Raw genomic sequence first — 115,343 nt, 5'->3', positions numbered from 1 at the left:
GCTACAGCAAGTCTGGCATCGGTATCCGTACTTGCGGTAGGGTTTTTGAAATGTCTTGCCAGCTCAGGCAAAAGATCATTTGGGAATATTTCGGGATTCAAAAACGGCAGCATCAATTTCTGAAAGGTATGCTTCCATTCAGGCCCATGAGGCAAAATAGAAAATCCGTAGGTCTTGAAGGCTATTAAATGAGCCACCTCGTGGACCGTCGTCATCAAAAATCGGTATTTATTCAAATTGGAATTGACTGTGATCTGATGAAATCCATCAGGCTTGAGCCTGTAATCACCATGTTTACTTTGCCTCTGGCTTACAATCTTCAATTGAATTTGATAGGCTTTTATCATTCCCATCACAGGAACGACCGAACGCTCTGGCAAATATTTTTGAAGTGTTTCTTTCATTCTATGTTAAGGGGTAGAACTTGAAACTTGCAATAATTTTCCGTTGTAAAAACGCTGACCGTTTTCTGAAAAGCCTTTGATATATTCTGCCATTTCCAGTGCTGAATTGGGAGCCTGCAAACCTGGAAAGGCTTCTTCTAGCATTTCAGTTTGAACTGCCCCCAAGGCCAGGACATTGAAAGAAGGCCCGTTTTCTTTGTATTCTTCAGCAAGTAATTCAGTTAAGGTGATGACCGCTGCTTTGCTTGAGCTGTAAGCCGCAAGTCCGGGAAATTTCATGCTCCCCTGCACGCCACCCATGCTACTGATGGTAACCACATGTGTAGAATCCTTCATCGCCGGAAGCAACTGATGCGTCAAATCGAAAACTGAAAATACGTTTGTTTCATATACGCTTCTCACATCTTCAAGTCTGGTATCTTTAAAGTCCTGCTTTAAAAATTGACCTGCGTTATTAATCAATATGTCCACAGAGCTGACCTGGGATTTTATCTGTTCAGCCACTTCAGAAACCTGAGAAGAATCGCTGAGATCGCAGGAAAAAGAAAACACATTTTCAAGATTCAGAGCACTTACAGGCTTATCGTTTCTGGATAGGGCAAATACAGTATGACCTTCAGCAGCAAAAAGCTTAACAAGTTCAAAGCCAATACCGCGACTTGTTCCTGTGATCACTATGGTTTTTGACATTACTTTAGTTTTACGGTGGTTTCGGTGGAATTGATTAATTGCAAAACTCCAGGCTTTAAGTCGTCGACTAATTTTAAATAAGCGTCTAGGTCGAGCTCTTCAAACTCGTCATTGACATGATGATAATACTCATAGTTGGTAAAATCAAAAGAACTGATGGTATGAGCCGGTATTTTGAAAACCTCATAAAACGGATAATTATCACTTCTTTTAAACAGATTGTACTCAGCAGCCTGAGGTAAAAATCCTAAAAATGCATCCTGGCCTTCATAAAAACTATTGAACACCTCAGCGAGATTTGACATGTCATAACCAGTGACGTAGGCACGATAGGGCTTATCCTTCATTGGAGCCCCCAGCATTTCAATATTAAAGACAAGATAAGGTTCTGTATTTTGAACTTTCAGTTTAGTCGCTAAATGCCTTGCACCAACCAGGCCATTTTCCTCCGCAGAAAAGAGCGCAAAAATAACATCGCGCTTCAATTCCTGGCTGGATAAGAACTTAGCAAGTTCAAGAACAGCGACAGTTCCCGTTGCATTATCATTGGCTCCATTAGCAATGCTGTCGTTATCTACTGCTTCAACAATTCCTATATGATCGTAATGAGCACCAATAATAAGTGGGCTTAAATCATTCGGTTGATCAGCTTTCAAAACACCCACCACATTGTAACCTTCTATTTCTTTCAGTTTGAAAGAATCCTTATAGGTTTCGAAGTAAGGTTTCACACCAAATTCCTGAAAGGAATTTTCAATGTAAAACGCAGCTTCTTCAATACCATCTGAACCTGTGTCCCTGCCCATAAACTCATCGGAAGTTATCTCTTTGAGAGCTGATTCTGCGGTATATTCAAACTCGATTTTATCTGATGCTTCTGAATTTTCTTTTTTCTCATCTTGCGTTGAATTTTTACAAGAGAAGGCTAAAAGTGAACCTATGCAAAGGGTGATAATAATTTTTTTCATAAAGTGAATATATAAAAACTGCCTTTAAAGACCTATTAAAAGTCTAAAAAGGCAGTAGGTTGTTTCTGTATAACAGCAACTATGCTAACATAGTGACCGGATTCTCCAGATAGGTTTTTAAGGTTTGGAGAAACTTAGCACCCGTAGCACCATCAACTGTTCTATGGTCACATGCTAAAGTAAGTGTCATCGTGTGCCCGACAACTATTTCACCATGTTTAACCACAGGTTTTTCAACGATGGTTCCCACAGAAAGAATAGCAGAGTTTGGCTGGTTGATAATACTTGTAAACTCTGTAATACCAAACATTCCCAAATTAGAGACTGTAAAAGTACTGCCTTCCATTTCGTTGGGCTGCAATTTTTTGTTTTTAGCTTTTGAAGCTAAATTTTTCACATTACCTCCGATCTGAGTCAGACTTTGCTGGTCTGCAAATTCTAAAACAGGAACCAAAAGCCCTTCTTCTACAGCAACAGCAACCCCTACATGAATGTGGTTAGCAAGCTTTGTCGTTTCGCCATCCCATGAAGAATTGACTTGTGGATGTTTTCTTAAAGCCATTGCGGAAGCTTTGATTACAAGATCGTTAAAAGAAACTTTCACATCCGGCATCTCGTTGATATGTGATCTGGAAGCCATTGCATTCTCCATATCCACTTCGATATTGAGGTAATAATGCGGTGCTGAATTCTTAGATTCTAACAAGCGCTTAGCTATGGTTTTTCTCATTTGAGAATTCTTCACCTCTTCAAAAGATTCATCCCCCGCCGGGGTGTACACTTTTGGTGCTGGCGCAGCTTCTTCTTGTTTAAGTTGTTCGGCTTGTGAGGCTTCTTTCTGTGTCGTTTCTGCAGAAGGCTTAAAGTCTTCCACATCTTTTTTCACGATTCTCCCATGATCTCCGGAGCCCTTGACCTTTCTCAAGTCTACACCTTTATCTTCAGCTATTTTTTTAGCTAAAGGTGAGGCTAGTATTCTTCCTTGATCATCTGTATTATCGGCATCCTCGTCACCAGACTTATCTTGTGCGCTGGACTGTGAAGGCTTATCTTCCGTTTTCGTTTCCTTAGGGGTCTTGTCTTTAGATTCTTTTTTAGAATCAGAAGATGGTTTTCCTCCTGATTTTAAAGATTTCAATATCTGGTCTACATCTGTCCCATCTGGGCCAATTATAGCCAATACGTCATCTACAGGAGCAGATTCACCTTCCTCTATACCGATGTGCAACAATTTCCCAGTATAGAAAGATTCAAATTCCATCGTCGCTTTATCGGTTTCGATTTCAGCCAAAATATCGCCTTCTTCCACATCATCACCAACAGATTTCAGCCAGTTAGCCACGGTTCCTTCCTCCATGGTATCGCTTAACCTTGGCATGGTAACAACTTCTACGCCATCAGGAAGATCTCCCTGTTCTTCCTCGCCAGCATCGATTTCAGCTTCTTCAGATGAATCATCCTCTGATGCCTTCTTCTCTTGAGATTCAGAGCTATCTTCTGATGAACCTTCATTTTCAGCCTCTTTTATCAAGTCATCAATATCTTCTCCTTCTTCTCCAATAATGGCCAGAAGCGAATCTACAGGAGCACCTTCACCCTCTTCTACACCGATGTGCAAAAGCACACCATCATGAAAAGATTCAAATTCCATCGTCGCTTTATCGGTTTCGATTTCAGCTAAAATGTCTCCTTCTTCTACTTTATCTCCTTTTTGCTTTAACCATTTTGCCACAACACCTTCTTCCATGGTGTCACTTAATCTGGGCATATTTACTACTTCAGCCATCTACTTATAATTTGTGAGAAATGAAAGGATAATCTTCTTGCTCGTATACCACGTCATACATGACGTTTTTGTCTGGGAAATCTGACTCGTCCGCAAATTTTTCACACTCGCTCACTTTGTCTTTTACCCGTTTATCAATCTTCTTTATGTCCTCTTTTGTTGCGTACTCTTTATCCAGCAAAATCTTTTTAATCTTGGATATTGGATCTATTTTTTGATATTCTTCTACTTCGTCTTTCGTTCTGTATTTTTGAGCATCACTCATGGAATGTCCTCTGTACCTGTAGGTTTTTAAATCTAAGAAAGTAGGTCCTTTTCCTGCCCTTGCTCTGGTAATAGCTTCATCCAAAGCTTCAGCTACTTTGGTAGGATCCATGGCATCCACAGGACCACAAGGCATCTCATAGCCTAAGCCAAGTCTCCAGATATCTTCGTGACTGGAGGTTCTTTTAACAGAAGTTCCCATGGCGTATCCATTGTTTTCAACACAGAAAACAACTGGCAGATTCCAGTTGGTAGCCATGTTTAAGGTCTCGTGCAAAGAACCCTGTCTTGCTGCTCCATCGCCAAGAAAACATAGCGTCACTGCATTGGTGTTGAAATATTTATCTGCAAAAGCTAAGCCGGCTCCTAGAGGGATTTGTCCTCCAACTATTCCGTGACCGCCATAAAATCTATGTTCTTTTGAAAAGATATGCATCGATCCACCCAAACCTTGAGAAGTCCCTGTTTTTTTGCCGTATAGCTCTGCCATCACTCTTTTGGGATCCACTCCCATTCCTATGGGCTGTACGTGGTTTCTGTAAGCTGTAATCATTTTATCTTTCTTCAAATCCATGACATGCAAAGCTCCAGCTAAAATCGCTTCTTGCCCGTTATAAAGATGCAAAAAACCCCTTACCTTTTGTTGGATGTAAACCTGAGCCAATTTATCTTCAAACTTTCTCCAAAACAGCATGTCTTCATACCACTTCAAATAGGTTTTTTTTGTTATTTTTTTCATGTACAGCTTTTTTTCTACGTTATAAAACAGAATTACAAAAGTAATACTTTATGTAAGAATTGAAAATACTTTAGGTGTATTAAGTCTAAAGAAATTTATTGTTAAACGCCAGAGGTAATATTTCCAAAAGCGACTTCACACCGATCACTTTACCGCTGGTTCCCGTAAAATATATTGAAATGGGTTCATTTTGTTTTTGCTCATATTCTGCAATAGCTTGCCGACAGGCACCACAGGGCGCAACAGGCTCCAGCACATCGTGTTTTTCGGAGGTTGCTGTTATCGCCAAAGCTTTTATTTTTTGGTCAGGATAATTGGCTCCAGCAGCATATATCGCCGTACGTTCTGCACAAAGGCCTGAAGGATAAGATGCATTTTCTTGATTGCTACCCGCAACCACTTCCCCATTTTCTAATAACAATGCTGCACCCACTTTAAATTTGGAATAAGGAGCATAGGCCGTCAGCCTAGCTTCCACAGCTTTATGCATCAACTTCTGAATTTGGTCTGGAAGTTCGGAAACTGAATCAAAGAGTTGCAGGCTAGTACTTATTTGCTTTTCTGTCATAATACTGATCTTCTTAGAGACAAAAAAAGTATCAATTATCTTGATACTTTTTTTCAAATGTTTCTAACAAATATAGAGTTAATATTCAATATAGGTATTATCTCCAATATTAAAGGTCAACCCAAACCTCAAAGTGCCTTCGAGGGGATTCTGCACTGTTGAAGTTGAAAACAGGTAAGACACATCGATATTGATAGCTGAATATTTAAACCCAGCCCCCATGGTTAAAAATTTTCTAAACCCTTTATCCTGAGACTCATTGAAGTAGCCTAACCTTAAGGCAAAACTATCCTCAAACCAGTATTCCGCACCAAGTGCCCAGGTAATCTCTTTTAGTTCTTCAGAAAAGCCGTCAGGAGCATCGGTCCAGGAAGAAAAAATAGATCCTAAAGCACTCTGATTTGAATAGTCCAGAAATGCCTGCTGACCTTCAGGTGTTAACTGTCCATTTTCAGTTTCAAACCTAGGTGGGGTTGGCACCAATAACTTATTAAATTCAACATGTACACCAATGGTATTGGCAGCATCCAAGATAAAATCAAATCCTGCCCCGGCTTTAAAATTGGTAGGCAGGAAATTTTCCTGACCCACATCATCATATTTTATCTTCGGGCCAATGTTACTTATGGACAATCCACCTCTCCAGCGACCATTGAAATCTTTATAAAATTTCTCTTCACTTCTGTAAAACATAGATATATCTGCTCCAAAACCACTGGCAGCATCTGCCTCTGCAATTCCTGTAGGAATTCTTAAATTAGAATTTATATAACGCCCGGTTACAGCCATGGATAACTCCTCACTTAGCCTTAATGAATAACTTAGATCAATAGCAAATTCGTTGGGATTCGCTATGTTAGGAAGCTGATCTGCTGTTTGCCTCAATTCTATTTCTCCAAGATCAAAATAACGAATACTGGCTGCAAAAGCACTTCTTTCATTTATTCTGTTGAAATAAGATAAATTAGCAATATTAACATCGTTAACCAACTCTCTAAGGTAAGGCGTATAGGACAAACCTATTCCTGTTTTGGTTTCTGAAAAGGTATATTTTGCAGCGTTCCACTGCTGAGAAAAAGCATCTACAGGCGTTGCAACACCCTGGTCTCCCATACCGGAAGATCTGGCATCAGCGGCAATAAGTAGAAAAGGAACACCCGTGGTAATAACACGGCGATCATCTTGTGAAAACGTAGTTTTGGATACGAATAAAAAAACCAGTATCAGTAGCGGTAATGATTTCATAGAGAATATTGAGTTAGCAAATATATATAAATTATAAGATGACAAGTTTTTCATATTTTTCAACTTTGTGATTAGTCAGGTTTGATTTTACGGTAAGCTTATAAACATATACCCCTTTTCCGATTTTATCTCCAAAATCATCTCGTCCATCCCAACTCATGCCCCTGAAGAGAAAACCGCTGGTATTCGCAATTTGATTTTGAGTCCAGACCAACTTGCCTGTAACGGTAAACACCTGCACCATCACCTCAAGAGGCTCAAAGGGACGATTGTGATTAAACCAGAACTCAGTATAATCAATAAAAGGATTTGGGTAATTGAGGACGCGGGTAATTTTGAGTTCATCATCTCCAGCAACTATAAACCGAATATCTTGAGTATGAGAATTATTATACACATCCCAAGCTTTTATGCTTAGGGTATGTTCCCCATCTTCCAGATCACTTAGTCTGTAATACACTTTTCCTTTGGTATAATCATCCTGCTCTGCTTCATAATATTCATTCAGAATTATAGGATTGGCTTCATCACCATCCAAAATACCAACTAAGTCATGTCCTATACCTCCAGCTGTGTTGATTCCATTTTCATCTTCGAGCAATGCCAAAATATAAGGTTGATCATCGGTTATCCCGCCACTCACAAAGTTTTCATCATTCATGAATAAGCTGATGGCAGGTCCTTCATTATCTTCCGGAGCGTTTTCATTTAAACCACCAATCAAAATCTCTGTATTGAAGCCACTGTATTCTTCAAGCGCGTTTGCTTTTGAAGAATAGAAACTCACTCTTCCCTTATCTACTGGGAAACCCGTATCCTTAGGCAGAACAAATTCAAATTCAAATTCTCCATTATCAACACTAGCCTGTCCCCTAAACAAATTCTCGCCCAAAGTCGTAAATTCCATGACAGCCAGCTGACCGTTAATCCGTGTTCCATCGTTTCCTAAAGTTTGCCTTTCAATTCTTTTATCAAAAACAACAGCGGATAAATTCCCCTGGTAATTTTGAAGCACCTGGTTGTTAGCATCTACTATTTGACCTTTAAACTTATATTTTCCAAGAGCCTGCAAAGTATCACTGAATTGAGAAATCGGCACACCATTAATACTGCTAAGTTGAACCCTGGATTTTGGAAGCGGTAATCTCATAGCAGGATCTCCCACAAAAAAGACAATTCTTTTCCCATTTCCAGAAATACCCCGCTTAGCTCTAGCGACAGATTCAGCAATAGTTTCATCATTATTATCAAAATCGAAGAGGTAGGGAGCGAAAACGTTATTAAACTGAACTCCTGCAAAAACACTTATTGCCCTGGTGGTGGTAACCAGTGAAGAGGCTCCCCCGTTTTGATTCCAAAAGGTAAGTTCTCCGCCTGTCATGCGAAGCGGGTTATCAAACTTTGTAAATTCACAAGTGATAGTTACAAAGCAGGTATAGCGGTCTGGATTAGTCCAGTTCTGCGTGTTGGTTTGAGTCACAATACGTTCCTGAGCCAATCCATCTTCACCTCCATGTCCAAAATAGTTAACTACAGCAGCACCTACTTCTATATAATCAGTAATCGCTGAATTCACATCAGGATAGCGGTCTCCACCTGCTCCGGCTATCTGCTGAAAAGCATCAGAATGAATTTTTTTTACGTTTACCGTAGGTTTGTTTTTTGAAATTGTATCCCCAAGATTGTCCAAATCCACTTGAAGCCTAAAGTCACTAACATCATCGGCATCGTCTGAAATCAATATAAAGTTGTTTCTCCATTCATCATAGGACTCTTTTTGTTCAGAAGAAATAATTTTATCAACCATGGCATTTGCACGAAAAGGAGTGTCTGCCAAAATCCTTCCTACAGCAAGGTCCATCAATTCACCTCGATCCATCCTTCCTTCCTCCGGATCCATCATTACAAAATAATCGTCGGACATAAAGGAAGATACCGTGGTAGAAAAACTGCCTAAACTTTGAAACGTAGGGACTATATTCGTATTGTTTTGTAACCTATCCTTATAATCTACAGAAGCATCTCCAATAATTCCTAAAAACTTAATTCTATTCTCTGGAGAAGATGCATTGTCATATATATATTTAACCAGGTTTCTTATCGCTCCAATATCCTGTTTCCCCGAATTAAACTCTTCATAAATATCTTCAACAGCCAAGGTTTTGACAACCAGCCCATCATGTTCTCTTCTATACTGAGCCAATCTGTTGGCTGCAGACATGAAGGAAGATTGGGTTATAATCAAGTAATCCAGATCTTGAAACTGACCTTGTGCATCGGTCAGAATAGTGCCCTTAATGTTTTGTCTAGACACCCGAACATTACCAGGTTCGAGTAAAGGTCGCAAATAAGAAGAAGTAACCGCCTGAAATTCCCTTTCGGAACCCAAAGGGCTGTTAAAGGAAAAAATCGGGGACTGATCTTCATTGGTGACAAAGGTCGGGTTGATAGGGTCTGTAATTTCCCAAACCTGGGTAACTTCTGAAGCATTTTGAATCACATACTCTCCTACTCCGCTTAAGGTCGGCGCTTCTTTATTATAAAATTTAAACTGCTCTGCTCCAGCGATTAATTCTCTTTTGCCTTCAACTGATATGAAATCTAAAAATCCTGAAGCCCCTGGGTTTCCATTTTTGGCATAGGCTAACTCAATACTGACCTCATCAGAATTTGAACTTATCTGAGTTCTTCGCACTGCTCCTCGCGAAGGTGTATTGTCTGATGTTCCTAAAATAGTAATTGGATTTCCCTGAACCTGGCCATTCACAGATAAGTTAAAAGAGGAATTTATGGGAGAAACAGCCCCCAGTCTTACCTCAAGCTGTAAGGGTTGATTTTGCACCAAGTTTGGAAAATTAAAGGTATAAGTTCTCTCGGTTTCTATATCAAATCGATCTCCAAACCAGCGCCTGCCTACCAGAGATAAGCTAGTCTCATCCACTTCATAAAATTGATAAGCATCAAATTCGGTGAATGTTTTGGATGCTGTTCCTAAAGGCTCGTCCAAAGCAGCCATGCGTTTTCCTCCACTAGAATTTACAGACATATAATAATAGGAGCGCTTAGCGTAAAGGTTGAGATTTGTCGCATTTTCCTCACTCCAACTTTCAGTATTCGTGGCATAAAATAAAACATAATCTCCTTGATTGAATATCCCATCACCGCCGTCATAAACCTGGATGGCTATTTCTGGTGGGTCAAAATATAAATTGTCTTCATTTTTTAAAGGAAGCATTCCTCCCCCATGCCCGTATATTTTCAGGTTTTCAGATGGAATGCTAGGTACACCGATCCCTGAATTCCTTAAAAATGAAAAATCCAAGCGATGAACACCAGTCTCTTCTACATAAAATTTGAAAAAACCCTCTGAACTAAATATTGAATTTGTTAGTTGCATATTGTTTTTTGGACGAGAATCTGTCGAAACGGACTTAGCGTTTAAACCCTTAGCCGGAGTGATTTCAAAAGAAATAACTTTATGAATAACATTGTCTTTATAGAAAAAAGGATTCATCCTTAAAATCATTTTACGCTTGCCCCGGAAGTTAACCTCAGTGAATTTATAATCAAGACGTTGTGGAATTAAACGAATATTATTCGTTAGCTTACCTGAAACCCTTTCAGATTTAATGTTTTCTAAAACAAGGCCAGGGCTGTTAGTTTCAAAAAAACAGGTGTAAAGAAGACGCCCTTCGCTCTCATCAAACTCAAAATAAACAGGGTCCAATCCTGATAAATAAGTATAATTTAGAGATTTTTCAGCAATTTTATTGTCATTACCCCAATTTAAATTAACTTTACCCCCCTGAGCGTAAGAAGTTACGCAGGTGAATAAACAAAAAAAAATCAGTAGAATTTTCATGCTGAAACTTGTCAATTGTTATGGTATAACGTAAAGTATACAATGATAGTATATATATAATTAAATAGAAATGAGTTTGAAAAAATTTAATTCTAGCCAAAGAAAATATACTTGTTAATACAGCGTTAATCATTATATTGCGAACAAAATTTGGATTAAAATCGAAATTATGATTATGAAAAACTTCGTTAAATCGTGCACATTTGTCTTCATAGCTCTAGCTATGACAAGTTGCAACAACTCAAGAGACTACCAAAGTAACTCAAGAGCTACTGGTTGGGATTTGAGCGGTAGAGATGGTGGCGTAAGCTATAAGACGGACTATGAACCACAGGAACCTGGTCCAGGACTTCTTTTTGTGGAGGGCGGAACTTTTACAATGGGCAGAGTACAGGATGACGTAATGCATGATTGGAATAACACCCCAACTCAGCAACATGTTCAATCGTTTTACATAGATGAAACAGAGGTCACCAATGTTATGTATTTGGAATACCTGGATTGGTTAAAGGCGGTTTTTCCTCCTTCTGAAGAACGCTATGCTAATATCTATACCGGCGCATTGCCAGATACTTTGGTTTGGAGAAATCCGCTTGGATTCAATGAAAACATGGTAAATAATTACCTGAGACATCCCGCTTACCACAATTATCCAGTGGTTGGCGTAAACTGGATACAAGCTACAGAATTCAGCCAGTGGAGAACAGACCGTGTAAATGAAAAAAGACTTGCAGATAAAGGTTATACCGTAAGAGATGCTTATCAAACCTCTGATGCCAATAATGTATTTAGTACAGAAACCTACTTAAATGCTCCATCCCAGGTTTATGGCGGAAGTGATTCTATAACTAGAGGAGGGAAGCAAAGTGACAGACTGCTGAAAAACAATCCGGATAGCACAAACGTTTATGTACAAAGAAAAGATGGCGAACTACTCCCGGCCTACAGACTTCCAACAGAAGCTGAGTGGGAATACGCGGCCTTAGGACAAAGTTCCTTGAGAGATTATAATTCTTACAGAGGTAGAAAAAAATATCCATGGGATGGTAGATATACCAGATCTGGAGATAGAAAAACAGTCGGTGATCAACGTGCAAACTTTAAACAAGGACGAGGAGATTACGGTGGAATAGCCGGATGGAGTGATGATGGTGCAGATATCACTGCTGAAGTGAAATCTTACGAGCCTAATGATTATGGCTTATATGACATGGCGGGTAATGTATCTGAATGGGTTGCGGATGTCTACAGACCTAGAGTTAATAATGAGTTCAACGATTTCAACTATTTCAGAGGAAATGTTTATACCAAAAACGCCATTACAGCGGACGGTCAAGTAAAAGTGCTTTCCACTGAAGAAGTGGTTTATGACACTTTGAGCAACGGAAAAATCATTGCCAGAAATCTTCCAGGTGAAATTGCGGAAGTAGAAATTGGCGAAAAGGAAACTTATCTTAGAACTCAATTTTCGAAAAGCGACAATGTCAATTTCAGAGACGGGGACAAACTATCTTCGAGATATTATAGCAAACGTTCTGATGATAACTCCCAGATGTACAACTCTCCAGATAACAATGTAACGTTGAAAGATGGTGAGATTGAAAGAGAATACGACGACTCCTCAGGCAGAACAACCTTAATCGATGACAATGTTAGAGTTTACAAAGGTGGATCCTGGAAAGACAGAGAATACTGGTTAGATCCAGCTCAGAGAAGATTTTATCCTCAGGACATGGCTACAGATGATATCGGTTTTAGAAATGCAATGTCCAAAGTAGGCTCTAAGTCTAATAAAGGAAGAAGAACAAGAAATTAAAGAATACTATTCTTACTAAGTAAAAAGCTCTAATTTTGTATTAGAGCTTTTTTTATTTCTATTTATGAAAGATATAGCAGACTTATACTCAAAATTTTTGGAAAGCAGCGGGGTTTCTACTGACACTCGAAAAATAGAATCCAATTCTATCTTCTTTGCTTTAAAGGGCGATAATTTCGACGGAAATGCTTATGCAGATCAAGCTCTGGAACATGGAGCCCTACTGGCCATAATCGATGATGAAACCCAAAAAGGAGATTCGAAAATTCTGGTTGATAATGTTTTGGAAACACTTCAGGAGCTGGCCAATTTTCACAGAAGACAAATCCAGATCCCCATTATTGCTATCACGGGAAGCAATGGAAAAACCACTACTAAAAAGCTGACTCATGAGGTACTTTCTAAACGGTTTAAAGTAAAAGCTACCGCTGGCAACTTGAACAATCACATCGGGGTTCCGCTAAGCCTACTTTCTTTTACTGCAGAATTGGATCTTGGCATTGTAGAAATGGGAGCGAATCACCAGAAAGAAATCGAAGCCCTATGTCAGATCGCAGAGCCCAATTATGGGTTGATTACCAATTTTGGAAAAGCTCACTTGGAAGGTTTTGGAGGAATAGAAGGGGTTATAAAAGGCAAGTCTGAATTATATGACTACCTCATTGAACATGATGGTCTCATTTTTTTTAACCGCGATGATGAAGTGCAAGTCAACAAAGCTATTCAGCACAAAAATTATAGCATTGGGGAAAAATCCCTTTCAGACTGTCAAGTCATTTTTAAAGAAGCCAAACCTTTTGTAAATGTTGAATATTCAAATACCACTATACAGAGCAAATTGATAGGAAGTTATAATTTTAAAAATATATCTGCTGCTATAGGCATCGGGAGGTACTTTGGTGTAGATAAAGAAAAAATTAAGGAGGCTATCGAAAACTTTGAACCTGAGGAAATGAGATCTCAAATCCTGAAAAAAAATGGTCATGACATCTTACTCGATGCTTACAATGCAAATCCTACGAGCATGGAAGCGGCTTTAAGAAGTTTTAAACAAATGACTTCTAAAGAAAAAACAGTGATTCTGGGGGATATGTTTGAAGTGGGTGATGATGCTTCAAAGGAACACAGGCATATGCTTGAAGTCTGTAAAAAATTAGATTTTGATGTCATTTTGGTATGTGGAGCATCTTTTCATAAAGCCTCTTCAGGATTTGATGATATTAAGGGTTTTAAAACAACCGATGAACTTAAACTTTACATCAAAGAAAACAAAACCCTGCTCACCCCAGACATCATGATAAAAGGGTCCAGAGGCATGAAATTGGAAAGCATTCTGGATGTCTTCTAAAACATCCATAAACACACCAAAAGTATCTTTTAAGGAGATTAATACGATTGCTGTTCCTGCAATTATCGCAGGAATAGCAGAACCTCTTATTTCCTTAAGCGACATTGCTATTATAGGAAATGTGGAGAATAATGCTGTAGAAGCTTTGGCTGCAGCTGGTATCGTTGGCTCTTTTTTATCGGCCATCATCTGGATTTTGGCGCAAACTAAAACAGCAATCTCAGCTTTAGTTTCCCAGCATTTGGGCTCAAACCGACTTAATGCAGTAAAAACCCTTGTACCACAAACCATCTTACTCAATTTTATATTGAGTTTGTTTATTTATTTTATCACGGCTTTTTTTGCTGAACTTATTTTTAGCGCTTACAATGCGGAAGGATTGATTTTGGATTACACCAAAAGCTATTACCGGATAAGAGCTCTGGGCTATCCTTTCACGCTTGTCACCTTTGCGATATTTGGCGTCTTCAGAGGTCTTCAAAATACATTATGGGCTATGAAGTGCAGCCTTGTGGGCGGCGCTGTAAACATCGGTTTAAATTTTATGCTGGTTTATGGAATTGACGGCATCATCCCCGCTATGCATTTGGAAGGTGCGGCTATTGCCAGCGTGATTGCTCAGGCGGTAATGCTTGTCATGGCTTTGTATTTTTACATGAAAAAAACGCCTTTCCATCTTAAACTCAGCTTTGGATTAAATCCAAACTTAAAGCCTCTTATCTCCATGGCTTCCAATTTGTTTTTAAGAACCCTGGCTCTTAATATCGCGATCTATTTGGCAAACTCTTATGCCACGGATTACGGAAAAAACTATATAGCCGCTCAAAGTATCCTGATGAATATCTGGCTGTTTTTTTCATTTTTTATCGATGGGTATGCCAATGCCGGAAATGCCATTGGGGGGAAACTTCTTGGAGCCAAGGCCTACACCAAACTCTGGAATTTAAGCAAAGACATTAGTAAATATTCAGTTATTATTGCTCTTCTACTGGCCGGGATTTGCGCTGTGCTTTACGATGAAATCGGACTGATATTCAATAAAGATGAACAGGTTTTATTTCTTTTCTCTTCGGTGTTTTGGCTGGTTTTGCTCATGCAGCCCGTCAATGCCATTGCGTTTATGTTTGACGGCATTTTTAAAGGGCTTGGTGAGGCTAAATACCTCAGAAATGTTTTACTTATAGCTACATTCCTTGGTTTTTGGCCAACACTCCTTTTATTTGATTATCTAGGCTTAAAACTCTATGCGATCTGGATTGCTTTTTTTGTCTGGATGCTTATCCGAAGTATAGCTCTGGTTATAAAATTCAGGAGAAAATATTTAGCCACTTCTTAAACCGAGCTGGTTTAATTTAAAAACAGTTTAACACAAACTTATTCCTAGTCTCCTCTTATTTCTACTACTTTTAAGGCATGGCAAATTATAGAAAAGGCATCGTTTTTAAAACCTATGAAGAAAACACCAGTTTATTTGATAGGCTGTTGGACATTTTTATGGAATTGATCACGCATACCTCAGGCGACTTCGACGAAGCTATTGACTGGTTGCGTGAACTCGATAAAGCCTACGAAATTACAAATGAAGATTATAGCATAGATGACTTTATAGAGGATCTCAAAAAGAAAGGCTACATCCGGGAAGAGATCAAACCCGATGGTAATTCTGGAGTGAAAATTACCAACAAAACAGAGCAAGCCATCAGAAAGCATGCTTTGGAACAAATCTTTGGTAAGTTAAGAAGAACCGGTTCCGGCAAACATAAAACAAAGCATACAGGAATTGGGGAAGATAAGACTGGAGATCTAAGGGATTTTCAATTTGGAGATGGCTTTGATCAGGTTTCCATGACTGAAAGTTTTAAAAACGCTCAGATCAATCATGGGATTGATGAGTTCCGGATGTCTGAGAATGACCTGGTAGTCAACGACACACATCATCAAACTCAGATGAGCACCGTTCTTATGATAGACATCAGTCACAGTATGATTTTATATGGTGAGGACAGAATCACCCCGGCCAAAAAGGTAGCCATGGCTCTTGCTGAAATGATCACTACAAAATATGCCAAAGACACCCTGGATATTATTGTCTTTGGAAATGATTCCTGGCCTGTTAAAATTGGTGATCTGCCTTACTTACAGGTGGGACCATACCATACCAATACCGTCGCAGGATTGCAACTGGCCATGAAAATTTTAAGCAGAAAGAGAAATGCCAACAAGCAAATCTTTATGATAACCGATGGCAAGCCAAGCTGCTTGAAACTTGCTGATGGGAGCTATTACAAAAACAGCGCAGGCCTGGATGAAACCATTACTAAGAAATGCTACAATATGGCTGCTCAGGCCAGAAAATTAAAAATACCTATCACCACTTTTATGATAGCTTCTGACCCTTATCTACAGCAATTTGTAAGGGAATTCACCAAATCAAATCAAGGAAGAGCTTACTTTTCAGGACTGAAAGGTTTAGGAGAAATGATTTTTGAAGATTACGAAAATAACAAACGAAAAAAACTATAACATGCAACTTACTGCACTGAAGACGCTTGGAGATTTAAAGGATAATAATTATAAATCTAAACCTATAAAAGATGAACTGAGAGACAATCTCATTTTCAATTTAAAAAATGATAAAAACTCTTTCGAAGGAATTTTTGGGTATGAACACAGCGTCATCCCTCAGCTGGAACAGGCTATCCTATCCAGACACAACATCAACCTTTTGGGACTCAGGGGTCAGGCCAAAACAAGAATTGCAAGACAACTTCTGAACCTGTTAGATGAATATATCCCCTTTGTGGAAGGTTCTGAAATACATGATGATCCTTTTCATCCCATTTCACTTTATGCCAAAGAGCTGGTCGAAAAAAAAGGTGTTAAAACACCCATTACCTGGTTACACCGAAGTGAACGCTTTGCAGAGAAACTGGCCACACCAGATGTAACCGTCGCCGATCTTATAGGTGATATTGACCCTATAAAAGCAGCAAATCTTAAGCTGAGTTATGCCGACCAAAGAGTGATTCATTACGGAATGATTCCTCGAGCCAATCGCTGTATTTTTGTCATCAATGAATTACCCGATTTGCAGGCAAGAATACAAGTCGCTTTGTTTAATATTCTTCAGGAAGGCGATGTTCAGATAAGAGGCTTTAATTTGAGATTAGCGCTTGATTTACAGTTTGTATTTACGGCCAATCCGGAAGATTATACCAATCGTGGAAGTATTGTGACTCCTTTAAAAGACAGAATCGGTTCTCAGATTTTGACCCATTACCCAAAAGATATTGAAATCGCCAAGCAAATTACAAGACAGGAAGCCAACTTATCCAATTTCAAAAAAGATCACATCATTGTTCCAGATTTGGCCAGAACGCTTTTAGAACAAATTTCCATCGAAGCCAGAAAAAGCCATTATGTAGATGCAAAAAGTGGCGTTAGTGCGAGATTAAGCATCACAGCATTCGAAAACTTATTGAGTACTGCAGAGCGTAGAGCCCTGGTCAATGGTGACGATGAGACCTGTGTACGCTTAAGTGATTTTAGCGGGATTATTCCAGCTATCACCGGAAAGGTGGAACTGGTTTATGAAGGTGAAGAAGAAGGAGCAGAATTTGTTGCACAGCAACTTATTGATTCTGCAATCCTAAGCCTGTATCCGGTTTATTTTCCTGAGATCAAAAAATTAGAAAAGCAGGATGAAACGCAGTCTTATGACGAGATTCTGAAGTGGTTTTTAGAACATGATGATATTCAGTTTTTTGAAGATGACTCCAATGCAGAATATGAGTCCGCCCTTTCAAAAATAAAGCCACTTGAGAAAATGCTGGATAAATACGTGTCTAATTATGAGCCTAACGAAAAGTATTTTTGGCTCGAGTTTATCCTCTGGGGACTTTCAGTTCATAAGAAACTGGACCGAAATCAGGTGGATACTCAACTTAATTTTGGTGATTCCCTTGGAAATTTCATCAAAGGACTTTAATTTCAATCTTTTAAACCAAATGATATGCAAACAACCGTAACCAAACCTTCAAGTAGTAACAGTGAGGAATACTCTCCTTTTGAATTTACTGAGTTCCTTCAAGAAAACTGGTTATATATAGTCTTACTTATCATAGCGATTATTCTGGTGATCAGATTTTCAAAAAAATCAAAAAAGAACAAGGCCGAAGAATAATGTATTCCTGAAGTTCATCTAAATTATGAATCTTAATTCTTTTAGATGAATTTAATTTAACATTTATGTTTAAAGACCAAAAATACAGTCATGCAGCAAAGTGAATTACCCAAACCTGAAGGCAGTCATAGTGAATCCTACAAACCTGGTGAATTCACCGAATTTTTACAGGAAAATTGGATTTATTTAGCCTTTGTAATTGTGATTATCTATATCGTTGTGATGTATTCTAAAATTTTAAAAGAAAGAAAAAAAAACAAAGAAGAATAATTGTTCCAGAGTTTTAAACTAAAAAAGTCCGTGTTAAGAAAAACGGACTTTTTTTTATAAATTCTCAACATAAAAATAATATTCTGGCTTATTGTTTTACAACTTTACCATGCTTCATGACGAAAATTACATTTTCCAAAGTTGAAATATCTTCAATCGGATTTTTTTTAACAGCGATGATGTCTGCTTTTTTTCCTTTATCAATAGATCCATAAAGGCTATATACCTTAAGCAATTGAGCCGGGATAACAGTAGCAGACTGGATAGCCTCCATAGCTGGCATACCCACTTCTACCATATAACCAAATTCTTTGGCGTTATTGCCGTGTTTGAAAACACCGGCATCAGTTCCGAAGGCTATATTCACTCCCTTTTTATAAGCCTTTTCAAAAGTATTCTGAAGCTGAGGACCAATTGCTTTAGCTTTTGGAACTACTAAATCAGGATAATACCCGACAATTTTAGCCAGTTCAGCTACGCTTTTCCCTGCCGTGATTGTTGGAACCAGGTAAGTACCGTATTGCTTCATCAGTTCCATGGTTTCTTCAGACATCAATGTCCCATGTTCTATAGTTTTTATCCCTGCTTTTATGGCTCTTTGCATGCCTTCGTCTCCATGGGCATGAGCGGCTGTTAACATACCGTAATCGTTTGCTGTTTCTACTATAGCCCTAATCTCATCTTCAAAAAACTGAGGATTAGAACCACTTTTGGCTACGCTTAAAACTCCGCCAGTCGCGGTAATTTTGATAACATCCGATCCGTTTTTATAACGCTGTCTTACAGCTTCTCTGGCTTCAGCCGTACCATTGATAACGCCATCTGCCGGGCCTGGAACTCCCATCAAATCTTCTTTATAACCATTGGTAGGATCGGCATGACCTCCGGTTGTTGCAATGGCTTTGCCCGCAGAATAAACCGTCGGGCCAGTGACTAATCCTTTGGCTATAGCGTCTCTTAAACTTGTATTGACTCCACTTCCACCAAGATCTCTCACGGAAGTAAAGCCGGCCATCAAAGTTGTTTTGGCGTGAGCTTGAGCTACAAAGGCTACGTCAGCGTCGTTCAATGTAAACTGCTCTATGTATTTGTCTTCTGATGTTTCAGACTCTAAATGCACATGCATATCAAATAAGCCCGGAAGAACCGTTGATTCTCTTAAATCTATCAACTTTGAATTCTCTGGAACGTTTACAAAGCCGTTTTTAACCTCAACAATAAGGTCCTTTTCTATAATGATAGTGGTTTCAGAAAGCATTTCACCTTTCTCTACGTCTACTAAATTTCCGCAATAGATATAAGTCTGCTGTGCTGAAAGTGACAGGCTTAAGAAAAATATAAAAAAGAATACTACTGATTTCATGGGATATAATATTTGAACTAAAAATAGAAAAATACAAGTGATATCTCTTCACGGAATAGATAAATATTTTGGCTGAATATCTTTTTTGCTTATTTTCGGGAGACATCACGCAAAATTTCTTCATCGAGATGTAAATCTTTGGAGGCTGAAGACTTATGAAGCACCGTAATATCTCCTGTTGTTTCAAGGACAACTGCCAGAACCTGATCAAAATTATACACATTGGCTTCTCTAAGTTTTGTAATCAATTGCTTTTCCTGAATTCTGGCCTTTTTAAGATTGTCATAGAGTATTTCTGAAGCATCCATCAGTAAAAGTGGCTTATTCGAGACCAGGCTGTCAAAAAATCCGGAGCGTCTTTGTAGAATTGAAAAAATATAGGTCAAAAGCATCAATCCAAAAATGGCTACAGAACCATGGGTTAATGTTATTGCGGTCGTCAGAACAGAAGCGGTTATACTTCCGATGGCTAATGTCAATACAAAATCATAGGCTGAAAAATTAGCAAAAGATCGAAGCCCTATTAATCGAGTAGCTATAATTATTGATATAAACACACCCAGGCAGGAGGCTAAAGTTACAAGAAGAGGATCCGCCGAATTATATATCCAGTTCATAAGTATTGGTTTTGAAGATTAGATTAAAAATGAGGTTTAGCTTATAATGCAATTAAATATACAGTATTAAAATGAAGTCAGGGTTTTGGCTTATAACAAAACTCCCCTTAAACAGATTATCAATGCACTACATCATATAGCACATCAGATCATTTTTAAACAAAAAAAGAGGCTGCAAAATAGCAGCCTCTGTGTCTATGATTAAGTCATTGAAATACTTACGCGAAATCTTTAATAGTCTTTACATGATCTAGCGATGCCTGTACACTGCTACGGTGTTTCTCCAGCACTGTTCTTGTGGAAGCAGGAAGATCAAGTTCTTTTAGGATATCATTATAATCTTCTAGGGCCTTTTTTTCTCCTCTAATCGCTTCTTTTAGCACAGCTTCATCACTATCACTGGAAAATGTTGATTTCAGGTTCATCCAGACCCGATGAGCATCTCCTTTTAAGCTTGTTCCTTTGTCCGGCTCTTCGCCGAAAGATTTGATTTCTGCTTTAAGTTCATGACCGAAATCATATCTATCGGTTGCTCTTTCCTTAAAGAAATTTTTTAAATTACTGTCTTTTACATTGTCTTTAGCTGCTATATATCCAGCCTCTGCATCGTAATTTTTTTCTAATAGTTCATTGAGTTTATTTGAAACTTTTTCTGTGTATTTCATTTTATTTAATTTTTTGATTCCTTCAAATATAAAAAAATAATAGGCTATCAGACAAAGGATTAACACTCTTTAACCCTTGTATACATAGCACATTTTCTGGTTAAAAAAATTAAAATATTCATACCCAAAATGCCGAAACATAGCAATAAAAGCATTTCTTAAATTGGGGTTTACCTGCTTGATCAAAAATGAAAAATGCAACTAAATTTTACATATTAAATTTTTTTCAAGCTTACGAAGACAAAAGAACAGGTTAAATCATGGGATGTTTAAAAGCTTAAAGAGCATAATGTAAAGAGAAGTTGAAAGGCTGCCTGAAAAGCTTAGAACCAAAGGAATGTATAAATATAAAATGCAAATTGATGCTTTTTTATTTAAGATGCCTTGAAAATTATCTTAATAACCGCTTTGTGTTAGAAATGAAAATAAAAAAAGCCTTACGATTACGTAAGGCTTTGATTATTAAGCTCCCCCTCAAAGACTCGAACTTTGGACCCTCTGATTAACAGTCAGATGCTCTAACCAACTGAGCTAAGGGGGAATTTATATGATGTAAAAAACTCTCGTGTTTTGCGGTTGCAAATATAAACCAATATTTAGTTTCACAAAATATTTTTTGGAAAAAAAATTAATTTTTAACCACCCGTCAGCCAGCGGTAAACGTCATTACCATTAGCAAACAGGACCAAGGCTATAATTATAAAGAAACCAATCATTTGGGCATATTCCATAACCTTTTCATTGGGCTTACGACCGGAAATCATCTCGTAGAGCAGGAACATGACATGCCCTCCATCCAAAGCAGGGATAGGAAGTATATTCATAAAGGCTAGAATAATAGAAATAAAGGCGGTTGTCGTCCAGAAGGCCTTCCAGTCCCACGCCTCGGGAAACAAACCTCCTATAGCACCAAATCCTCCAACCTGAGTGGCTCCTTTTTTGGTAAACACGTATTTGAACTGGGCAGCGTAATCGTGAAGCGTCCAGTAGGCAAAATCAAATCCCGCCCCTATGCTTTCTCCGAAACTGTAATCCCTGGTCAAAATATCATCAGCCGTTATAGCTGACGTGTACACGCCAATATTGCCTTCTTCATTGGTCGTGACGTCTGCCTTGCCAAAGCCTTCCCCGTTGAGTTCTTTATCAAGACCCGGGTTGGCCTCGGGTGTTGAATCATAGGTTAAAGAGATGGTCTGTCCCTGGCTGGCTTCTACTTTTTCTCTGAATTCGTGCCAGTAATTCACCTTTTCTCCGTTAACCGACGTGATCAAATCACCTTTTTGCAGCCCTGCCTTTGCAGCAGGGGAATCTGCCAGCACAGAGTCGATTATCGGTTGTTTAACCGGAGAAAAAGGCTGCAGGCTTCCCGATTGAAACAACCGCTGACCGATATCTTCGGGTAGTGAGATCGTTTCTGTGGTTCCGGTAGGATGCTGCACTTCTACGGTATTCACATTTCTCAACAAAAGGTATTTATTGATATCGATCTGGCTTTGTAAAGGTTCTCCGTCAACACTCAAAATCTTATCACCGTCCATGAAGCCGTAATCTTTCATCACCTCAGCGGTTTCCAGACCGTCATCGAATACGTCCGGAGATAAATAATTTTCACCATACACAAACAGCACCATCATATAAATCAGGAAACCAAGAACAATGTTCACCGTCACGCCACCAAGCATGATGATAAGCCTCTGCCAGGCCGGCTTACTTCGAAACTCCCAGGGCTCAGGAGGTTTGGACATTTGTTCCTTATCCATACTCTCATCGATCATCCCCGAAATTTTGACATAACCACCCAGCGGCAGCCATCCAATTCCATAGACCGTATCGCCTATTTTCTTTTTGAAAAGAGAAAATTTTACATCAAAAAACAAATAGAATTTTTCAACTCTGGTATTGAAAAGTTTGGCAGGAATAAAGTGACCTAACTCGTGCAAAACAATAAGTATAGACAAACTCAAAAGGAGTTGTATAGCTTTTATAAAAAATGGATCCATCACTATGTAATTTTCAACCGCAAAAGTAATCTTTTATCGGGGCATAAAAAATTTTTGATGGACTACTGCTTAGACTTAACAAATAATTGTAACCCAAGAGACATAACAGCATTCTCATTCGGCTTATTTTTGCAGTATAAAAATTTAAAATGCTCAAGTTTTTTGCCAAGTACAAATTTTTCGCCCTAGTGATGCTCCTGCTTTCCGCTGTCATCATCACTCTCATTTACAGGCAACTGGACCCCACACCTAAACTGCCCGTTTATCAACCCAGCATGGTTACGGCAGAGCTCGTGGATACCACCGTTCAATACGTTAGGAAATACCACAAAGTGGATGATTTTAAACTCGTCAATCAAAACGGAGACACGATTACGCAGAAGGATTATAAAGACAAAATCTATGTGGCTGATTTCTTTTTTACCACCTGTCAAAGCATTTGCATAGACATGGCCAAAAGCATGCAAACCTTGCAGAAAGAATTCAAAGACGACGAAGATATTCTGTTGCTTTCTCACAGTGTTACTCCGGACATAGACGATGTCCCGCAGCTTAAAAAATATGCCCTGGAAAAAGGAGTTATCGATAGTAAATGGAACTTGGTAACAGGTGATAAAAAACAGATTTACAATCTTGCCCGGAAGGAATATTTGGCATCAAAATCTGAAGGTGACGGCGGTAAATACGACCTCATCCATACCGAAAATTTTGTATTAATAGACAAGGAAAAACGCATTCGTGGTTTTTACGACGGCACCAATCCCGATGAAATCGAAAAGCTTATCAGGGATATTGACATCCTTAAGCTTGAGTATCTCCCCAAAGAATAATGCTCTTCAGACCTGCCTTTAGCTACACAGGCAGGTATTGCCACTGCAAAAACTTGTGAGTAGTTACGACAGTAAGCTTTTGCGGCGCAGCAGGCTTCGTGTTAGTATCTGTTGCCGAGAAAGCTTCAGGCATTTCGCAAACTTTGTATAAAATCGTTTAATAGAAGCTCAACCCTTACATGTAGGACGAAACATTAAGTCAAAGTTTAGAACTAAGCTGGATATCTAGACCTCACAGTCTCGAAGTTTCGAGACTGTGAGGTCTGAGGTTAAAACAGCCTATTGATCACCGCTTCAATATCGATTAAGATGATACTAAACACGCCAAGCAAAATGACAAATTTCAAAAGGTTATGCAGCAAGAGGTAGTGCATTTTTTGCTCTGACCTCCAGAGCTGAAACAGGAATATTAAGAGCAACACCACACATAAGAGGAAGTAATAATCCATAAGGCCTGAGTCGAAAAAAAGAATTAGAATCAGTGCTGGCACAATAGTGGAAATGACCAGAACAGAAATAAGCCTTTTTGTGAATTTTACGCTGTATTTTACGGGAATTGTAGAATAATCCAAGGTGAAGTCACCTTTCAGGTTTTCGAGATCTTTAACGAGTTCTCTGATCAGGATAATAAAAAATAAAAAGATGGCGTGAACAAAAATCACCGCTTCAAAATTTCTATAATACACAAAAATGATGAAGAAAGGCAAAATAGCTACCAAACCAGCCGTAAGGGTGCCTAAAAAAGGATAACGCTTTAGCTTGTGAGAATACAGCCACAATACAAAGATGTAAAGCGAAAAGAAAAGCACAGCTTTAAAGCTAACATAACTAGCGATAATAACGCTAAGCAGATTAAGCGTGAAATAGACACCAAGCTTGGTCTTTTGGCTGACGTAATTATCCAGTAAGGTCTTTCGAGGCCGATTGATCAGGTCCTTTTCAGAATCGTAGAAATTATTGATGAGATAGCCTGAAGCTATGGCTAATGCTGTAGAGATCACAATTAAAAAAAGATTCGGATCTAAGATCACCTGGCGCGCAGGCAAATGGTGAGCCATTATAAAAATGGAGGCTAAATATTGAGCGATAATAATAACCAGGATGTTATAACCGCGAATAACGGAGAACAAACTCAAAAATTTGAGCCAAAGCCGTTTGTTCTCTCGAGACATGTCTTAAAGGTTTTTAAAACGTATAAACCACTTCTAGCTTGTGATCTTTCAAAGCTTTTTTGGCTTTCTCAAAATCCTGGGTAAAGCCTAAAATATAGCCTCCACCTCCAGAACCACAGAGCTTGAGATAATAATCGTTGGTTTCGATACCTTTTCTCCATAACTCATGAAACTGCTTAGGAATCATAGGTTTGAAGTTATCCAAAACCACATTGGATAGGTGTTTTATATTTCCGAAAAGGGATTTGAAATCTCCTGCTAAGAAGTTATCTACACAGGCATCGGTGTGTTTTACAAACTTATCTTTGATGATGTTTCTAAAGCCTTCCTGTTTCATACTATCCATAAAGATTTGTACCATTGGGGCTGTTTCTCCAACAATACCGCTGTCCAACAAAAAGACAGCTCCATTTCCATTTTGAGTTTGTGAAGGAATCCCTGCAGGTTCAATGTTATCTTTGGAATTGATGAGAATTGGTAAGCTTAAATAACTGTTAAGCGGATCCAGGCCTGAAGATTTTCCGTGGAAAAAAGATTCCATCTTGGAAAAAATAGTCTTTAGTTTGAGGAGTTTATCTTTAGACAGGTTCTCTAAGACTGTGATTTTATCGAATGCATACTTGTCATAAATCGCTGCAACAAGCGCACCACTACTTCCTACACCATAACCTTGTGGAATGCTGCTGTCAAAATACATCCCTTTTTCGATATCTTCATTCAGAGAATCCAAATCGAAACGAACTGGGGTACTTTTTTCTAGATTTAGGTTCTCCAGGTAAGATGAAAATCGCTTGAGTTCTTTATTCGATTTAATCGCTTTTTCATCCGGATGTTCATCTACTTTCAAAGCTCCATTGTAAAAATTATAAGGAATCGATAAACCTTTGGAATCTTTAATGATACCATATTCTCCAAACAATAGAATCTTTGAATAAAATAGAGGTCCTTTCATAATAGTGAACTTAAGATAAAATTAATTACTTCTGCAAATATTACTGATTCTTAGGAAATAAACCATCACATTTAAGAAAAGATATCTGACATAGAATTAATATACGACAAATTTAGCGTATTTTGTTTACTATTTATTCGAAAACTTAAAACAAGATTAAAATTGAATTTGATCGTGAATCACTTTTTCTCCCTGGCAAAATTGAAGTAAATGGTCCTCGATAAAAACTCTCACTTTAGTTTCTGATGATTCTGGATATAAGATATGGACATTGGCTCCCGCATCTAAGGTAAAGCCTACTGGCACTTCTTCAGATTTCCTAAATTCCCAGATTTTATTGATAACCTGTAAAGTGTTAGGCTGCATCAAAATAAAATAAGGCGAGCTGGTCATCATCATGGCGTGAAGGGATAAAGCTTCAGACTCGACTAAGGCAAAAAACTCATCGAAATTTCCTTGAGCTAAAATCGGTTTCAATTTAGTCAGGTTTGAATCTGCCTGCTCAAAGCGCTGTTCTGCGAAGGGATGACCGTGCATCAGATCATGACCCAGGCTACTGCTAACCTGCTTCTCACCTTCATCTATCAATAGAATAGAATCCCTGAAATTTCTGAAATTGTTATGAACTTCATACGGATAATCAATCCCATAAAAGCCGGAGCTGCCTTCTATATCTTTATGTTTCCCCCAGACCACAAGTTTACCACCGGTGCTTCTGCAGGCACTTCCCGACCCCAGCCTGGCTAAAAAAGAAGCCTTCTGAGCTTGAAAGGTTTCGGTTAGTTCTGGTTGTACCGAAGCCTGCATAACTACAAAACATTTGGCTAGCGCCGCCATACCACTGGCTGATGATGCTATGCCGCTGCTGTGCGGAAAAGTGTTTTTGGTATGAATTTCAAACTGAAAAGACTTTAAGAAGGGAACATAGACTTCTATTCGTTTTAAGAATTTGTCTATTTTAGGTTTAAAAGACGACTTGAGTTCACGGTCTAAGAAGACCTCATAATGAAACTGATCATCAGCTTCTATGCGCTTTTTCAGGATGACTTCAGTTTGGGTTTTACAATTCTTCAAGGTGTAGCTTATCGACGCATTTTTTGGTAATTGCTCTCCATACTTCCCCCAGTATTTAACCAGTGCAATATTGCTTGGCGCTTCAGATCTGTAGGTATCGAGATCCGGTAAAAGCTGTGGTGTTTTATAGGTAAAATCCTGATGATCCATTTTGTTTTGATTTTGAGCAAATATAAGGAAAGCTAGATGTTCTCATATAAATTGTAAATAATGAAAAATATTAATAATTTGCTGCATACAAATAAGCTTATGAAAACTTCAACCGTCTTAAAAATAATTATCGCCGTTATAATTTGTCTTGGCATCGGATTTATAGGGTCTATTGCTACGCAAACCAGCGTAGAGACCTGGTACACTACCTTAGAAAAACCAAGCTTCACCCCTCCTGGCTGGCTGTTCGGCCCTGTCTGGACTCTGCTTTATATCTTGATGGGTGTTGCTGCAGGAATAGTATGGAGCAGAGGTTTTCATCATATCTGGGTTAAAACAGCTCTCTACCATTTTGGTTTTCAGCTTGTCCTGAATGCCTCCTGGTCGATTGCCTTCTTTGGTTATCAGTCCCCTTTGGCCGGACTATTGATAATCATTGCTCTCATCATCTTAGTCCTGATCACTTACAAATGGTTCAAGATTGTCAATAATTGGGCAGCCTATTTGCTTATTCCCTATATAATTTGGATTTTTTATGCTGCAGCTCTGAACTTTGAAATTTGGAGACTTAATTAGTTTTATATAATTCCTAAGGCATAAAGTTGTTCCATATTAGGCGATTTGCTCCCCCCTGACGGCTCTAAAGTTATTCCAAAACCTTCAGCTTCCGGGATATCTCGTAATCTAAAAATTTTATTGCTAGCCGATTTCCCCTTAGCTAAAAGGCCTATGCTGTTTGGCGTCAAAGGTTCAAAAGTAAGTGACCAAGCCTGGTAAACCATACCTTCCGGAGCATCTGGCAAACGGCTTATGTCTAAAATCAATTCATCATTCTCGTCATCATAAAAAACAGCAACAGCCGAATCCGGGGCATTGATTTCGTTTCCTGGCAGAGTCAACTTACGCGTTCCGGGCTGAGACATTTGAACAAGTAAAGCTTCCAGATTCTGGACCTTTTCACTTGAATTGACAAGCTGTGTCTCCTGCAATTCATTTTCGCTTGAAACCACCTGGAGTTCTTCTTGTAAATCCTGATTAAGTTTGAGGAGCCAAAGAATTCCCCCCAGAAGCAAAATGGCCGCAGCCCAACCAAAGTAAGAAAAATTTGAAGTGATGATTTTCACTTTAGGCTTCTGCTGAGCAGTTTTCTGATTTATTTTCTGGAGCACTCCCTGTTTTACAGACGGATTTAGGCCAGTGGAAGTCGCTTTAGAAAGATTCAACAGGCTTGCTTCAATGGATTCAACTTCGGCTTGAAGTTCAGGATTTTTAGCAATATCTGCTGCAACCTGTGCTTGCTCTGTATCCGGGAGCGTCCCATATACAAAAAGCTCAAGCCTTCCCGATTCTATATACTCTTTGCTAGTCATATTATTCTAGTGTTTCTCTTAATGAATTCAGTCAGGTTCTGTTTCTGGATTTCACTGTTCCCAGGGGTATTTCCAAAGTTTCCGAATCTTCTTTTTGAGTATAACCCTTGAAAAATAACAAATCAATCAATTTCACACACATAGGCTTAAGCTGATCCACAAACTTTCTTATGCCATACCCATCACTTATACTATCCAGATTCATATCGTCTTTTATAAAAAAAGAAAAGTTATTGAAATCTGAATTTTTACGCTTATTCTTATAAGCTTTGGATCTTACTTTGTCAATAGCAGCATTTCTGGAAATATTCAATAGCCAGGTAAAAAAACGGCCTTTTTCGCTGGAATAAGATTCCGATTTGTCCCAGACTTTTATAAATACATCTTGAAGTACTTCTTCGGATACTTGGGTATCATTAATTATGGTGTTAATGATACCGAAAATATTTTCAGAATACATATCATAAATCTGAGAAAAAGCAAATTCGTTTTTTTGCTTTAACTGGAGAATGAGTTCATCTGGCTGCATTTTCAATTTTTTTCTAAATCTACTTATTATAATTTATACCACAAATATTCACTTGAAAAAGAGCATTGTAATTTACATTTATCTCAAGACCCATTCGATGAGATAAAAAACCACTATCGGCAATCCCGAAAATATTTTTCATAAGTAGTTACGTAATTGGGTTGATTAAGGTTCAATTTTTATTTTGAAATGAAATTCAGAATAAAACGACAACTACCAAACAAACTATAAAATGTATTTTCGCAGTCTATGACTTGGATTAGAGTAATTATACCAGCATTTAACGAAGAAGGCTCTATTGCCAGGGTTATCTATGATATTCCTTCGCATATATCGGAAGTGATTGTCGTGGATAATCAATCAAAGGATAAAACAGCACAGGAAGCCATAACTGCAGGCGCTACTTTGCTTTATGAGCCAAAAATGGGCTATGGTTATGCGTGCTTGAGAGGACTTTCTTATCTAAAGGAATTGGAAGAACCAACTGATATCCTTGTTTTTCTTGATGGTGATTACAGTGATTACCCGGAGGAGATGGACAAAATCATATCCCCTATTATTGAAAATAACATAGATTTAGTTATTGGGGCCAGAGTAAAGTCAAAACGTGAACCTGGCTCAATGACCTTTCCACAAATTTTCGGAAATTGGCTAGCGACCCGGTTGATGCGCTTGTTCTTTAATTCAAAATTTACAGACCTGGGGCCCTTTAGAGCGATAAAATACACTAAGTTATTAGCTTTGAACATGCAAGACAAAACCTACGGCTGGACAGTTGAAATGCAGTTGAAAGCCTTAAAACAAAATCTGACTTACACTGAAGTCGGTATACATTATAGAAACAGAATTGGAGAATCCAAAGTTTCTGGCACAGTCAAAGGTGCCGTTATGGCTGGTGTTAAAATACTGGGCTGGATTTTTAAATATACATTTAAATGATTCTTGATTATATCATAATAGGACTTTACAGCTTCGCCCTTTTTGTAATATTGATTTACAGTTTGCTTCAATTACAACTTGTCCTCAATTATCAAAAAGCAAAAAAGAGAGAACCTGAAGCCATTCAAGCAACATGCGAATGGCCAAAAGTGACCGTTCAACTTCCACTGTACAATGAAAAGTATGTCGTCAGGCGTTTGTTGAATAACATCTCCCATCTAGATTATCCAGCTTCGAAACTGGAAATTCAAGTCCTGGATGATTCCACAGATTCTTCCAAAGCTTATACAGAACACTTAACCCAAGAGTTGATCAGTAAAGGAATAAACGCCAAATATATTCACAGAATTGATAGAAAAAACTTTAAAGCCGGAGCTCTTAAAGAAGGTTTAAGTACTGCTGAAGGTGAGTTTATCGCTGTTTTTGATGCTGATTTCCTACCCCAGGCAGATTGGCTGAAGAAAACGATTCCACATTTCAACACGCCTGATATCGGAGTTGTACAAACCCGCTGGGGACATGTTAATAAAAATTATAGTATACTTACCAAAATACAGGCTTTCGCTCTGGATTTTCATTTTCAGATTGAACAGGTGGGCAGGTCGTTTGGCGGCCACTTTATCAACTTCAATGGAACAGCTGGAATATGGCGAAAAACCTGTATAGAAGATGCCGGAAACTGGCAGGGGGATACCCTGACCGAAGATTTGGATTTGAGTTACAGAGCCCAGCTCAAAGGCTGGAAATTCACTTATCTTAAAGATGTGGTTACTCCGGCAGAACTTCCCGTTGTCTTAAGCGCTGCAAGATCTCAGCAATTCCGGTGGAATAAAGGAGCTGCAGAGAATTTCAGAAAAAATTTCAGTTCTGTATTTCAAAGTGAAGCCATGAGTTTTAAGTCGAAACTTCACAGCTTTTTTCATCTGTTAAATTCCAGCATGTTCTTTTTGATTTTATTGGTTGCTGTTTTGAGTATTCCGGTATTGTATATCAAGTTTCAGCAGGAATCCTGGAGTATCATTTTTTACATTTTGGCAGCTATGGGGATCAGTACCGTAATTTTTATTTACGGGTACTGGACCAGTTATAAAGAAATTTATGGTAGCGGATTGATTTCTTTTTTGAAATTCACGGGGCTTTTTATCACATTTTTTTCAATTGCGATGGGCTTATCGGTTCATAATACGCTGGCTATTCTGGAAGGACATTTCAATAAAAAATCAGCCTTCATTCGCACCCCAAAATTCGATATTTCCTCAACTACAGACACCTGGGAGGGAAAAACCTACATCAATAAAAAGATTTCCATTCTCAACGGTATTGAAATCCTGTTATTTGGGTATTTTATTTACGGGATTTATAGCGCTTATTTAACACAGGATTTTGGTCTTGTTATTTTTCATTTGATGCTTGTATTTGGCTTCGGATTTATATCCTTTAAAACTTTATTTTCTAAAGCCTGATGAACTTTAAAGCAATGCATTTATGGTTGAAATTAGGGAGTGCATTTTTGCTTTGCCTGGTTTATTATCAAATAGGTTATGAGCTTGAACGCCCTCAATTTTGGCTGCTTTTTTCACTGTATTCTTTAGCATTCGGACTTTCCATTTACCTCTATAAAAGCGGAATAAAACTCAAGTATTTAATAGGATTAAGCTTTCTGTTTAAGTTTATTTTCTTGTTTTCAGTTCCGGAATTATCACAGGATTTTTATCGATTTATCTGGGACGGTATGCTCAATGTGAAAGGCTACAATCCCTATCTTCATCTTCCCATCGATCTGATCCATCTTGAATTTATGAAAGATCAGTATTTCAACAGAATGCTTTATGAAAAGATGGGTAATCTCAACGCCTCAAATTATTCTACTTATCCGCCAATAGCGCAACTGTTCTATAGTTTTAGCTATGCAATTTCAGGTAATGATTTGATGCAAAACATCATTGTGCTCAGACTCGTCAATATAATAGCAGAAGCGGGTCTTACTGTATTTGGATTGAAAATCCTAAGTGATTTAAAACGCCCTAAATCACAAATTTTATTTTTTATTCTGAATCCACTGGTGATTTTAGAATCAACATTCAGTCTGCACTTTGAAGTTGTAATGTTGTTCTTCCTGGTCTTGAGTCTTTATTACCTCTACCGTTCAAAAATTTATATGTCGGCATTGGGATTGGCAGGTGCTGTAGTTTCGAAAATGTTACCGCTCATGTTTCTGCCTATACTTTTCCCTTATTTTAATAAGAAATCAAATACTTTTAATAGACATCAAATATTGAATTACCTTAAATATATCTTAGATTTAGTACTAGGCATCATTTTATTTTACTTCGGGTTTTGGAACGATGATCTATTTGTCAAAAGCTCTAAAACTCTAAGCCTTTACTTTAGTTCGTTTGAATTTAATGCTGGGTTATATTATGTTTTGAGATGGATTGGTTTTAAATGGAGCGGTTATAATATGATTGATGTCATCGGAACCGGATTATCCATTTTAAGCTTAATTTTTATTCTTTTCCTAAGCTTAAAACATAAACGGATTGAGTTTCAAAAACTGATCTCTTATATGCTTTTTGCTTCTACAGCTTACTATCTTTTTTCTACCACAATACATCCCTGGTACATCATGCTACCATTATTGTTAAGTGTTTTTACTAGGTATAATTATATGCTCATCTGGAGCTGGTTGATCTTTTTAAGTTATTCAGCCTACAGATTAGAGGTAGTCGAAGAAAATTTTTGGTTATTGGGAATACAGTATACTGCAATACTTAGTATAATAGGCTACGAAGTAATTTCAAAAAGAAAATTAGTCTCGTAAAATGGATTTTTTGGTGAAAGTTACATACAACCCAAAAACTAAGCCTACTAGGAAAATCATCCAAAGATGATCGTCTATTGGTGTAGGAAGATCATCAACTGGTCCAGGTGGGGGTGGAGGATCTCCAGCTTGTGCGAAAGCAGTAGCTACACTTAAAACAGAGAATAAAATAAATAAGATTAGTCTTTTCATTATCATAAATGGACTCAAATGGAGTTCAATCAATCAGCAAATTTAAGGTATTCAAACATATAAATACTAAATTTACACTTAAAGTATTAAATTTCAGACTATAAAATATTACTAATTAAAACAATTATACGCGTTTAGTATTTAAATCTGAAATTTAAGCTGACTGATTTTAATTATTTTTGTTTTAAATTTTCGTTATGAAATACTATTTGGCCTCCTTAATTTTTATTCTAATCTCACCCTTGAGTATTCTAGCGCAAAACAACACTACAATTGAAACCGTTGCCCTTATAGAAATTTTGAGCGACAATGTCATCGCGGTAAACAAGGATACCATCCCACTAAATCTAGCTCATAAAAAAATAACCCGCTTACTTGAAAATCATATTTCGGATGGAGATTTTTTTCCAAGTATAACCCTTGTTGCCGGGCCGTCTATTTCAGAAAACAGTATTGAGAACATCAAATATCAAATCAGATCTACAGCAGTTCAGCTCATCAATCTTCAACGAAAAACTATAATCAATTTCGATGGAATTGAGATAAATCAAGATGTATTGGATCAATACAATTCACTTATAAATTACTGGAATACTTTAAGACCTGAAAATAGATTTTACAGAGAGAACGATTTAAAATTCATCGAATCCGTTGCTTTAAACATGTCTTTTAATCAATGCATCAGGAATGAGAAACTTCCGGGATATCTTCCCTTTGTAAAGGAAGAACCTCAGCAGACATCACTTTCTGCATTAATAATTCAACCAGATCTATCTTATTTATTCGTTCATAAAGAAGATACCATAAAAAAAGAAGAGGCATTCAAGCATTATCTAAACCAGCCTTATATCTTGAAAAGACGAATCATCGATGAAGAAAAAATGATTTTAGTTGAAATTATTCAAAATTAATTACCTTTCAATCTCAACCATAAGCCCGACAGTAATGCTTTGGCATCACGGGTATTTTTTGGCACTTCTGTAATTTTTAATCGATTATTTTTCTCTTCCAAGAGATATGAAAATGCGAATTTTACAGAATTCGGATCAAGACTTACTAATCCGAATCGAAGATCGTTTAAATATAAATCTCCTTGTTTTTCTGAAACTGTATACCAGCCATTGGTTATATCTATTAGCCTTTTCAAGTTTTCGTAACTCCTCAGATGCTCTATTTTTTGATGATTTTTTGGATAGGCTCTAAATTCAATAGGTTCCGTATCAAAAATGGAATATTCACCTATGAGGAAGTTATGCTTGGTTTCCACATTGGCGGACCACAATAGGGTATTGAAAGGAGAAGGTTTCGTTTCTATTTCAGAATAAGCAATGCCTTGGTTTTGCAGAGCATCTTCAAACTTTTCGAAAGTAACTCCTTTCATTACCAGTGAGAGCATAAGGTAACCCGAACTCAAAATCAATCCTAGCCTATTGAGTTTTCGGCGTCTTGAGGAAGTCCTTTTATATCGTGAAGCAGCAATTAGACAGACTAAAAAAGGCAGGGTATAAAGGGGGTCAATGACAAAGATGGATTTAAAAGCTATTCTCAAATCCAAAGGCCAAAACAACTGTGTGCCCCAGGTTGTAAAACAGTCTAAAAGCGGGTGTGTAAACAAGCTCCAAAACATCAGTTTGGACCAGTCTTTCCAAGTCGCTTGTCGATGAATTTTAGATAAAAGATATCCGAAAAATGGCGCTGCCAGAATAGAAAACGCCAAGGAGTGCGAAAATCCTCTGTGAATTTCCAAGGCCGTTACCGTGCTGTAAAAATTTCCTGCAATAACATCCAAATCAGGAATCGTCCCTGCAATACCTCCATAAATCATGGCTTTATTACCAACTTTCTTTCCTAATACAACTTCACCAACCGCTGCCCCAAGAACAATCTGTGTAAGAGAATCCATTAAGCCGTGACGAATTGAATAGTTTCTTTATGCAGTTGTTTTAACAGAACCGTTTTGTCTTTTTCTATGCGTTTTATCGCCTCATCGTCATAATGTCTTATGGTAAAAAGAGATACTCCTTTTTGGTGATCGACTTTGAATTTCGCCTTTAAAATTTCGATCAGTTTATCGACATTCTTAAATTTATTGTCCACACATACTGAAAAACTAATCGCCGAATTCTGAATTAAATCCACTTTGATTTGGTGTTTGTGGAAAAGTGCAAATACCTCACTGATATTTTCTTCTACAAAAAATGAAAAGTCTAGGGTAGACAGAGATAAGAATACCAAATCCTTTTTAACGATGTAACAGGGCAATAAGGGATTGAGTAATTTTCCTTTTCCAACTTTAGTTCCTTGATCTTTAGGATTGTAAAAGGATTTTACAAAGAGCGGGATTTCCTTTTGCTGTAAAGGTTGTAAGGTTTTCGGGTGAATAACAGAAGCTCCGTAAAATGCTAATTCAATAGCTTCTTCGTATGAAATCTGTTCTAGAAGACTGGTATTTTCGAACACATTGGGATCACCGTTAAGGACACCAGGCACATCTTTCCAGATAGTAACATTCTCCGCGTTGAGACAGTAAGCAAAAATTCCGGCGGTATAATCGGATCCTTCCCGACCCAGGGTTGTAGTGAAATTATTGGAGTCTGAACCGATAAAACCCTGAGTTATACTTAATTCCTCTTCGTTGATATGATTTAAGATTTTCTGCTGAGTATTTTCCCAGTTTACTTCTGCATCACGGTAAACGCTGTCCGTATCCACCAGGTTCCGGCAGTCGTGCCATACGTTTTCAATACCTACAGACTTTAAGTAATAGCTAACAATGCTCGTGCTTATCAATTCTCCAAAACCTACCACCTGGTCATACACGAAATCATAATTCGGAGATTTATTTCTATCGAAAAAAATAGAAAGTTCATCAAAAAAATAATTGGTTTTGGTGTAAGCCGGATGTGAGGTATTATCAAATAACTCGCCTAATATATCATAATGATCTTGCTTTAGAGCAAGAATAGCTTCAGAAAGTTCTTTGCTTTTATCAAAATAAAGCGAGATGATAAGCTCAAGCTTATTGGTGGTTTTTCCCATGGCAGAAATAACGACTACCTTTTGTTTCGGGTTTGTAGTTTCCAGGACTTTTGCAAGATTTCTTACTCCTTTAGCATCTTTTACAGAGGCTCCTCCAAATTTATATACCTGCATTTTTTACTTATGAATTGAAATGATTGATTTGATCTTCGCCAAGTTGAACTGTTCTCCATTCTTTAAATACGGTGGCTCCGTACCTTTCGTAAAAATCGATGGCATTGGTATTCCAGTCTAAAACGACCCATTCCACACGTTTTATATTTCGTGTTTTGGCATACATAATGACAGACTCGAACAAAGCTTTACCCAAAGATTTCCCCCGCATAGACTTGGTGACAATAAGATCTTCCAGATGGACAGTTTCGCCTTTCCAGGTAGAAAATCTGGAATAAAATAAGGCCATACCTTTTATCTTGGAATCGACTTCTGCTACAAAACATTTGTAAATAGCTTCTTCTCCAAACCCATAGCGATATAGATCTTCTAAAGTCACCTGAACGGCATCGGGTTCGTTTTCGTATACAGCCAGCTCCTGGATAAGCTCCAGCATATCTTCCAGGTCTTCGGGAACAGCAAATCTGATTTTAAAATCCATGACTCCAAAATTTGCAGTAAAAATAGTCAAGTAGAATTAAATTTAATGAATTTGATAGCCACATTATGAATTTTTCTATTTTTGCGCCAACTACAACGTTTTCGTTATGAAAGAACACAATCAAACTCTTGGAGAGTTTATTATTGAAAATCAAAAATCCTTTAAATATACTTCAGGCGAACTTTCCAGGCTGATCAATTCCATCCGCTTGGCAGCCAAAGTGGTGAATCACGAAGTAAACAAAGCCGGGCTTGTAGATATCGTAGGAGATTATGGCGGTAAAAACATTCAGGGTGAGGACCAGAAAAAACTGGATGTGTACGCCAACGAAACCTTTATACAAACCCTTATCAACAGGGAAATTGTCTGCGGAATAGCTTCAGAAGAAAATGATAGTTTCATCACGGTACAGGGAAATAACAAAGACCATAATAACAAGTATGTAGTACTTATGGATCCCCTGGACGGCAGTTCCAATATTGATGTCAATGTTTCTGTAGGCACCATTTTTTCGATTTACAGAAGGATAACTCCGGTAGGACAACCTGTGGAAATGGAAGATTTTCTTCAACCAGGAAATCAGCAAGTCGCCGCTGGTTACATCATTTATGGAACATCCACCATGCTGGTTTATACCACAGGCCATGGGGTGAATGGGTTTACGCTTAATCCAGCTATAGGCACATATTATTTATCTCATCCAGATATGAAGTTTCCAGAGGATGGGAAGATTTATTCCATTAATGAAGGAAACTACATCCACTTTCCCCAAGGTGTAAAAGATTATATCAAATATTGCCAAGCCCAGCGCGACAAGGATCCTTATACTTCGCGTTACATCGGCTCTTTGGTTTCAGACTTTCATAGAAATATGATCAAAGGTGGAATTTATATGTATCCCAAAAGCTCAAGTGCAGAAAAAGGCAAGCTCAGGCTGCTTTACGAATGCAATCCGCTTGCTTTTATCGCAGAACAAGCCAACGGCAGAGCTTCTGATGGCTTTCAAAGGATTTTGGACATCCAGCCTACCGAACTTCACGAGCGCGTTCCGTTTTTCTGTGGAAGTAATCGCATGGTAGACAAAGCTGAATCTTTTATGAAAGCAGCTCAGTCTACTGAGTAATTCATTGGTTTATCACTAATTATCATCAGACTCGATAAAACGATGGTAGAAATCGAATGAAAAGTTATTTTCAAATAACTTTTTGGACTTATTAATTATCACATGTGCCTGTTCTTCAGAAAACCCGAGACCTACCGCATACTTTTTGATTAAAAACTCCTCGGTTTGATCCATTTCATGATCTGTGTAAATAATAAGCAGCAGGTCGAACAAAAACTCTAATCGCTGCGTTTTGGAATTGATAGCATGCACCGGAAAAGATGCTGGATTTTCAAGAATTCTTTCATAATCCGCTTTGGAAACATCAAATTTCCTAGAAAAACGCTTTAATAGTTTTTCTTCTTCAGGTTTTATAACGCCATCCACTGCAGCCAGGTTTACCAGATTTGCGAAGTGATTCAACCTGGTTGAATTTCTTATATTTTCGTAAAAGTCTTCTCTTGACATTTTATTTGGTTTTTTTGATGAATATAATATTAATTTCGCCTAGAACTTCTGTTTTATATCATTTTTGTAATTTGCATTTATGAAAAAAAAAATTATCGGTAGGCTGGACAAAGCTGATTTTCCTGAGTTGAATTTAAAAGAAATCTCTATCAAGATAGATACAGGCGCTTATACCTCTTCCATTCATTGTGAAAACATAGAGGAAAAAGAAGATGGCTTACACTGTACTTTTTTGGATAAAGAACATCCGGAATATAATCATAAGCCTTTTGTTTTTAGGGAATATAACAAAATACGCGTAAAAAGTAGTAACGGCATTGCCCAAAGCAGGTATGAAATAAAATCAAGGATAGAAATCTTTGGAAAAGTTTATAAAATTTCACTTTCTTTGAGCAATAGAAAAGAAATGAAGCATCCTGTACTTGTGGGGCGCAAATTCCTGAATAAAAAATTTATAGTAGACCCCGAATTAAAAAACTTATCGCATAATATCCAGCACCATGAACATTAAAATCTTATCTAGAAACCCAAATCTCTATTCAACTAAACGTCTTGTTGAAGCTGCAAAAAAAAGAAAGCATGACGTACAGGTCATAGACCCACTCAAGTGTGATTTGGTCATAGAAAAGCGCAATCCCAATATTTATTATAAAGGAGAATATATACTGGATACCGATGCCATCATTCCCAGAATTGGAGCGTCAGTGACTTTTTACGGAACCGCTGTTGTGAGACAATTCGAAATGATGGGGGCTTTTAGCACCATAGATTCTGAAGCTTTGGTAAGAAGTAGGGATAAACTGAGAAGTCTCCAAGTGCTTTCCAGAGCTAAAATAGGTTTGCCAAAAACCGTTTTTACCAATTATTCCAGAGACGTCAATGGTGTCATTCAACAAGTTGGCGGAACCCCACTTGTGATTAAACTTCTTGAAGGGACTCAGGGTCTTGGAGTGGTTCTGGCTGAAACCAAAAACGCTGCAAAATCTGTTATCGAAGCCTTTAATGGCTTGCAAGCCAGGGTTATTGTTCAGGAATTTATCAAAGAAGCAAAAGGGGCAGACATCCGTGTATTTGTCGTAGATGGTCACGTCGTTGGAGCTATGAAAAGACAAGGAAAAGAGGGCGAATTTAGATCCAATTTACATCAGGGCGGATCTGCAGAAGTTATTGAACTTACCGATGAAGAGGAAATTGCAGCTATAAAAGCAGCCAAAGCTATGCGCCTGGGTGTGGCAGGTGTCGATCTTCTCCAGAGTGCCAGAGGACCTTTAATTCTTGAGGTGAATTCTTCGCCAGGCTTAGAAGGTATTGAGAAAGCAACCGGCAAAGACATTGCAAGAACAATCATACAGTATATCGAAAAGAATGTGTAATGCCTCACATCGATTCTAAAAATGTCATGCACATTCTGGACAGAAAAGTTTTCCCGGGAGAAAAGGCCAGGATAAATTTTAACACGGCAAAACTTTATACCACCACTGTTGTGGAAGTTCCCATCATCATAGACAGGGCCAAAAAACCAGGCCCCGTGCTTTTGATCACCGCTGGAATACATGGAGATGAAATTAATGGCGTTGAAACGGTAAGACAATTCATTTCAAAAGGAATCAACAAACCCAGTAGAGGAACCACTATCTGTGTTCCTGTGCTTAATGTTTTCGGTTTTTTGAATATGACTCGAGAGTTTCCGGACGGGAGAGACCTGAACCGCATGTTCCCCGGATCCAAAAAAGGGGCTCTGGCCAGTCGATTCGCTTACCAGTTCGCTTCTGAAATACTTCCTGTTGCCGATTATTGTTTCGATTTTCATACGGGAGGGGCCAGCAGATTTAATGCAGCACAAATACGAATAGATAAAACTGATGAACGCGGAGAGGAACTAGCCAGAATTTTTAATGCGCCTTTCACGGTGTATTCTTCAACTATAAAAAACTCTTATCGAATGACCTGTGTCAAGCAGGGCAAAACTGTTTTGTTATTTGAAGGAGGGAAATCCAAGGATAACAATAAAGAGATTTCAAAACACGGAGTTGATGGACTTAAACGCATCATGAAACATTTTGATATGCTGAAATCCAACTTTGAAGTTGAAGATCCGGCTGAAAATACCAAATTTATATCCAGTACATACTGGATGAGAGCAAAATATAGCGGTCTTCTTCACATCAAAATTCCCATTGGAAAATTTGTCGAAAAAGGAGAATTTATCGCTACCATTACAGATCCTTACGGTAGCTTTAGGCATAAAGTGAAGGCCCCCAATAAAGGTTATGTTATTAATGCCAACCAATCCCCTATCGTTTACCAGGGCGATGCCATTTTTCATGTTTCTAAAGAAGCTACCGATGCATAAAAGTGAGCTGAGACACACATACAAGGCTTTAAGAGAAAATCTGTCAGCATCAGAGATAGATAAAATGAGTCTCCAAATTGCCAACCAAAGTCTGAAATTAGACATTTGGAAATTTGAATTTTATCATATTTTTCTAAGTATTACTAAGCATAAAGAGATCAATACAGAATATCTATTACAAATCATCTTTGGCAAAGATGGAAATGCGGTTATTCCCAAGGTAAAAGGCGCTGAACTTGAGCATTATTTGCTCACAGACAGCACAAAATTAAAAATTAGCAACTGGGATATTCCAGAGCCAGAAAAAGGAATTAAAATCCAGCCTGAGCAAATCGATGTGGTATTTATGCCTTTACTAGCTTACGATAGGTCGGGAAATAGAATTGGTTATGGAAAAGGATTTTATGATAAATTTCTATCCAGGTGTCGTCCTGAAACCTTAAAAATCGGTTTATCTTTTTTTGAACCAGAAGCAGAAAACATTGAAGTTTCAGAGCACGATATCAATTTGGATTATTGTGTGACTCCAAACACAATCCACAAGTTTTAATTCTAATCTTTACAACCACACTGACTAGAGCCGCAAGCTGAATCTGCTTTTTTGGATTTAAAGAAGAATTTCTTTATTAAATACCCTAAAGCAATAAAAAAAATAACCACTACCAGTATTTCTTGTAACATCGTTTTATTTTAAAATTTGAAAAGCGATTAATGCAACCACATAGGCAAATCCAGACATCCCAAACAATTGAATCAACGGCCACTTCCAAGTTCCTGTTTCTCTCTTTACAATAGCCAGTGTACTCATGCATTGCATCGCAAAGGCATAGAATAACAAAAGGCTGATTCCGCTAGCAAATGTAAACAGCGGGCCTCCCAAAATAGGATTTACTTCAGCGGCCATTCTGTTTCTTATGGTTTGTTCTTCATCATTACCAACACTATAAATGGTGGCTAAAGTCCCGACAAACACCTCTCGGGCTGCAAACGAACTTATGATGGCTATACCAATTTTCCAGTCATAACCTAAAGGTACAAAAACAGGTTCAATAGCTCTGCCAGCATACCCGATAAAAGAATGCTTGAGCTTATAAGAGGAAATTTTAGTGTCGAGTTCTTCTTCAGTCAACTCAGAAGTATCTGTTTGAGATTTCACAATTTCTTTAGCATTACTGAAATCTTCCGTAGGTCCATAACTGGCAAGAACCCAAAGTATAATTGAAATGGCCAAGATGATTTTTCCTGCACCGAAGACAAAAGATTTTGTTTTTTCAACGACGGTATACACCACATTTTTGACGATAGGTAATTTATAATCTGGCATTTCTACAACAAAATAAGTTTTGAAATCGACTTTCAGCAACTTGCTAGCCAGCCATCCTGAAACCACTGCGGTACCAAAGCCCAACAAATACAATAACATCAAGGTTATGCCCTGATAATTAAAAAGGCCAAGCCAGCGTTCGTCTGGAATTACAAGACTGATGATAATAAGATAGACAGGAAGCCGTGCAGAGCAGGTGGTAAAGGGTACTACCAAAATAGTGACTAGCCGTTCTTTCCAGCTCTCAATATTCCTTGCGGCCATAACAGCAGGAATAGCACAGGCCGTGCCAGACACAAGCGGCACAACGCTTTTGCCACTCATACCAAATTTACGCATGACTCTGTCCATAAGAAAAACCACCCGGCTCATATAGCCGGTTTCTTCCAAAATAGAAATGAACAGAAACAAAAATGCTATTTGAGGAACAAAAATGACGATCCCTCCTATCCCAGGAATAATACCTTCTGTAATCAAATCTGAAAGCATTCCACTTGGAAAATATTGCTTTACAAACTCACTTAAGTGCAGAAAACTTTCATCGATGAAATCCATGGGATAGCTGGACCAGTCGTAAATCGTCTGAAAAATCAAAAAGAGAATAGCCAAGAAAATGACGTAGCCCCAGACTTTATGAATCAAAAGTCTATCAATTTTAGCCCTGAGCCCGGTCGCTAAGTTCAGATCTTTGGTCAGTGTCTCTTTTAAAGTTGCATTGATAAACTGATAGCGCTTGATGGTTTCCTTTTGCTGAAGGCGTTTTATTTCTGAATCTGATTTGGGTTTGAATTCACTTTCTGCAGGTATTTTATTTCTGTTGGTTTTACCAAAATTCACATCCTGAGTGATGACCAACCAAAGCTTATACAATTCCTGGTTGGGGTAAGCTTTTTTAAGAGATTCAAAATAAGCCTTATCAATTTCTGAAGCATATAGGCAAGGCTCCAGTGAAATGTTTTGATAATTGATAATAGATTTTTTCAGATCATCAAAGCCTTCGTTTTTTCTGGCACTTATCAGATTCACCTTTGTATTCAGCCGCTTTTCAAGTAAATCGATATCCAGCTGAATGCCCTTTCTGTCCATACGATCTGCCATATTGATAGCCAGAATTGTCGGCAAACCCAAATCTTTTATTTGAGTAAATAAGAGCAGATTTCTCTTTAAGTTTTCGATATCACTTACCACAACCACGACATCTGGAAAGTCCTTATCGTTTTTGTTAAGAAGTAATTCAATCACTACATTCTCATCTATTGAAGTTGCATTCAAACTGTAGGTACCCGGTAAATCTAAAACGTGAGCTTTCAGGTTTCTTGAAAGTTTTATAATAGCCTCTTTTTTCTCAACCGTAATTCCGGGATAGTTACCCACCTTTTGATTTAATCCGGTAAGATTATTGAATACAGATGTTTTCCCTGTGTTTGGATTGCCTACTAAAGCAACATTAATTTGTTTACTCATCGTTGATAAGTTCTACATTGATAAGTCTAGCTGTTTCTTTTCTGATCGACAAAAAAGTATCATTAATATTGAGATAAAGCGGGTCTTTAAAAGGTGCAATTTGAATTAATTCAACTTGATTTCCAGGTAAACATCCCATTTCTAAAAGCTTAAGCGGTATTTCATTGGAGTTCATTTCTCCTATGATAGCCTTTTGTCCTTTCTTCAAACTAGCGATAGTTGCCATCTATTTAGAATTATTTTAAACAAAAATAAGAAGCTTTCATGTAAAAGAAGGCCATTTTGCACATAAATAAATGACACCTCCCAGAAGAGATAAAATGAGACCTGTATTTTCATAAAGCTATTGTAAAGCGCTAAGGAAAAAATTACCTTTGCTTCTTTCTAAACTTATTGAAAATGCTAACAAAAAAAGTAGTTGAACTTCTCGAAACTGATCACATATTACAGGAATATAAGGTAAACGGCTGGGTAAGAGCCTTCCGAAGCAATCGTTTCATTGCTTTAAACGACGGGTCCTGCCTGGATAGTTTACAATGTGTTGTAGATTTTGAAAATACGGATGAAGTTACTTTAAAAAGCATTTCTACAGGTGCGGCCATCTCTGTGGAAGGAACCTTAAAAGAGAGTGAAGGGGCAGGTCAGCGGGTTGAACTTGAAGTAACCTCTATTGAAATCTTAGGGATTGCAGATCCGGAAGATGTCAAGAAAACCATTTTGCAGCCTAAGAAACACTCTATGGAAAAGCTGCGAGAGCAGGCTCACCTGAGAGTAAGAACCAACACCTTTGGAGCGGTCATGAGAGTAAGGTCAAAATTGGCTTTTGCAGTTCATCAATACTTCAATGAAAATGGATTTAATTATGTAAACACGCCCATCATTACCGGTAGTGACGCTGAAGGTGCTGGCGAAATGTTTAAAGTTACCAACTTTGACCTTAAAAATATTCCTACCAATGAGGCTGGTGAAATTGACTATTCCAAAGATTTCTTTGGGAAAGAAACCAATCTTACGGTAAGTGGTCAACTGGAAGCAGAAACTTTTGCGCTTGGCCTGGGAAAGGTATACACCTTCGGTCCAACCTTCAGAGCTGAGAACTCTAACACGTCCAGACACCTTGCGGAATTTTGGATGATAGAGCCAGAAGTTGCCTTTTGTGATTTAGAAGGAAACATCGATCTCGCTGAAGATTTCATACAGTATGTTTTAGAATATATCACAAGGCACTGCGCTTCAGATTTGGAGTTTTTGGAAAACAGACTTGTACAGGATGAAAAATCCAAACCTGAAAAAGACAGGTCACCAATGCCGCTTAGAGAGAAAATTGATTTTGTACTTAAAAACAACTTCAAAAGAGTTTCCTATACAGAAGCCATTGAGATTCTTAAAAACTGCAAACCCAACAAGAAGAAGAAATTCAACTACATCATTGAAGAATGGGGAGCTGACTTACAAAGTGAACACGAGCGTTATTTAGTCGAAAAACACTTCGGCTGTCCTGTTGTTTTATATGATTATCCTGCAAATATCAAAGCTTTCTATATGCGTTTAAATGACGATGGGAAGACGGTAAGAGCCATGGATGTTCTCTTTCCAGGTATAGGAGAAATTGTAGGAGGTTCTCAAAGGGAAGAACGCTACGATGTATTGCTTTCCAAAATGAAAGAAATAGGGGTGGATGAGAAAGAATTATGGTGGTATCTGGAAACGAGAAAACTGGGAACCTGCAAGCATTCCGGATTTGGGCTTGGTTTTGAGCGTTTAGTTCTTTTCGCTACGGGAATGTCCAACATAAGAGATGTTATTCCTTATCCTAGAACTCCACAAAATGCAGAATTCTAAATCGAAAACCTGTATTGAAACCCATGAAGTCAGTAGCATTCAGAAAAGCATAAGACTCCAAGAGTATGGAGTGGGTGTCTTTGAATCTATACAAACCAAAAGCGCCTTAAAAAAAAGCATCAAAAAGGGGCTCATTACAAGAGATGGTGAGCTGGCCAAAACATCTGACTGGGTTGAAACCGGACAAGTTCTAAAACTTTATGCAGAAGAAATTCAGCATGATAAAAAGATTTTTAAACTGAAACTCGATGTGCTTTATGAAGATGACTTTTTGGCTGTCGTTTACAAACCAGTTGGATATCCTACTAATGGTAATTATTTCAAAACCATAGAAAATGCGCTGCCATTTAATTTAAAACCAACTTCAGAGAAGGACCGCCTTCCCTATCCCCAGCCTGTTCATAGGTTGGATAATCCTACATCTGGTGTTCTGCTCATTTCGAAAACAGTTTCGGTCAAAACTTTACTTTCAGTCTTATTTGAGCAGCATGACATTCAGAAAAGCTATATAGCTATAGTTGAAGGCATCATAGAACCTGCTGAAGGAGAAATAAATTCAGAAATTGATGAAAAAGATAGCTTCACCAGATTCCAGGTTCAAAAAACCTTTAGAAAAAGAAATGAAGACTTTAGTTTGGTCAATTTGTATCCAAGTACCGGAAGAACTCACCAAATCAGGATACATCTCTCTTCATTAGGACACCCCATTGTAGGTGATAAAATTTATGGGACCGAAGTCAGTAAAGAAAAACTGTTTCTTCACGCGAGTTCACTTCAATTTCAGCATCCGAAAACACAAAAAAGCTTAACTATCGAAACGAAGATCCCACATAAATTCGTTAAATTTATAAATGAGTTGAAGTAAAATTTTAGATTTGACTTATATTAGAGAAAGGCCTCTGAAATAAAATTCAGCCTAAACTATTGAATCATCATCATGCTTAAACAAAAGCTCAATTTAAAGTTATCACAGAAGTTATCTCCACAACAAATCCAGTTGATGAAGTTGATACAGCTTCCTACATTGGCTTTTGAGCAGAGAGTTAAGCAGGAGTATGAAGAAAATCCGGCACTAGATGCGGGGAAAGAAAAAGATGAATACGAGGATGAATTTAAAAATGAAGCCGATGATGATCACGATATCATCGAAACAGAATTTGATGTTGATGATTATCTAAGCGACGATGAAGTTCCCAGTTATAAATTAAAGGCCAACAACTATAGTGCAGATGATGAAGATAAGCAGGTCCCTTATGCTTCCGGAACATCGTTTTCTCAATACTTAAAAACCCAGTTACAAACCTTTACTTTTAAGGGTGACCAGGAAGAGATTGCCTTTTTTCTGGTAGGAAGCGTGGATGACAGCGGTTACATTCGGCGGTCACTTATCGACATTGTAGACGATTTAGCTTTCACACAAAACATTTATACCGATGAGGAGACCGTTGAAAAAGCATTAAAAATAGTTCAATCTTTAGATCCGGCAGGTGTTGGAGCAAGAGATTTAAGAGAATGCTTATTGATTCAGCTCCAAAGAAAAGACAAGACTGAAAGCGTAAGTCTGGCCTACAAAATCATAGATGAGACCTTCGACAAATTCAGTAAGAAACATTACGATAAACTTTTACAGAAGTTCAGTATTTCTGAAGAAAAACTGAAAAAAGCCATTGAAGAAATTGAACATCTCAATCCAAAACCGGGGGCTTCTTATTCTGGAAACAGCAAATCTGTAGAACACGTTATTCCTGATTTTGCCATTCATATCAAAAATGGTGAGTTAGAGCTTACCTTAAACGGAAGAAATGCACCTGAGATGCACATTTCACGTGATTATTCCAATATGCTGAAAGGCTACAAGGAGGCAAAAACCAAAACCAAAGAACAGAAAGAAGCTGTGTTCTTTATCAAACAGAAGTTAGACTCTGCAAAATGGTTTATCGATGCTATAAAACAGAGACAGGAAACGCTGTATTCAACGATGTATTCCATAATGATGCATCAGGAAGAGTATTTCTTAACCGGTGATGAGCGAACGCTAAAGCCGATGATATTAAAAGATATCGCTGAGAAAATTGACATGGATATCAGCACTATCTCCAGAGTAGCGAATAGCAAATATGTAGAAACACCTTACGGAACCTTTTTGATCAAAAGCTTCTTTTCTGAATCTATGAAAAATGAAGAAGGCGAAGAAGTATCAACAAGAGAAATCAAGAAAATCCTGGAAATGACTTTGGAATCTGAAGATAAAAAGAAACCTTATACCGATGCTAAGTTAGCTTCTATTTTAAAAGAGAAAGGATACCCGATAGCAAGAAGAACCATCGCCAAGTATAGAGAGCAATTGGACGTTCCGGTAGCTAGATTGCGAAAAGAAATATGAATTTTTTGTCGAGGCTTTCATCACTCGTATCCGTATTAGGTCATCCGCTCTGGATGCCTTTTTTAGGATGTTTGTTTTATTTTTATGCGATCCCCAACTATTTAGACCAGGAAATCATTACTGCCAAACTGATGGCGGTTTGTATACTCTTAATATTCTTACCCATCGTATTTTTATTTATTGCCAAGAACTTAAAACTTATAAGTGATTATAAGATTTCAGATGTGAAAGAAAGACGCGTATTCTTGATGTTCTTCATCCTGCTCATTCTTATTCTGCTCAATACCATATTAGATGTGTATAACTACAGAACGCTGTTTTACTTCTTTTCAGGCATTTTATTTTCAGGAATAATTGCTCTGTTATTCAGTATGTTCCGGTTTAAGATAAGCTTACATGCGCTGGGTATAAGCGGGCTAGTGAGTTTTGTGACAGGCCTTAGTATATCTTTTCATGAACCGATGGTAGTTTCCATAAGTTTGCTTTTTCTTTTTTTAGGCCTGGTCAGTTCCTCGCGCTTATATGAAAAAGCGCATACCTTATCAGAAATTCTTTTAGGAATTCTCGCAGGATGTATTCCCCAGTTATATTTTCTTAGTTACTGGATTTGATCACAGAAAAAAGAAAGTCAGACCGGCTTTAACAGGCATTATACCCACCTCCTCACCGGTAGAATCAATTTCTGCGTCGAAAATGGGGTTTAGACTCAGGTCGATAAAGAAATTGACAGCCCCGTAACCAAATGTAAGTTTTGTACTAGTTCTGAATTTATGGATAGAGTCTATGGATTTAAAACTAAAACTATCATTTGGACCACGAAAACTGGATTTGGAGCCTATCACATAACCTATCTTGAAACCCAAATATATTCGCCAAAAAGACAATTTATTTATATCGGATGAGCGCCATCTAAATTCCAAGGGGATTTCTATCAAATTGGTTGTAAAGCGATTAGAATCATAGTTTCTGTCAGAATCGATTGGTATAAACTGATCTTCACCATCTCCTCCTTTTTTTATTTGAAGTGTCTGACCAAAAGTATTGAGATTAAACCCTAATCCCAGACCAATGGACAAATTGCGTCTTTTATTAATTGGCATATCCCGTATAAACCCAAAAATGAGGCCTCCGGAAAAACCAGACTGCTCGACCTTAGCAGGAAGATCTGTAAGAAAATTAAAACTAAAACCTAAATAAAATTGATCTTCTCTATATAGAGAATCAACTTCATTTTCTTTTAACCATGAAAGTCTTTCCTGAGCTACAGAGGAGCAAAAGAGACCTAAAAAAACACTTAGATAGATTATTTTCATCGCTGACTTAAAGGGGGTAAGTTAACTAGGTTTATGCAAATAAAAAAGGCACCCCTGTAAAGGAATGCCTTTGAAGTATTTAAATTTTATTCAAACTACTCAAGGTTCAGCATGGCATCACCTTCTTTAGTTGTGTAATTGATTTTAAGAGCTTCAGCTTTACGCAATTCTTGTTTGATATCTGAAACCAGTCCCATATTGGTTGCTTTATCAACCTTTAGCGCTGTTGTCAATTTATCTCGTAATTCTTCACGTTTAGACTGACGTTCTTCTTTTATAAATTGCTGAATATCACTAATTTTAGCATATTTATCGTTCAATTGTATCCTAGCTTCAGTTCCGTAAGTTTCTTGATATCTAGGAGAAGGTTTCCCTGCATAGATATACATAATTAGATTTTTCTTATCTAATTTCTCAACTTGATCTGCGAAAGGTAGAATATTTTGAACCTTAAGAGATGAATCTCTCATCACAGTTACAACCATAAAAAAGAACAAAAGCATAAAAACAATATCCGGTAGGGATGCAGTGGAAATAGCTGGTGTACCACCATCACCTTTCTTTTTAAATTTTGACATATGTGTTCAATTTTTTATCGTTTAGGTTCTGCTTCGGAAAGTTTTTGAGGAAACAATTCTTGAATCTTTTTAATTCTTTCTTTAAGCTCTTCCTTATCACCTTGGTAATTCGGATCATTATAGACAGCTTCCATTTCTGTGAAATCTACGCCATAAAGTCTGTTCGCCTCTCTATTCCTTAATTGATTATAAGCAGCCACAAGTTCATTTTGAACTGCTATATAAGTTCCGTATTCTGTTCTCCTGTCATTCTGTAAAGAAATAACAGCTTTGACAGGATTATCTGAAGAATCTGATAGTCCGGGTCCCTGGCAATAATTACATGCTTCGTCACCTGTACCTCCACCATTATCTAAAAAGGTAACAGCAGCTTCTCTCAGATTTTGAAATTCCATGGGTTCATCTTCAACAAGCAAGTCACCATTAGCATTTACAAGAACAATAAAAATATTCTTCTCTTTAAGCGGTGGTGGATCTTCTTGTTCATCATCTATAGGAGGTAATTTCCTTGTGATTCCGCTATCTGTTTCTATGGTCGTTGTGACCAAGAAAAAGATAAGCAAAAGGAAAGCTATATCCGCCATGGATCCAGCGTTTACCTCTGGTGCTGATCTTTTTGCCATAATTATCTTGTTATAATTTTTCTTACGCTAGATAATAGCATTGCCAAAACCGCTAAAGCAGCTAAGATATAAAATGCTGTTAATCCCGTACTAACCCACCTAGATCCACTTGCAGATAACACGTCTCCATCTCTTAAAGCTGTTTCTGTTCCGCTAGAGACTAGATAAGATATTACAATGACCAGAATAAAAGCCCCTAGAGAAATAAGTGTTTTCTTAACATTACCCGTAAAAAGTGCTCTTACAGAGAAAATTAATACCGCTAGAACTGTAATTCCTAATATAATGTATGATACATACATAAAAGGAGCCAATACACTTGACTGTATTGCTGCGTTAGCTTCTATCGCTTCATCTCCGGCGTTGAGGATTCTCACAAAGAGAATAGCTCCTACAACACCAAAAATGATTTTTATAATATTAAATATTTTATTCATACTGATTTATTTGTTTTTGTGAGCAACTAACATATCGATAAGCGTAATCGATGCGTCTTCCATATCATTTACAATACTATCTATCTTAGCGATGATATAATTATAAAAAACCTGAAGAATAATAGCAACGATCAAACCGAATACAGTTGTTAATAAAGCTACTTTAATACCTCCGGCTACCAAAGATGGCTGCATATCTCCAGCGGCTTCAATTTTATCGAAGGCCTGAATCATACCAATTACAGTACCCATAAAACCAAGCATAGGAGCTAATGCAATAAATAAAGATACCCAAGAAACATTTTTCTCAAGTTGTCCCATTTGAACACCTCCGTAAGCTACGACAGCTTTTTCTGAAGCCTCAACACCTTCATCCATTCTATCAAGTCCCTGATAGTAAATAGAAGCAACTGGGCCACTTGTGTTTCTACATACTTCCTTGGCAGCTTCTACACCACCACTCTTCATAGCATCCTCTACGTTTTGAGCCAGCTTTTTCGTGTTAGTTGTAGCCAGATTCAAGTATATAATTCTTTCAAAAGCAATGGCTAATCCAAGAATTAAACAAAGAAGCACAATCCCCATAAACCCAGGACCACCTTCAATAAAACGCTTTTTTAATTCTTGATGAAAGCCTGGACTTTCTTCTGCAGCATCAGCGGCTGCGGCATCATCTTGTACAAAAGTCACAGCTGCTTCAGTAAAAATTTCAGAAGAATTGGCTGCATTTAAAGTTGTGTTACCAACTGCCATGATGGCTAAAATGGCTAAAATTGAAAATAATCTTTTCATTGTTGTCTGTCTTAGAATTAATAATTAGTGTTTAATGATTTTAGTTTGTTTTTGTAAAGCAGAGAGGAAGGGATTCGAACCCTCGGTTCCGATACAATCGGAACATACGCTTTCCAGGCGTACACCTTCGACCGCTCGGTCACCTCTCTAGAAATTATAATGAACGATAACTAATTCTTAGCAAATAAATAAAAAAAAATACTTTTATAAGAAGAAATGCACGTTAATTTTTAATTCATTTCACCTCTTAAAGAGGTTTCAAATATAGTTTTAAATACTTTTGGTCCTAATTTTTTTGTCAAAAGATACATCATTTTTCCCACAGCAGCCTCTGTTGTCATGTCTCCTCCGCTTATAACCCCTAGTTTTTTTAAACGTTCACTTGTTGCGTACTTGCCCATAAGCACCGCACCTCCAACGCATTGGGTTACATTCACAACATGAACTCCTCTGTCTATTGCCTGTTTTAGAAGCTTCAGGAACCAGGGATCCGTCTTCGCATTTCCACTGCCAAAAGTCTCTAAAATAATTCCTTCTACATGCGGTGTGTTAAAAATATGTTCCAGTGTCTTATAATTTATTCCCGGAAATAATTTCAGAACGAAGATATTATCGTTTAAGGATTTATGAACGATCATCTTCTTTCTCAAGTTCGGTTTCATGAGTTTTTCGTAATTCACCTTCAGATTCACACCAGATTCTGCAATAGCGGGAAAATTGGAGGATTCAAAAGCTTCAAAATGTTCAGCATTAACTTTGGTTGTTCTATTAGCCCTGTATAGTTTATATTCAAAATAAAGACCCACTTCTTTAATTACGGTCTTCCCGTTCTCTTTTAAACCCGCTAACTGAATACTCGTAATCAGATTTTCCTTGGCATCGGTCCTCAAATCTCCGATAGGCAGTTGTGACCCTGTAAAAATAACCGGCTTTTTCAGGTTCTCAAACATAAATGAAATCACAGAAGCGGTGTAGGACATGGTATCACTTCCGTGCAACACCACAAAACCGTCATAGTCTTCAAAATGATCTTCTATTAAATGAACGAGTTTCACATAATCTGAAGTATCCATATCTGAAGAATCTACAGGCTCTTCAAAACTCACTGTACTAATGTCGTGCTCCAAAAGCTTCAGTTCAGGAATATTGGACAGCAGCTCATCAAAATTGAAAGCTGTAAGCGCTCCGGTTTCAGGATTTTTGATCATCCCAATGGTTCCGCCTGTATATACTAATAGAATTCTGGACATAAAGTTATCTGTATTAAATTCCGAAGACGTCTTTAGAATTCTGAGTGGTTTGTCTCGCTATTTCTTCTAAACTTATCCCGTATAATTCAGAAAGCTTTTCTGCTACTTTCAAAATATAAAGGCTTTCATTTCGCTTCCCCCGATAGGGCTTTGGAGCAAGATAAGGGGAATCGGTTTCTAAAACAATATGTTTCAAATCGATTTCATTGATAAACTGATCTATTTTTCCATTTTTAAAGGTAACAACGCCTCCAATTCCGAGTTTCATATTGTAACGGATCGCCTGTTCGGCCTGAGATTTGGTTCCTGTAAAACAATGAAAAATGCCGCATAAGTCTTCTCCCTTTTCTTCTTCAAGCACCTCAAAAATCTCATCGAATGCCTCTCTGCAGTGAATGACTATAGGCAATTTATATTTTTTAGCCAGCTTGATCTGATGTTTAAAGGCTTTACGCTGGGCTTCAAAAAAACCTTTATCCCAGTACAAATCGATGCCGATTTCACCAACAGCATAAAATGTTCGCTTGGCCAGTTCTTCTTCAACATGCTTAAGCTCCTGCTCTACAGTTTCTGAAACGGAGGTGGGATGTAATCCCATCATCAAATACATGTGCTCCGGGAACTGCTTTTCCAAATCGTACATAGCCTGAGTGGTATCTGAATCTATAGCGGGAATAAAGAAACGCTTAATGTTATTATCTATGGCTCTTTGGACCACTTCCGTTCTATCTTCGTTAAAAGCTTCAGAATATAAGTGGGTATGGGTATCTGTTAGTATCATAGTGGCAAATTTATTTAAAACGAAACTTTATATTTGCCGAAAATTCAATAAATGTCTTCCTTAAAATCCTTTCTGAAAGAAAAAAAATACAAAGCCTTAAAAATGAATAGCACGGAGACTAATCATTACGAGTGCAAAGTCACCATAAATGGTGTGGAAGGCAGTTTTATTATAGATACCGGCGCCTCCAGTTCCTGCATCGATTTTACGTATGCAGATCACTTCAACTTATTTTCTGAAGACAGCAACATCAAAGCCGCTGGTGCAGGCGCCACCAATATGCTCACCAGAGCGTCCACCAACAATAAAGTAAGCATCGGAAAATGGACCAAAAAGAAAGTGGATTTGATTTTATTCGACTTGTCTCACGTCAACAAAGCGCTAAACGATCACGATGCTGAGCTGGTGCACGGTATCATCGGGGCCGATATTCTTAAAAAAGGCAAGGCCGTGATCGACTATAAAACCGATTATTTGTATTTGAAGTAGAGGTGAGTTTGTTTCTAGCCGTATTTTAAAACCCTAAACTTTTAAGAAATGTAGCAAAATCCTATAAAGCTAACGAGATTAAAATCAGTATAAAAAAACCCTGAAGCTTTAAACACTTCAGGGTTATGAATTCAATAGAAAGACTGACTAAAGCTCGAGTGCTTTTTCGACGTCGCTATCCATCAACAACTCTTTTGGATCTTCCAGGGCTTCTTTTACAGCTACCAAAAATCCTACGGATTCTTTACCATCGATAATTCTATGGTCATAAGACAGGGCCACATACATGATCGGACGTATTTCTACTTTCCCGTCTATAGCCACTGGTCTTTCCACAATGTTATGCATACCCAGAATACCACTTTGCGGCGGGTTGATGATTGGTGTAGACAACATAGAACCGAACACCCCTCCATTGGAAATGGTAAAGGTTCCTCCTGTCATCTCATCCACAGTAATTTTTCCGTCTCTGGCACGCGTGGCCAGACGTTTTACTTCCTGCTCAACGCCTCTGAAACCAAGATTCTCTGTATTTCTCATCACCGGCACCATCAAACCTTTTGGTCCGGATACGGCGATACTGATGTCCTTATAATCGTAAGTAATCATTTCTTTTCCATCCACCATAGAGTTTACAGCCGGATATTTATCCAAAGCACGAACCACAGCTAAGGTAAAGAAGGACATGAAGCCAAGACTTACGCCATGGGTTTCTTTGAATTTTTCTTTGTACTGGGACCTCAGATCGAAGATAGGCTGCATGTTGACTTCATTGAAGGTCGTTAACATCGCCGTTTCATTCTTGGCACTCACCAGACGCTCTGCTACTTTTCTTCGCAACATAGACATTTTGCTTCTGGACTCGCTGCGTTTGCCCGGACCAGGCGATCCCATAGAAGGTTTTGCCTCTGCATTCATGGCATCTTCTTTAGTGATTCTGCCATCTCTGCCACTGCCTTTGACGTCTTTAGGATCGATTCCTTTTTCATCCAGGGTTTTCTTAGCTGCCGGAGACGGGCTGCCTGAAGCGTAAGATTTATCAGCATCTGAAGAAGACTTTTTATCTTTCTCTTCTTTTTCTTTTGAAGACGACTTATCTTCTTTGTCTTTGGAGGATTTGTCCTGATCCTCTGAAGAAGACTTTTCATCTTCATCTTTAGACTTGTCTTCTTTCTCTTTTTTATCCCCAGATTTTTTGTCTTCTGAAGATTCTTTAGACTTGGATTCCTCTTTTTTATCATCACCGTTGTCAGAAGGTTTTTCCGCATCGGTGTCAATTAAGCAGACCACTTCTCCAACCTGGACCACATCGCCTTCTTCAGCTTTAAGCGTAATAATACCTGAAGCTTCGGCTGGCAATTCCAAAGTTGCTTTGTCGCTATCCACTTCAGCGACCGCCTGATCTTTTTCTACGTAGTCGCCATCTTTTACTAACCATTCTGCGATTTCAACTTCGCTAATTGACTCTCCCGGTGAAGGGACTTTCATTTCTAAAGCCATAATATTATGTGTTTCGTGTCTTAATTTTTACTTTTATAATCTTTTACATTATTGTTTTTTGAAGGATCGAATACATAGTCGATAACGCCTTCATGTCTTTTCTTAAATCTCGCCTGGCTTCCTGCTGCCGGAGAACCGTAAAAACGCCTGCTGCACACTCTAAAGTCTTTGGCTTTGTCGTATTGCAACAGCAAATGGGAGTAAGCACCCATATTTCTTGGTTCTTCCTGAGCCCAAACGATATCCTCAGCATTTTTATACTTCTTGATCATCTTATTTAACGCGTCTTCCGGCAAAGGAAATAACTGTTCCAGTCTGACCAGGGCCATATCGTTTCTCTCTTCTTCTTCCCGTCTTTTTTTCAAGTCATAGTAGAACTTTCCAGAGCAAAATACCAGAGTTTTAATGTCTTTCACTTTTGCATTGGGATCGTCGATGACGGTCTGGAAGCTTCCTTCGGCCAGGTCTTCTTTTGGGGAAACCACCTCAGCATGTCTTAACAGACTCTTTGGTGTAAAGACGATTAAGGGTTTTCTATAGTTGGTCTTGAGTTGCCTTCTTAACAAGTGAAAGTAATTGGCAGGAGTTGTACAGTTGGCTACAAACATATTGTCTTTGGCACATAACTGAAGATATCTTTCCATTCTGGCTGAAGAATGTTCAGACCCCTGACCTTCATAACCATGCGGGAGTAATAAAATGAGACCATTTTGGGTTTTCCATTTATCTTCTGCTGAAGAAATGTACTGGTCTATCATGATTTGTGCGCCGTTACTGAAATCTCCAAATTGGGCTTCCCAGATCGTTAGTGTATTTGGATTGGCCATGGCGTAACCATAGTCAAAGCCTACAACGGCATATTCTGAAAGCAGCGAATTATAGATATAAAAATGACCCTGATCTTTATTCAGGTTGTTATGAGGCACATATTCTTCCTCATTGTTTTCAGTTTTAATCACCGCATGTCTGTGAGAGAAGGTCCCTCGCTCTACATCCTGTCCGGTGATACGTACATTATGCCCTTCATCCAGAAGCGTAGCATAGGCCAAAAGTTCACCCAGCGACCAATCCAGCTGATTTTTTTCAAAGTATTTTTCATGGTGAGACTTCATAAGTTTATTCACTTTTCTCATGAATTTCTTATCCTCCGGCAAAGTCGTTAGAGATTCTGCAAGTTTAGATAACTTATCCAGGTCAAAAGTGGTATCGACGGGCTCCAGCATTTTTTCCCTGTCTGCATATTCAAATCCTTCCCATTCATCCTGAAGGATTTTAGTCACTACAGACTTTTCTTCTTTTTTGGAAACTTCGTACTCTTCGCTGAGTTTGGTTTTAATCTTTTCTTCCAGTTCATCCAGATAATCTTCATCGATGACACCTTCATCTTTCAATCGTTCCGCATAAATATCTCTTGGATTTTTATGTTCTGAAATGGCTTTATAGAGTTGAGGCTGGGTAAATCTTGGTTCATCTCCTTCATTATGTCCATACTTCCTGTAACCCAGTAAATCGATAAACACATCCTTACCAAACTCCATTCTATACTGAAGGGCGAACTTCATAGCATGAACAACAGCTTCAGCATCATCTGCGTTCACATGAAGCACGGGAGATAATGTCACCTTGGCCACATCTGTACAGTAGGTTGATGATCGGCCATCAGTATAGTTGGTGGTAAAGCCAATCTGGTTGTTAACGACAATATGGATAGTTCCCATGGTTTTATAACCATCAAGCTGTGCCATTTGCACAATTTCATAAGCTATACCTTGTCCGGCAATGGCGGCATCTCCATGGACGACAATAGGAAGTACATCCTGCTCCTCGCCAACATGATGGTCATCTTGTTTTGCCCTGGCAATTCCCTGAACAACTGCACTTACGGTTTCCAGATGAGAAGGGTTTGGGGCCAGGTTTAAATTTATTTCTTTTCCTGAATCCGTTTGACGACAGGAGGTCCAGCCTAAGTGATATTTCACATCACCATCAAAGCTGTCTACATCATAATCTTTACCTTCAAATTCATTGAAAATATCCTTGGCACTTTTACCAAAAATATTCACTAGGGTATTGAGACGGCCTCGATGAGCCATACCCATCACAAATTCTTTGACACCCACATCTGCAGCACCTTCAATAAGCGCATCCAAAGCCGGAATTAAAGATTCATTTCCTTCCAGAGAAAAGCGTTTCTGCCCGACATAACTTTTATGCAGGAAACTTTCAAAAGTGACCGCTTCATTGAGTCGGCGCAAAATATTTTTTTTCTGATCTTCGGAGAAATCGGTTTTATTTCGGTTTTTGTAAATATGGTCCTGAATCCACTTCACCTCCTCCGGCTTGCGGATATAAGCATATTCCACACCTATGGAATCACAAAACACCGTTTCTAGAAAATCGATGATTTCCTGAAGCGTAGCTTTTCCAATACCGATAATTTCACCAGCCTCAAACTCTCGATCCAAGTCAGATTTTGATAATCCGAAATTTTCGATATGCAGCTTTGGTGAATATTTACGGCGTTCTCTTACGGGATTCGTTTTGGTAAATAAATGACCCCGGTGCCTGTAGCCATCAATTAGATTGACCACCTGAAATTCTTTCTGGACATTTTCTCGCACCTGAACCTTTTCGGTTTCTTTGGTTTCACTGTCTTTTAAAGTCACTGTTTTAGAGCCATCTAAAGACTCTCCTTCAAAACCGGATTCCAGACCAAAATCAAAACCTTGGAAAAAGGCTCGCATACTTGGTTCTATGGCATCTGGATTTTGTAAATATTGGTTATAGAGATCTGCTAACTGCGATGGGTGCATCGCATTCAAAAAAGAATATTTGTCCATATTAAGCTTACATCTTGTAATGTGTAACACAAAATTACGATTTCTTGCTAAACCTAGTTACTTTTCACTAAATTTTATGGCTAAACCGATTTACTTACTTCAAAAAAATGCAGTATTTAAAACCGGCAATCCGCTGCAGAAAAGTCATTTCTCGTGTGTATTTAATTTTTCAAAAAGTATGATTTCACTTCATTAATTGAGTGGTTATAAAAAAGTCTCATCAACACTAATTCACTATTATCTATATAGATATTATCTTCTGTTAAACTATAAACACTACAAAAGGAAAAGTGGTGATAACCCACCCCCTTTTTTCCTCATGTATATACTAAAAAGCCCGAAGTGTTAACACTTTGGGCTTTTTGTCGTTGTTGAATTTTAGTTATTCTTTTATTTCCAGGACTTCATAGTCTTCAAAAAGGGAAAGGTCCAGTTCACTTATATCTTCCTGATAGGCTTTCCACTCCTCAGCAAAGAATTTATTCAAAGCTTCAATAGCTGGTTTTAAAGCTTCTTCGGCCTGCTTTTTCAAACGTTCCTGGGTATCTCCTGGTTTATCGAAACTAGCTGCTGTATAATTATAAGCATTACTTATTCTATCACCAATATCCGGAACGGGTGTTCTTATGATGCCTTGCTTATCGCTAAAGTCTTCACCTACCAATGGTTCAAATAATACCTCTAAGGAATCTTTGATCGCTTTGCTGGCTTTAATCTGTTCTTTAAAGGCCTTTTTATCTTTCTCCTCCATCCACTGGATATAGTGATCAGCTGTTTCCTTAGCTTTTAAAACGCTTTGACTGGCTTCATAAGCGGTAGCCTGCAACTTTTCTATAGATTTCAAGAAGTTGTATCGTGCTTTTAGGTCTGCTACATTTACCTCCAAACGCGGGTCAAACTTCACTTCAATCTCTGTGGAATCTTTATGCCCACCAAAGTGCAGGACTAATTTATATTTTCCCGGCATGACATCTACTCCACCTGGTTCTTCAGCATCTTCTTTGGTCAAGCTTCTGCTCGGACCGCGTTGTCCTGCTTCGTCCATTCTCCAGTACATACGGTGTAACCCGTTATCTTCAGGGGTTTTCTCTTTTAAAGTTCGGATCAATTCACCTTCCATAGTATAGACGTCAAGCTTAAGAGAGTCGTAGGTCACTTTCTCTTCATCACTTTCCTTTTCCTCATTTTCATTTTTGTCCTCTTTTTGCTTAGGTTTATTGATAAGGTAAGAAATCATGGCGTTGGAATTTCTATTCTCGCCATTAAACAGGGCATTGGCGCCAAATCGAGAACCACTAGGCTGCTGATTTACCGCCTGATAAGCCACAGGAGGCGTAAACAGTTTCAAGGGCTGATTCAATACAACTCTCCCTTCCGCAGCCAGTGCTCTTAATGGTCTGATATCATCCATGATGTAAATCGCACGGCCAAAAGTCCCAATCACTAAATCATGTTCTCTCGGATGAATCATCATATCACGCGTAGGCACATTTGGATAATCATTTGTCCATTTTTGCCAGTTTTGACCTTTATTGATACTGAAATATAATCCGCCATCTGTTCCTAAAAACATTAAATTTGGCTCCTCAGGATCCTGTACCACACTTAAGTTATAAGTCCAAACCTCTTCACCATCGGTTAAATTCGTCCAGCTTTTTCCATAATTCGTCGTATGGAATAAATAAGGTTTGAAATCGAAATTTCGGTAATTATTGACCACGACAAATGCTTCACCCGCAGTATAGGTTGAAGCCTGAATTTGTGCTACCCAGGATTCAGCCGGGAAACCTTTGATACTGGTGCTTACCTTATTCCAGTTTTTGCCGCCATCCTGAGTCAGCTGAATATTCCCATCATCCGTTCCTAGCCAAATCACTTCCTCTTCCAAAGAAGACGGGGCAATGGCTGTAATGGTCGTGTTATTTTCTGCGCCTGTAGCATCATAAGTTAATCCACCGCTTTCAAACTGCTTTTGCTTTTTGGGATTATTGGTTGTTAAATCCGGAGAGATGATTTCCCAGGTCTGTCCCTTGTCGTTGGTTTTATGTAAAAACTGACTCCCAAAATAGACTGAGCTATTATCAAATGGATTTTGCGCAATAGCCGCATTCCAGTTGAATCTTAATAGTACGTCTTTATCCGGATGGGTCGGTCTTACAATTTGACTATTTCCCGTTTCTTTATCGTAGCGTACTACAAAGCCCTGCTGAGACTGCGCAAATCCAAATCTAGAATTGTCCGGATCCGGCACGACATCAAAACCATCACCGAAAGCTATTTCCTGGAAATAAGAATTTCTGATGCCTTGCGATTTCCAAACGTAAGCCGGGCCAGCCCAACTCCCGTTATCCTGCATCCCTCCATACACATTGTAAGGGTAATCATTATCAGTATTGATATGGTAAAACTGCCCTACCGGAAGATTTTGTACAAACCTCCAAGTCTCTCCTCCATCGTAGGTGATGTTTAATCCGCCATCATTTCCGTCTAACATCATATCTGGATTATCCGGATGGATATACCAGGCGTGATGATCTGGATGAACCCCGGTAGTAGTCCCATACGCCGGCATTAGTCCTTTAAATGACTTTCCACCATCTTCGCTCACATTTACATAAGTGAATATCGTATAGACTCTATTTTCATTTGATGGATCCGCATACAATTCTGCGTAATAAAACGGACGATTACCGATTTCACTCATGTCCTCATTAATCATGTTCCACGAATACCCGCCATCTACTGATTTATAAAGTGCATTCTTTTTGGATTCTATTAAAGCGTAAACGGTTTTGGAATCTGCTGCTGAGATTGCTAAGCCCATTCTTCCCAAATCGCCTTTTGGCAACCCATCCTTATCGGTCAACTCTTTCCAGTTTTCACCACCATCAAGAGTCATGTATAAGCCAGAGCCAGGACCGCCAGAAGTAAAAGTCCAAGGTTTTCTTCTGTGTTCCCACATAGCTGCAAATAACTTATTCGGATTATTGGGATCCATGATTAATTCTGAAACCCCTGTTTTATTATCGACAAAAAGACTCTTGGTCCAGGTTTTACCTCCATCAGTAGTTTTGTAAACCCCACGCTCAGGATGTTCTCCCCAGGGTGAGCCAATAGCACCTACATAAACGGTGTTTGGGTTGTTAGGATCAATTCTCACCCGATGAATATTACGCGTTTTCTCCAGGCCCATCAGTTTCCAGCTCTTTCCACCATTTATGGATTTGTATAGTCCATAACCACCATTAGAACTATTCCTAGGGTTTCCTTCTCCTGTACCTACCCAAATCACATCAGGATTATCCTGCTGAATGGCAACGGCTCCGATGGAAAGGATTTGCTCTTCATCAAAAACAGGATTCCAGTCTACACCCCCGCTTTCAGATTTCCATACACCACCAGAGGCGGACCCCACATACATTATCTGCGGATTGTCATGCACAACATCAATGGCCGTTATCCGACCACTCATACCGGCTGGGCCAATACTTCGGACATCCATGCCTTTTAATTTATCTAAATCGACCTGCTGACCAGTTACTGAGTGGCTTATAACACATGTGAGGAAAGAAAATAAAATTAACCTGAGGAAATTTTTATTCATGATTCTTAAAATTTAATTTTTTTGAAAATTATGATATTTCAGATGAATACACAATATTCCATATTCATGAACTTCCCCCTCATTCCGAAGCAAATATTCTGCTTATTAATAGAAATGCGGTTTATCATAAAGCGCTACTTTCTCTGCCTCATTCTTGAACTGCTATAAAAAATTGATTTAAAAACATGAAACACCACGGTATTCACTTAAATATCTGAACTGAGCCGCTTTTCCAAGACAGAGTCAGGTTATTATATCAAATTAAGACCTAGATGCCTAGGTATCAGGGTTAGTTTAACTGACTAATTTCAGTACACTGCGCTTCAAATTTTGAATTTTACTGAGTATTTTCGAAAAGACATGCCTTAACAATCTTGAAAAAAAGGACGTAGATAACTTTAATGATTTATTTTAGCCGAAAAAAATTGATGTTGGATTTAGAAGCTTACAAAACCTCTTTTCTTTCTTATATGAAGGCTCAACTGCCTCAAAAAGAACCAAGAAATCTTTACGAGCCTATAGAGTACATCTTACAACTTGGTGGCAAACGCCTGAGACCTGTATTGGTGCTGATGAGTGCCGATATCTTTGGCGGGGGTCGTGATAAAGCAATGGATGCTGCTTTAGCCATAGAGATTTTTCACAATTTCTCTTTGGTTCACGATGACATTATGGACGATGCTCCTCTGAGAAGAGGTAAACAAACCGTACACGAAAAGTGGGATATCAACACCGGGATTTTATCTGGTGATGCCATGCTTATCAATGCTTATCAGCTTTTTGAAAATTATCCTGCAGAACACTTCAAGCCTTTGGCCAAACTCTTTACCAAAACCGCTATTGAAGTTTGCGAAGGCCAGCAATACGATGTTGATTTTGAAGAGCGCGATGACGTCAGCATCGAGGAATATCTGAAAATGATCGAATTCAAAACCGCTGTACTCGTGGGAGCAGCCCTAAAAATGGGAGCCATTATAAGTGATGCTTCTGAAGAGGTTCAGGACAAAATTTATGAGTTCGGCAGGCTGCTGGGCATTGCCTTTCAGATTCAGGATGATTATTTAGACAGCTTTGGAGACCAGTCTGTTTTCGGTAAACAAATAGGCGGTGACATCATAGAAAACAAAAAGACTTACCTGTATCTCAAAGCACTTGAGCTTGCAGATTCCAGCAGTGCAGACCAGCTAAGACATCTGTATACCATCTCCCCTGAGGAGCCGTTAAGCAAAATTGAAACTGCTAAGCAGATTTTTGAGGATTCCGGGGCCAAAGCAGCCACCACCGAAAAAATAAAAGCCTATACCGAGCAAGCCTTCAAACATCTCGATCATATGCAGGTGTCTGAAAAAGGAAAAACATTTCTTAGAGCCTTTGGGACTAACCTTATGAATCGCGATGTGTAAATGAGTATTCCTCAGCAACTTTCCGAGATCACCTCCGAGCCAGAGAAATACGCCGAGGTCTGGAAAAAGTTGATTTTGCAACTCAATAAAGATCTGGCTCTGGTGGGACTTACAGAAATCGAGTTGCACACCAACATTACACCAGATGAATTATGGCAAGGCTTAAACCCCATTTTTTCTGAGCTTATGCATCAAAAAACCTCGAGTTTTATTCACCTCCTTTATAGAATTGACATTCACGAGAAGGAAATTCAGCGGCTGATGACTCAAAACGATTTCCTGGACCGCCTGATTCATCGCGTGGTTGAACGCAGTTATCAAAAAGTATATTGGCGGTCGATTTATAAATAAAAAGTTGTTACCATTATCTCTGTTTTCTCCGTGGTGAATAGAACCACAAAGTCACAAAGTTCACAGAGGACAGACCGTCATGAACATTACAAATAAAACTCGGCCTTAAACACCGTTTTGGCCTGACCTAAGATGTAGACACTATCGTTTTTCAGCTCTAGCTTCAGCTGACCTTTGCGCTCCGAAATCTGTTCTGACTTTAAAGCCGTTTTGCCTAAAACCTCAGCCCAGTAAACCCCAAGCGCACAATGCGCAGAACCCGTTACAGGATCTTCCAAAATATTAAGATTAGGCACAAAACATCTGCAAACAATATCTCTTTCTTCTGAGGTTGATTTTGCTGTAAAAATGCTTTGTCCCAGACCTAAACTTTGAAGCAGCCTGGCATCGGGCTTGAAATTAGCCAGTTCCTCTTCAGATTCCAAAACCAGCATGGTCCAGTCGTTGGTGACTTCAAAAGCCTTATTCACCTGAAGATGTAAAGCCTTAGCGTAATTGGTAATCGCTATTTTATCCAAGCTATATTCAGGAAACTTCATCTGATAGCCCTCAGCGGTAAAGCTGATTTCTAACAGATCTTTGGGTGCCTGAAAGATTATAGATTCCTGTTTTGAAACCTGCCCCAGTTCATACAAAATATGAGCTGCAGATAAGGTGGCGTGTCCGCAAAGCGGCACTTCAGCTTTTGGGGTAAAAAACCGAATCGCAAAGTGATTTTCTTTGGGCAAAACAAAAGCCACCTCCGACACATTCATTTCCTTGACGATATTCAGCATCAGCTTCTCTTCCAGAAACTCATTTTCCAACAGCATAACGCCTGCCGGATTGCCTTTGAATAGCTCATCTGTGAAGGCATCGACTTGGTATATTGTAGCCATAATTTCTTTTTTAGGTAAAACTAATGATTTATAAAAATATAAACGGTTCTCGACTGAGCCTGTCTTGATGAACAGAAAGGCTCGAACTTAAAACATGAGATTTATTTAAAAAATCAAAACTTTAACAACTATTATTGTAGTTAAACTATTATTTTAGTTTAACTTGGTCAAATAAAATTAAAGCCCATGAGACAATTAACACGAGCCGAAGAAGAAGTGATGCAGCTATTATGGCAAAAGGGAAAATCCCGGGTTGCTGAAATCATCGAAGATATGCCTGAGCCCAAACCTGCCTACAACACCACCTCTACTATCGTGAGGATCCTGGAAGACAAAGGCTTTGTAGGTCATGAAAAGGCAGGAAGAGGCTTTAAGTATTTTGCCTTAATCGACAAAGACACTTACCAAAAAGCCACGATGAAGAAGATGGTCAACTCGTATTTTGAAGGCTCCTTCAAAAACATGGTTTCCTTTTTTGTAAAGGAGAAAAACATGAGCGCCAAAGATTTGGAAAGCATCCTAAAAGAACTCGATAAAACCAGGGACTAATGTGGTGGTATTTATTAGATGTTATTCTTTTCCAAACCTGCTTTTTGGGGCTGTATCTGCTCTTTAAAACAGAGACCTTTTACGCACAAAACAGAGCGTACCTGCTGGTCACTGCGGTGCTTTCGTTTATAGTTCCCCTGCTCGACTTTAGCGTACTGGCTATCGATTTTGGCCCGGAGGAAACGGTAAATACGGTGGATACCCAGTTCCAGTCTTATTTTATGACAGGAAAAGAAGTGAACTTAACCGCCTCAGGTGCAAACACAGAGCCCCAGACGAGTACCTGGAGTATGGATGCAATACTTAAGCTTATTTATCTTATAGGCATCAGTTTTTTTGCTATTAAATTCAGCATAGGCTATTGGAAACTGAAGCAACTGACACATAAAGCCCGTTTCGAATGCTATATCCATAAGGTACAGTGCTATAAACTGGAAGCTTCTGAAAATGCGTTCACCTTTTGGAAATCCATATTTGTGGGCGACAAGATCCCGGAAACTCAGCGCGCAAAAGTGGTGGCTCACGAACTGGAACACGCCCGCTCCAATCATGCGTTGGATTTATTTTTTACTGAATTTCTGCGTATGCTGTTCTGGCTGAGTCCCGCTCATCACTGGCTGAAGCGCGAACTGGTCCTGGTCCACGAACTCCAGGCCGATGCCGTGGCTGCCAAAGACCTCAACAAACGCGATTACGCTCAAAGCCTGCTTAACCAGGCCTTTGGCACCAGGAATTTCGAATTTTCACATTCATTTTTTAATCACTCTCAATTAAAACAACGCCTTATGATGTTACAAAAGAAAAACTCTCGTCCACAAAACTTATTAAAATATCTGCTGATTTTGCCGCTGCTAGGCCTGATGCTGACGTATACCGCCTGTAAGGTGTCTACACAGGAAGAAATCCAGCAACTGACAGAAGAAGCTGAAGCTGAAAAGTTACGTTCACAATACATGGACGAACTGGAAGAGGCTGTTGCTAAATACGGGATGTTTTCAGATGATATACCAGCAAAATTCAGACTTTCCACTTATAGAGAAATCAACTCCAGAGAAGATTTTTACAGACGAAATGTGTTTATGATTCTCATGGCTGAAAAGATGGACGAAAAAAGTTCTGATGGAAACAAAATGTCCATGACAGATACAGATGCATTTCGAAAGCTGAAAACTCAGACTTATGAAGATTATCTTCAGGAGAAAGAAAATGACTGGAACGTTGAAGTCACAGAAACTGAAAGAGCATACGATACAACTGGCGATGTTCCCTTTGCTGTGATCGAAAGTGTACCCGTCTTCCCTGGCTGTGAGGGTTTAGCGACGAACCAAGAGCGTAAAGAATGCATGAGTAAAAAGATCAGCCAGTTTGTAAATGAGAATTTCGATACCGGTCTGGCAAAAACACTGGGACTTACAGGTGTTAACCGGGTCTATGTGCAATTTAAAATTGATAAGACAGGTAAGATCGTTGATGTAAGAGCAAGGGCGCCACACCCGGACCTTCAGGCCGAAGGCGAACGCGTTATTAGCAAACTCCCCGAAATGCAACCTGGCGAGCAAAAAGGTGAAAAGGTGGGCGTGCTTTATTCCTTACCTATAACTTTTCAGACGTATGGAGACAGCACTGAAGAGAATGAAAATCAGGCTCCGATGACCAAGATTACAAAAATTAAAAATACAGAGGCTAAACTAAGCGATGTTCCCTTTGCTGTGATCGAAAGTGTGCCCGTCTTCCCGGGTTGCGAAGGTCTAGGCAGCAATGATGAACGTAAAGAATGCATGAGCAGAAAGGTGAGCCAGTTTGTAAACGAAAACTTTGATATCGGTCTGGCAAAAAAACTGGGACTTACAGGTGTTAACCGAGTCTATGTGCAATTTAAAATTGATAAGACAGGCAAGATAGTAGATGTAAGAGCAAGAGCGCCACACCCGGACCTTCAGGCCGAAGGAGAACGCGTTATAAAAGAGTTACCAAAGATGAAGCCCGGCGAACATGAGGGCGAAAAGGTGGGTGTACTTTATGCCATACCCTTAACATTTAATGTTCCAAATGAATAAAACTATGGTGAAATTCATCTTGTTCATTGTGCACCTGGTTTTGGGTGCACACTTTATTTACGCTCAGGACCTCGACAGCTTATATGCTGTGGGTGAGTATTCCAGCATCTTAACCCATTTTGATAAACATCCACCCCTAAGTTTTAAGGAAAAGATTTTAAAGGCCAAAAGCCTTCAGGCTAAAAGATTTGATGAAGAAGCCATCGCCAGTTATCATCTGGCACTGGCAGACCAGGAGGATGAACCCCGGCATCAGTTTGCCTATGCCAGGCTATTAAAAGCAAATGCTTATTTTACAAAAGCGGATAGTTTACTCACTTTACTGCATTCCCGTTATCCTAAGAATGCAGAATTCGCTTATCAGCTGGGGATTTGCAAAGCAGAGATCACAAAAAACTCAGCCGAAATCTTTTATAAAAAAGCTCTGGACATGGATCCTTCCCATCAGCCGGCTGCCTATGCACTTGCTGAGTTTTATTTTAAGATCAAAAGTTATGAGTTTGCTGAACATACGAGTCTAACCGCTTTAAGTTTTAATCCTAATAACAAAAAAATCATCGGCTTACTGGGTCAGATTTATTATCGGCAGAGAAAATTAAAACTGGCTTTAGAGCAGTTTGAGAAGCTTCAACAGCTTACAAGCATACCAAAATTCGTGATAGAAAAAATGGCGATCGCCTATGCCAATACAAATCAGCTGGAGAAATCCATTGCAATGTATAAACGCATTTTGAATATGGAACCCAAAAACGCCATGTACCACCATCAAATTGCTAAAGTCTTTGCCTTACATCAAAATTTTGCTGCTGCTGAAAAGCATGCTGAACTATCCATGCGTTTGAAAGATACCAGCCTGGACGAAGAACGATTTACGAAAGCTTTGGCCCTAAAAAACCAGGACAAACTCGAAGAAGCCATCAAATTATTTGAACTCGTGATTGAGGAATGTCCCAGTTTTGAAAGAGCCTATGTAGAATTAGCTCTTGCAGCAGACAGGCGCTATGAAAATCTGGACAGGAAATTGCACTATTACGAAATTTATGAAGTTCAGTTTGCTGATATTGGGAACGCCACTTTTAAAAACCTGATGTATAGACGCCTTACCGACTTACGAAGAGAAAAACATTACGCATCCAGCAAATAAAGAAATAAACTCTTCCAAAGTTAAATTAAAGTGAAACTTTGGAAACTTTTATTGTATTAAAAGTTTCCGTGCCTAATTTTGCCGCCTGAAATGAAAGAAGACATTCTACATAAGGCGGGCGATTTGTTTTTGGAATTCGGTTTCAAAAGCGTCACTATGGACCACCTGGCCCGGGAGCTTGGCGTGTCCAAAAAAACCATTTACGAATATTTCACTAATAAGTCTGACCTGGTGGAGCAGGTCGCCTACTTCATTCGCGACCGCATACATGCCGAAATTGATTTGGTTCAGTTGAAAAAACTCGATCCCATCGAAGAGATGATAGAGATTAAGCGCGTCGTGATGAAACGCCTTAAAAACGAAAAAACCTCTCCACAGTTTCAGTTTCAGAAATACTATCCTAGGATTTATGCGAAGATGCGCGAGTCTCAGATTTTGAAGATGGAAGACTGCATTGGTAAAAATATAGAAAGAGGCGTCCAAGAAGGCTATTACAGAAAGGACATTCACAAAGTCTTCACCTGTAGAATTTACATTGCCGGTATGCTAAATTTGAAAGATGAAGAACTCTTCAAAGACAGCCATCTCACTCCAAAAGAACTTTACGAAGAATTTTTAAAATACCATCTGCGAAGTATTGTAGATAAAAAAGGTCATCAACGCCTTATCGAACTCGAAAAACAATTGCTAGAATGAGAAAACTAATTTTAGGCTTACTCCTATTTACATTTTTGGGACTATCTGCACAAAATACAGAACCACCCAAAAGCTATGAATTTACGCTTCAGGAAGCGATAGATTTTGCTATTGACAGCAGTTACGCCACCATCAATGCCAGACGGGATGTGGCTATTGCACTCAAGCAAAAATGGGAAACCACAGCTGATGGTCTCCCGCAAATAGATGGTGCTGTAAATTATGAATACAATGCCATCATAAGACAAACACCCCTTCCCGGAGAATTGGTTGGTGAAGAACCGGGAACGTTCGTGCCTGTTCAGTTTACGCCAAGGCAAAACATGAATGCTTCCGTTACACTGAATCAACTGATTTTTGATGGGTCCTATATCGTTGCTTTGCAGGCCGCTAAAACCTTTCTGGAATATTCAGATAACGCAGAAACACGCACAAAACTAGAGGTCAGGAAAGACGTGGTGAGTGCTTATGGCAATGTGTTGCTCACTCAGAATTCCATTGATATCATTGAAAATAACCTGGAAACTGCTGAAAAAAACCTGTACGAAACGCGTAAGATTTATGAAAACGGCCTAGCCGAAGAAGAAGATGTGGAACAGTTACAAATCACCTATCAGCAGTTACAAAGTCAGTTGAACAATGCTCAGCGCATGAGAGACATTTCCAAAGAAAGTCTCAATATGGTACTGGGTTTACCCATAAATACTGAAGTAATTTTGCTGGAGGATTTAGAAAATCTAGCGAACAGAGAAGTTTTAGAAACTGAAGTCTTAGCCAATGATCTCCAAGTAGAAAATACCATTCAATTTAAAATCGCCGACAATTTGGTAAAACAGCGTGAGCTGGAAATGAAGCTTGAAAAAAGCAAAGCTTTACCAAGTCTTTCCGCTTTCGCTAATTACGGTCAGACCAGTTTTGGTGATGATTTTGAATTCTTTTCTTCCCGAGCAGAATGGTTTGAATTTTCAACCATCGGCGTAAGTCTGAATGTTCCTATTTTCAGTTCGCTACAGCGTAGTGCCAGAACACAAAAAGCTAAGATTGAAATGAAAAAGGCTGAAACTCAGAAAACACAGGCGATCAATCAAATTAAACTTCAATTGAATAATGCTAAAAGCAATTTTGAATTTGCTGTCGATAATTACGAATTGTCTAAGAAAAATTTGGAACTCGCCGAACGCATCGAACATAAAAATCAAGTGAAGTTTAAAGAAGGTGTGGCTTCCAGTTTTGAGCTAAGACAAGCGCAGCAACAGCTTTACGCTGCACAAAATGAACTTTTACAATCCATGCTGGATATTATTAATTCTAAAGCAGAAATCGAAAAAATCATCAATACTCCATTTACAAATTTTGAAAAATAGACTCATGAAATATCTGAATTACCTACCCATTCTTTCCCTGTTCTTTTTGATGTCTTGTGGCCCCCAGGAAAAATCAGTTGAAGAAGTCCTTGAAAATGGAACCCAAGCTGAGATTGAGCAAAAGCGAAAAGCTCTGAATACAACTATGCTTGAACTGAAGAATAAGATCAAAAAATTGGATGAAAAATTATCTGGATTTGAAGAGGATTATGCTTATGCTTTGGTAGAGGCAAGAGAATTGCAGCCCAGAGCATTTAAGCATTATATCAAAATACTGGGTGAAGCCACAACTGATGAAAATATTTTAATTTACCCGGAATTCTCCGGTAATCTGAAAGATATCTACATCAGCGAAGGTGAAGAAGTTAAAAAAGGACAAAAATTAGCCAAAATTGACGACGGCGGTGTATCCAATCAATTAGCAGAGCTGAAAGCCCGTCGAGATTTGGCTAAAACCCGCTTTGAAAGACAAAAACGCCTTTGGGACCAGAATATAGGTTCTGAAATTCAGTTTTTGGAAGCTGAAACCGCTTATGAGCAACTCAATAATTCTGTAAAACAGGTAGAAAGCCAGCTTAAGAAATCTGTTATTTATGCCCCTTTCAATGGAAAAATTGATGAAATCATCACCGATCAGGGACAGGTGGTGTCTCCCGGGCAAACTCCTATTTTCAGAATTTTGAATTTAGGCGAAATGTACGTCAGTGCAAATGTGCCGGAAAATTATGTAGGGAGTATAGATGTAGGAAGTGAAGCTATTGTTTCGTTTGGAGCTATCGGTAAAACATTTAAAAGTGAAGTGATGCAAGTCTCCAGTAATATTTCACAAAATAACAGAAACTTCAGAGTTAAGGTGGCTATTCCGGACAGCATTGATTTTGTAAAACCCAACCTCATTGCCACTTTAGAAATAAACAATTACAAAATAAACGATGCTATTGTCATTCCTGAAGATATTCTCAGGGAAAACGCCCAGGGCCAATCCTTTACATTTGCGCTCAGCATGGAAAGCGACAGTCTCGGTGTTGCCCAGTTCAGAGAATTGAAACTCGGCAAAAGCTATCAGGGTGAAATTGAAGTCCTGGAGGGACTGAAAGCCTCTGATATCATCGTCACTGAAGGCGCAAGAACGATTAAGAAAGGAGAAAAAGTCAAAGTTTTAAACTTTCAAAAAAACTAATTAATGGCAAAGAAAAACACCTATAAAGAATTTGGCATCTCCTCCTGGGCAATAGATAATAAAATGACAGTGTATGTCATTATTGCTATCATTTTATTTGGAGGTATCATGGCTTATTACACTATGCCAAGAGAAGACTTCCCCGAGGTTGTGGAGACCAAAATATACATTAGTTCTGTACAGCCAGGGACTTCAGTTGAGGATATAGAAAAGTTCATCACAGAACCTCTGGAAGAAGAGTTTAAGAATGTGAAAGGGGTAAGAGAAATTACCTCTACTACCATGCAGGACTACTCCATGGTCATTGTGGAGTTTGAAGAGGATATAGAAGTCCAGAATGCAAAGCAGCTTATTAAAGACAAGGTAGACCAGGTGAAATCGGAAACCACCTGGCCTACTTTAGATAACGGGGCAAAGGTAGAACCCAATGTCTTTGACCTCAATCTTTCTGAAGAAATTCCAATTTTAAATATCAGTTTTACAGGGAATTTCAACAAACAGCAATTAAAAGATCACGCAGAGCATCTTCAGGATAAAATTGAACTTTTACCTCAGATTAAAGAGGCCAAAATACGAGGTATAGACGATAAGGAAGTAGAAGTGGCCGTGGACATTTACAAAATGTCTGCCATGCAGGTAAGCTTCAACGATGTAATAGCAGCCATCCGAAATGAAAATAAAAATATTTCTGGCGGTAGTATTGTATCCAAGGGTATTGAAAAAACAATACGGGTTCTGGGGGAAATAGAATCTCCAGACGAACTCAACAACATCGTCATCAAAAACGACGGTGGTGAAGTCTATCTAAAAGATGTGGCTGATATAAATTTCCATACCAAAGATCCAACAACCTTCGCCAGAGATTACGGGGAACCCGTAGTGATGCTAGACATCAAAAAAAGGTCTGGTAAAAATATGATTGAGGCGATAGAAGAAATCAAAACTATTGTGGATAAGGAGAGGAAGTCCTATTATCCAGATAATTTGAACATCAGCTTATCCAATGATCAATCCATCAAAACAGAAAATCAGGTCAATGACTTAGTGAATAATATCATCTTTGGTGTTCTTCTTGTTATTATTGTATTGATGTTCTTCCTGGGGCTTAGAAATGCCCTTTTTGTAGGCGTGGCCATTCCTATGTCTATGCTTTTATCGCTTATTATTTTATCAGGTTTAGGTTTTACACTGAATACGATGGTACTCTTTGGTCTGGTGATGGGACTTGGTATGCTGGTGGACAACGGTATTGTAGTGGTAGAGAACGTGTATTCTCTGATGGACCAGGGCATGAGCAGAACAGCAGCAGCGAAGCAGGGCATTGGAGAAATCGCCTGGCCAATTATCGCATCGACTGCAACCACTTTGGCGGCTTTCTTTCCTCTGGGGCTCTGGCCGGGAACCATTGGTAAATTTATGATTTATTTTCCTATCACCTTATCTGTAGTGCTGGGCTCTTCCCTTTTTGTTGCTTTGGTTATCAATGCCATGCTGACTTCAGAATTTATGAAAGTAGAAGAGAAGAAACTGAAAGATAAACAGGTGATTCGTTGGAGTTTGATTTTGCTAGTTATCGGAATTTCATCCTTAATCGCCGGTTTTCTTCTGGACATTGGTGTGCTGAGAGGTGTCGGGAACCTGGCTATTTTAGCTTCGATTTTGCTTTGGGTTTATAAGCTATTTCTGCTTAAAGCCATTTACTTTTTTCAATTCAGATCGCTTAAAAGATTAGAGAATTTCTATGAAAAATCATTAAAATATGCCCTTCGTAAAAGGAATGCTTATCTGTTCTTTTTCGGAACTATAGGGATTTTGATTTTATCATTTGTACTGGTGTCTGTCGTTCAGCCTAAAGTGCTGTTTTTTCCTGAAAATCAGCCCAATCAAATCATGGCTTACATTGAATATCCTGAAGGCACCAATATCCATAAGACCAATGTCCTGACCAAAAAGGTGGAACAGCGTGTTTTTGAAGTCATCGAAAAATATGAAGATGAGGACGGTTACAACTTCATGGTAGAGTCCGCTATTTCTCAGGTGGGAAAAGGCGCGGGAAACCCAATGAACAGCACCGGCCAGGTTAATGACATGCCCAATCGAGGTAAGGTCACCTTGTCTATGCGAGAATTTAAGTTAAGAAGAGGTGTGAAAAGCAGCAAGGTTTTGGGGGAAGTTCGTGATGCCGTTAAAGGATTTCCCGGGGTTTCCATTATTGTAGAAAAAGACCAGGCTGGACCCCCTTCAGGCTATCCTATCAATATTGAACTCAAAGGAGAAGACTATAACCTTATGCTGGCTGAAGCTAAGCGTATGACCGAATACATCAATGCGACGGGCATAGAAGGAATTGAAGAACTGAAAATCGATGTCAATAAATCCAAGCCGGAACTGGACGTGACCGTTGATAAATTAAAGGCCGGGAAACTCGGGATCTCTTCTGCTCAGGTTGGGCAGGTGATCAGAAGATCCGTATTTGGAGAAGAGGCTTCAACCTATAAAGATAACGAGGAAGATTATCAAATCAATGTCAGATTTAATGAAGAATTGAGGTACGATGAGAATGCGATCTTCAACCAGCCCGTCACCTTCAGGAACACTAAAGGCCAAATAATACAAGTGCCTATTTCTGCTTTAGTTACAACCAAACCCGCTTCAACCTTTTCTGCCATCAAGAGAAAAGACCTGAAGCGTGTCATTACCATTTATTCCAATGTGCTTAGCGGTTATAATGGTAACGAAATCGTAAGTCAGCTGGAACAGGAACTAAAGTATTTCGATTTGGAAGAAAGCATCGATTATAAATTTACGGGTGAACAGGAGAAACAGGAAGAAAATTTAAACTTTTTAATTAAAGCCCTCTTGCTGGCTATCGGAGCAATACTTTTAATTCTTGTGGCGCAGTTCAACTCCATTTCCAAGCCTATCATCATCTTAATGGCCGTGGTCTTGAGTTTGGGTGGCGTCTTTTTTGGCCTGAGCATTTTTCAAATGGATTTTGTCATTATCATGACGATGATGGGAATTATTTCACTTGCTGGAATTGTGGTTAATAACGCTATTGTGCTGGTCGATTATACTCAGATTTTAATTGACCGCCGAAAGGAAAAACTGGATATGGAAGATGGTGAAATGCTGACCAGGCAGCAGTATTTTGAAGAAATCGTCGCTGGAGGAAAGTCCCGTCTTCGTCCGGTCTTGCTTACGGCAATTACCACCGTGTTGGGCTTGATTCCTCTGGCTGTCGGATTAAATGTTGATTTTTTCGGACTTTTTATAAATTATGCCCCTGACATTTATATCGGTGGAGACAATGTGATTTTCTGGGGACCCCTCGCCTGGACGGTTATCTTTGGGTTAATTTTCGCGACTTTCTTAACTCTAATCGTCGTTCCGGTTATGTTCTATTTAGTGACTCGAGCTAAATTAAAGTTCAAAAAACAACCGGAAACCACAAGTGTCTCCTCATAAAAGATTTGGTAAATGCCTTATTTTGAATTAATTTTAGATAAAATCAATAACAGATGACCAAATTTGGTGAACTCATTGATGAGCAAAAACCCATTTTGCTCAATTTCTTTGCAGACTGGAGTGAGGATTGTGAAAATATTCACGATCAGCTCAAAGATGTGAGTGCGGCATTGGGTGACAAAGCCAAGCTGATAAAAATTGATGCTGAAAAAAATGCTCAATTAGTTGAAGCTTTAAAAGTCAAAAAACTGCCCACCTATATGCTTTACAAAGCTGGGGAAATGGTATGGCGACAAAGCGGAAAGCTGGAGGCCAACGATCTTATCATCCTCCTTGAGGATAATTCTTGAAGCGAACTAAAGAAACTTCAAAATAATCTGATTTAGCTTTGTCAAAATCAAAAATGGACTTATATTTGCAACCGCAAAACGCGCAAGTTCTTAAAAAACATTGGAGAGGTGGCAGAGTGGTAATGCAGCAGATTGCTAATCTGTCGACGGTCAAACGTCGCCAGGGTTCGAGTCCCTGTCTCTCCGCTGATATATTAGATGAAGCGAGACCCATCTATACATAAAGTTTAAGTCACTATACATCACTCGGGGTGTAGCGTAGCCCGGTCATCGCGCCTGCTTTGGGAGCAGGAGGTCGCAGGTTCGAATCCTGCCACCCCGACCAAGAAAAGCCAGTAATCTTTTGATTACTGGCTTTTTTGTTATGAAATATTGAAAGTGATAACTTTCATAAATAAAATAACTAAAAAAGGTATAAGCACCGATAGGTGCTGGCTTTTCCTGAGCAACACCCCTACTCAGGATCACCGACCAAAGGGAGGTAATCCTGCCACCCCGACCAAGAAAAGCCAGTAATCATAAGTTCAAGGTTCAATTTCTTAATTTTCCTCCAGCCCTGGTAGCAATAAAGCTAATCACCAGAATTTGAAAGGCATGAAATATCATAAGGGGTAATAGCATTATTCCTAAAGCCATTGATTCCGGAAAGAGAACTTTTGAAAAAACAGTGCCGTGAACAAGTGATTTTTTTGTACCGCAAAACTGGGCTGTAATTTGATCTTCCCGATTAAAGTTTAACATTCTGGAAATATAGCCAATCGTAAAGTACACGATAAAAAATAAAAGCCCAACGCCAAGACCTATTAAAGCTAAATCAATAGCTTTTAGCCTGGTAAAGATATCTTCTTCAAAAGACTCAGCAAAGCTTTTATAGATAATCAGGAGTATGATGGATTTATCAAACCACGTTAAATAGGCAGAATACTTCAGAGCGAATCTACCCCAATATTTCTGCAAAAATAAACCCAATACGAGGGGAAGAAGTATTTCTATAAGGAGCTTCAGGTAAATATCGCCCAGACTATATTCCACACTCGACTGCTGCAGGAATATCCCAACCCATAGAGGAGTAATCAAAATACCTATCAACCCTGAGATACTAGCATTAAAGATAGCGGCGGGCATATTTCCCTTTGCCAGTGAGACCATAACGACAGAGGAAGATACCGTGGAAGGAAGTGCCGCTAAAAACAAAAAGGCCAGCCAAACAGATTCTGAGGTATCCCCCTGAAAAAAAGGGTAAACCATGATGACTAACAGAGGGAAAATCAAAAAGGTGGATAACTGAATAAGCAGGTGTAGTCTCCAGTTTTTTAGGCCGGAGACCAATTGTCTCAGACTTAATTTCAGACCATAAAAAAAGAATATCATTGAAATACCTATGCTCGCAATACGGTCTAGCGGAATCACACTTTCTTCCTCGCCAAACTGGGGAAAAAAGTAGGCGACAACAATAGTCAACACTACTGCCAGGACAAATTTATCAATCTTCATGTACAGAAATTCAAAAAATTAAAGCTACAAAACTACCTGAGTAATTCGAATTCAATCCTTATTGAGGTTGAAAATATTAAACATAGTACCCTATTAAATCCTTCGCCCGTTTGTAATAGCTTCCTCCAAAGATATTCACATGTACCAAAATATAATAAAGCTGCCATAAACCCATACGGTCTTCCCAATCCTTTTCAAAAGGAAAGGATTCCTGATAGGTTGTATACATCAGGTCATCGAAACCACCAAAGAGCTTCATCATCGCCAGATCCATTTCACGAGGAGCATAAGCCACAGCAGGGTCAATTAAGCAAGGTTTATTATTGGAATTGACCAAAAAATTACCAGACCAAAGGTCACCATGAATCAAGGCTGGTGGCTCATTGGGAATAATCTGATCCAGCTTTTGATATAATATCTCTATGTTCTCAAATTCATAACCTCTGTCCTTTGCCATTTGAAATTGAGGCTTTAAGCGCTTCTCCCTATAAAATTCTGAGGCAGTTGCTGCACTACGGTTATACTGAGGCAAACTTCCTATATAATTGTCTTCCATAAATCCAAAAGCCTCCTTCGTCTTGCGATGCAAATCGGCTAACTGCTGACCGAACAGCTCCCAAAATTCCTGATTGATCTGACCCGAAGGCTTATACTCCATCACTAAGTAAGTTTGAGAATTATAGTCAGCGTAGCCCAAAACCTCAGGAACATCAATCGCCTCAGTTGCGCGTAAAGCAGTTAATCCATTCGATTCCTTCTGAAACATCTTTGGAAAAACACTGGCTTTATTCACCTTGACGATAACATCATTGGTCTTGGCTTTTAAATGAAAAACAGAATTGATATCTCCGCCTCTTAAGGCCTGGGCTGATTTTATAGTGAAGCTGAAACGCTCTTCCAGGTGTTTTTTAAGGTCATTTGTAAGCATAGAAATGAAATGATTAACATAAAAGAAATCAGTTTGAAATTACAAAATAATAAAACTAAATCACATTTAAATTTAAGGATACCACTCTGTACCCGGAAAGCTATACTACAGAGTGTATAGCTGACTATGGATTGTACCGTCCTTCCGTTTCGGATTATTAGAAAGTAACTGTAAATCCTTTGCCTGCCGGAATCCTTTTCTTAGACATTTTTCCAGAGTTGCCGAACTGCCAGGACTATTTAAGTTTAGGTGCTGATAAAATTTGGCATCCATTCTGGCAGCATAGTCAGCAGTAGGAATCCACCAGTTTTTTTGACAAATTTTCTTAACTTCCCTGCCTTAACTTCAAACCATACCATGAAAAAAATAGTACTTATGCTTATGATCGCTTTTGCCGCGACAGCCTGCAAAACCGAACCTAAAGACCAGAAACCTATGTCTGAAGAACAGATACAGCAGAAGGCCGACTCCCTCGCTAAGGCTCTTATCATCACCGATGGTCACGTGGATCTTCCGTACTGGCTAAAGGGCCGGGGAATAGATAAAATAACACCTGAAAACGGGAGTCTTGTTATCGATGCGGGTGAAGGTGATTTTGATTATGACCGGGCAAAGCAGGGCGGACTTGATGCTCCTTTTATGTCGATCTACATTCCCGCAGGACTTCAGGAGACAGGTGGTGCAAAAGCCCTTGCCGATTCTCTTATCGATCTGGTTGCCTCTATGACTACAACCTATCCGGATAAATTTGCTCTGGCAGGAAGCCCGGCTGAAGTCCAGGAAAATTTTAAAGCAGGTAAGATTTCTCTGCCCATGGGTATGGAAAATGGTGCCCCTATAGGAACCCAAATTGAAAATGTAAACTATTTCTTTGACCGCGGCATCCGCTATATCACACTTACTCACAGTAAGGACAATCAGATATCAGATTCCAGCTACGACACTACCGCCACGCATCAGGGATTAAGTGGTTTTGGCCGTCTTGTGGTCCGTGAAATGAATAGCGTGGGAATCATGGTAGATGTGAGCCATATTTCTGACAATGCCTTTTACGATGTCATGGAAGAAACCAAGGTTCCCGTCATTGCCTCTCATTCTTCCTGCAGGCACTTTACACCTGGTTTTGAAAGAAATATGTCTGATACCCTGATCAAACGCCTTGCAGAAAACAAGGGCGTTATACAGATCAATTTTGGATCTAATTTCCTGGATGAAGCCTCTCAGAAAAGCCGGGATGAAAACCGGGAGAAGCTTAAGCAACTCCTGGAAGAAAAGGACCTGAGTTACGATGATGAGGCTGCAAAACCCATTATAGAGGAATTCAATACCAACAACCCTTACAACTATGCCGATGTGGAAAAAGTAGCCGACCATATAGACCACGTGGTCAACCTAGTGGGTATCGATTACGTGGGTCTGGGATCTGATTATGACGGTGTAGGCGATACCCTGCCTGAAGGTCTAAAGGATGTTTCCCAATTTCCTAATCTTATTGCAGAACTCATCCGCAGAGGCTATTCGGACGAAGATATTGCCAGGATCTGCCATAAGAACGTATTCAGGGTCTGGAATACCGTACTGGAATACGCACAATCCGGCGACAGCCAGTAATAATTAAATACTATAAATTGATCAACATTTCAGAGCCTGGTGAGAACCGGGCTTTTTAATGTCTTCCATTTCAGAAAGTAATAAGCTGGATAGAGATCCATTATGCCAGCTAACTTCATGGTTCAGGCTAATCTGCTGCAAAACCTGAGGGATGACGTATCAATTGCCGATGGATAAAATTATACTGAAAATGACAGTATTCGAAAATCACTGGTTCCTTATCAACTGCCTAAAGACACTCTAGAAAGAATTCAGTCTAAATATAATACTTAGTATCTAAAATAACAAAGCAGTTTTCAATCCCAGCATTTAAGTTTGAAGGAACATTGACTTCAACTTAAATCCTTTAATTATCATCGGGTTCCAGGACGGGGTTCTGAAATCAATTCTGGGATAAAGATGCATGTCGACATAAATTAAGCTGTCTCTATCCAAATTCAGCATAAAAACTCATTTTCGATGCCATTTGCTTGAAAAGAGCCAGATGGCTCCCTGCACAAAAGCGGTCATAAAGCAAATGAGTAAGGCGTTTCTTAAGGTCATATAATTACTCCCCATGATGAACGCATCGCCAAATGACCACAGATTTTTGGCTTCCCCAAGATTCAGGTAATGCCTTAGAAAAATAAAGGCGATGATTACTATAATATAATCCAGTACAAAAAGAACGTATTTCTTTTGAGTCCACTGGTAATAAGTGGCTGAGGAGGTGATCAACACCCAGGCGCACCAGATACTGATTTGAAAATTCCTGACAGAAAGACGAACGTCTTCTGCAGATTTCAGATCTGAAAAGGCAGCTTCTACCTTGATCAAATATAAAATGATAATAAACAGTCCAAGTCCTGTGACGATCCAGGGTATCCCTTTTTTCATTTTCATAGAGCTGTAATTTATATGAAATTCATACTTAGTATACAGAAAAAGAAACAAAAATGACCAGGTGTCATTAAAAAATAAATCTGACTCCTCAGTCTTTAAAATGAACCCTATACTCTACCACCTGTTCCATTTTAAGGAAAAATAAAATAGGCAGAGAGAAAGCATGTAATTATTTTTATCAAATCTAAATAAGTTTTATATTTGATGCGTATATTGATTTTTTAAATGACATCCTGTTCCGCCATCACCATTCTAAAAAACCAGTGATGGCGAACCCAGGCCCTAAATCTAAAGCCATGTGTGACACCACTATTTTATACTAAGATTCTGAATATTTGATTTCCCAATGCTCTTCCTGCGAAAAGGTCTGTGTCTATTTTCAACAGGTTATTATCGGTCTCAGTAAAGAAGAGTTTCTGGACTGGAACCTTTCTTTTTTCGCAATTCCTTTTGAGGAAAGGGCGTATATATTTCCTGACCAGCAGCTTAGAGTCATAGTCGACACTCCTTATCCGGATCTGCAGCTAACATTTAACAAAGCGCAATACAATCAACTTAAAGACGGAATACAGCAGGCCTTGAATATGATGAGCATTCAGGAACTGGTTGCTTTTTAATGTCAATTCTGTTCTTAACTCAAATAGCCAGGTTAGTCAAATAACTTTATTTAAAGACTGGATATCTCGAAGCATTAAAACGTGTTCTGCTTAAAGTCATTCTAAAAAATTAAAGCAATTTCACAGCTATATAAATCCAAACCAAAATTTCAAAGCTTAGGTCTTACAATCATTTGGGCTTTTCACTTCAGGATTTTGCATCAAATATCCAACTTTAAAACGATTTATAAGACATTTACTTAAAGCTTCCATTTAAATTTAAATCTTATATTTATGAGAGTAAAAGATAAGGCCTGTTTACATACCATTTTGAGTATTTAATATGGTTAAGAGAACGAAATTGCTTTTTTCTTATTTGACGCTGTGAATTTGCATAGTCCCGATCCCGATGCCTTTGGACGGGAGAAATTATGAACAAGAAAATAGATGGATAAATAATGAGTTGTATAGCGATATCTGATGTTTAACATAGTATAAATAGTTGGTGAGAGCAAATTAAAACCCAAAGATTTTAAACTTAAAGAATCTTAGAACCTATCCTATGAAATCTATCTTTGATAAAGAAGCTTACCAGGAACTTAGCTCTCGCTTAGAGGAGTTAACTCCGGGGCACCAAGCCAAGTGGGGTAAAATGAATGTTAACCAGATGCTGAGTCATTGCCAAAAAGTAATTCAGGTTGCTCTTGGTGAGAAAGACTTAAAACGTCCAAATTTCTTTGTTAGATTTCTCCTGCAATTCATGAACCCAATGCTCTATAATGATAAGGCATGGATAAAAGGTTTACCTACAGCCAAAGAATTTGTGATAAGCGATACTGAAGGATTTGAAACTGAAAAAGCCCAGCTTAAAGCATTAATGAAACGCATGCACTACTCAAAAGAATACTTTAAGCCTTCCAAGGAGCATCCCGTCTTTGGAAAAATGAAAGTTTGGATGTGGGGGCAGTCCGGATATAAACATCTGGACCACCACTTTCAGCAATTTGGAGTGTGATTTCCTTTTTAAAGCATTCCCTATAATTCATAAACACTGATTATCAAAACTTTATAATTCGTGGCATAAACTTTGGTTTTAGATGTTCACAACATTAAATCTAATGTCATGAAACGATTTATTTTTTTACTAGCAGGGTTTGTTTTTTTCACCACACCTGTTTGGGCAAATCATTCAGGTTATGAAATTGACTCAAGGTCCAATAATTGGAACAACAGTCAAAACCAGCCCTTTATTTTTATGGAAAATGGAATAGAATTTTCTGTCTTTCAAGATGGCCAGTTTGATTTTTTTATCCCCAATTACGGTCCTAATGTATCGGTGGGATTTAACATCGCGAATGTGAATTTCAGTTTCAATTCGGGCTATGACTATAACCCTTATGTACAATATGATGATTATGGTGCTATTATACAGATACAAAATACTCCTGTCTTCTACGACTATTATGGTCGTATACATCAAATAGGAAATATAGTAATCGACTACAATACCTATGGCTTGGTTAGTAGAATTGGTGGTTTACAACTCTTTTACAGAAACCATAGGGTTTGGAGACAAAGTGGATTTATAAATCATTCGAACAGGAGGTATGTAAGGAGACCCTGGCACAGGTATTATGCCATGCCTGTTGCTCAGTTCAGTTTGGTAAGCTTACAGCCCTACAGACAGTTCTACAGACCTGTAAGACATATTTATTACAGACCTTATGCGAATAACTTCAGAGATTTTGATTTGAATAGAAGACATTCAAATGCAAGGCAAAGAACTCACAATACGAGATCGCAAAGATATACTCAATCTCCCAGAAACAGAATGGAGAGAGATGTCAGATCCAATGTTCAAAGACGTCATAAGTCAATCCAGTCGATGCGAAATTCCAGAGTCTCTACGATTAAGCCTTCGAATAAAAGAAACTCTAGATCAATTTCAGAAAGAAATAACAGAACTCGCAGAGAGGTAACTTCAAGAGCTACTAGAAAAGCTCGAGAAATAGATTATACCAACAGGAGGAGTCCGGTTTCTAGACAAGCACGTAGAAACATGAATGCTGATAGAAGCGGTTCTCTAAACCTGAAAAAAAATGAACAGGCCAGAACACACGACAGAAAAGCAAATGAGGTTTCTGGAAGAACATCGAATAGAAATGCCAAGGTGAACAGAAAGACCTCTAGAAGAAATTCGGTCCAAACAAAACCTTCGTCATATAACAGAAGTGCCCATAAAACTGAGAGAGGCTCAAGACCTAAAGGAAATACTAGAGGCAAAAGATCGAGAAACCGCTAGTTATAGATTTTAAATTTTGGTTCTTACCCCTTTTTGGAATATCCAAAAAGGGGTTTCTTTTATATAAGTACTTAAGTTGACGCCGATTTTAAATACAAAAGACCTTCGAACTAAAACCCATTTTATAAAAAAATTAAACTCCGGCATAAAGGATTTTTAATTCTTTCCATCCATCTCCAGGATGATCCCTGTCATTAAGACCCTGTATTATTTGCAGGCCTTCACCCATTTTTTTTTGTGGAGTCTGCAATTCTGCTCATACCTGTTTTTTCACCTCGTCATTTACCCCGGATTCCGGATTGAAAGTAAGAGTTTGAACACTATCAACAAGTCTTCTACCAATAGGCCGGTTATTTCGGAGTCCGAAGAAAATTAGCTGATAGAATAAAAGCATAGAACATCTCTTCAAGTCAAAGATGTTTTCCGAAAATCCTTATTCAACGATGATCTTTTTGGTTATACTTCTGTATCCGTCACTTAGCTTTAAAAGAAAGACTCCAGAGGCAAATTGACTTAAATCCAATTCTTTCCTGAAGTCACCATACACATCATATTCATTTCTAAGTAGAAATCGGCCTCTTAAATCAAAGAGGGACAATTGAATTTTTGCACTTTTTTCAGTTGCAAATTGAATATTGAATACAGCCTGGCTAGGATTAGGATAGATAGATAGATTTTGAAATGAAAATGAATCTGAGCTTAAGGTAGAAAGTACATTTAACGTGTAGTCCTCGACTTCGCCGTCAAACCCATTCTCACAGGCTTTTGGAAAATCGCTGCTATTGCTAGGTATGTACTTTGTGGTCACTCGCATGGTTGTATTGCCCAAAACAGCATCTGTTGGCACAGTGAATATTACTGGAGAATTCGCTGTGGGTTGATTGGACAAATCAAAAGCACTGCCAAGATCATACTGTTCTCCAGGATCATCAAAACTGCAGTTCTTATTCCAGTCAATCCAAACGTAGGTCTTAGTCTGAAACTGGCCATCAGTATTCACATTAATCGAGAGTTCATATGGAGAATTTACTATCACATCTGTCACAATATTGGTAAAATCGCTATAACCTGCTGGTTTACCCGTATTAAGATTGCTCAAAATAGTAGTCCCCGCATCATTTATCATCACTCCCGTGGTACTTGTTTCATAGTTTGTATTAGCGATAGATTCACATCCGCCGGTTTTTATAGTGAGTTTAACGCTGGTCGTTTTAGTAATAGAAGTGGAGGTTCCTGTAATTTCAAGTGTATAATCCCCTGGATTTAGGTCTAACAGATTAGTCAAGTTCAGACTAAAACTCCCGTTGGCATCTAAATTAGACGGCGTAAATGAGTAATTTATAGGATTAGGACCAGAGACCGAAAATTCAGTTGTTTCTGAAAAGCCATTGGAGGTTTTAAAGTCAAATTCGTAGCTAGCAGTGTCTAAGTTGCAAACGCTTTTTTCTGGTGTTAATGAATTAATGGTAAAATCCGAGGAGGTTCCGACAGCAAAAGCATCTGTTACTGAATAGAAAATATGATCTGCTGCCTCAATTAGAATTCTTGCTGTTGATGTGTTGGCAATCGAGGGTAGAGTTACTACTACAGATCCAGTATTGGCAACCCCTAAAGCTAAGGGTGTAGAGAAATCTATACCATCTTCAGAAAAATAGATATTTACTGCTTTACAATTTATAGGCGAAATATTAGACTCACCAACTATCCAATTAAGGGTTTGGGTTGAACCGGAAGGCCATGTAGGTGGTGTAAGTACAACAAATGGAGTGGTATCCACGCTCGTAATAGTAACTTCTTCTGAATTACTATTACCTGCAGGCATAGAATTGTCTCTCACGGTAAGTAAAAAATTCATTTCTCTGGCTACAGAAGGAACTACCTCCCAGGTTGAAGATAAGGAACCGGAAAGCACAGTACTAAAGGAAGGCATATATCGATTGGGTGAAGTTGTAGGAGGTATAGAACGGAACAAGGGCCCTGAAGTCGAAGTGGATTGGGGTGGCATGGGCGCGGGAGTTCTATCGATCTGCTCCCAAACATAGGTGAGCACATCGCTATTATCCGGATCTGAACCGCTGCCTCTCAAGATAAAAGGGGTTGATTTTGGAATAAAATAATCGGAGCCTGCTTTAGCAACAGGAGCTGTATTTCCAGTTGTTGTTATGCTTGGACAATTGCTGCTATTTCCCAATGAAATGTTCAGCCACATTTCTTTTATGTTTTCTCCGTGAAAATAATCGTCACTATTCACCTGAACGTTTGGAGGACAAATCCCTGCATAGCTCATAATTGTAGAACCACTTCCAGGCTCTACAGAGACCGTACTTCTATTACAGTCGTTGTTTTGAGTATGATTCCCCCCGTATTGGTGCCCCATTTCATGAGCAACAATATCTATATCGAATGTATCTCCAGTCGGAAACGAGGATCCGCTTACCCCTCGCGCTTTAGAATTTGTACAAGGAGATCCCAGAGTAGCAACACCACCTCCTCCTGTACCAAACACATGCCCGATATCATAATTTGCAGAACCGATATTAGTGTCGCAAACCGTTTGATTTTCACTCAACATCGCAAACGTATCCTCATTTGTATATGGATCTGAATTTGTGTCCGGTCCAAGGAAAATAACATCTTCATTGTTGGCAACTAAAACCATCGTTAAACCTAAATCACGTTCAAAAACTCCATTTACACGAGTCATCGTTGAATTCATAGCAGCCATAACATCGGCTAAAGTTCCACCGTGAAATTGAGCGTATTCCACCGTAGAGGCTAAAGCCAATCTATAGGTTCTCAGTTTTCCATCATTAGCATTTTTTAAAGCTTTAAATTCTTCATTAGACATCAAATTTTTAAGGGGAATATATTCGGTCAGGCATTCAAAATCCTCTTTAGGCTTATCACCTGCAGAATTAATATAGCTGATATAGACGTTATCCATTAGCTGATAAGGCTCAATAAAAACTGTTTCTTCGCCTGATAACAGCATGGAGCTCAGTCCTTTTTCTTTAGACATACTAAAGCGAATACTCGAAGATGGATTATTAACTCCCCTGCCTGTATAAGACCGTATACCAGGAAATTTCTCCTGAAGCTCTGGCGTCATAACTGAAGCCTCCATTACTCTAAAAGACTCCAATACGCCCTCTGCATTTGGAAAGCTGATGATTTTTGAAGAGGTTTTGCTTTCACTTCGCCCGGGAACAGTGGCCAAGAACTCTTCCAGCCGTTTAGCATCCAAGATGAGATAGCTGCTCTTTTCTGGAATTGACCTGTTAAACTGAACTTTTTTCAGGTTATTCTTATCTACCTGAGTCCAAAATGAACTCCTATTTTGGGAAAAACCAGAATTGGCGAAAAAAAAGAAAGAAACTAGACTGATTATAATCCTGCTGTTATAAGATGACATCATAAATAGGTATAGATCTTGAATTAAACTAATAATTTATTATATATTACTTAGGAATTCTGTTTACAATTAAATGACCATGAAGTTAAGACTTATTTTTTTACCTGGCCTTTTCTTGTGTCTTTTAGCTTGTAAAACCAACCAGAAAAACACCGTAAAAGACCACAGGGATAAAACCACAATCACTAATTGTCCAGAAGCAGGAACTTGCAGCTTTGAAGTTTTAAAAAACAAGGCTCTGGTCATCAAAACCGATGGTACTGGAAGCACCTACCCGGACGTAGTAGAAGGCAAACAAAGGGTCTTGAAATTTGAATACAAACGAAACCAAGATATCAGTGTAGCTGACGACGAATACACTGAAGTCATTTATGCTGAAATCGAGCCCGATCAAGAAGAAATAGTATTAAAAGACGAAGAACTTAGCCAAGCCAAGCTTTTGTTTGGAAGGCTTTGCTTTTGCAGAGGTCAGACGGGATACTACCCTGTCAGGAAAGGACTTCTTAAAATCATCACTCACGAAGATCAGTCAGTCACCTACAGGTTTAACATCGAAATCACGGAAGTACCGCAGGTTTTGACCGAGGTTCTGGTGAATCAGAACTGATTAGCCATTTAAGAATATAAATGGTTCCTTTTTGCAGGAGGATGGTTTTAGATCGAAATTCCTCCATTCATTTATTGGAACTTTCCCCATATTCAAGCCGCAGAGTCAGGCGAACCTACTCAGTATGCTCTATACCTGAACCAGGATAAGCCAGTATAAAACACATTCAGAAAAAGACACCCACATCTTAATGAAAGACAGTAATGCCTTATCTAAAAATATGATAACCAGCAAAAGCATTTAAAATGAAATCCCAATTCAATAAAAAAACTATTTTTGTCTTTCAAACTAAACTTATGTCATTAAAGAAAGCTTCCCTATTCATCCTTATCATTTTAGTGATAGACCAAGTGTCTAAGATTTATATCAAAACCCATTTTATGTTGGGTGAAGAAGTACGTGTCTTCGACTGGTTCCGTATCCTATTTGTGGAAAACGACGGTATGGCCTGGGGTGCCGAAATTCCTGGAGCTTATGGTAAGATTCTTTTAACCTCTTTTAGGATTATCGCTATCGGTCTCATCAGTTATTGGCTTTGGGATTCCGTAAAGAAGAATTCTCCTAAAATTTTAATTATTTGTCAATCCCTTATTCTCGCTGGAGCAATTGGTAACATTATCGATTCTGTGTTTTACGGGGTTATTTTCGACAGCAGTCTGGGGCAGGTAGCAACACTTTTTGCAGAAGAACCTTATGGCCAATTACTAAAGGGAAAGGTGGTCGATATGCTGTATTTCCCAATCTATAACGGCATTTTACCAGAGTGGATTCCCATTTGGGGAGGCGAACGCTTTGTGTTTTTTGAGCCCGTATTTAATATTGCCGATACCGCTATCAGTACTGGTTTTGGTCTTTTACTGGTCTTTAATAAAAAAGCATTTCCAAAGAAATAATCACTTAAGGTTTTGTTGCCACAATCTTTAGTAAAAGCTGGTAATTTTCAATATTCTCACCAGGTTTTACAGGATAGGGTGTGAGGTTTTTTATGTAAACTTTATGTGTTGGGCTTGACAAAATTTCTCTGTGAAAGCCCAGGGCAGGAATAGTGATTTTCCTGGCTATGGACTCTTCTCCGTCCTTTATTTCTATAAGAATTTCGGCTTCACCAGCCCAGACACAAGTCACCTTTTTTGGGCAACGTCCATCGTTCAACACACTTTTGAATGTGATGATCTTATCGTCTACCTGCATGTCTTTCAAGACACCGAGTATTGTTAAAATTTCGGGCACCTGAACTTTATCTGACGTAGTCTTTAGGTTTTCTTCTGACTTGCCTGACTCGGCCACGTCAGCAGGATTTTGAGCGTTGAGACTTAATGTCATCGACATCACAGCTAAAGCCAATAGATAAAATTTCATAAGTCGTGTGGGTTAGCGTTTCAGAAATCAAAGATAAGAGTAAGTATACCCATAAAACTCTGATTTGATTCTTTAAGTTTTTCAGTCTTTTGAAAGAGGGTCGGCGGAGATAGGCAATCTGTTTGCTAAGCAATTCCAGTACTAACCGGATATAAAAATGTTTCAACTGCACTAGGCAGAGCCTTGACAAGGAACAATTAAAAGACTATCCTAAACCAACGTCTAAGGTCATCATCACCACAAAGCCAGCAATAAAACCTAGCGTTGCCAGGTCAATATTTCTGGCCTGCTGGGACTCCGGAACGACTTCTTCGATCACGACAAAAATCATAGCTCCAGCGGCGAAACAAAGCGCATAAGGTAAAATCGGTTCAAAGGTCAACACGGCCCAGGCCCCTAGCACAGCAGCAAAGGGTTCAACAATCGCCGATAGATGTCCATAATTGAAACTCTTCCAGCGAGAAAGTCCGAGTCCGCGCAGGGGCATAGCCACAGCAAAACCTTCAGGAAAATTTTGTAAACCAATACCAATAGCCAAAGCTACTGCTCCACCAATACTGGCGCCTTCCATTCCAGCTGCTGCACCGCCGAACAAAACGCCAACAGCAAGACCCTCAGGGATGTTATGTAAGGTAATCGCCAGTGTGAGTAATACGGATTTATGCCACTTGGTTTTTACACCTTCTTTCCTGCTTTCCTTGAAATTGACATGCAAGTGAGGTAAAATCTTATCCAAACCAAAAATGAAAAGTGCTCCCATGATAAAACCGACGACCGCGGGAATCACCTTTATAAAACCTTCGCCTTCGCTCATTTCTATACCAGGCGCCAGCAAACTCCAGAAACTGGCCGCTACCATCACCCCCCCGGTAAACCCCAGAATTGCATCAAATAACTTCCGGTTCATACCCTTGAAAAAGAAGACTAAAGAAGCGCCAAGCCCGGTTACCAACCAGGTAAAAATGGTAGCAATAAGCGCAGCCATCACCGGATCCTGAGCTTCAAAAAAAGAAAGAATATTTTCCATAATTAAATTTTAATGTAAATGTTTGCAGTCACCAATGTCGATACTCTCAGCCTGTTTTTCTCAATCTGAATCAACATAGACCCGTCAAATTTTTCCTGATCCAGAACTTCTATGGTTTTACCTAAGGCAATTTTATTTTTGTCGAGGTACTTCAAAAATTCCGGCGAGGTATCCTTTACCCCCACCAAAGTTCCTTTTTCACCTGTGGACAAATCGGATAGCAGGGTTTTGTTGGCCACCTGAAAATTGCCTTTCGCATCTGGAATGGGATCCCCATGCGGGTCTCTTTTGGGATAATCCAGGAATTTGTCCAATTCTGAAATTAATTTTTCCGACTTGATGTGCTCCAGTTCTTCTGCCACATCGTGGACTTCATCCCAGGAAAAGTCAAGTTTTTCTACCAGAAATACCTCCCACAACCTATGCTTCCTTATGATTTTCAAAGCGGTTTTACGGCCGGACTCAGACAAATACACGCCCTGATATTTTTTATAAACCACCAGTTTCTTATCCGATAGCTTCTTGACCATATCTGTGACCGAAGAAGCTTTGGTTTGCATCTCTTCGGCTAAAGCATTTGTACTCACTCCAGCGGTGGAATGTTTTTGTAAATGAAAAATAGCTTTTAAATAATTCTCTTCAGATAAGGAAAACATAAAACAATTTTAAGATGCACAAAAGTAAGTATTTTTTTTATTCTTATAATATATTTAGATTTACACATTAATTATTTTTAGGTTTGTCTAAATTTAAATTAAATCTTGATGAAATATATATTTTCTATGGTCTTGTTTCTAATGAGTCTCGGAAGCTATTCTCAGACTGGAAGTATTGAAGGTGAAATTTTATTCGAAAATGAAGCAGGAGCCTCTGCTAGCATTGAAGTCCTGGGACAGGATACGTATAGCATTACAGATCAAAATGGAAAGTACCTGTTTCAAAATTTGGTCCCGGGAACTTATCAGCTCCGGGTAACCTCCCTGGGCTATATCGATCAAATTAAGTCGGTTGAGGTAAAATCAGAAGAAATCACAAAAGTTGTCCTTCAGCTCAAGGCAAAAAACAACACTTTGGATGAGGTGGTCATCATCGACCGGCAAACGGGATTAAATTCAAAAACCCCTTACAATTACACCCCAGTGAGTATGGATCGCATAGAAAATAAAAGCAGTCCTTCCGGTGTGATGGGAATTCTCAGAGAAGTACCCGGGGTTTATGGCGCAGAATTTGGCCAGGGTATTGTAAAGCCATTTATACGCGGACTTGGTTTTAGTCGGGTAGCCACTATTTTTCAGGGTAATAAACTGGAAAACCAGCAATGGGGTGCCGATCACGGATTGGGTATCAATGATCTAGGGGTAGAGCGTATCGATGTCATCAAAGGACCCGCCTCTGTTCTCTATGGTTCGGGAGCTCTAGGTGGAGTGATTTTGATTCATGATGATGAATTTTATAAAAACTCGACAAGACTTTCCGGTAATATAGGAACGTCTTTCAATTCGGTTTCCAGGGGACTGAGGACCTACGGCTCGGCAGGGCAGAACTTGAAAAATAACCTGTTCTATGGGGTCGAACTTGCCTACGAAAATCATGCAGACTACATATCTGGTGACGGCAACATTATTGGAAACAGCAGGTATAACATGAGTAGCGCCAGAGTTCACGCAGGAATCGAAAAAGAAAACTTCGATAATAAGTTATCGGTATCCTACTCCATGCAAAATCTTGGAATCATTGGAGAAGATGAGTTGATGAATTCTAATGCCACGACTCGAAATGACAGAACTATGCAACTGCCTTTTCAGGAAGTGACCGACGTCTTGATTTCGTACAACCAACACATAGACCATGGAACATTTGAAAGTTTTTTTCACGTCTCTCATCATTATAACACCAGAAAAGAAATAGAAAGCAGCATCAGTCTAGTGGACTTAGGCCTCAATCAAAATAACACCTTTTACAATGCCAGGATTAATTTTGATAAGGGAAATTTCACTCATAATTTTGGTGTACAAGGGAATTTTTTGAAGAATGAAAATCAAAATAAGGTTCAGGAGATTTTGATTCCCAATGCCAATTATGCTGAAAACGGTATTTACTACATGGTGAACTGGGATTGGAATACCTATTTTATTCAGGGGGCTTTGAGATACGATTATCGACAGGTAAATGCAGATGCCAGCGATGCTCAGTTTATTGAACAAGGCTTTATATTGCCGGGTAATCCCGAAAGCCGGACCTTGGAATCCGATTTTAGCGGGTTTACGGGTTCGCTTGGAATTACGAAAAGCTTAAGTAAAACTCAGAAACTAAAGGCCAATTTCTCCTCTGGTTTTCGTTCACCGGATTTAGCCGAATTGTATTCTTTTGGTCAGCATCCGGGTACCAGCAGATTTGAAATAGGCAACGCCAATTTTGGACGCGAGCAAAGCATACAATTAGATTTTAATTACAGCTTAAGCATGGATAGGTTTAGACTGGACTGGTCTATTTTTGGAAGTCAGGTCAATAATTATATCTTCTTTGCAGACACCGGCGAAATCAGATCGGATTCTGGACTTCAGATCTGGGAATACCAGCAAGTACTAGCCCAACTTTACGGCAGCGAACTCAATCTCCAGTATGTCGCTTTAGCAAATCGAAATTTGAGATTCAATCTCGGTGCAGCTATGGTCAGGGGGGAAAATAAAGATTTTGATGAACCCCTTACCTTTATACCTCCAGACAATGCCAGTTTAGAAGTGAATTATAGTTTTGGCAAACTTCAAGACACCTCAGTTTTTACAAAAGTAAGAGGGGTTGCGAAACAAGACCAACCAGGCTTCAATGAAGAAGAAACCAGTGGATTTTCTTTAGTGGATATTGGTTTAAGCAAGATCTTTGAGTTTAGAAAATCTAGATCACTTGAAGCCTCCGTTGCCTTACAGAATGTATTCAACGAAACTTATGTAGATCACTTATCTATTCTGAGGGCTTTCAATGTTCCCAGCCCTGGCAGAAACCTGATGTTAAATCTGAGGTATCAGTTTTAAGGCAGCATAGAAAGGCAACCCATCATACTATTTTATTTCCGAGGATCCTACGGAATTGATATAGCCTAACTATCTTTGACTCACTTTTCTAAATGAATTTCTTATGGATGTTTCCTTGACTACGCCAGCTTTGCTTTTTCCTGCCATTTCACTCCTGCTTCTCGCCTATACCAACAGGTTCTTAACCATTGCTGGCTTGATAAGGAATCTACACCAAAAGTATCAGGACCATCCGGATACCGACGTAAAGGCGCAGATTTCTAACTTGAAAAAGCGAGTCACTCTTATCAAAAACATGCAATTATTCGGTATCGTTTCGCTTCTCCTTTGCGTGGTAAGCATGTTTGCGATTTATGAAACCTGGCAGACGCTAGGCAGCATCATATTCGGAGTCTCACTGATCTTACTCATGGTTTCACTCATCTTATCCATTATCGAAATCCAAATCAGTGTAAAAGCCTTAAATATTCAGCTTAAAAACATCGAAAACGACTAAATATCATCGTAATCCACGACGACTTTTGCAGAGGTAGGTTGCGCCTGACAGGTCAGGATCAAACCTTCTTCAAGTTCATCATCGGTTAAAATTTGATTTTTTCTCATTTCAGCCGTTCCCTCCTTAATTTTGGCAACACAGGAACTACAAATTCCTCCCTGACAAGAATACGGGGCGTCGATGTCCTGAGCTAAAGCAGCATCCAGGATCACTTCGCTTTGCTCCATAGTAAATTCGAATTCTTCATCATCTACAATCACGGTTACTCGTGTTTTACCATCTGTGCTGGCTTCCACGCTGCCTTCCGACTTAGAGAAAAACAATTCGTATTTAATTTTGTCCTTGTCGATTTCAGCAGAAATTAAGCTTTCGGTGACGGCTTCTATCATCGGCTCCGGACCACAGAGGTAAAATTCTGAAAACGCATAGCCATCATATTTGTTTTTGATGATGTAATTCACGGTCGAGCGCTCTATCCTTCCAAATCCAGCCTCATCCTCTTTAGCCTCACTATAGATGAATTCCTGAAAAAATCGCTTTGGATATTCTTTCTGGAGACTCAAAAGTTCTTGTAAAAAAATGGTTTGCTGCGGAGATTTATTACCATAGACCAGAACAAATTTGGAGGTTTCAGACTGGGATAATGAAGTTCTTATCATCGACATTACAGGCGTGATCCCACTTCCTGCGACAAAAGCAGCAAAGGTTTTTTCATCGATTTGCTCTGGCAGAACAAATTTACCTTCCGCCGGATGCACTTCCATAGAATCCCCAACATTTAAAGCAGAATTGGCATAATTGGAAAACTTTCCTCCGGGTATGGCTTTGACGACAATTCCCAGGTCTTTTCCTTCTTGGGAAGAAATGGAATAAGAGCGCCTCACCTCTTCGCCATCAATCCTGGCTTCCAAAGTAATGTATTGTCCCGCTTTAAAAGTATATTCTGAAGCCAGTTCAGAAGGAACTTCAAAAACTATATTAACAGCCTTATCGGTTAATCTGTTGATTTCTTTGATAGAAAGTGTATGAAAATGAGTCATCGATTTAATTTTATGCCCAAAAATACAACCCTTCAAGAATTAGCCTTAACAATGAACAATAATTTAATGTGGATTTAAGTTTTTATCCATAATTACAGTTTTTCAAATTACATTTGAATTTCTAAATCAAAAATTTCTATGACTATTACCTCCTTCCGGTTCCTTTTAATTTTATTCTGCAGTACAAGTTTATGTCTTGCTCAAAATCCGAAAACCAAAGCTCTAAGCTGGAAAACCGTTGAGGTTGAAATTCATAAAGTCGAAGTAGATTCTTTAGAACTGATTCTGAAAGACTACCAAAAATCCATGGTATTGGATTCCCTTTGGAGATCTCGGCTGACCGATCAAAATTATTCTCAACACCTGGAACGTGTGATTAAAGATAGTCTGGACAAGAAAACAATAATCACCGAGATTCCTACTGCACTTCTCAAAGAGCGTTTAGCCGCCTTAAATGCTAAAACGCCTTTCAATATTGAATATAATGAGAGTCTGGAAAGTGTCATTGGTTATTTCTTAAGGCGTGAGAAAGAAGGAACCGAGCGGCTGATGGGCCTGAGTGAATTCTACTTCCCTATGTTTGAAGCTGCGTTTGACAGGCATGATGTTCCTTTGGAAATGAAGTATCTGGCCCTTGTTGAATCCGCTTTAAATCCAAGAGCAAAATCAAGAGTTGGTGCTACGGGTTTATGGCAATTCATGTACAGTACGGGAAAAATGTATGATCTGGAGGTAAGCAGTTATGTGGATGAGCGCATGGACCCTGTAGCTTCTACTGAAGCTGCTGCGAAATACTTAAAAAGGCTTTACATCATGTTTGAAGACTGGGACCTGGCCCTGGCAGCCTACAATTCCGGAATGGGAAATGTCTCCAAAGCCATACGCCGAAGTGGCGGGGAAACCAATTACTGGAAACTGAGACGCTATTTACCCCGGGAAACGGCCGGTTATGTCCCTTCATTCCAGGCCATGCTCTATATTTATGAATACGCCGAAGAACATGGCTTTCGCCCTCAACGCCCACGATCTACCTATTATGGCACAGATACCATTCAAGTTAAGCAACTCATCACCTTAGACCACATTGCTGAAGTCACCCAAACCGATAAAGAACTTTTAGAATTCCTTAATCCGAGCTATAAACTGGGTATCATACCTTTTGAAAAAGACAAGTCCTATTACGTCCGCCTTCCTTATGAAAACTCAGGATTGTTTGTAGCTAATGAGGATAAAATCTATGGATATACTGAACATCTTATCGCTAAGGAGAAGAAAACTCTACCGAGATATCATAAAGCAGAAGATAAAATCTATTATTATGTAAAATCCGGTGATTATCTAGGCGGAATTGCTGAAAAATATGGAGTGGGCGTGAGTCAAATTAAAAATTGGAATTCCCTTGGAGGAACCAATCTGGATATAGGCCAGAAGCTCATTATTTATCCTAAAAACCTGGATGCTGTTGCTGAAACTAGTTCAAAAGCAGAACAAACTTCAAACCGAGACACCGAATTTTACAAAGTAAAATCCGGAGATTCCTTATGGACGATTTCCAAAAAATACCCGGGCCTCAGCGTAGAAGATCTAAAAGTGCTCAACGAGCTGAAAAGCAATCGTCTCCAGCCAGGCATGAAGCTGAAAGTTTCTAAGGGTTAGAAAAACGCTCTTAACTGAACACTACCGGTATGAGTAGCATTTATATTTTCACTTTTCCTGCCAAAATAAGTCAGGTTAAGATCCAGGAAAGCAGTGATTTTCTTTTGTAAAAAAAACGACCAGGTAAAGTTATCGTTAGGCTGCAAACCTTCCAGCATCTGGTAAGCTACAGGAGAAAAAGTACTGCCGTTAAATTTATTCTGAATGTAGTTGACTTCACCTGTAATACTATAGTTCTGGTCGCTATTCAATATAAAGGATAAACCGAAAGTCTGCTGATCCAATGTTTCCAACCCCCCTATTTGATTTTCTTTTGACGCTAACTCATAGAAAATATCAAATCGTTTATCCCCAAGCAAATAAGACACTTTGGGATGAATTGAAAAGCCTTCAATGTTGAAATTTCTATTTTCAAATTGATCCGAAAAACTTTCAGAGGAGTTGTAATCTTGGGTTGATGTGATCAACCAGCTTTCCTGAAATTTATGAATGAATTTAAGCTCATGCAATAGGCTGGAACTTTCCTGGAGTCCTAAAACAGTAAGGTTCCTTATGGTATTCTTTGTAAAATTATAAGAGGCCGTATACTTTTGCAGACCTCTATTGAAAAAAAGGACATTTCTAAAAGTTGTATTCTCTCCTAAGGCCTTTTCATCACTAGAGAAAGGGTTCAGATGAAGGGTATTTCCATCTTTTCTCAGTTTTTTATCCAGTAATAAAGAGGTCTGGTTATAAAAGTTTGAAGCCCATTTCTTCCACCCCTTTTTATTTTGCCAAGTCTGAAAATTCAGCGTCATTTGTTGGCTAAATCGCGTTTGATTGGTTCTTACATAGATTTGATTGGGCAGTAAAATCCTCACGTAACGGCCTTCATCCTGGAATTGTGCAATTTCAAATTCATTTAATTCCTGGATTCCATTCTCGTTATAATCTATCCAGGTGTACTGTCCCTGTCCTGGTTCTACTTCAAGATAAGTGAAATCCTGCTGAGCTATATTCCCACTATTGGTTTCATAGGAGGTATTAAGATTGATCAGCCGATTCCACAAATTCTGAGAATAGATTATTCTGGAGTTTAATGTCCTTTCATCAGCTCTATTCTCTTCGTTGAATTCTAGATTTCTCAAATTTGCAAACAGGCTTAATCTTGAAGCTTTCGTATTGACCAGTTGTGAACGCACATAATAGTTGGCAGACCTATTGACACGCTGCAACACATTATCTCGCAAACTATCGTTTTGTCGAAATCGAAACCCTAATTCCACATATACATTTGTAGAATCTCCAACCCCGGAAAAGACTTCGTAACTCGAAAAACCCTGTGTATTGGCTGTAAATTTTTTTGTCCCCACGGTTTGTTCCTGATTATCTTCCATCGTGTAACGCAGTCCAGACCATATTTTTCCAAAATCATAAATTCCTGATACACTTGCCCTGGCAAATTCTGAAGTCAAAATGGAAGATTCACTGTCCAGATAACTAGCCTGAGCATCAATTCTGAATTTATCCTGAACTTGCCTGGTAGTAAGAGAATGCTTTTGACCTAAGAAATCATTTGTATATTCCAGCCTCTGAAAGTTGTACTGAGTAAAGCTTAGCAAATTATTTCGGAAATCGAAACCCGAATCCAAAAACAACTGATCCCCGGTTGGATTGAAAAGATTCCAGTCTCGCTTAAATTCTACATTGTAAAGACGCTCTATACTGGTGTAGGTGTCTTCTATAAAATTCAAATTAGCAAACACATCCAGTTTTTGCTCAGCGTCAGATTCGTAAAGAGTTTGATTGACCGAAAATTGAGCAGCCAAACCACGATTATCGCCTTGATTCAGTTCTGAAAACAAATTTTCATCAGCATTACTCGCTGCAACTTCAAATTGAATTGTAGAATTTTCTGAAGGTGTATACAAACCATTGAGCATAGCGATTTGAAGTTTGGTAGGAGCAAAAAGACGTACAACAGGTTCAAAATTTCCTTGAGGAATTCCGTTAACTGGCGAAACATACTCATAAATACGGGCAATAGCATCCTGACTAGAAAGCAGATAGTTTCCCTGATTAGGGCCTACATTGGTAAAGCGAACGTTAAACAATTCCGCCTCTGAATCAGTAGAAAAAACAAAAATATCCTGACCATCCCTAAATTCTCTAGCATATAAAATTCTGTTTTCAGAATACTCTGTCGGGACGGCGCTGGGAGCAAACATTTCATCTGGGTTATCACCGGCCTCTTGCAATGTATTCACCTGTGCTTCGGTCAGGCTTTGCTGTAATGGCTGATTTTTAAGATCGTTTTCGTTATACAGAAAGCCGTTCAATTGAAGAGATACGGATTTAAATCGAGAACCTGTTGTGGCAACAATTCTTGAAAAGTTTCTTTCGGAAACCTGATACTCTACAACGATCCGCATTTCTGAAGTGACCGGAAAAGTGGGGTTGAAGATAATTTCTCCGGCATTATAATCTATGAGATAGTCTTCATTTTCTCCACGGGTAAGCAACCTTCCATTAACGAACACCTTTTCACTCCCTGAAACAATTAAAACGTAGAGTTGTCCATTCTCTCCTACCAATTTATAAGGGCCTTGATTGCCTTCCAGGGCAGTCAATTCACTTCTGGTAAAAACCCCTCTTACCAAAGCAGCAGCTCCATATACTTCGGTTTGTCGACTTTCATTACCAAGATCTGCAGAAAGTAAAAGTCCCTGAACACGCTTAGTATAGGAGGCAAAAAAAGATTGGTTTTCAACCAAATCTATATCTCCTGCCCGAATTCTCCACTTTTCGGCTTCCATCTCGATAAAAATTTGATCAAATTCATTGAGCTGTTGAGTATAACCTCCGGATTGTATTGGGGTATTGTCATCTTGTATAGAAGCCCGAAGCATAACTTTTTCTGAAATTTTGCCGGAAATCTGCAAGTCAAGTTCAGACCTTACCACTGCATTTTGGTTGTTTCCTACACTGAGAGCTCTAGAAATACTTCCACTTGTATTCAGACCAGAAAAGGGAACAAAATTGCTGGGCTGCCTTTTTTGCTGTAATTCGTATAGATTATCTACGGGATCTCCTGTATCAATGATAAGCTTTTCATCGAGGGCTTGATAGGTTTTTGTTAGAAATTCCGGATACTTAACATAAGTGACAAGTAAACTATCATGACTCCATCTCAGTTTTGAAAAGGGAACCAGCTGAGCTTTGGAAAAATTGATTTCATAAAGCGCCGAATCAACTTCTACACTGTCAGTCGTCTGAAGTTTAAATTGAAACGGAGAAATACTGACCTCTTCCAGCTGAATGGTATCTTGGATTGAAACCGTTTTGACAACCCTTCCAGACTGAGCCAAAAGTGAAGTCATTCCACTAAAAAAAAAGACATAAAAGAGAAATAGCCTCATGTGTGTAAAACTAAAGCATTACAGAAATATTTTAAAGTCTCTTAAAAAAAGTAGTTGGGGAGAGGAGAAAAGCTCTTAAAAACACAAAGCCCTGGTTATAAAACCAGGGCTTTGCTAATTAACCAATCTATTATGAAAAACTTCATCCTAATACAAATATAGAAGATTATTTTAGTTGGCAAAAAGATTTAAAAGCTAAAGTTTTATTAATGCAAAAGTTAAAATTCAAAACCCTCATTAACAGGAGGTTCCCAGAAAAAAGACTTAAAATTTTTAATCTGGTCGTTTGCAATCTCCAGACCTTCTTCTTCCAAAAGTCTTTGCATGGTATTCTGACCGGGGAAATGGTGTTTACCTGTTAAAACGCCGTTTCGATTAACCACGCGATGGGCAGGCAGGTCTCGATTTAGTTTTACACAGGCATTCATAGCATAGCCCACCGTTCTGGAACTTTTGGCTGCGCCTATAGCTTTGGCAATAGCGCCATAGCTTGTGACTTTTCCTTCCGGAATACATGCGACTACTGCATATACTTTTTCAAAAAAATCTGAGTTGGCCATAGTTTATAGTTCTTAGAGACGAAACCAGGTCACGACGATAAGAATAAGCATCAAAACAGCCATGAAATAGTTGGAATACCTTTTAAAAAGTTCTGTTTTACCACCTATTCGCATCATAAAAATCACATAAAAATAAAGCGTAGTCAAGGTTCCTAAGGCAGCACTTAAAGCGAAAAATAAGTCGGTGTAAAGCGAAAATCTTATTTTGAAATTATTGCTTAGCAAGGTGGCTATAAGCACAAAATAAGGGATGGGAAAAATATTGATAGCAGACACCAAAACGCCGGTGAAAAAGCTCTTGGTTCCTGTACGCTTTTTGATGTTTCTCTGTGTTTTTTTATAATTGGCCGACAGCAAAAAATAAATAAACATCAGGATGAGTATGGCAATCCCCGCCTGCAGAAAAATATTCTTCACATACGGATTTGAGAATATAAATTTTGAAATTAAAACAGCCAAAAGGGCCTGGAAAAACACAATGCTGGAAGCTCCGAAGGCCATTAAAATCCCATTACGTCTTCCCCTTTCCAGGCAGGTTTTAGCGACACTCATATTGACTAATCCTGGAGGAATTACGCCAACTAAGGCCGCCAGATAGGTGTAAATGTAAATTTGTAAATCCTCCAAAATTTATGGCTTAAGTCTGAATTTCAAATAAGTTATAGATTTCTTTTTATCCAGATACTGCTGTTCATAAAAGGTCTGTATACCAACGACTTCTTCGGGTGCTTCATGGTTCACATAGATATCATGATGGGCATATAATATATCATGTCCCAATCCTTCCAAAATTCCTAAGGTATAGCCATGCATAAACTCACTATCGGTTTTCAAATGAACGATGCCGTTTTTAGTCAAGATCTTTTTATACTTATTGAGAAACTCCGGGTTGGTCATTCTATGCTTGGTTCGCTTCCATTTGATTTGCGGATCTGGAAAGGTGATCCAAATTTCATCCACTTCTCCTTCAGCAAAAACCTGGTCCACCAGTTCAATTTGAGTCCTCAGGAATCCTACATTGGTCATATGCTCTTCCAAAGCGGTTTTGGCTCCTCTCCAGAATCTGGCCCCTTTGATATCTATGCCTAAAAAATTTGACTTTGGATTTCTCTTAGCCAGACCCACTGTATACTCTCCTTTACCACAGCCTAGTTCTAAAACTAACGGATTATCATTCTTAAAAAACTCTTGTTTCCACTTCCCTTTATAAGCGTAAATAGAATCTACAATTTCAGAACGTGTAGGTTGGACTACATTTTCAAAAACCTCATTCTCTTTAAAGCGTTTTAGTTTGTTTTTACTCCCCACGTTTGTTGAAATTTTCGTGTAAAATTAACTAAATTTACCAATACGCAAAACCTTCTATTATGGCTTTTCCCAGTCACGTTTTAGTTTCTCCTCTCAACTGGGGTCTGGGTCACGCCACAAGATGCATACCTCTTATTAATTATTTTTTACAACAAGGTTCTAAAGTGAGCATAGCTTCGGATGGAAACGCACTCCAGTTGCTGAAAGATGAATTTCCTGATCTTCATTCTTTAGAATTAAATTCCAGCCAGGTCACTTATTCTGCCTCTGGGGTTTTCTTTTATCTGAAATTGATGTTGCAGAGCGGTGGGCTAAAGAAAAGAGCTAAACAAGATGAGCATCTTGTCGATCGCTACATCCAAAAGCACCAAGTAGATTTGCTGGTTTCTGACCATAGATTCGGAGCTTTTTCAGAAAATATAAAGTCGGTGATTATCTCTCATCAACTTCAATTTAAAGCGGGTTTATTTTCCGTTGGATCCTCCTATCTCAATGCTAAATATCACAATCGCTATGACGAAGTCTGGGTTCCAGACACGGACACAAAACCTGACTTAAGCGGGGTTTTAAGTCAATCCCGCTGGGTAAAAGTTCCGGTGAAGAAAATTGGCGTATTGAGCAGATTTTCAAAACTAAATCTTGCTCATGATATCGATTATCTAGCCGTTATTTCCGGTCCTGAACCGCTTCGCGCTCAGTTTGAAGAGAAAATACTTGAGTCTTTTTCAAGGCTCACCTCCAAAACATGTGTGATAGTTCGCGGTGTTTATAATCAGACTGACCTGGAAAACCTACCTCACCTTCGCATTTTTAATCACTTGAAGTCCAAAGAACTCAACCATTTGATTAGCAGAGCAAAGCTCGTTATTTGCAGATCGGGTTATTCTTCGGTTATGGATATGGCTAGTTTGGGGAAAAAAGTCTTCTTTGTCCCTACACCTCATCAAGGTGAACAAGAATATTTGGCTCAGCGATTGGAAAAACAAAAGATAGCTCCCTTTTCATCTCAAAAGAAATTTGAAACAACAGATCTCAAAAACATCAGGTTGTATTCCGGATTTAATTCAGAAGGCTTGCATCGGTTTCCTCTTCCTGGATTTCGTCAGACTTTGGAAGCGTAAAGGAGAATTCGCTGCCAATCCCGTAAACGCTATCCACATAGACCTGCTCATTATGCGCCTCCAGAATGTGTTTAACAATGGAGAGCCCCAGTCCTGAACCACCTTCCCGCCTGGATCCCGTTTTATCCACCCTGAAAAAGCGCTCAAAAAGCCTGGGAATATGTTCCTTTTCTATGCCCTCCCCGTTATCGGTAACACGCAGCATGATTTTTGAATTTTTTACCTCATCAAAACTGATTTCGGAGGTTCCTCCCTTCTTACCGTATTTGATAGAATTCACAATAAGATTGGTGACCACTTGCTGGATTCGCTCCTTATCGCCTTCAACGTAAATGGGGGAATATTTTTTATCGAAACTCAGGCTTATTTCCTTTTTTGCAGATTTCATCTCCAGTAAATCAAAGACGCTTTCTACAAGCTCTACAAGATCAAAGGTTTCTATATAAAGATTGAGATCGCCGGTTTCCAGTTTAGTAATCATGTCCAAATCCTTGACGATATAAATCAATCGATCCACTCCTTTACTGGCTCTGGAAAGATACTTTTTTCTTACTTTTTTATCTTTGATGGCTCCATCCAAAAGCGTAAGAATATAGCCCTGAACGGTGAATAGAGGGGTTTTCAACTCATGAGATACATTACCTATAAATTCCTTCCTGTAGTTTTCTCTAACTTTAAGGGTTTCTATTTCCAGTTTTTTACCCCTCGCAAAGCGCTCCACTTCTTCGGTAAGGGTTTTCATATCGGAGGTAGTTCTCTGGCCACCCAGCGAAGATTTATCGAGAATGGAAACACTATCATAAATGGATTTTACCCGTTTATAAATAAAGTATTCAATTCTTAACTGAATAATGAGAAATGAAAACACAAAACAAATAATGGCAAAAATAAAAATAGAAGCCAAATTGACTTCTAGTTGGATATACTCATATAAAGCAATTAACCCTGTAAGAAAAAGAGTGATATAGGAAGAGGTATTCAGGGCAAACTTATAGGATCTTTTGAATTTTTTACTCATTCATGAACAAACTTATAGCCGACACCTTTCACTGTTTTGAATTTGTCGTCGCCCAATTTTTCTCTTAGTTTTCGAATATGGACATCGATGGTCCTTCCCCCTACAACCACTTCATTTCCCCAAACCGTGTTTAAAATATCATCTCTTTTGAAGACTTTATTAGGTTCTGAAGTGAGTAAAGATAGCAATTCAAATTCTTTTCTGGGCAAAGTCATCTCTGTTCCCTGACTGGTGATTTTATATTCATCACGATTGATGATAATATCCCCAATTTCATAAATATTCTTTTCTGAAGTTCCGGATTTGAAACGCCTTAATAAGGCTTTGACTTTACTCATAAGCACCTTAGGTCTTACGGGTTTAGTGATATAATCGTCTGCCCCGGCATCAAAACCTGCCACCTGAGAATAATCCTCCCCTCTTGCGGTTAAAAAGGTAATGAGGGTGTTTTCCAGACCTTTGGTCTCCCGAATTTGCTCACAGGCTTCAATCCCATCCATTTCCGGCATCATCACGTCCAAAATCACTAACTGAGGTTTCTTCTTCTTTGCCTTTTTGACGGCTTCCACTCCATTTTCAGCAGTGACGACCTTGTAGCCTTCAGCGTTTAAATTGTAGCTTAGAATCTCCAGGATATCCGGATCGTCGTCCACAACAAGTATAGTGATTTCAGATTTTTTCATGAATTATTGATTTTATTCACCACAAATTTAAGGTTTTGAATATTAGCTTAAAGTTAAGAATAAACACAAAAAAAGCTGCTCTTTTCAGAGCAGCTTATGGCTAAATTATATCAAAAACAATTAAAAACTATAGGAGTAACCCAAAGAAACCTGTTGCCCTGGATCTCTTCTTGAGTAAATTCTGGACTCTGCCTGAAACGAATTATAATTCGTTTCAATAACATCATTTAATATATTACTAAATCCAAAATTTACAGTAGACTGCTTTTCCTCTCCAAAAGATTTAGACAATCTAAAACTCATATTGTGAAATGGCTGCGTAAAAGCATCTGGGACATTTCTTATACCAACCACCTCAAGAGTTTCTCCTTGTACGTTGTAAAATAAGCCACCTTGCCAGCCTTTTTCGTCATCATCGTATCTTAAACCAACATTTATGAGATATGGAGATTGCCCTTGAAGATCTCTTTCATCATCTATGGTTTGCCCCTCTCTTGCAGCAAGTTGTCTGGATTCAAATTCTTGCTCAGACATCTGTACAACAGATTCTATTATAGAAACGTTAGCGTTGACGCTGAATTTTCTTAAGTCTTCAGCAATAAATCCAAAATTCTTTCTTATTTCCATTTCAACTCCATAAACGTCTGCGGAATTTACATTTTGAGGCTGCAGGTTATTAGGAGCTTCAGGGAATGCTACAAGTTCGATTGGATCGTTGAATGATTTGTAGAAAGCACTAACAGCAAATAATTGACCGTTATCTCCATAACGCTCATATCTCAAGTCATAATTATTGATATAAGAAGGCTGAATATTGATATTACCTATAAAAGTAATATCGCTTAAAGGATCAAATATTTGAGCAATCGAGGCTTCTTTAAAAGAGGGTCTTGCAGTGGTTTCGTAGTAAGATGCTCTTAAATTGGTTTGATCATTTAAAGCATATATTAAATTTGCAGACGGGAAAAAATCAGCTTCATCTAAAATTTGCTCATCATCTAGGTCGATCGTTCCCTGGTTGTTAACACCAGTATAATTCAATTGGTAATTTTCAAACCTTAAACCCAAAACACTTTTAAGCTTTTCCGAGATTTTAAACTCTTCAGAAACATAAGCAGAAGCAACTGTTGAATAAGACTCAAAGTTATTTGCCGGCTCAAAATTACCCTGAATATAAGTCCCACTATTGGTCTCTGGCACCCAAATATTTTCAGGAAGTAAAAGTCGATCTGCATCACCTTCAATAGGGATTACTGTAGAACCTTTAACTAAAATGTTATAATTATTAATTCTGAAGTCCCTTTCCTTAAACGTGTAGCCAGTACCAAATTTCAGATTGGCTGACCTTCCGAAAAGCTCGTGTTTTTTGGTAAGGTCTAATTTACCTGTTAAGTTTATTTCTTCCAGATCTCTCCACAAACGCTGTGGAGCACCAGCTGTACTCGGACGAATTGAAAACTGATCTTCACCAATAACTTCAAAAGGAGTAACTCTTACGTCTTTGTCGTTTATATTAGAAATACTAGGTGATAGCGCCCATTCTATTTCCCAGGAAGCATCCTCATTGACGTGAGAACCAGAAAGATTGAAATTGGTAATAGATTTCTCTGTATATTCTATGTTGTCTCTTACCACTTCAATATCATCCTGGATAAAGGTGAAGGTTCTAAATTTACCAGCTCTAGAAATTCCATTTTGAAGATGTAAGACATTGAAGCTGTATTTAGATTTTTCTGTTTTATAAGACAGACCGGCTAAACCGCTAATAAGAACGTTATTAATACCAACATCACCGGTTTGAGTTCTGTTTGGAGTCAATTCAGTTTCCGATAGTGAAATAGGTTTAAAAAAGAAGTTTTGTTCTAATTGCTCAAAATATTCTGTAGTATTTCTATAGGAAACATTGGCCAGATATCCAAGTTTGTTATTCTTTTCACCTACCTCATAACTATTTCCCGCTGAGAAGCTCAAATTGAAATTTGCGGGACTTGTGGTTCTGTCTGCAGCTAATTTTTTATCAAAACTATTGGTAATATCAGTTACACTTACACCATCATCATTTAACCCGTTACCTACGGGTGCAGGTATATCTAAAGTTTCAGAAATCGGAAGATCTCTATCCCCGTTATCAATACCTAAAAAGTCTGTAGGAGAAGTGTTTCCCTGTAGGTAATCTGAATTGAAGTGCATATTAAAATTATAAGAGCCACCCGCACTTACGCTATAGGTTTCTCGCGATGGGAAATCTTTGGTCACAATATCGATAACACCTCCGGTAAAATCTGCTGGCATATCTGCAGTTGCTGTTTTGGAAACGATTATATTTTCAATAATACTGGAAGGAATAACATCCATTTGCAGGGTATTTCTATCGGGATCCAGACCTGGAATATCCATACCATTAAGTATAGATTTTGTATACCTATCGCCAAGACCTCTCACAAAAACATATTTACCTCCCTGGACAGATACCCCTGGTATATTTTTAACGGCAGAGGCGACGTTATTGGCACCTGTTCGTCTTATACCTTCTAAGGACATACCATCTGAAACCTTAACAGACTTTCGTTGCAAGTTCAATACTGAAGCTTCTGTATTTCTCCTCGCAGTTGTGGTTACAATAACCTCCTGTAAGTTATCTGCAGCAGACTTTAAGGTGACGTCAAGTCGTGTTGTTTCATTTTCTTTGACAACCACCTCTGTAATTTCTTTGGTTTGATAACCAACAAATGAAAATGAAAGGGTGTACGTTCCAGGCTCCACTGCAATAGAATACAATCCATCAAAATCTGATGTACTCCCTTTATTGGTTCCAACGATTGTGACGTTTGCAAATGGAAGAACATCGTCTAACTCTCCATCTAAAATTTTTCCTTCTATTTTTCCGTTTTGCGCAGAGACTGAAAACAAGCCTATGCTAAAAAACAGAATTGATGTAATCTTAAAAAGTCTGAACATGTTTTGCATATTATAATTTATAACAATATTGCCCGGCTTGTAAAAACCGAGCAATATCTTGTATGTATTTAGAGTCTTTATTCAACACTAGAAACCTAAAGCAGAAGCTGCTTCAGACACCCAAGTCCATCCAAAAACTCCTAAATCCGCACCTACAGTAGCTGCGGCTGTATCGGCAACAACCGAAACAAATCCATTGGCACCTGTAGCATCATCCTGGAAAGATGTAAGTCCTGAAGCATCTGTAAATAAAGTAGAAATATCAGTCACACCTGCTGGAGGTACAATTTCTATGTTAGAAAAGGTAAGATCGCCAGCATTATAATTATCTGCTACCCCTTGATTATTTGCTAATGTAAAATCAGCATCTGTTAAACCTCCAACTAATAAGATATTGGTGTTAGTACCCATTGCACTAGAACGGAATTGAGCATATTCTCTGTTTCCTGAGTTAGCATTAGTATCAGAATCATCTGCAAAAATGGTAACATTTTCTAAAGTGTACATTCCAGTAGCTGAACCTTCAGGTCCATCAATTTCCAAACCGTGGTCTGAAACGTTATTCATCACTACTGCTGCATTGGTAACAGTACCACTGTAAGCCTGATCGATGTCTATAGCATCATCACCGACTCCCCAAACAACGATGTTTGACGCATCGACGGTTCCACCGAAGAATTCAACACCGTCATCTAAGTTAGCGATAACTTCTATGTGGTTAATCACTGTCCCATTTCCAACTCCACCAAGAGTTAACCCATTGATTTCGTTTCCTTCACCAATGTTTGCTCCACCGTGACGGATAGAGATATATTCAATACTGCCTGAACTGTCAGCTGCATCATTACCTCCGTATAAACCATAACCTGAGCCAGCTGGAATTCCTTCGATTAATTCTTCAACAACATCACCTTCAAGAGAGGCAGGCGCATTACCTAAAACAATGATACCACCCCAAAGTCCTCTGTCATCTACTGTTAGATTTGGACTTACAACGTCTCCAGGCATCAATTCGTCTAGAACTGAAGTAAAGATAATTGGCTGCTCAGCTGTACCATTAGCATTTAAAGTGGCATCTCTATCAACAATTAAAGCAGAAGCCTGTGTTTGCTGACCTTCAGCACCTTTAATAACAGTACCAGCTTCAATAGTTAAAGTTGCACCTCCATCTACAACGACTTTACCATCTAAGATATAGATATTGTTGTTTGTCCAAGTTGCGTTGTTTTCAATTGTTCCAGTAACCGTAACTTCCGCTACTTCCTGGTTAGCCCCGGCTCCAAAAGCTCCGGTTTCACTCACCCAAGTCCATCCAAACACACCTAGATTTGCTCCTACAGTAGCTTCAGAAGTATTAACAATAGCATCTACAAAACCACCCTGTCCAACGGCATCATCCTGGAAAGTGGTTTGACCTGAAGCATCTGTAAATAAAGTAGCGATATCAGAAACTCCAGCTGGAGGTACGATTTCTATATTAGAAAAGGTAAGCTCTCCACTGTTATAATTGTCAGCAACACCCTGGTTATCCTGCAATGTGAAATCTGAATCAGGCAAGCCTCCAACTAATAATATGTTGTTGTTATTACCCATGGCGCTGGAGCGGAATTGAGCATATTCTCTGTTTCCAGAGTTTGCATTAGTTTCAGAATCGTCTGAGAAAATAGTTATGTTTTCTAAAGTGTACATTCCTGTAGTCGAACCTTCAGGACCGTCAATTTCTAAACCATGATCAGAAACGTTATTCATCACTACTGCTGCATTGGTAATTGTACCACTGTATGCCTGATCGATGTCTATAGCATCATCACCAACACCCCAAACCACAAGGTTTGAAGCGTTTACAGTACCACCGAAGAACTCAACACCATCGTCTAGGTTAGCGATTACTTCAATATGGTCTATAGTGGTTCCACTTCCAACTCCACCAAGGGTTAGCCCATTGATTTCGTTACCTTCACCAATGTTTGCACCACCGTGACGTATAGAAATGTATCTAATACTACCTGAACTATCCCCAGGATCATTCCCGCCATATAACCCAAATCCTGAGTTAGCTGGAATACCTTCGATTAATTCTTCAGTAGCATCACCTTCAAACGAAGAAGGCGCATTACCTAAAACAATAACACCTCCCCAAAGTCCTCTGTCGTTTACAGTTAAGTTCGGACTTACAGTTTCTCCAGATACGATTTCATCCAAAATCGTAGTAAAGATAATTGGCTCTTGAGCAGTCCCATTTGCATTTAAGGTTGCATCTCTGTCCACAATCAAAGCTGAAGCTTGTGTCTGCTGACCTTCCGAACCTTTTATAACTGTACCTGCGTCAATCGTCAAGGTTGCACCTCCATCAACAACGACTTTCCCGTCTAAGATATAGACATTGTCTTTAGTCCAGGTCTGATCCTCCTCTATAGTTCCCGAGACTATAATGTCTTCTCCAACCGGCACTTCTGGTCCAGCCGGAGCATCATCATCGCTTGAGCATGATGCTAAAATCATTGAAGCAATGACTGCCGCAGATAAAAATAATTTTTTCATTTGATTAAATTTTAATGTTTTTGATGTCGCAAACTTACATGCAGAATGAGGCTTTCATGTTACCTGCAGGTTAACAAAAGATTGCATATAGATTAATAGATAAACATTCTCTTAATCTAAACTTAACCTTGGAGTTTTTTTTATTTTGACAAGCCTCTGTGTAACTAGGAAAAGGACTTTCTGAAGGTTATTAAAAAGTTAAATACCTGAAATACAGAGGCTAAACTTGCATTATTTAAAATCTTTGTTTATTTTTAATTGAACAATCAATAATGAAATTATGAAAAAAATTACTTTTATTCTAAGCTTGTTTGTAACAAGTTTGATGGTTTCACAAACATCTGTATTTATAAATGAAATTCATTATGATAATGCTGGTGCTGATGTTGATGAGGGTATAGAAATAGCTGGACCAGCTGGAACAGATTTAACTGGATGGTCTATTGAAACATACAATGGTTCCAATAGTGAATCCTACGGTAGTAATGCCTTATCAGGTGTTATTCCAGACCAGGATAATGGTTATGGAACATTAAGCTTCCCTATCAGCAGTTTACAAAATGGTTCTCCAGACGGTTTAGCACTAGTTAATGACTCAGGGGTTGTAATTCAATTCCTGAGCTACGAAGGCACAATTACTGCCGTTGACGGACCTGCTGTTGGTTTAACATCAGAAGACATTGGTGTAGAAGAACCAGCCAGTACAACTGTTGGTGAATCGCTACAACTTACAGGAACTGGTACAGAGTACGAAGACTTTGCTTGGATCAATCCCTCATCGGCAAGTTTTGGGCAAGTCAATGCAAATCAAAGTTTTGATGTAGCACTAAGCAATAAAAGTTTTGATGATTCCAAGTTTAATCTTTATCCAAATCCGGTCACAAATGGTATTTTAAATATCAATACCTCAGGAACAAGCGTTCTGGAAGTTAAATTATTCAATATGCTCGGCCAGCAGGTATTTACCTCTAAAGTCGTAAATCCAATTGATGTATCTGACCTAAGCCCTGGAGTCTATTTGGCCAAAATTGATCTTGGATCTTCTTCCTTAACCAAAAAATTAATTATAAAGTAAAAAGAATTAGCCTTTTTTATACTTAAGCACCCGTCAATTGGGGTGCTTTTTTATTATTTTTGGAATTCATAAAAGCATATGAATTTAGGCTTTCCGTTTACTATAAAATCAGAAAAAGAATTTGAAGAAGCTGCTCTGAATTTATTTCAAAAGCAGGTCGAGTCAAATATAGCCTACAAAGAATTTTGCAAACACCTGAATGTTAACAGGCATGAAGTAACATCACTGAAAGCTATTCCATTCTTGCCTATTCAGTTATTTAAAACTCATGAGGTTAAAACCGGTCATTTTACTCCTGAAATAACCTTCTTAAGCAGCGGAACTACTGGCCAGGTCCAAAGTCAGCACCATGTCAAAAACCTCAGCCTTTACGAAGAAAGTTTTACAAAAACCTTTAACTATTTCTATGGTGATATTGAAGAATTTGTGGTTTTAGGCTTACTCCCTTCTTACTTAGAACGCGAAGGTTCATCCCTGATTTATATGGTAGATCACTTCATTAAAAAAAGCAAACACAAAGAAAGCGGATTTTATCTCAATGAGTTGGATCAGCTGGGGAAAACCCTCATCGAACTCGATAAGTCTGGAAAAAAAATAGTGCTGATCGGTGTTTCTTTTGCTTTATTAGACCTGGTTGAGAAAAGATCTTTTAAATTGAAGAATACCATAGTGGTGGAAACCGGGGGTATGAAAGGCCGTCGGAAAGAGATGATTCGCCAGGAACTCCATGACATTCTAAGCAAAGGCTTTGGGGTTGACGACATTCACAGCGAATATGGCATGACTGAGCTTCTCTCTCAGGCGTACTCTAAAGGGCAGAGCAAATTTGAATGTCCGCCTCACATGAAAATCCTCATTCGAGATACAGAAGATCCTTTTCATTATCTCAACCAGGGAAAAACGGGTGGAATTAATGTTATAGACCTAGCCAATGAAAATTCCTGTGCTTTTATAGCCACCCAGGATTTAGGAAAACAAATCAATTCAAAAGAATTTGAAATCCTCGGCAGATTCGATCAAAGCGATATAAGAGGCTGTAATTTACTCGTGCTTTAAAATTAACAGGGGACTTGGTTTTCAACTCGTTAATTTATCCCTAAGAATCTGTCTAAAACAGGTTCAATATTAAGCAAATAGAGGATTAACTCGTATATTTGCATTTAGATTAAATCTTAATTAGAATTAATTAATTTATGAAACTCAATAAAGACGATATAAAGAAGGCTTTAGAAACCATAAGTATTGCTGGTGAAGGCCAAAATATAGTTGAAAGCGGGGCTTTACAGAATATAGTCACCTTTGGAGATGAAGTCATTGTAGACCTTAAACTTTCTACACCTGCACTTCATATCAAAAAGCGTGCAGAAGTAGATGTGATGAAAGCCATTCATGAGCATGTTTATAAAAAAGCAAAAGTTGAAGTAAAAATAACGGTTGAAGCTCCAGAGAAGAAGAAAAATGTCAATGAAATTAAAGGGAAACCTATTCCTGGTATCCAGAACATCATTGCAGTAGCTTCAGGAAAAGGAGGCGTAGGGAAATCTACGGTAACTGCCAATCTTGCAGTAACTTTATCCAAACTTGGGTTTAAAGTGGGTTTACTGGATGCTGATATTTACGGCCCTTCGGGACCAATCATGTTCGATGTAGCCAATGAAAAGCCTCTTTCTATAACGAAAGATGGAAAATCTAAAATGAAGCCTATAGAAAGTTATGGCGTCAAATTGCTTTCCATCGGATTTTTCACCAAGCCAGATCAGGCTGTGATTTGGAGAGGACCCATGGCCGCCAAAGCCCTCAATCAAATGATTTTTGATGCCGACTGGGGAGAGCTCGACTTTTTACTTGTAGACTTGCCTCCTGGAACCGGAGATATTCACTTATCCATTATGCAGTCTATGCCTATCACTGGTGCCTTGATTGTAAGTACTCCTCAAAATGTAGCTTTAGCGGATGCTAAAAAAGCAGTGTCAATGTTTCAGCAGGAAAGCATCAATGTTCCTGTATTAGGTATCTGTGAAAACATGGCTTACTTTACTCCCGAAGAATTACCAGACAACAGGTATTATATTTTTGGAGAGAAGGGTGCAAAATACCTTGCAGACGATTTAGGAGTTCCATTTTTAGGTGAAATTCCATTGGTTCAAAGTTTAAGGGAATCTGGTGATATTGGTCGCCCTGCTGCCTTGCAAGAAGGGACTCCTCTAAGTGAATCTTTTACTGAACTAACAAGAAACACTGTACAACAAGTGGTAAATAGAAATGAAAACTTACCGCCTACTGAAGCTATAAAAATTACAACTATGGCTGGATGTAGTGCCGTAAAAAATAAAAAAATATGATGACTGGTCAAGAATTAAGAAAAAGCATTGAAACCGCTCTTGATGAAATTCGTCCCTTTTTAAAAAGTGACGGCGGAGATATCGAGCTGATTTCAATAGAAGACGATTCACTGGTGAAAGTTCAGCTTATGGGAACTTGCGTGGATTGTACGGTAAACCAGATGACTTTGAAGTCTGGAGTTGAAATGACGATTAAAAAACACGCGCCTCAGATCAAGGAGGTCATCAACATCAAAGCCGATCAACTGGCTTAATTAAAAGAAATAAAAAATTACAAGTAGATTTTGATATGATCAAAACGGATATTCTCATTATAGGAGCTGGACCTACAGGACTTTTTACTGTATTTGAAGCAGGATTATTGAAACTCAAATGTCACATCATAGATGCCTTACCTCAACCAGGCGGGCAGCTTTCAGAATTATATCCCAAAAAGCCTATCTACGATATTCCAGGTTTTCCGGAAGTAAAAGCCGGACAGTTGGTAGATAACCTGATGGAACAGATCAAATCCTTCCAACCTGGATTTACCCTTGGTGAACGCGCAAAGGATATCGAGAGGCAAGACGACGGAAGCTTTATTGTCACTACAGATGAGGGGACCAAACACCACGCTCCTATTGTCGCTATAGCCGGCGGACTGGGCAGTTTCGAACCCAGAAAACCCCCGATTAACAATATTTCAAAATTCGAAAACAAGGGCATTCACTATATGGTGAAAGACCCCGAACAATTCCGGGATAAATCTGTGGTGATTGCAGGCGGAGGAGATTCTGCCCTGGACTGGAGTATTTATCTGGCCGATGTTGCTTCAGAAGTGACTTTGGTACACAGAAGAAATGAATTCAGAGGCGCTTTAGAATCGGTAGACCGGGTCAAAGAGCTCAAAGACATCGGTAAAATTAAATTGATTACTCCCGCTGAAATCGTTGATGTTCACGGTGATGAACACCTGGAATCCGTATCCATCAGAAAGAATAATAATCCCGAAGAAGATTATAGTCTAGAAACCGATTACTTTATACCTTTATTTGGCTTATCTCCAAAACTGGGTCCCATAGCAGACTGGGGGCTGGAAATAGAGAAAAATGCCATCAAAGTCGATAATACCTTAGATTATCAAACCAATATTCCGGGAATTTACGCGATTGGAGATGTGAACACCTATCCGGGTAAATTAAAACTCATTCTCTGTGGGTTTCACGAAGCTACACTGATGTGTCAAAGTGCATTTGCCAAAATTCATCCCAACAAGCGCAATGTATTGAAGTACACCACGGTTGGCGGCGTCACTGGATTTGATGGAACCAAAAAGGAAGCGCCAAAATCTGTGATAAGAAGTATTGATTAAAATGTCACCGTATTGAATTTAGAAATTTTCAGAGTCCATCTTTTTTTTAATCATTTCGGCTTAACTTAAATTTTAATTCTAAAATAAAATGAGAAATATGAACACTCAGGAACAATGCATGGATCAGACAACATCAAAACAAACACCTATGGCCAAATCAGAATTGCTTATAAGAAGTTGGAATCCTTTAAAATCAATAGTTGCAGCAGTCCTTATGTCATCCATTCTGTGGTCCTGCAATACCTCAAACAAAGATGGAAACACTTCCTCTGAAGACATTCAAAGAGAAGTGGAAGACGTTATACAGGTCTCCAAAGCATACACTGCAGAAAAATGGGATAACCTGAGCGACAATATCGAAAAAATGGAAAATGATATTGAAGCCAGCACCAATGACGTCATAGAAAATTACAACAGCCTAAGTGCTGACCTTCAGAACCAGTTTGAAGACGAAAAGCAAGGCATAGCGGATAGAAAAGCTGAACTAAATAAAAAACTTGAGGAGTTTAAAAAGGCCTCGGGAGAAAAAAAGGAAGAGTTGAAGGCCGAAATTATTCAGCTGAAGACAGCTTTAAACCGGAGTATTTCTACATTTGAAAAAGAAATGGAAGAAGAGCAAAAATAGCAGATCACAAACCCGAATTTTTAATTCAACCTGCCTGTTACATCAAGAGTTTGCCGGTAAAACAAGCCTGACTGGCTTTGCTAAAATCCCCTCTTAAATTTTACCATTTAAAGGAAACATGAGCAATCAATTCTTTAGTTTTGCATCACAGATTTTAGGTTAACTTATGGATGTAAAAATCACAATTATAGACAGAGAAGGCACTCCACATCACGTAGATGCACCTACAGATATGGCGATGAATCTGATGGAAGTGATTCGATCTTACGAACTCGCTCCGGAAGGAACAATAGGTATTTGCGGCGGCATGGCCATGTGCGCTTCTTGTCAGTGCTATGTTCAATCAGATACCGAACTTCCAGAAAAAGAAGACGATGAGGAAGCTATGCTCTCGGAAGCGTTTTTTGTCAGGGACAACAGCAGATTAAGCTGTCAAATTCCCATTACTGAGGATCTTGAAGGACTTCAGGTGAAACTGGCTCCAAGCGAGGAGTAAATTTCTCCCTCTAACTCCCAATCCCGATAGATTCTGTGTTAACTAACAAGAGTTTTTCTCTTTTATTTTATTTTTTTTGTTATTCAAGACGGCTATAAGCTAGTCTGTAAAGGGATACTTTCTGCATTTGCATCTAGTGTCCTTTTTTTTTGGTGATCATTGTCAAACTCAGTTTTATTCTTATCTACTATAAATATAAGTTCTAGCATTTTTCTTTGAACAGCTATCAGTGCTTTCATTTTAATCCCGCTTTTGGCAACTATTCTCGCATATAGTTCTCTATGAGATTTATTATACTTAACGGATGACAGAGAAGGTAGATGCAATGATTTTCTAAGATGCCTATTTCCTTTTTTTGATATTCGCGGTTTACCCTTTACAGATGTACCTG

102 protein-coding genes and 4 tRNA genes (1 of these 106 running past the window's edge) are annotated in these 115,343 nt (G+C 38.7%); 52 read left to right on the top strand and 54 right to left on the bottom strand.

Annotation, left to right across the window (positions count from 1 at the left end; genetic code table 11):
• From BLP81_RS10635 to porU, 8 genes are all read right to left on the bottom strand, one after another.
• A protein-coding gene (locus BLP81_RS10635; RefSeq protein ID WP_093368447.1) for a SprT-like domain-containing protein crosses the window boundary here: on the bottom strand, positions 1-404 show its 5' portion. Its footprint begins 193 nt before the window's first position; 404 of the gene's 597 nt are visible here — the first part of the coding sequence; the start codon lies at positions 402-404; its stop codon lies beyond the left edge, outside the window.
• A 6-nt stretch (positions 405-410) separates the two neighbouring features.
• The gene (locus tag BLP81_RS10630) at positions 411-1,094 is read right to left on the bottom strand and encodes an SDR family NAD(P)-dependent oxidoreductase (protein WP_093368446.1); all 684 of its coding nucleotides are present in this window, start codon (positions 1,092-1,094) and stop codon (positions 411-413) included.
• A complete protein-coding gene (locus tag BLP81_RS10625; protein ID WP_093368445.1) occupies positions 1,094-2,062 on the bottom strand; it encodes a M28 family metallopeptidase in 969 nt (322 codons plus the stop codon). Before BLP81_RS10625 ends, BLP81_RS10630 begins: the two co-directional genes overlap by 1 nt.
• A gap of 79 nt (positions 2,063-2,141) precedes the next feature.
• Positions 2,142-3,848, bottom strand: coding sequence for a pyruvate dehydrogenase complex dihydrolipoamide acetyltransferase (locus tag BLP81_RS10620; protein ID WP_093368444.1), 1,707 nt, complete (start codon positions 3,846-3,848; stop codon positions 2,142-2,144).
• Between the two features lie 4 nt (positions 3,849-3,852).
• On the bottom strand, positions 3,853-4,851 hold the full coding sequence (gene pdhA / locus BLP81_RS10615) for a pyruvate dehydrogenase (acetyl-transferring) E1 component subunit alpha (protein WP_093368443.1): 999 nt from the start codon (positions 4,849-4,851) through the stop codon (positions 3,853-3,855).
• A gap of 85 nt (positions 4,852-4,936) precedes the next feature.
• Positions 4,937-5,419: a cytidine deaminase gene (gene cdd, locus BLP81_RS10610; protein ID WP_093368442.1), complete on the bottom strand. Its 483-nt coding sequence runs from the start codon at positions 5,417-5,419 to the stop codon at positions 4,937-4,939.
• Positions 5,420-5,497: 78 nt separating this feature from the next.
• Positions 5,498-6,664 (bottom strand): type IX secretion system outer membrane channel protein PorV, encoded by a 1,167-nt coding sequence (gene porV / locus BLP81_RS10605; RefSeq protein WP_143002832.1) that lies wholly within the window; start codon positions 6,662-6,664, stop codon positions 5,498-5,500.
• A 31-nt stretch (positions 6,665-6,695) separates the two neighbouring features.
• Positions 6,696-10,526: a type IX secretion system sortase PorU gene (gene porU, locus BLP81_RS10600; protein WP_093368440.1), complete on the bottom strand. Its 3,831-nt coding sequence runs from the start codon at positions 10,524-10,526 to the stop codon at positions 6,696-6,698.
• 169 nt (positions 10,527-10,695) lie between these two features.
• On the opposite strand from porU, the gene gldJ reads away from it, so the two are divergent.
• The 7 genes from gldJ to BLP81_RS10570 all read left to right on the top strand — a co-directional run bounded on the left by gldJ (position 10,696) and on the right by BLP81_RS10570 (position 18,143).
• Entirely contained in the window at positions 10,696-12,342 is a 1,647-nt protein-coding gene (gldJ, locus tag BLP81_RS10595; RefSeq protein WP_394330532.1) for a gliding motility lipoprotein GldJ, read from the top strand.
• A gap of 64 nt (positions 12,343-12,406) precedes the next feature.
• On the top strand, positions 12,407-13,690 hold the full coding sequence (locus BLP81_RS10590) for a UDP-N-acetylmuramoyl-tripeptide--D-alanyl-D-alanine ligase (protein WP_093368439.1): 1,284 nt from the start codon (positions 12,407-12,409) through the stop codon (positions 13,688-13,690).
• Positions 13,680-15,026, top strand: a complete 1,347-nt coding sequence (locus BLP81_RS10585) for an MATE family efflux transporter (RefSeq protein WP_093368438.1) — start codon at positions 13,680-13,682, stop codon at positions 15,024-15,026. The genes BLP81_RS10590 and BLP81_RS10585 overlap by 11 nt, the downstream gene beginning before the upstream one ends.
• A gap of 77 nt (positions 15,027-15,103) precedes the next feature.
• Positions 15,104-16,213 carry a vWA domain-containing protein gene (locus BLP81_RS10580; RefSeq protein WP_093368437.1) on the top strand — a complete coding sequence of 370 codons (1,110 nt, stop codon included), beginning with the start codon at positions 15,104-15,106 and terminating at the stop codon, positions 16,211-16,213.
• 1 nt (position 16,214) lies between these two features.
• Positions 16,215-17,678, top strand: coding sequence for a magnesium chelatase (locus BLP81_RS10575; RefSeq protein WP_093368465.1), 1,464 nt, complete (start codon positions 16,215-16,217; stop codon positions 17,676-17,678).
• Positions 17,679-17,702: 24 nt separating this feature from the next.
• Entirely contained in the window at positions 17,703-17,873 is a 171-nt protein-coding gene (locus tag BLP81_RS13660; protein WP_176752708.1) for a hypothetical protein, read from the top strand.
• 90 nt (positions 17,874-17,963) lie between these two features.
• Positions 17,964-18,143, top strand: coding sequence for a hypothetical protein (locus BLP81_RS10570; protein ID WP_093368436.1), 180 nt, complete (start codon positions 17,964-17,966; stop codon positions 18,141-18,143).
• Positions 18,144-18,231: 88 nt separating this feature from the next.
• Here BLP81_RS10570 and BLP81_RS10565 read toward each other — a convergent pair whose 3' ends face one another.
• The 5 genes from BLP81_RS10565 to rseP all read right to left on the bottom strand — a co-directional run bounded on the left by BLP81_RS10565 (position 18,232) and on the right by rseP (position 22,788).
• Entirely contained in the window at positions 18,232-19,506 is a 1,275-nt protein-coding gene (locus BLP81_RS10565; RefSeq protein ID WP_093368435.1) for a metal-dependent hydrolase family protein, read from the bottom strand.
• Positions 19,507-19,595: 89 nt separating this feature from the next.
• On the bottom strand, positions 19,596-20,123 hold the full coding sequence (locus tag BLP81_RS10560; protein ID WP_093368434.1) for a DUF421 domain-containing protein: 528 nt from the start codon (positions 20,121-20,123) through the stop codon (positions 19,596-19,598).
• Between the two features lie 218 nt (positions 20,124-20,341).
• On the bottom strand, positions 20,342-20,788 hold the full coding sequence (locus BLP81_RS10555) for a ferritin-like domain-containing protein (protein ID WP_093368464.1): 447 nt from the start codon (positions 20,786-20,788) through the stop codon (positions 20,342-20,344).
• Between the two features lie 467 nt (positions 20,789-21,255).
• Positions 21,256-21,329, bottom strand: a tRNA-Asn gene (locus tag BLP81_RS10550).
• A gap of 94 nt (positions 21,330-21,423) precedes the next feature.
• The gene (gene rseP / locus BLP81_RS10545; protein ID WP_093368433.1) at positions 21,424-22,788 is read right to left on the bottom strand and encodes an RIP metalloprotease RseP; all 1,365 of its coding nucleotides are present in this window, start codon (positions 22,786-22,788) and stop codon (positions 21,424-21,426) included.
• A gap of 149 nt (positions 22,789-22,937) precedes the next feature.
• Between rseP and BLP81_RS10540 the strand changes: the two genes are divergently transcribed.
• Positions 22,938-23,618 (top strand): SCO family protein, encoded by a 681-nt coding sequence (locus tag BLP81_RS10540; protein ID WP_093368432.1) that lies wholly within the window; start codon positions 22,938-22,940, stop codon positions 23,616-23,618.
• Positions 23,619-23,887: 269 nt separating this feature from the next.
• On the opposite strand, the gene BLP81_RS10535 is transcribed toward BLP81_RS10540, so the two are convergent.
• The 3 genes from BLP81_RS10535 to mvaD form a co-directional block, all read right to left on the bottom strand.
• Positions 23,888-24,790 carry a geranylgeranylglycerol-phosphate geranylgeranyltransferase gene (locus BLP81_RS10535; RefSeq protein WP_093368431.1) on the bottom strand — a complete coding sequence of 301 codons (903 nt, stop codon included), beginning with the start codon at positions 24,788-24,790 and terminating at the stop codon, positions 23,888-23,890.
• 13 nt (positions 24,791-24,803) lie between these two features.
• Complete coding sequence (locus tag BLP81_RS10530) at positions 24,804-25,742, bottom strand: mevalonate kinase family protein (RefSeq protein WP_093368430.1); 939 nt, start codon at positions 25,740-25,742, stop codon at positions 24,804-24,806.
• A gap of 156 nt (positions 25,743-25,898) precedes the next feature.
• Entirely contained in the window at positions 25,899-26,966 is a 1,068-nt protein-coding gene (gene mvaD, locus BLP81_RS10525; protein WP_093368429.1) for a diphosphomevalonate decarboxylase, read from the bottom strand.
• Positions 26,967-27,065: 99 nt separating this feature from the next.
• On the opposite strand from mvaD, the gene BLP81_RS10520 reads away from it, so the two are divergent.
• On the top strand, positions 27,066-27,542 hold the full coding sequence (locus BLP81_RS10520) for a TspO/MBR family protein (protein ID WP_093368428.1): 477 nt from the start codon (positions 27,066-27,068) through the stop codon (positions 27,540-27,542).
• Between the two features lie 2 nt (positions 27,543-27,544).
• On the opposite strand, the gene BLP81_RS10515 is transcribed toward BLP81_RS10520, so the two are convergent.
• Both BLP81_RS10515 and BLP81_RS10510 read right to left on the bottom strand, forming a co-directional pair.
• Entirely contained in the window at positions 27,545-28,336 is a 792-nt protein-coding gene (locus BLP81_RS10515; RefSeq protein ID WP_093368427.1) for an anti-sigma factor, read from the bottom strand.
• Positions 28,337-28,367: 31 nt separating this feature from the next.
• Positions 28,368-28,865 carry an RNA polymerase sigma factor gene (locus BLP81_RS10510; protein WP_093368426.1) on the bottom strand — a complete coding sequence of 166 codons (498 nt, stop codon included), beginning with the start codon at positions 28,863-28,865 and terminating at the stop codon, positions 28,368-28,370.
• Positions 28,866-29,114: 249 nt separating this feature from the next.
• On the opposite strand from BLP81_RS10510, the gene BLP81_RS10505 reads away from it, so the two are divergent.
• Genes BLP81_RS10505 through BLP81_RS10495 form a run of 3 tightly spaced genes read left to right on the top strand, consistent with a single transcriptional unit; the run spans position 29,115 to position 32,625 of the window.
• On the top strand, positions 29,115-29,804 hold the full coding sequence (locus tag BLP81_RS10505; protein ID WP_093368425.1) for a glycosyltransferase family 2 protein: 690 nt from the start codon (positions 29,115-29,117) through the stop codon (positions 29,802-29,804).
• Complete coding sequence (locus BLP81_RS10500; RefSeq protein WP_093368424.1) at positions 29,801-31,267, top strand: cellulose synthase family protein; 1,467 nt, start codon at positions 29,801-29,803, stop codon at positions 31,265-31,267. Before BLP81_RS10505 ends, BLP81_RS10500 begins: the two co-directional genes overlap by 4 nt.
• Positions 31,267-32,625, top strand: a complete 1,359-nt coding sequence (locus BLP81_RS10495; RefSeq protein WP_093368423.1) for an MptA/MptB family glycosyltransferase — start codon at positions 31,267-31,269, stop codon at positions 32,623-32,625. The genes BLP81_RS10500 and BLP81_RS10495 overlap by 1 nt, the downstream gene beginning before the upstream one ends.
• Here BLP81_RS10495 and BLP81_RS10490 read toward each other — a convergent pair.
• Entirely contained in the window at positions 32,614-32,817 is a 204-nt protein-coding gene (locus BLP81_RS10490; protein WP_143002831.1) for a hypothetical protein, read from the bottom strand. The genes BLP81_RS10495 and BLP81_RS10490 overlap by 12 nt on opposite strands.
• 197 nt (positions 32,818-33,014) lie before the next feature.
• Between BLP81_RS10490 and BLP81_RS10485 the strand changes: the two genes are divergently transcribed.
• Positions 33,015-33,728, top strand: coding sequence for a hypothetical protein (locus BLP81_RS10485; RefSeq protein WP_093368421.1), 714 nt, complete (start codon positions 33,015-33,017; stop codon positions 33,726-33,728).
• Here the strand turns inward: BLP81_RS10485 and BLP81_RS10480 are convergent.
• The 3 genes from BLP81_RS10480 to BLP81_RS10470 are packed head-to-tail and all read right to left on the bottom strand — an operon-like array spanning position 33,725 to position 36,451.
• Positions 33,725-34,720, bottom strand: a complete 996-nt coding sequence (locus BLP81_RS10480; protein WP_093368420.1) for a metal-dependent hydrolase — start codon at positions 34,718-34,720, stop codon at positions 33,725-33,727. The genes BLP81_RS10485 and BLP81_RS10480 overlap by 4 nt on opposite strands.
• Complete coding sequence (locus BLP81_RS10475; protein ID WP_093368419.1) at positions 34,720-35,970, bottom strand: aspartate kinase; 1,251 nt, start codon at positions 35,968-35,970, stop codon at positions 34,720-34,722. The genes BLP81_RS10480 and BLP81_RS10475 overlap by 1 nt, the downstream gene beginning before the upstream one ends.
• A gap of 7 nt (positions 35,971-35,977) precedes the next feature.
• A complete protein-coding gene (locus BLP81_RS10470) occupies positions 35,978-36,451 on the bottom strand; it encodes a GNAT family N-acetyltransferase (protein ID WP_093368418.1) in 474 nt (157 codons plus the stop codon).
• Positions 36,452-36,557: 106 nt separating this feature from the next.
• Between BLP81_RS10470 and fbp the strand changes: the two genes are divergently transcribed.
• Complete coding sequence (gene fbp, locus BLP81_RS10465; RefSeq protein WP_093368417.1) at positions 36,558-37,574, top strand: class 1 fructose-bisphosphatase; 1,017 nt, start codon at positions 36,558-36,560, stop codon at positions 37,572-37,574.
• 15 nt (positions 37,575-37,589) lie between these two features.
• Here fbp and BLP81_RS10460 read toward each other — a convergent pair whose 3' ends face one another.
• Positions 37,590-38,021: a tellurite resistance TerB family protein gene (locus BLP81_RS10460; RefSeq protein ID WP_093368416.1), complete on the bottom strand. Its 432-nt coding sequence runs from the start codon at positions 38,019-38,021 to the stop codon at positions 37,590-37,592.
• A gap of 79 nt (positions 38,022-38,100) precedes the next feature.
• Between BLP81_RS10460 and BLP81_RS10455 the strand changes: the two genes are divergently transcribed.
• Genes BLP81_RS10455 through BLP81_RS10440 form a run of 4 tightly spaced genes read left to right on the top strand, consistent with a single transcriptional unit; the run spans position 38,101 to position 40,924 of the window.
• Positions 38,101-38,532 carry an ATP-dependent zinc protease family protein gene (locus BLP81_RS10455; protein ID WP_093368415.1) on the top strand — a complete coding sequence of 144 codons (432 nt, stop codon included), beginning with the start codon at positions 38,101-38,103 and terminating at the stop codon, positions 38,530-38,532.
• Complete coding sequence (rimK, locus tag BLP81_RS10450; RefSeq protein WP_093368414.1) at positions 38,522-39,394, top strand: 30S ribosomal protein S6--L-glutamate ligase; 873 nt, start codon at positions 38,522-38,524, stop codon at positions 39,392-39,394. Before BLP81_RS10455 ends, rimK begins: the two co-directional genes overlap by 11 nt.
• Positions 39,394-40,374: a succinylglutamate desuccinylase/aspartoacylase family protein gene (locus tag BLP81_RS10445; RefSeq protein WP_093368413.1), complete on the top strand. Its 981-nt coding sequence runs from the start codon at positions 39,394-39,396 to the stop codon at positions 40,372-40,374. Before rimK ends, BLP81_RS10445 begins: the two co-directional genes overlap by 1 nt.
• Positions 40,367-40,924 carry a 5-formyltetrahydrofolate cyclo-ligase gene (locus tag BLP81_RS10440; protein ID WP_093368412.1) on the top strand — a complete coding sequence of 186 codons (558 nt, stop codon included), beginning with the start codon at positions 40,367-40,369 and terminating at the stop codon, positions 40,922-40,924. Before BLP81_RS10445 ends, BLP81_RS10440 begins: the two co-directional genes overlap by 8 nt.
• Positions 40,925-41,059: 135 nt before the next feature.
• Here the strand turns inward: BLP81_RS10440 and feoB are convergent, their stop codons facing one another.
• Together feoB and BLP81_RS10425 are read right to left on the bottom strand one after the other, a co-directional pair.
• Positions 41,060-43,162 (bottom strand): ferrous iron transport protein B, encoded by a 2,103-nt coding sequence (gene feoB / locus BLP81_RS10430; RefSeq protein ID WP_093368410.1) that lies wholly within the window; start codon positions 43,160-43,162, stop codon positions 41,060-41,062.
• The gene (locus BLP81_RS10425) at positions 43,155-43,388 is read right to left on the bottom strand and encodes a FeoA family protein (protein WP_093368409.1); all 234 of its coding nucleotides are present in this window, start codon (positions 43,386-43,388) and stop codon (positions 43,155-43,157) included. The genes feoB and BLP81_RS10425 overlap by 8 nt, the downstream gene beginning before the upstream one ends.
• Positions 43,389-43,561: 173 nt before the next feature.
• Between BLP81_RS10425 and asnS the strand changes: the two genes are divergently transcribed.
• The 4 genes from asnS (at position 43,562) to BLP81_RS10405 (ending at position 47,998) form a co-directional block, all read left to right on the top strand.
• Entirely contained in the window at positions 43,562-45,004 is a 1,443-nt protein-coding gene (gene asnS / locus BLP81_RS10420; RefSeq protein WP_093368408.1) for an asparagine--tRNA ligase, read from the top strand.
• Entirely contained in the window at positions 44,991-45,869 is an 879-nt protein-coding gene (locus tag BLP81_RS10415) for an RluA family pseudouridine synthase (protein WP_093368463.1), read from the top strand. The genes asnS and BLP81_RS10415 overlap by 14 nt, the downstream gene beginning before the upstream one ends.
• A gap of 72 nt (positions 45,870-45,941) precedes the next feature.
• On the top strand, positions 45,942-47,387 hold the full coding sequence (rpoN, locus tag BLP81_RS10410) for an RNA polymerase factor sigma-54 (RefSeq protein ID WP_093368407.1): 1,446 nt from the start codon (positions 45,942-45,944) through the stop codon (positions 47,385-47,387).
• Positions 47,384-47,998: a hypothetical protein gene (locus tag BLP81_RS10405; protein WP_245686456.1), complete on the top strand. Its 615-nt coding sequence runs from the start codon at positions 47,384-47,386 to the stop codon at positions 47,996-47,998. Before rpoN ends, BLP81_RS10405 begins: the two co-directional genes overlap by 4 nt.
• Here BLP81_RS10405 and BLP81_RS10400 read toward each other — a convergent pair whose 3' ends face one another.
• The 8 genes from BLP81_RS10400 to BLP81_RS10365 form a co-directional block, all read right to left on the bottom strand.
• A complete protein-coding gene (locus BLP81_RS10400) occupies positions 47,999-48,700 on the bottom strand; it encodes a porin family protein (RefSeq protein ID WP_093368405.1) in 702 nt (233 codons plus the stop codon). It lies immediately after the preceding gene.
• 95 nt (positions 48,701-48,795) lie between these two features.
• Positions 48,796-49,278: an ExbD/TolR family protein gene (locus BLP81_RS10395; protein WP_093368404.1), complete on the bottom strand. Its 483-nt coding sequence runs from the start codon at positions 49,276-49,278 to the stop codon at positions 48,796-48,798.
• A 14-nt stretch (positions 49,279-49,292) separates the two neighbouring features.
• Entirely contained in the window at positions 49,293-49,901 is a 609-nt protein-coding gene (locus BLP81_RS10390; protein ID WP_093368403.1) for an ExbD/TolR family protein, read from the bottom strand.
• 2 nt (positions 49,902-49,903) lie between these two features.
• The gene (locus BLP81_RS10385) at positions 49,904-50,338 is read right to left on the bottom strand and encodes a hypothetical protein (RefSeq protein ID WP_093368402.1); all 435 of its coding nucleotides are present in this window, start codon (positions 50,336-50,338) and stop codon (positions 49,904-49,906) included.
• A gap of 6 nt (positions 50,339-50,344) precedes the next feature.
• Positions 50,345-51,130, bottom strand: coding sequence for a MotA/TolQ/ExbB proton channel family protein (locus tag BLP81_RS10380; RefSeq protein WP_093368401.1), 786 nt, complete (start codon positions 51,128-51,130; stop codon positions 50,345-50,347).
• A gap of 59 nt (positions 51,131-51,189) precedes the next feature.
• A tRNA-Ser gene (locus BLP81_RS10375) sits at positions 51,190-51,279 on the bottom strand.
• Positions 51,280-51,360: 81 nt separating this feature from the next.
• Positions 51,361-52,380: an asparaginase gene (locus BLP81_RS10370; RefSeq protein ID WP_093368400.1), complete on the bottom strand. Its 1,020-nt coding sequence runs from the start codon at positions 52,378-52,380 to the stop codon at positions 51,361-51,363.
• 13 nt (positions 52,381-52,393) lie between these two features.
• On the bottom strand, positions 52,394-53,161 hold the full coding sequence (locus BLP81_RS10365; RefSeq protein ID WP_093368399.1) for a TatD family hydrolase: 768 nt from the start codon (positions 53,159-53,161) through the stop codon (positions 52,394-52,396).
• A 51-nt stretch (positions 53,162-53,212) separates the two neighbouring features.
• On the opposite strand from BLP81_RS10365, the gene BLP81_RS10360 reads away from it, so the two are divergent.
• On the top strand, positions 53,213-53,650 hold the full coding sequence (locus tag BLP81_RS10360) for a retropepsin-like aspartic protease (RefSeq protein ID WP_093368398.1): 438 nt from the start codon (positions 53,213-53,215) through the stop codon (positions 53,648-53,650).
• Positions 53,651-53,797: 147 nt separating this feature from the next.
• Here the strand turns inward: BLP81_RS10360 and odhB are convergent, their stop codons facing one another.
• The 3 genes from odhB to BLP81_RS10345 all read right to left on the bottom strand — a co-directional run bounded on the left by odhB (position 53,798) and on the right by BLP81_RS10345 (position 61,594).
• Positions 53,798-55,150 carry a 2-oxoglutarate dehydrogenase complex dihydrolipoyllysine-residue succinyltransferase gene (gene odhB, locus BLP81_RS10355; RefSeq protein WP_093368397.1) on the bottom strand — a complete coding sequence of 451 codons (1,353 nt, stop codon included), beginning with the start codon at positions 55,148-55,150 and terminating at the stop codon, positions 53,798-53,800.
• Between the two features lie 20 nt (positions 55,151-55,170).
• Positions 55,171-57,990 (bottom strand): 2-oxoglutarate dehydrogenase E1 component, encoded by a 2,820-nt coding sequence (locus tag BLP81_RS10350; RefSeq protein ID WP_093368396.1) that lies wholly within the window; start codon positions 57,988-57,990, stop codon positions 55,171-55,173.
• Positions 57,991-58,372: 382 nt separating this feature from the next.
• Positions 58,373-61,594 carry a WD40/YVTN/BNR-like repeat-containing protein gene (locus tag BLP81_RS10345; RefSeq protein ID WP_093368395.1) on the bottom strand — a complete coding sequence of 1,074 codons (3,222 nt, stop codon included), beginning with the start codon at positions 61,592-61,594 and terminating at the stop codon, positions 58,373-58,375.
• Between the two features lie 428 nt (positions 61,595-62,022).
• On the opposite strand from BLP81_RS10345, the gene BLP81_RS10340 reads away from it, so the two are divergent.
• Both BLP81_RS10340 and BLP81_RS10335 read left to right on the top strand, forming a co-directional pair.
• On the top strand, positions 62,023-62,997 hold the full coding sequence (locus BLP81_RS10340) for a polyprenyl synthetase family protein (protein ID WP_093368394.1): 975 nt from the start codon (positions 62,023-62,025) through the stop codon (positions 62,995-62,997).
• Positions 62,998-63,348: a hypothetical protein gene (locus BLP81_RS10335; RefSeq protein WP_093368393.1), complete on the top strand. Its 351-nt coding sequence runs from the start codon at positions 62,998-63,000 to the stop codon at positions 63,346-63,348. It abuts the gene before it with no gap.
• Positions 63,349-63,434: 86 nt separating this feature from the next.
• On the opposite strand, the gene BLP81_RS10330 is transcribed toward BLP81_RS10335, so the two are convergent.
• Positions 63,435-64,226 (bottom strand): PhzF family phenazine biosynthesis protein, encoded by a 792-nt coding sequence (locus BLP81_RS10330; RefSeq protein ID WP_093368392.1) that lies wholly within the window; start codon positions 64,224-64,226, stop codon positions 63,435-63,437.
• A 186-nt stretch (positions 64,227-64,412) separates the two neighbouring features.
• Between BLP81_RS10330 and BLP81_RS10325 the strand changes: the two genes are divergently transcribed.
• The 10 genes from BLP81_RS10325 to BLP81_RS10280 all read left to right on the top strand — a co-directional run bounded on the left by BLP81_RS10325 (position 64,413) and on the right by BLP81_RS10280 (position 75,359).
• A complete protein-coding gene (locus BLP81_RS10325) occupies positions 64,413-64,775 on the top strand; it encodes a BlaI/MecI/CopY family transcriptional regulator (RefSeq protein WP_093368391.1) in 363 nt (120 codons plus the stop codon).
• The gene (locus BLP81_RS10320) at positions 64,775-66,832 is read left to right on the top strand and encodes a M56 family metallopeptidase (RefSeq protein WP_245686455.1); all 2,058 of its coding nucleotides are present in this window, start codon (positions 64,775-64,777) and stop codon (positions 66,830-66,832) included. Before BLP81_RS10325 ends, BLP81_RS10320 begins: the two co-directional genes overlap by 1 nt.
• 4 nt (positions 66,833-66,836) lie before the next feature.
• Positions 66,837-67,976, top strand: coding sequence for a tetratricopeptide repeat protein (locus BLP81_RS10315; protein WP_093368462.1), 1,140 nt, complete (start codon positions 66,837-66,839; stop codon positions 67,974-67,976).
• Between the two features lie 90 nt (positions 67,977-68,066).
• Entirely contained in the window at positions 68,067-68,672 is a 606-nt protein-coding gene (locus tag BLP81_RS10310) for a TetR/AcrR family transcriptional regulator (protein ID WP_093368390.1), read from the top strand.
• The gene (locus tag BLP81_RS10305) at positions 68,669-70,036 is read left to right on the top strand and encodes a TolC family protein (protein WP_093368389.1); all 1,368 of its coding nucleotides are present in this window, start codon (positions 68,669-68,671) and stop codon (positions 70,034-70,036) included. Before BLP81_RS10310 ends, BLP81_RS10305 begins: the two co-directional genes overlap by 4 nt.
• A 4-nt stretch (positions 70,037-70,040) precedes the next feature.
• Positions 70,041-71,216, top strand: a complete 1,176-nt coding sequence (locus BLP81_RS10300) for an efflux RND transporter periplasmic adaptor subunit (protein ID WP_093368388.1) — start codon at positions 70,041-70,043, stop codon at positions 71,214-71,216.
• A 3-nt stretch (positions 71,217-71,219) separates the two neighbouring features.
• Positions 71,220-74,684: an efflux RND transporter permease subunit gene (locus tag BLP81_RS10295; RefSeq protein ID WP_093368387.1), complete on the top strand. Its 3,465-nt coding sequence runs from the start codon at positions 71,220-71,222 to the stop codon at positions 74,682-74,684.
• Between the two features lie 53 nt (positions 74,685-74,737).
• Complete coding sequence (locus tag BLP81_RS10290; protein ID WP_093368386.1) at positions 74,738-75,034, top strand: thioredoxin family protein; 297 nt, start codon at positions 74,738-74,740, stop codon at positions 75,032-75,034.
• 102 nt (positions 75,035-75,136) lie between these two features.
• Positions 75,137-75,220 (top strand) — tRNA-Ser (locus tag BLP81_RS10285).
• A gap of 61 nt (positions 75,221-75,281) precedes the next feature.
• Positions 75,282-75,359: transfer RNA gene (locus tag BLP81_RS10280), tRNA-Pro, on the top strand.
• A 206-nt stretch (positions 75,360-75,565) separates the two neighbouring features.
• Here the strand turns inward: BLP81_RS10280 and BLP81_RS10275 are convergent.
• A complete protein-coding gene (locus tag BLP81_RS10275) occupies positions 75,566-76,528 on the bottom strand; it encodes a bile acid:sodium symporter family protein (RefSeq protein ID WP_093368385.1) in 963 nt (320 codons plus the stop codon).
• A 76-nt stretch (positions 76,529-76,604) separates the two neighbouring features.
• On the bottom strand, positions 76,605-77,456 hold the full coding sequence (locus BLP81_RS10270) for a fructosamine kinase family protein (protein ID WP_245686454.1): 852 nt from the start codon (positions 77,454-77,456) through the stop codon (positions 76,605-76,607).
• Between the two features lie 357 nt (positions 77,457-77,813).
• Between BLP81_RS10270 and BLP81_RS10265 the strand changes: the two genes are divergently transcribed.
• Positions 77,814-79,067, top strand: coding sequence for a membrane dipeptidase (locus tag BLP81_RS10265; RefSeq protein WP_093368384.1), 1,254 nt, complete (start codon positions 77,814-77,816; stop codon positions 79,065-79,067).
• Positions 79,068-79,517: 450 nt separating this feature from the next.
• Here the strand turns inward: BLP81_RS10265 and BLP81_RS10260 are convergent, their stop codons facing one another.
• A complete protein-coding gene (locus BLP81_RS10260; protein WP_143002830.1) occupies positions 79,518-79,949 on the bottom strand; it encodes a hypothetical protein in 432 nt (143 codons plus the stop codon).
• Between the two features lie 335 nt (positions 79,950-80,284).
• Between BLP81_RS10260 and BLP81_RS10255 the strand changes: the two genes are divergently transcribed.
• The 3 genes from BLP81_RS10255 to BLP81_RS10245 all read left to right on the top strand — a co-directional run bounded on the left by BLP81_RS10255 (position 80,285) and on the right by BLP81_RS10245 (position 82,847).
• Positions 80,285-80,566: a hypothetical protein gene (locus BLP81_RS10255; protein WP_093368382.1), complete on the top strand. Its 282-nt coding sequence runs from the start codon at positions 80,285-80,287 to the stop codon at positions 80,564-80,566.
• Between the two features lie 541 nt (positions 80,567-81,107).
• On the top strand, positions 81,108-81,560 hold the full coding sequence (locus tag BLP81_RS10250) for a DUF1569 domain-containing protein (protein WP_093368381.1): 453 nt from the start codon (positions 81,108-81,110) through the stop codon (positions 81,558-81,560).
• Between the two features lie 108 nt (positions 81,561-81,668).
• On the top strand, positions 81,669-82,847 hold the full coding sequence (locus tag BLP81_RS10245; RefSeq protein ID WP_093368380.1) for a hypothetical protein: 1,179 nt from the start codon (positions 81,669-81,671) through the stop codon (positions 82,845-82,847).
• A 433-nt stretch (positions 82,848-83,280) separates the two neighbouring features.
• Here BLP81_RS10245 and BLP81_RS10240 read toward each other — a convergent pair whose 3' ends face one another.
• Entirely contained in the window at positions 83,281-86,262 is a 2,982-nt protein-coding gene (locus tag BLP81_RS10240; protein WP_245686453.1) for a zinc-dependent metalloprotease, read from the bottom strand.
• Between the two features lie 76 nt (positions 86,263-86,338).
• On the opposite strand from BLP81_RS10240, the gene BLP81_RS10235 reads away from it, so the two are divergent.
• Positions 86,339-86,866, top strand: coding sequence for a hypothetical protein (locus BLP81_RS10235; RefSeq protein WP_143002829.1), 528 nt, complete (start codon positions 86,339-86,341; stop codon positions 86,864-86,866).
• 296 nt (positions 86,867-87,162) lie between these two features.
• Positions 87,163-87,759 carry a lipoprotein signal peptidase gene (locus tag BLP81_RS10230; protein ID WP_093368460.1) on the top strand — a complete coding sequence of 199 codons (597 nt, stop codon included), beginning with the start codon at positions 87,163-87,165 and terminating at the stop codon, positions 87,757-87,759.
• Between the two features lie 4 nt (positions 87,760-87,763).
• On the opposite strand, the gene BLP81_RS10225 is transcribed toward BLP81_RS10230, so the two are convergent.
• The 3 genes from BLP81_RS10225 to BLP81_RS10215 form a co-directional block, all read right to left on the bottom strand.
• Positions 87,764-88,225 (bottom strand): hypothetical protein, encoded by a 462-nt coding sequence (locus tag BLP81_RS10225; protein ID WP_093368377.1) that lies wholly within the window; start codon positions 88,223-88,225, stop codon positions 87,764-87,766.
• 205 nt (positions 88,226-88,430) lie between these two features.
• Positions 88,431-89,252 (bottom strand): ZIP family metal transporter, encoded by an 822-nt coding sequence (locus BLP81_RS10220; RefSeq protein WP_093368376.1) that lies wholly within the window; start codon positions 89,250-89,252, stop codon positions 88,431-88,433.
• A gap of 2 nt (positions 89,253-89,254) precedes the next feature.
• Positions 89,255-89,908, bottom strand: coding sequence for a metal-dependent transcriptional regulator (locus BLP81_RS10215; RefSeq protein ID WP_093368375.1), 654 nt, complete (start codon positions 89,906-89,908; stop codon positions 89,255-89,257).
• A gap of 108 nt (positions 89,909-90,016) precedes the next feature.
• Between BLP81_RS10215 and BLP81_RS10210 the strand changes: the two genes are divergently transcribed.
• Positions 90,017-92,284, top strand: a complete 2,268-nt coding sequence (locus tag BLP81_RS10210; protein WP_093368374.1) for a TonB-dependent receptor — start codon at positions 90,017-90,019, stop codon at positions 92,282-92,284.
• A 103-nt stretch (positions 92,285-92,387) separates the two neighbouring features.
• Positions 92,388-92,780: a DUF2721 domain-containing protein gene (locus BLP81_RS10205; RefSeq protein ID WP_093368373.1), complete on the top strand. Its 393-nt coding sequence runs from the start codon at positions 92,388-92,390 to the stop codon at positions 92,778-92,780.
• Here the strand turns inward: BLP81_RS10205 and BLP81_RS10200 are convergent.
• Positions 92,777-93,820 carry a ferredoxin--NADP reductase gene (locus BLP81_RS10200; RefSeq protein ID WP_093368372.1) on the bottom strand — a complete coding sequence of 348 codons (1,044 nt, stop codon included), beginning with the start codon at positions 93,818-93,820 and terminating at the stop codon, positions 92,777-92,779. The genes BLP81_RS10205 and BLP81_RS10200 overlap by 4 nt on opposite strands.
• Before the next feature lie 138 nt (positions 93,821-93,958).
• On the opposite strand from BLP81_RS10200, the gene BLP81_RS10195 reads away from it, so the two are divergent.
• Positions 93,959-95,476, top strand: coding sequence for a lytic transglycosylase domain-containing protein (locus BLP81_RS10195; protein WP_093368371.1), 1,518 nt, complete (start codon positions 93,959-93,961; stop codon positions 95,474-95,476).
• Here the strand turns inward: BLP81_RS10195 and BLP81_RS10190 are convergent.
• The 4 genes from BLP81_RS10190 to trmB form a co-directional block, all read right to left on the bottom strand.
• Entirely contained in the window at positions 95,473-98,874 is a 3,402-nt protein-coding gene (locus BLP81_RS10190) for a hypothetical protein (RefSeq protein WP_093368370.1), read from the bottom strand. The two genes, BLP81_RS10195 and BLP81_RS10190, sit on opposite strands and share 4 nt — an antisense overlap.
• A gap of 218 nt (positions 98,875-99,092) precedes the next feature.
• Positions 99,093-99,434, bottom strand: coding sequence for an MGMT family protein (locus tag BLP81_RS10185; protein WP_093368369.1), 342 nt, complete (start codon positions 99,432-99,434; stop codon positions 99,093-99,095).
• Positions 99,435-99,446: 12 nt separating this feature from the next.
• Positions 99,447-100,061 (bottom strand): LysE family translocator, encoded by a 615-nt coding sequence (locus BLP81_RS10180; protein ID WP_093368368.1) that lies wholly within the window; start codon positions 100,059-100,061, stop codon positions 99,447-99,449.
• Between the two features lie 3 nt (positions 100,062-100,064).
• Positions 100,065-100,742 carry a tRNA (guanosine(46)-N7)-methyltransferase TrmB gene (trmB, locus tag BLP81_RS10175; protein ID WP_093368367.1) on the bottom strand — a complete coding sequence of 226 codons (678 nt, stop codon included), beginning with the start codon at positions 100,740-100,742 and terminating at the stop codon, positions 100,065-100,067.
• Positions 100,743-100,801: 59 nt separating this feature from the next.
• On the opposite strand from trmB, the gene BLP81_RS10170 reads away from it, so the two are divergent.
• Positions 100,802-101,863 carry a glycosyltransferase gene (locus tag BLP81_RS10170; RefSeq protein ID WP_093368366.1) on the top strand — a complete coding sequence of 354 codons (1,062 nt, stop codon included), beginning with the start codon at positions 100,802-100,804 and terminating at the stop codon, positions 101,861-101,863.
• Here BLP81_RS10170 and BLP81_RS10165 read toward each other — a convergent pair.
• The 4 genes from BLP81_RS10165 to BLP81_RS10150 all read right to left on the bottom strand — a co-directional run bounded on the left by BLP81_RS10165 (position 101,802) and on the right by BLP81_RS10150 (position 109,063).
• Positions 101,802-102,881 carry a sensor histidine kinase gene (locus BLP81_RS10165; RefSeq protein ID WP_093368365.1) on the bottom strand — a complete coding sequence of 360 codons (1,080 nt, stop codon included), beginning with the start codon at positions 102,879-102,881 and terminating at the stop codon, positions 101,802-101,804. The genes BLP81_RS10170 and BLP81_RS10165 overlap by 62 nt on opposite strands.
• Positions 102,878-103,564, bottom strand: a complete 687-nt coding sequence (locus BLP81_RS10160; protein WP_093368364.1) for a response regulator transcription factor — start codon at positions 103,562-103,564, stop codon at positions 102,878-102,880. The genes BLP81_RS10165 and BLP81_RS10160 overlap by 4 nt, the downstream gene beginning before the upstream one ends.
• A gap of 120 nt (positions 103,565-103,684) precedes the next feature.
• Positions 103,685-106,522, bottom strand: a complete 2,838-nt coding sequence (locus BLP81_RS10155; RefSeq protein WP_093368459.1) for a TonB-dependent receptor — start codon at positions 106,520-106,522, stop codon at positions 103,685-103,687.
• Positions 106,523-106,609: 87 nt separating this feature from the next.
• Positions 106,610-109,063: a beta strand repeat-containing protein gene (locus BLP81_RS10150; RefSeq protein ID WP_093368363.1), complete on the bottom strand. Its 2,454-nt coding sequence runs from the start codon at positions 109,061-109,063 to the stop codon at positions 106,610-106,612.
• 280 nt (positions 109,064-109,343) lie between these two features.
• Here BLP81_RS10150 and BLP81_RS10145 point away from each other — a divergent pair, with 280 nt between their 5' ends.
• From BLP81_RS10145 to BLP81_RS10115, 7 genes are all read left to right on the top strand, one after another.
• The gene (locus tag BLP81_RS10145) at positions 109,344-110,138 is read left to right on the top strand and encodes a T9SS type A sorting domain-containing protein (protein WP_093368362.1); all 795 of its coding nucleotides are present in this window, start codon (positions 109,344-109,346) and stop codon (positions 110,136-110,138) included.
• Between the two features lie 78 nt (positions 110,139-110,216).
• Positions 110,217-111,194 carry a LuxE/PaaK family acyltransferase gene (locus tag BLP81_RS10140; protein WP_093368361.1) on the top strand — a complete coding sequence of 326 codons (978 nt, stop codon included), beginning with the start codon at positions 110,217-110,219 and terminating at the stop codon, positions 111,192-111,194.
• Positions 111,195-111,331: 137 nt separating this feature from the next.
• Positions 111,332-112,480, top strand: a complete 1,149-nt coding sequence (locus BLP81_RS10135) for an Mrp/NBP35 family ATP-binding protein (protein WP_093368360.1) — start codon at positions 111,332-111,334, stop codon at positions 112,478-112,480.
• Positions 112,480-112,734, top strand: a complete 255-nt coding sequence (locus BLP81_RS10130; protein WP_176752709.1) for a NifU family protein — start codon at positions 112,480-112,482, stop codon at positions 112,732-112,734. Before BLP81_RS10135 ends, BLP81_RS10130 begins: the two co-directional genes overlap by 1 nt.
• A gap of 35 nt (positions 112,735-112,769) precedes the next feature.
• A complete protein-coding gene (locus BLP81_RS10125) occupies positions 112,770-113,831 on the top strand; it encodes an NAD(P)/FAD-dependent oxidoreductase (RefSeq protein ID WP_093368358.1) in 1,062 nt (353 codons plus the stop codon).
• Positions 113,832-113,928: 97 nt separating this feature from the next.
• Positions 113,929-114,456, top strand: a complete 528-nt coding sequence (locus BLP81_RS10120) for a hypothetical protein (protein WP_143002828.1) — start codon at positions 113,929-113,931, stop codon at positions 114,454-114,456.
• Between the two features lie 166 nt (positions 114,457-114,622).
• Positions 114,623-114,952 (top strand): 2Fe-2S iron-sulfur cluster-binding protein, encoded by a 330-nt coding sequence (locus BLP81_RS10115; protein WP_093368356.1) that lies wholly within the window; start codon positions 114,623-114,625, stop codon positions 114,950-114,952.
• A 92-nt stretch (positions 114,953-115,044) separates the two neighbouring features.
• Here the strand turns inward: BLP81_RS10115 and BLP81_RS10110 are convergent.
• The coding region (locus BLP81_RS10110; protein WP_143002827.1) for a transposase at positions 115,045-115,343 on the bottom strand (299 nt) is incomplete at its 5' end.

This window comes from Psychroflexus sediminis (genome assembly GCF_900099815.1).
Taxonomy (GTDB): Bacteria; Bacteroidota; Bacteroidia; order Flavobacteriales; family Flavobacteriaceae; genus Psychroflexus; species Psychroflexus sediminis.
Note: the sequence above shows the minus strand (reverse complement) of the source record. Positions and strands in the feature narration are given on the sequence as shown.

What these genes read in the sequence shown, in the direction of transcription:
- BLP81_RS10630 (WP_093368446.1), bottom strand. Translation starts at nt 1,094, where the DNA reads ATGTCAAAAACCATAGTGATCACAGGAACAAGTCGCGGTATTGGCTTT.
- BLP81_RS10625 (WP_093368445.1), bottom strand. Translation starts at nt 2,062, where the DNA reads ATGAAAAAAATTATTATCACCCTTTGCATAGGTTCACTTTTAGCCTTC.
- BLP81_RS10620 (WP_093368444.1), bottom strand. Translation starts at nt 3,848, where the DNA reads ATGGCTGAAGTAGTAAATATGCCCAGATTAAGTGACACCATGGAAGAA.
- pdhA (WP_093368443.1), bottom strand. Translation starts at nt 4,851, where the DNA reads ATGAAAAAAATAACAAAAAAAACCTATTTGAAGTGGTATGAAGACATG.
- cdd (WP_093368442.1), bottom strand. Translation starts at nt 5,419, where the DNA reads ATGACAGAAAAGCAAATAAGTACTAGCCTGCAACTCTTTGATTCAGTT.
- porV (WP_143002832.1), bottom strand. Translation starts at nt 6,664, where the DNA reads ATGAAATCATTACCGCTACTGATACTGGTTTTTTTATTCGTATCCAAA.
- porU (WP_093368440.1), bottom strand. Translation starts at nt 10,526, where the DNA reads ATGAAAATTCTACTGATTTTTTTTTGTTTATTCACCTGCGTAACTTCT.
- gldJ (WP_394330532.1), top strand. Translation starts at nt 10,696, where the DNA reads ATGATTATGAAAAACTTCGTTAAATCGTGCACATTTGTCTTCATAGCT.
- BLP81_RS10590 (WP_093368439.1), top strand. Translation starts at nt 12,407, where the DNA reads ATGAAAGATATAGCAGACTTATACTCAAAATTTTTGGAAAGCAGCGGG.
- BLP81_RS10585 (WP_093368438.1), top strand. Translation starts at nt 13,680, where the DNA reads ATGTCTTCTAAAACATCCATAAACACACCAAAAGTATCTTTTAAGGAG.
- BLP81_RS10580 (WP_093368437.1), top strand. Translation starts at nt 15,104, where the DNA reads ATGGCAAATTATAGAAAAGGCATCGTTTTTAAAACCTATGAAGAAAAC.
- BLP81_RS10575 (WP_093368465.1), top strand. Translation starts at nt 16,215, where the DNA reads ATGCAACTTACTGCACTGAAGACGCTTGGAGATTTAAAGGATAATAAT.
- BLP81_RS13660 (WP_176752708.1), top strand. Translation starts at nt 17,703, where the DNA reads ATGCAAACAACCGTAACCAAACCTTCAAGTAGTAACAGTGAGGAATAC.
- BLP81_RS10570 (WP_093368436.1), top strand. Translation starts at nt 17,964, where the DNA reads ATGCAGCAAAGTGAATTACCCAAACCTGAAGGCAGTCATAGTGAATCC.
- BLP81_RS10565 (WP_093368435.1), bottom strand. Translation starts at nt 19,506, where the DNA reads ATGAAATCAGTAGTATTCTTTTTTATATTTTTCTTAAGCCTGTCACTT.
- BLP81_RS10560 (WP_093368434.1), bottom strand. Translation starts at nt 20,123, where the DNA reads ATGAACTGGATATATAATTCGGCGGATCCTCTTCTTGTAACTTTAGCC.
- BLP81_RS10555 (WP_093368464.1), bottom strand. Translation starts at nt 20,788, where the DNA reads ATGAAATACACAGAAAAAGTTTCAAATAAACTCAATGAACTATTAGAA.
- rseP (WP_093368433.1), bottom strand. Translation starts at nt 22,788, where the DNA reads ATGGATCCATTTTTTATAAAAGCTATACAACTCCTTTTGAGTTTGTCT.
- BLP81_RS10540 (WP_093368432.1), top strand. Translation starts at nt 22,938, where the DNA reads ATGCTCAAGTTTTTTGCCAAGTACAAATTTTTCGCCCTAGTGATGCTC.
- BLP81_RS10535 (WP_093368431.1), bottom strand. Translation starts at nt 24,790, where the DNA reads ATGTCTCGAGAGAACAAACGGCTTTGGCTCAAATTTTTGAGTTTGTTC.
- BLP81_RS10530 (WP_093368430.1), bottom strand. Translation starts at nt 25,742, where the DNA reads ATGAAAGGACCTCTATTTTATTCAAAGATTCTATTGTTTGGAGAATAT.
- mvaD (WP_093368429.1), bottom strand. Translation starts at nt 26,966, where the DNA reads ATGGATCATCAGGATTTTACCTATAAAACACCACAGCTTTTACCGGAT.
- BLP81_RS10520 (WP_093368428.1), top strand. Translation starts at nt 27,066, where the DNA reads ATGAAAACTTCAACCGTCTTAAAAATAATTATCGCCGTTATAATTTGT.
- BLP81_RS10515 (WP_093368427.1), bottom strand. Translation starts at nt 28,336, where the DNA reads ATGACTAGCAAAGAGTATATAGAATCGGGAAGGCTTGAGCTTTTTGTA.
- BLP81_RS10510 (WP_093368426.1), bottom strand. Translation starts at nt 28,865, where the DNA reads ATGCAGCCAGATGAACTCATTCTCCAGTTAAAGCAAAAAAACGAATTT.
- BLP81_RS10505 (WP_093368425.1), top strand. Translation starts at nt 29,115, where the DNA reads ATGACTTGGATTAGAGTAATTATACCAGCATTTAACGAAGAAGGCTCT.
- BLP81_RS10500 (WP_093368424.1), top strand. Translation starts at nt 29,801, where the DNA reads ATGATTCTTGATTATATCATAATAGGACTTTACAGCTTCGCCCTTTTT.
- BLP81_RS10495 (WP_093368423.1), top strand. Translation starts at nt 31,267, where the DNA reads ATGAACTTTAAAGCAATGCATTTATGGTTGAAATTAGGGAGTGCATTT.
- BLP81_RS10490 (WP_143002831.1), bottom strand. Translation starts at nt 32,817, where the DNA reads ATGAAAAGACTAATCTTATTTATTTTATTCTCTGTTTTAAGTGTAGCT.
- BLP81_RS10485 (WP_093368421.1), top strand. Translation starts at nt 33,015, where the DNA reads ATGAAATACTATTTGGCCTCCTTAATTTTTATTCTAATCTCACCCTTG.
- BLP81_RS10480 (WP_093368420.1), bottom strand. Translation starts at nt 34,720, where the DNA reads ATGGATTCTCTTACACAGATTGTTCTTGGGGCAGCGGTTGGTGAAGTT.
- BLP81_RS10475 (WP_093368419.1), bottom strand. Translation starts at nt 35,970, where the DNA reads ATGCAGGTATATAAATTTGGAGGAGCCTCTGTAAAAGATGCTAAAGGA.
- BLP81_RS10470 (WP_093368418.1), bottom strand. Translation starts at nt 36,451, where the DNA reads ATGGATTTTAAAATCAGATTTGCTGTTCCCGAAGACCTGGAAGATATG.
- fbp (WP_093368417.1), top strand. Translation starts at nt 36,558, where the DNA reads ATGAAAGAACACAATCAAACTCTTGGAGAGTTTATTATTGAAAATCAA.
- BLP81_RS10460 (WP_093368416.1), bottom strand. Translation starts at nt 38,021, where the DNA reads ATGTCAAGAGAAGACTTTTACGAAAATATAAGAAATTCAACCAGGTTG.
- BLP81_RS10455 (WP_093368415.1), top strand. Translation starts at nt 38,101, where the DNA reads ATGAAAAAAAAAATTATCGGTAGGCTGGACAAAGCTGATTTTCCTGAG.
- rimK (WP_093368414.1), top strand. Translation starts at nt 38,522, where the DNA reads ATGAACATTAAAATCTTATCTAGAAACCCAAATCTCTATTCAACTAAA.
- BLP81_RS10445 (WP_093368413.1), top strand. Translation starts at nt 39,394, where the DNA reads ATGCCTCACATCGATTCTAAAAATGTCATGCACATTCTGGACAGAAAA.
- BLP81_RS10440 (WP_093368412.1), top strand. Translation starts at nt 40,367, where the DNA reads ATGCATAAAAGTGAGCTGAGACACACATACAAGGCTTTAAGAGAAAAT.
- feoB (WP_093368410.1), bottom strand. Translation starts at nt 43,162, where the DNA reads ATGAGTAAACAAATTAATGTTGCTTTAGTAGGCAATCCAAACACAGGG.
- BLP81_RS10425 (WP_093368409.1), bottom strand. Translation starts at nt 43,388, where the DNA reads ATGGCAACTATCGCTAGTTTGAAGAAAGGACAAAAGGCTATCATAGGA.
- asnS (WP_093368408.1), top strand. Translation starts at nt 43,562, where the DNA reads ATGCTAACAAAAAAAGTAGTTGAACTTCTCGAAACTGATCACATATTA.
- BLP81_RS10415 (WP_093368463.1), top strand. Translation starts at nt 44,991, where the DNA reads ATGCAGAATTCTAAATCGAAAACCTGTATTGAAACCCATGAAGTCAGT.
- rpoN (WP_093368407.1), top strand. Translation starts at nt 45,942, where the DNA reads ATGCTTAAACAAAAGCTCAATTTAAAGTTATCACAGAAGTTATCTCCA.
- BLP81_RS10405 (WP_245686456.1), top strand. Translation starts at nt 47,384, where the DNA reads ATGAATTTTTTGTCGAGGCTTTCATCACTCGTATCCGTATTAGGTCAT.
- BLP81_RS10400 (WP_093368405.1), bottom strand. Translation starts at nt 48,700, where the DNA reads ATGAAAATAATCTATCTAAGTGTTTTTTTAGGTCTCTTTTGCTCCTCT.
- BLP81_RS10395 (WP_093368404.1), bottom strand. Translation starts at nt 49,278, where the DNA reads ATGTCAAAATTTAAAAAGAAAGGTGATGGTGGTACACCAGCTATTTCC.
- BLP81_RS10390 (WP_093368403.1), bottom strand. Translation starts at nt 49,901, where the DNA reads ATGGCAAAAAGATCAGCACCAGAGGTAAACGCTGGATCCATGGCGGAT.
- BLP81_RS10385 (WP_093368402.1), bottom strand. Translation starts at nt 50,338, where the DNA reads ATGAATAAAATATTTAATATTATAAAAATCATTTTTGGTGTTGTAGGA.
- BLP81_RS10380 (WP_093368401.1), bottom strand. Translation starts at nt 51,130, where the DNA reads ATGAAAAGATTATTTTCAATTTTAGCCATTTTAGCCATCATGGCAGTT.
- BLP81_RS10370 (WP_093368400.1), bottom strand. Translation starts at nt 52,380, where the DNA reads ATGTCCAGAATTCTATTAGTATATACAGGCGGAACCATTGGGATGATC.
- BLP81_RS10365 (WP_093368399.1), bottom strand. Translation starts at nt 53,161, where the DNA reads ATGATACTAACAGATACCCATACCCACTTATATTCTGAAGCTTTTAAC.
- BLP81_RS10360 (WP_093368398.1), top strand. Translation starts at nt 53,213, where the DNA reads ATGTCTTCCTTAAAATCCTTTCTGAAAGAAAAAAAATACAAAGCCTTA.
- odhB (WP_093368397.1), bottom strand. Translation starts at nt 55,150, where the DNA reads ATGGCTTTAGAAATGAAAGTCCCTTCACCGGGAGAGTCAATTAGCGAA.
- BLP81_RS10350 (WP_093368396.1), bottom strand. Translation starts at nt 57,990, where the DNA reads ATGGACAAATATTCTTTTTTGAATGCGATGCACCCATCGCAGTTAGCA.
- BLP81_RS10345 (WP_093368395.1), bottom strand. Translation starts at nt 61,594, where the DNA reads ATGAATAAAAATTTCCTCAGGTTAATTTTATTTTCTTTCCTCACATGT.
- BLP81_RS10340 (WP_093368394.1), top strand. Translation starts at nt 62,023, where the DNA reads ATGTTGGATTTAGAAGCTTACAAAACCTCTTTTCTTTCTTATATGAAG.
- BLP81_RS10335 (WP_093368393.1), top strand. Translation starts at nt 62,998, where the DNA reads ATGAGTATTCCTCAGCAACTTTCCGAGATCACCTCCGAGCCAGAGAAA.
- BLP81_RS10330 (WP_093368392.1), bottom strand. Translation starts at nt 64,226, where the DNA reads ATGGCTACAATATACCAAGTCGATGCCTTCACAGATGAGCTATTCAAA.
- BLP81_RS10325 (WP_093368391.1), top strand. Translation starts at nt 64,413, where the DNA reads ATGAGACAATTAACACGAGCCGAAGAAGAAGTGATGCAGCTATTATGG.
- BLP81_RS10320 (WP_245686455.1), top strand. Translation starts at nt 64,775, where the DNA reads ATGTGGTGGTATTTATTAGATGTTATTCTTTTCCAAACCTGCTTTTTG.
- BLP81_RS10315 (WP_093368462.1), top strand. Translation starts at nt 66,837, where the DNA reads ATGGTGAAATTCATCTTGTTCATTGTGCACCTGGTTTTGGGTGCACAC.
- BLP81_RS10310 (WP_093368390.1), top strand. Translation starts at nt 68,067, where the DNA reads ATGAAAGAAGACATTCTACATAAGGCGGGCGATTTGTTTTTGGAATTC.
- BLP81_RS10305 (WP_093368389.1), top strand. Translation starts at nt 68,669, where the DNA reads ATGAGAAAACTAATTTTAGGCTTACTCCTATTTACATTTTTGGGACTA.
- BLP81_RS10300 (WP_093368388.1), top strand. Translation starts at nt 70,041, where the DNA reads ATGAAATATCTGAATTACCTACCCATTCTTTCCCTGTTCTTTTTGATG.
- BLP81_RS10295 (WP_093368387.1), top strand. Translation starts at nt 71,220, where the DNA reads ATGGCAAAGAAAAACACCTATAAAGAATTTGGCATCTCCTCCTGGGCA.
- BLP81_RS10290 (WP_093368386.1), top strand. Translation starts at nt 74,738, where the DNA reads ATGACCAAATTTGGTGAACTCATTGATGAGCAAAAACCCATTTTGCTC.
- BLP81_RS10275 (WP_093368385.1), bottom strand. Translation starts at nt 76,528, where the DNA reads ATGAAGATTGATAAATTTGTCCTGGCAGTAGTGTTGACTATTGTTGTC.
- BLP81_RS10270 (WP_245686454.1), bottom strand. Translation starts at nt 77,456, where the DNA reads ATGCTTACAAATGACCTTAAAAAACACCTGGAAGAGCGTTTCAGCTTC.
- BLP81_RS10265 (WP_093368384.1), top strand. Translation starts at nt 77,814, where the DNA reads ATGAAAAAAATAGTACTTATGCTTATGATCGCTTTTGCCGCGACAGCC.
- BLP81_RS10260 (WP_143002830.1), bottom strand. Translation starts at nt 79,949, where the DNA reads ATGAAAATGAAAAAAGGGATACCCTGGATCGTCACAGGACTTGGACTG.
- BLP81_RS10250 (WP_093368381.1), top strand. Translation starts at nt 81,108, where the DNA reads ATGAAATCTATCTTTGATAAAGAAGCTTACCAGGAACTTAGCTCTCGC.
- BLP81_RS10245 (WP_093368380.1), top strand. Translation starts at nt 81,669, where the DNA reads ATGAAACGATTTATTTTTTTACTAGCAGGGTTTGTTTTTTTCACCACA.
- BLP81_RS10240 (WP_245686453.1), bottom strand. Translation starts at nt 86,262, where the DNA reads ATGATGTCATCTTATAACAGCAGGATTATAATCAGTCTAGTTTCTTTC.
- BLP81_RS10235 (WP_143002829.1), top strand. Translation starts at nt 86,339, where the DNA reads ATGAAGTTAAGACTTATTTTTTTACCTGGCCTTTTCTTGTGTCTTTTA.
- BLP81_RS10230 (WP_093368460.1), top strand. Translation starts at nt 87,163, where the DNA reads ATGTCATTAAAGAAAGCTTCCCTATTCATCCTTATCATTTTAGTGATA.
- BLP81_RS10225 (WP_093368377.1), bottom strand. Translation starts at nt 88,225, where the DNA reads ATGAAATTTTATCTATTGGCTTTAGCTGTGATGTCGATGACATTAAGT.
- BLP81_RS10220 (WP_093368376.1), bottom strand. Translation starts at nt 89,252, where the DNA reads ATGGAAAATATTCTTTCTTTTTTTGAAGCTCAGGATCCGGTGATGGCT.
- BLP81_RS10215 (WP_093368375.1), bottom strand. Translation starts at nt 89,908, where the DNA reads ATGTTTTCCTTATCTGAAGAGAATTATTTAAAAGCTATTTTTCATTTA.
- BLP81_RS10210 (WP_093368374.1), top strand. Translation starts at nt 90,017, where the DNA reads ATGAAATATATATTTTCTATGGTCTTGTTTCTAATGAGTCTCGGAAGC.
- BLP81_RS10205 (WP_093368373.1), top strand. Translation starts at nt 92,388, where the DNA reads ATGGATGTTTCCTTGACTACGCCAGCTTTGCTTTTTCCTGCCATTTCA.
- BLP81_RS10200 (WP_093368372.1), bottom strand. Translation starts at nt 93,820, where the DNA reads ATGACTCATTTTCATACACTTTCTATCAAAGAAATCAACAGATTAACC.
- BLP81_RS10195 (WP_093368371.1), top strand. Translation starts at nt 93,959, where the DNA reads ATGACTATTACCTCCTTCCGGTTCCTTTTAATTTTATTCTGCAGTACA.
- BLP81_RS10190 (WP_093368370.1), bottom strand. Translation starts at nt 98,874, where the DNA reads ATGAGGCTATTTCTCTTTTATGTCTTTTTTTTTAGTGGAATGACTTCA.
- BLP81_RS10185 (WP_093368369.1), bottom strand. Translation starts at nt 99,434, where the DNA reads ATGGCCAACTCAGATTTTTTTGAAAAAGTATATGCAGTAGTCGCATGT.
- BLP81_RS10170 (WP_093368366.1), top strand. Translation starts at nt 100,802, where the DNA reads ATGGCTTTTCCCAGTCACGTTTTAGTTTCTCCTCTCAACTGGGGTCTG.
- BLP81_RS10165 (WP_093368365.1), bottom strand. Translation starts at nt 102,881, where the DNA reads ATGAGTAAAAAATTCAAAAGATCCTATAAGTTTGCCCTGAATACCTCT.
- BLP81_RS10160 (WP_093368364.1), bottom strand. Translation starts at nt 103,564, where the DNA reads ATGAAAAAATCTGAAATCACTATACTTGTTGTGGACGACGATCCGGAT.
- BLP81_RS10155 (WP_093368459.1), bottom strand. Translation starts at nt 106,522, where the DNA reads ATGTTCAGACTTTTTAAGATTACATCAATTCTGTTTTTTAGCATAGGC.
- BLP81_RS10150 (WP_093368363.1), bottom strand. Translation starts at nt 109,063, where the DNA reads ATGAAAAAATTATTTTTATCTGCGGCAGTCATTGCTTCAATGATTTTA.
- BLP81_RS10145 (WP_093368362.1), top strand. Translation starts at nt 109,344, where the DNA reads ATGAAAAAAATTACTTTTATTCTAAGCTTGTTTGTAACAAGTTTGATG.
- BLP81_RS10140 (WP_093368361.1), top strand. Translation starts at nt 110,217, where the DNA reads ATGAATTTAGGCTTTCCGTTTACTATAAAATCAGAAAAAGAATTTGAA.
- BLP81_RS10135 (WP_093368360.1), top strand. Translation starts at nt 111,332, where the DNA reads ATGAAACTCAATAAAGACGATATAAAGAAGGCTTTAGAAACCATAAGT.
- BLP81_RS10130 (WP_176752709.1), top strand. Translation starts at nt 112,480, where the DNA reads ATGACTGGTCAAGAATTAAGAAAAAGCATTGAAACCGCTCTTGATGAA.
- BLP81_RS10125 (WP_093368358.1), top strand. Translation starts at nt 112,770, where the DNA reads ATGATCAAAACGGATATTCTCATTATAGGAGCTGGACCTACAGGACTT.
- BLP81_RS10120 (WP_143002828.1), top strand. Translation starts at nt 113,929, where the DNA reads ATGAACACTCAGGAACAATGCATGGATCAGACAACATCAAAACAAACA.
- BLP81_RS10115 (WP_093368356.1), top strand. Translation starts at nt 114,623, where the DNA reads ATGGATGTAAAAATCACAATTATAGACAGAGAAGGCACTCCACATCAC.